Annotated in this window: 103 protein-coding genes; 53 read left to right on the top strand and 50 right to left on the bottom strand. The window is 73.5% G+C overall.

The window, feature by feature from the left end; translation table 11 throughout:
* Positions 1–43: 43 nt before the first annotated feature.
* The gene (locus ACFVWU_RS07220; RefSeq protein ID WP_387616700.1) at positions 44–1,393 is read right to left on the bottom strand and encodes a serine hydrolase domain-containing protein; all 1,350 of its coding nucleotides are present in this window, start codon (positions 1,391–1,393) and stop codon (positions 44–46) included.
* A gap of 806 nt (positions 1,394–2,199) precedes the next feature.
* Between ACFVWU_RS07220 and ACFVWU_RS07215 the strand changes: the two genes are divergently transcribed.
* Positions 2,200–2,673 carry a flavodoxin family protein gene (locus ACFVWU_RS07215; RefSeq protein ID WP_387616698.1) on the top strand — a complete coding sequence of 158 codons (474 nt, stop codon included), beginning with the start codon at positions 2,200–2,202 and terminating at the stop codon, positions 2,671–2,673.
* Between the two features lie 16 nt (positions 2,674–2,689).
* Here ACFVWU_RS07215 and ACFVWU_RS07210 read toward each other — a convergent pair whose 3' ends face one another.
* On the bottom strand, positions 2,690–4,021 hold the full coding sequence (locus ACFVWU_RS07210; protein ID WP_387616696.1) for an MATE family efflux transporter: 1,332 nt from the start codon (positions 4,019–4,021) through the stop codon (positions 2,690–2,692).
* Positions 4,022–4,192: 171 nt separating this feature from the next.
* Here ACFVWU_RS07210 and ACFVWU_RS07205 point away from each other — a divergent pair, with 171 nt between their 5' ends.
* Both ACFVWU_RS07205 and ACFVWU_RS07200 read left to right on the top strand, forming a co-directional pair.
* Positions 4,193–4,720 carry a PadR family transcriptional regulator gene (locus tag ACFVWU_RS07205; RefSeq protein WP_387616694.1) on the top strand — a complete coding sequence of 176 codons (528 nt, stop codon included), beginning with the start codon at positions 4,193–4,195 and terminating at the stop codon, positions 4,718–4,720.
* Positions 4,721–4,889: 169 nt separating this feature from the next.
* A complete protein-coding gene (locus ACFVWU_RS07200; RefSeq protein ID WP_387616692.1) occupies positions 4,890–5,765 on the top strand; it encodes a class I SAM-dependent methyltransferase in 876 nt (291 codons plus the stop codon).
* A gap of 3 nt (positions 5,766–5,768) precedes the next feature.
* Here the strand turns inward: ACFVWU_RS07200 and ACFVWU_RS07195 are convergent, their stop codons facing one another.
* Positions 5,769–7,124 (bottom strand): MFS transporter, encoded by a 1,356-nt coding sequence (locus ACFVWU_RS07195; RefSeq protein WP_387616690.1) that lies wholly within the window; start codon positions 7,122–7,124, stop codon positions 5,769–5,771.
* A 110-nt stretch (positions 7,125–7,234) separates the two neighbouring features.
* Between ACFVWU_RS07195 and ACFVWU_RS07190 the strand changes: the two genes are divergently transcribed.
* Positions 7,235–8,206 carry an Lrp/AsnC family transcriptional regulator gene (locus tag ACFVWU_RS07190; protein WP_387616688.1) on the top strand — a complete coding sequence of 324 codons (972 nt, stop codon included), beginning with the start codon at positions 7,235–7,237 and terminating at the stop codon, positions 8,204–8,206.
* Between the two features lie 37 nt (positions 8,207–8,243).
* On the opposite strand, the gene ACFVWU_RS07185 is transcribed toward ACFVWU_RS07190, so the two are convergent.
* From ACFVWU_RS07185 to ACFVWU_RS07165, 5 genes are all read right to left on the bottom strand, one after another.
* Positions 8,244–8,918: a DUF402 domain-containing protein gene (locus ACFVWU_RS07185; RefSeq protein WP_387616686.1), complete on the bottom strand. Its 675-nt coding sequence runs from the start codon at positions 8,916–8,918 to the stop codon at positions 8,244–8,246.
* Positions 8,915–9,757, bottom strand: coding sequence for a hypothetical protein (locus ACFVWU_RS07180; RefSeq protein ID WP_387616684.1), 843 nt, complete (start codon positions 9,755–9,757; stop codon positions 8,915–8,917). The genes ACFVWU_RS07185 and ACFVWU_RS07180 overlap by 4 nt, the downstream gene beginning before the upstream one ends.
* The gene (locus ACFVWU_RS07175; RefSeq protein ID WP_387616682.1) at positions 9,754–11,574 is read right to left on the bottom strand and encodes a GMC family oxidoreductase; all 1,821 of its coding nucleotides are present in this window, start codon (positions 11,572–11,574) and stop codon (positions 9,754–9,756) included. The genes ACFVWU_RS07180 and ACFVWU_RS07175 overlap by 4 nt, the downstream gene beginning before the upstream one ends.
* The gene (locus tag ACFVWU_RS07170; protein ID WP_387616680.1) at positions 11,571–12,035 is read right to left on the bottom strand and encodes a hypothetical protein; all 465 of its coding nucleotides are present in this window, start codon (positions 12,033–12,035) and stop codon (positions 11,571–11,573) included. Before ACFVWU_RS07170 ends, ACFVWU_RS07175 begins: the two co-directional genes overlap by 4 nt.
* 195 nt (positions 12,036–12,230) lie before the next feature.
* Entirely contained in the window at positions 12,231–13,277 is a 1,047-nt protein-coding gene (locus ACFVWU_RS07165) for a TIGR03617 family F420-dependent LLM class oxidoreductase (RefSeq protein WP_387616678.1), read from the bottom strand.
* On the opposite strand from ACFVWU_RS07165, the gene ACFVWU_RS07160 reads away from it, so the two are divergent.
* A complete protein-coding gene (locus ACFVWU_RS07160; protein WP_387616676.1) occupies positions 13,276–14,991 on the top strand; it encodes a carboxylesterase/lipase family protein in 1,716 nt (571 codons plus the stop codon). The genes ACFVWU_RS07165 and ACFVWU_RS07160 overlap by 2 nt on opposite strands.
* Before the next feature lie 50 nt (positions 14,992–15,041).
* Here the strand turns inward: ACFVWU_RS07160 and ACFVWU_RS07155 are convergent, their stop codons facing one another.
* From ACFVWU_RS07155 to ACFVWU_RS07115, 9 genes are all read right to left on the bottom strand, one after another.
* Positions 15,042–15,875: an ABC transporter permease subunit gene (locus ACFVWU_RS07155; protein ID WP_387616674.1), complete on the bottom strand. Its 834-nt coding sequence runs from the start codon at positions 15,873–15,875 to the stop codon at positions 15,042–15,044.
* Positions 15,872–16,816 carry an ABC transporter ATP-binding protein gene (locus tag ACFVWU_RS07150; RefSeq protein WP_387616672.1) on the bottom strand — a complete coding sequence of 315 codons (945 nt, stop codon included), beginning with the start codon at positions 16,814–16,816 and terminating at the stop codon, positions 15,872–15,874. The genes ACFVWU_RS07155 and ACFVWU_RS07150 overlap by 4 nt, the downstream gene beginning before the upstream one ends.
* Before the next feature lie 98 nt (positions 16,817–16,914).
* Positions 16,915–18,351, bottom strand: coding sequence for an RtcB family protein (locus ACFVWU_RS07145; RefSeq protein WP_387616670.1), 1,437 nt, complete (start codon positions 18,349–18,351; stop codon positions 16,915–16,917).
* 36 nt (positions 18,352–18,387) lie between these two features.
* Positions 18,388–18,843, bottom strand: coding sequence for an archease (locus ACFVWU_RS07140; RefSeq protein ID WP_387616668.1), 456 nt, complete (start codon positions 18,841–18,843; stop codon positions 18,388–18,390).
* A gap of 121 nt (positions 18,844–18,964) precedes the next feature.
* Positions 18,965–20,227 (bottom strand): styrene monooxygenase/indole monooxygenase family protein, encoded by a 1,263-nt coding sequence (locus tag ACFVWU_RS07135; RefSeq protein ID WP_387616666.1) that lies wholly within the window; start codon positions 20,225–20,227, stop codon positions 18,965–18,967.
* Between the two features lie 98 nt (positions 20,228–20,325).
* A complete protein-coding gene (locus ACFVWU_RS07130) occupies positions 20,326–21,090 on the bottom strand; it encodes a thioesterase II family protein (protein ID WP_387616664.1) in 765 nt (254 codons plus the stop codon).
* A 246-nt stretch (positions 21,091–21,336) separates the two neighbouring features.
* The gene (locus tag ACFVWU_RS07125) at positions 21,337–21,882 is read right to left on the bottom strand and encodes a GNAT family N-acetyltransferase (protein WP_387616662.1); all 546 of its coding nucleotides are present in this window, start codon (positions 21,880–21,882) and stop codon (positions 21,337–21,339) included.
* 56 nt (positions 21,883–21,938) lie between these two features.
* Positions 21,939–22,583, bottom strand: a complete 645-nt coding sequence (locus ACFVWU_RS07120; protein ID WP_387616660.1) for an AAA family ATPase — start codon at positions 22,581–22,583, stop codon at positions 21,939–21,941.
* A 321-nt stretch (positions 22,584–22,904) separates the two neighbouring features.
* A complete protein-coding gene (locus ACFVWU_RS07115) occupies positions 22,905–23,897 on the bottom strand; it encodes an NADP-dependent oxidoreductase (protein ID WP_387616658.1) in 993 nt (330 codons plus the stop codon).
* A gap of 101 nt (positions 23,898–23,998) precedes the next feature.
* Here ACFVWU_RS07115 and ACFVWU_RS07110 point away from each other — a divergent pair, with 101 nt between their 5' ends.
* The 3 genes from ACFVWU_RS07110 to ACFVWU_RS07100 all read left to right on the top strand — a co-directional run bounded on the left by ACFVWU_RS07110 (position 23,999) and on the right by ACFVWU_RS07100 (position 26,878).
* On the top strand, positions 23,999–25,027 hold the full coding sequence (locus tag ACFVWU_RS07110; RefSeq protein WP_387616656.1) for a GlxA family transcriptional regulator: 1,029 nt from the start codon (positions 23,999–24,001) through the stop codon (positions 25,025–25,027).
* A 377-nt stretch (positions 25,028–25,404) separates the two neighbouring features.
* Positions 25,405–26,259 (top strand): alpha/beta hydrolase, encoded by an 855-nt coding sequence (locus tag ACFVWU_RS07105; protein ID WP_387616655.1) that lies wholly within the window; start codon positions 25,405–25,407, stop codon positions 26,257–26,259.
* 454 nt (positions 26,260–26,713) lie between these two features.
* Positions 26,714–26,878 (top strand): hypothetical protein, encoded by a 165-nt coding sequence (locus ACFVWU_RS07100; protein WP_387616653.1) that lies wholly within the window; start codon positions 26,714–26,716, stop codon positions 26,876–26,878.
* 83 nt (positions 26,879–26,961) lie between these two features.
* Here the strand turns inward: ACFVWU_RS07100 and ACFVWU_RS07095 are convergent, their stop codons facing one another.
* The gene (locus tag ACFVWU_RS07095; protein WP_387616651.1) at positions 26,962–27,465 is read right to left on the bottom strand and encodes a hypothetical protein; all 504 of its coding nucleotides are present in this window, start codon (positions 27,463–27,465) and stop codon (positions 26,962–26,964) included.
* Between the two features lie 111 nt (positions 27,466–27,576).
* On the opposite strand from ACFVWU_RS07095, the gene ACFVWU_RS07090 reads away from it, so the two are divergent.
* Together ACFVWU_RS07090 and ACFVWU_RS07085 are read left to right on the top strand one after the other, a co-directional pair.
* A complete protein-coding gene (locus ACFVWU_RS07090; protein ID WP_387616649.1) occupies positions 27,577–29,220 on the top strand; it encodes an AMP-binding protein in 1,644 nt (547 codons plus the stop codon).
* A 150-nt stretch (positions 29,221–29,370) separates the two neighbouring features.
* The gene (locus tag ACFVWU_RS07085; protein ID WP_387616647.1) at positions 29,371–29,553 is read left to right on the top strand and encodes a hypothetical protein; all 183 of its coding nucleotides are present in this window, start codon (positions 29,371–29,373) and stop codon (positions 29,551–29,553) included.
* A 7-nt stretch (positions 29,554–29,560) separates the two neighbouring features.
* On the opposite strand, the gene ACFVWU_RS07080 is transcribed toward ACFVWU_RS07085, so the two are convergent.
* From ACFVWU_RS07080 to ACFVWU_RS07070, 3 genes are all read right to left on the bottom strand, one after another.
* Positions 29,561–30,550 (bottom strand): ABC transporter ATP-binding protein, encoded by a 990-nt coding sequence (locus ACFVWU_RS07080; RefSeq protein ID WP_387616645.1) that lies wholly within the window; start codon positions 30,548–30,550, stop codon positions 29,561–29,563.
* A gap of 94 nt (positions 30,551–30,644) precedes the next feature.
* On the bottom strand, positions 30,645–33,464 hold the full coding sequence (locus ACFVWU_RS07075; RefSeq protein ID WP_387616643.1) for a hypothetical protein: 2,820 nt from the start codon (positions 33,462–33,464) through the stop codon (positions 30,645–30,647).
* Positions 33,461–36,796, bottom strand: a complete 3,336-nt coding sequence (locus ACFVWU_RS07070; RefSeq protein ID WP_387616641.1) for an FtsX-like permease family protein — start codon at positions 36,794–36,796, stop codon at positions 33,461–33,463. The genes ACFVWU_RS07075 and ACFVWU_RS07070 overlap by 4 nt, the downstream gene beginning before the upstream one ends.
* Before the next feature lie 402 nt (positions 36,797–37,198).
* On the opposite strand from ACFVWU_RS07070, the gene ACFVWU_RS07065 reads away from it, so the two are divergent.
* A complete protein-coding gene (locus tag ACFVWU_RS07065; protein ID WP_387616639.1) occupies positions 37,199–37,936 on the top strand; it encodes an ABC transporter ATP-binding protein in 738 nt (245 codons plus the stop codon).
* 252 nt (positions 37,937–38,188) lie between these two features.
* Here the strand turns inward: ACFVWU_RS07065 and ACFVWU_RS07060 are convergent, their stop codons facing one another.
* The 3 genes from ACFVWU_RS07060 to ACFVWU_RS07050 form a co-directional block, all read right to left on the bottom strand.
* Positions 38,189–39,709, bottom strand: a complete 1,521-nt coding sequence (locus tag ACFVWU_RS07060; protein ID WP_387616637.1) for an FAD-dependent oxidoreductase — start codon at positions 39,707–39,709, stop codon at positions 38,189–38,191.
* A 356-nt stretch (positions 39,710–40,065) separates the two neighbouring features.
* A complete protein-coding gene (locus ACFVWU_RS07055) occupies positions 40,066–41,688 on the bottom strand; it encodes an alpha/beta hydrolase (protein ID WP_387616635.1) in 1,623 nt (540 codons plus the stop codon).
* Between the two features lie 263 nt (positions 41,689–41,951).
* Positions 41,952–42,284 carry a hypothetical protein gene (locus ACFVWU_RS07050; RefSeq protein WP_387616633.1) on the bottom strand — a complete coding sequence of 111 codons (333 nt, stop codon included), beginning with the start codon at positions 42,282–42,284 and terminating at the stop codon, positions 41,952–41,954.
* A 131-nt stretch (positions 42,285–42,415) separates the two neighbouring features.
* On the opposite strand from ACFVWU_RS07050, the gene ACFVWU_RS07045 reads away from it, so the two are divergent.
* Complete coding sequence (locus ACFVWU_RS07045) at positions 42,416–43,090, top strand: TetR/AcrR family transcriptional regulator C-terminal domain-containing protein (RefSeq protein WP_387616631.1); 675 nt, start codon at positions 42,416–42,418, stop codon at positions 43,088–43,090.
* A gap of 4 nt (positions 43,091–43,094) precedes the next feature.
* Here ACFVWU_RS07045 and ACFVWU_RS07040 read toward each other — a convergent pair whose 3' ends face one another.
* A complete protein-coding gene (locus ACFVWU_RS07040) occupies positions 43,095–43,712 on the bottom strand; it encodes a TetR/AcrR family transcriptional regulator (RefSeq protein WP_387616629.1) in 618 nt (205 codons plus the stop codon).
* Between the two features lie 335 nt (positions 43,713–44,047).
* Between ACFVWU_RS07040 and ACFVWU_RS07035 the strand changes: the two genes are divergently transcribed.
* From ACFVWU_RS07035 to ACFVWU_RS06995, 9 genes are all read left to right on the top strand, one after another.
* Positions 44,048–45,223, top strand: coding sequence for an FAD-dependent monooxygenase (locus ACFVWU_RS07035; protein ID WP_387616627.1), 1,176 nt, complete (start codon positions 44,048–44,050; stop codon positions 45,221–45,223).
* Between the two features lie 56 nt (positions 45,224–45,279).
* On the top strand, positions 45,280–45,801 hold the full coding sequence (locus tag ACFVWU_RS07030) for a MarR family winged helix-turn-helix transcriptional regulator (protein WP_387616625.1): 522 nt from the start codon (positions 45,280–45,282) through the stop codon (positions 45,799–45,801).
* 140 nt (positions 45,802–45,941) lie between these two features.
* On the top strand, positions 45,942–46,430 hold the full coding sequence (locus ACFVWU_RS07025) for a hypothetical protein (RefSeq protein ID WP_387616623.1): 489 nt from the start codon (positions 45,942–45,944) through the stop codon (positions 46,428–46,430).
* A complete protein-coding gene (locus ACFVWU_RS07020) occupies positions 46,427–47,293 on the top strand; it encodes an NmrA family NAD(P)-binding protein (RefSeq protein WP_387616621.1) in 867 nt (288 codons plus the stop codon). The genes ACFVWU_RS07025 and ACFVWU_RS07020 overlap by 4 nt, the downstream gene beginning before the upstream one ends.
* A 368-nt stretch (positions 47,294–47,661) precedes the next feature.
* On the top strand, positions 47,662–51,552 hold the full coding sequence (locus ACFVWU_RS07015) for a Pls/PosA family non-ribosomal peptide synthetase (RefSeq protein WP_387616619.1): 3,891 nt from the start codon (positions 47,662–47,664) through the stop codon (positions 51,550–51,552).
* A gap of 77 nt (positions 51,553–51,629) precedes the next feature.
* A complete protein-coding gene (locus ACFVWU_RS07010) occupies positions 51,630–52,973 on the top strand; it encodes a M1 family metallopeptidase (protein WP_387616617.1) in 1,344 nt (447 codons plus the stop codon).
* 71 nt (positions 52,974–53,044) lie between these two features.
* Positions 53,045–54,424 (top strand): serine hydrolase domain-containing protein, encoded by a 1,380-nt coding sequence (locus ACFVWU_RS07005; protein ID WP_387616708.1) that lies wholly within the window; start codon positions 53,045–53,047, stop codon positions 54,422–54,424.
* A 339-nt stretch (positions 54,425–54,763) separates the two neighbouring features.
* Entirely contained in the window at positions 54,764–55,594 is an 831-nt protein-coding gene (locus ACFVWU_RS07000) for a GNAT family N-acetyltransferase (RefSeq protein WP_387616615.1), read from the top strand.
* Positions 55,591–56,439: a lysophospholipid acyltransferase family protein gene (locus tag ACFVWU_RS06995; protein WP_387616613.1), complete on the top strand. Its 849-nt coding sequence runs from the start codon at positions 55,591–55,593 to the stop codon at positions 56,437–56,439. Before ACFVWU_RS07000 ends, ACFVWU_RS06995 begins: the two co-directional genes overlap by 4 nt.
* A 120-nt stretch (positions 56,440–56,559) precedes the next feature.
* On the opposite strand, the gene ACFVWU_RS06990 is transcribed toward ACFVWU_RS06995, so the two are convergent.
* Positions 56,560–58,125 (bottom strand): MFS transporter, encoded by a 1,566-nt coding sequence (locus ACFVWU_RS06990; protein WP_387616611.1) that lies wholly within the window; start codon positions 58,123–58,125, stop codon positions 56,560–56,562.
* Between the two features lie 125 nt (positions 58,126–58,250).
* Here ACFVWU_RS06990 and ACFVWU_RS06985 point away from each other — a divergent pair, with 125 nt between their 5' ends.
* From ACFVWU_RS06985 to ACFVWU_RS06970, 4 genes are all read left to right on the top strand, one after another.
* Positions 58,251–58,949: a TetR/AcrR family transcriptional regulator gene (locus ACFVWU_RS06985; RefSeq protein ID WP_387616609.1), complete on the top strand. Its 699-nt coding sequence runs from the start codon at positions 58,251–58,253 to the stop codon at positions 58,947–58,949.
* A 117-nt stretch (positions 58,950–59,066) separates the two neighbouring features.
* On the top strand, positions 59,067–59,492 hold the full coding sequence (locus ACFVWU_RS06980; RefSeq protein ID WP_387616607.1) for a hypothetical protein: 426 nt from the start codon (positions 59,067–59,069) through the stop codon (positions 59,490–59,492).
* 75 nt (positions 59,493–59,567) lie between these two features.
* Positions 59,568–60,530 (top strand): prolyl aminopeptidase, encoded by a 963-nt coding sequence (pip, locus tag ACFVWU_RS06975; protein ID WP_387616605.1) that lies wholly within the window; start codon positions 59,568–59,570, stop codon positions 60,528–60,530.
* A gap of 29 nt (positions 60,531–60,559) precedes the next feature.
* Positions 60,560–60,802 carry a hypothetical protein gene (locus ACFVWU_RS06970; RefSeq protein WP_387616603.1) on the top strand — a complete coding sequence of 81 codons (243 nt, stop codon included), beginning with the start codon at positions 60,560–60,562 and terminating at the stop codon, positions 60,800–60,802.
* Between the two features lie 246 nt (positions 60,803–61,048).
* Here the strand turns inward: ACFVWU_RS06970 and ACFVWU_RS06965 are convergent, their stop codons facing one another.
* The 3 genes from ACFVWU_RS06965 to ACFVWU_RS06955 form a co-directional block, all read right to left on the bottom strand.
* Positions 61,049–61,597 carry a PaaI family thioesterase gene (locus ACFVWU_RS06965; RefSeq protein WP_387616601.1) on the bottom strand — a complete coding sequence of 183 codons (549 nt, stop codon included), beginning with the start codon at positions 61,595–61,597 and terminating at the stop codon, positions 61,049–61,051.
* A gap of 81 nt (positions 61,598–61,678) precedes the next feature.
* Entirely contained in the window at positions 61,679–62,587 is a 909-nt protein-coding gene (mca, locus tag ACFVWU_RS06960) for a mycothiol conjugate amidase Mca (protein ID WP_387616599.1), read from the bottom strand.
* Between the two features lie 103 nt (positions 62,588–62,690).
* Positions 62,691–64,187, bottom strand: coding sequence for an MDR family MFS transporter (locus ACFVWU_RS06955; RefSeq protein WP_387616597.1), 1,497 nt, complete (start codon positions 64,185–64,187; stop codon positions 62,691–62,693).
* 126 nt (positions 64,188–64,313) lie between these two features.
* On the opposite strand from ACFVWU_RS06955, the gene ACFVWU_RS06950 reads away from it, so the two are divergent.
* The 3 genes from ACFVWU_RS06950 to murQ all read left to right on the top strand — a co-directional run bounded on the left by ACFVWU_RS06950 (position 64,314) and on the right by murQ (position 66,795).
* Positions 64,314–64,970 (top strand): TetR/AcrR family transcriptional regulator, encoded by a 657-nt coding sequence (locus tag ACFVWU_RS06950; protein ID WP_387616595.1) that lies wholly within the window; start codon positions 64,314–64,316, stop codon positions 64,968–64,970.
* Positions 64,971–65,098: 128 nt separating this feature from the next.
* Positions 65,099–65,779 carry a DUF6445 family protein gene (locus ACFVWU_RS06945; RefSeq protein ID WP_387616593.1) on the top strand — a complete coding sequence of 227 codons (681 nt, stop codon included), beginning with the start codon at positions 65,099–65,101 and terminating at the stop codon, positions 65,777–65,779.
* A 110-nt stretch (positions 65,780–65,889) separates the two neighbouring features.
* Positions 65,890–66,795, top strand: a complete 906-nt coding sequence (gene murQ / locus ACFVWU_RS06940) for an N-acetylmuramic acid 6-phosphate etherase (RefSeq protein ID WP_387616591.1) — start codon at positions 65,890–65,892, stop codon at positions 66,793–66,795.
* On the opposite strand, the gene ACFVWU_RS06935 is transcribed toward murQ, so the two are convergent.
* Both ACFVWU_RS06935 and ACFVWU_RS06930 read right to left on the bottom strand, forming a co-directional pair.
* Complete coding sequence (locus ACFVWU_RS06935) at positions 66,792–67,304, bottom strand: isochorismatase family protein (RefSeq protein ID WP_387616589.1); 513 nt, start codon at positions 67,302–67,304, stop codon at positions 66,792–66,794. The two genes, murQ and ACFVWU_RS06935, sit on opposite strands and share 4 nt — an antisense overlap.
* A gap of 5 nt (positions 67,305–67,309) precedes the next feature.
* The gene (locus tag ACFVWU_RS06930; protein WP_387616587.1) at positions 67,310–68,059 is read right to left on the bottom strand and encodes a TetR/AcrR family transcriptional regulator C-terminal domain-containing protein; all 750 of its coding nucleotides are present in this window, start codon (positions 68,057–68,059) and stop codon (positions 67,310–67,312) included.
* Between the two features lie 228 nt (positions 68,060–68,287).
* On the opposite strand from ACFVWU_RS06930, the gene ACFVWU_RS06925 reads away from it, so the two are divergent.
* Together ACFVWU_RS06925 and ACFVWU_RS06920 are read left to right on the top strand one after the other, a co-directional pair.
* A complete protein-coding gene (locus tag ACFVWU_RS06925) occupies positions 68,288–69,679 on the top strand; it encodes an MFS transporter (RefSeq protein WP_387616585.1) in 1,392 nt (463 codons plus the stop codon).
* Positions 69,680–70,023: 344 nt separating this feature from the next.
* Positions 70,024–71,490 (top strand): TolB family protein, encoded by a 1,467-nt coding sequence (locus ACFVWU_RS06920; RefSeq protein WP_387616583.1) that lies wholly within the window; start codon positions 70,024–70,026, stop codon positions 71,488–71,490.
* Between the two features lie 114 nt (positions 71,491–71,604).
* Here ACFVWU_RS06920 and ACFVWU_RS06915 read toward each other — a convergent pair whose 3' ends face one another.
* Positions 71,605–72,813 carry a hypothetical protein gene (locus ACFVWU_RS06915; protein WP_387616581.1) on the bottom strand — a complete coding sequence of 403 codons (1,209 nt, stop codon included), beginning with the start codon at positions 72,811–72,813 and terminating at the stop codon, positions 71,605–71,607.
* A gap of 127 nt (positions 72,814–72,940) precedes the next feature.
* Positions 72,941–75,637 carry a hypothetical protein gene (locus tag ACFVWU_RS06910; protein WP_387616579.1) on the bottom strand — a complete coding sequence of 899 codons (2,697 nt, stop codon included), beginning with the start codon at positions 75,635–75,637 and terminating at the stop codon, positions 72,941–72,943.
* A gap of 368 nt (positions 75,638–76,005) precedes the next feature.
* On the opposite strand from ACFVWU_RS06910, the gene ACFVWU_RS06905 reads away from it, so the two are divergent.
* On the top strand, positions 76,006–76,575 hold the full coding sequence (locus ACFVWU_RS06905; protein ID WP_387616577.1) for a hypothetical protein: 570 nt from the start codon (positions 76,006–76,008) through the stop codon (positions 76,573–76,575).
* 116 nt (positions 76,576–76,691) lie between these two features.
* On the opposite strand, the gene ACFVWU_RS06900 is transcribed toward ACFVWU_RS06905, so the two are convergent.
* Positions 76,692–78,155: a glutamate synthase subunit beta gene (locus ACFVWU_RS06900; protein ID WP_387616575.1), complete on the bottom strand. Its 1,464-nt coding sequence runs from the start codon at positions 78,153–78,155 to the stop codon at positions 76,692–76,694.
* A gap of 163 nt (positions 78,156–78,318) precedes the next feature.
* Here ACFVWU_RS06900 and ACFVWU_RS06895 point away from each other — a divergent pair, with 163 nt between their 5' ends.
* Entirely contained in the window at positions 78,319–78,999 is a 681-nt protein-coding gene (locus ACFVWU_RS06895) for a response regulator transcription factor (RefSeq protein ID WP_387616573.1), read from the top strand.
* Complete coding sequence (locus ACFVWU_RS06890; RefSeq protein ID WP_387616571.1) at positions 78,996–80,381, top strand: sensor histidine kinase; 1,386 nt, start codon at positions 78,996–78,998, stop codon at positions 80,379–80,381. The genes ACFVWU_RS06895 and ACFVWU_RS06890 overlap by 4 nt, the downstream gene beginning before the upstream one ends.
* A gap of 56 nt (positions 80,382–80,437) precedes the next feature.
* Here the strand turns inward: ACFVWU_RS06890 and efeB are convergent, their stop codons facing one another.
* The 3 genes from efeB to ACFVWU_RS06875 form a co-directional block, all read right to left on the bottom strand.
* The gene (efeB, locus tag ACFVWU_RS06885) at positions 80,438–81,772 is read right to left on the bottom strand and encodes an iron uptake transporter deferrochelatase/peroxidase subunit (RefSeq protein WP_387616569.1); all 1,335 of its coding nucleotides are present in this window, start codon (positions 81,770–81,772) and stop codon (positions 80,438–80,440) included.
* Positions 81,772–83,868 (bottom strand): iron uptake transporter permease EfeU, encoded by a 2,097-nt coding sequence (efeU, locus tag ACFVWU_RS06880; RefSeq protein WP_387616567.1) that lies wholly within the window; start codon positions 83,866–83,868, stop codon positions 81,772–81,774. The genes efeB and efeU overlap by 1 nt, the downstream gene beginning before the upstream one ends.
* Before the next feature lie 240 nt (positions 83,869–84,108).
* Complete coding sequence (locus tag ACFVWU_RS06875) at positions 84,109–84,426, bottom strand: hypothetical protein (protein WP_387616565.1); 318 nt, start codon at positions 84,424–84,426, stop codon at positions 84,109–84,111.
* 408 nt (positions 84,427–84,834) lie between these two features.
* Here ACFVWU_RS06875 and ACFVWU_RS06870 point away from each other — a divergent pair, with 408 nt between their 5' ends.
* Positions 84,835–86,457, top strand: a complete 1,623-nt coding sequence (locus ACFVWU_RS06870; protein WP_387616706.1) for a cytochrome bc complex cytochrome b subunit — start codon at positions 84,835–84,837, stop codon at positions 86,455–86,457.
* An 84-nt stretch (positions 86,458–86,541) separates the two neighbouring features.
* On the opposite strand, the gene ACFVWU_RS06865 is transcribed toward ACFVWU_RS06870, so the two are convergent.
* Positions 86,542–86,946, bottom strand: a complete 405-nt coding sequence (locus tag ACFVWU_RS06865) for a hypothetical protein (RefSeq protein WP_387616563.1) — start codon at positions 86,944–86,946, stop codon at positions 86,542–86,544.
* Between the two features lie 203 nt (positions 86,947–87,149).
* Between ACFVWU_RS06865 and ACFVWU_RS06860 the strand changes: the two genes are divergently transcribed.
* The 5 genes from ACFVWU_RS06860 (at position 87,150) to ACFVWU_RS06840 (ending at position 91,049) form a co-directional block, all read left to right on the top strand.
* Positions 87,150–87,764 carry a TetR family transcriptional regulator gene (locus ACFVWU_RS06860; protein ID WP_387616561.1) on the top strand — a complete coding sequence of 205 codons (615 nt, stop codon included), beginning with the start codon at positions 87,150–87,152 and terminating at the stop codon, positions 87,762–87,764.
* A 27-nt stretch (positions 87,765–87,791) separates the two neighbouring features.
* Positions 87,792–89,336, top strand: a complete 1,545-nt coding sequence (locus ACFVWU_RS06855) for an FAD-dependent monooxygenase (RefSeq protein WP_387616559.1) — start codon at positions 87,792–87,794, stop codon at positions 89,334–89,336.
* A 72-nt stretch (positions 89,337–89,408) separates the two neighbouring features.
* The gene (locus ACFVWU_RS06850) at positions 89,409–89,759 is read left to right on the top strand and encodes a hypothetical protein (RefSeq protein WP_387616557.1); all 351 of its coding nucleotides are present in this window, start codon (positions 89,409–89,411) and stop codon (positions 89,757–89,759) included.
* A 92-nt stretch (positions 89,760–89,851) separates the two neighbouring features.
* Positions 89,852–90,505, top strand: coding sequence for an NADPH-dependent F420 reductase (locus tag ACFVWU_RS06845; protein WP_387616555.1), 654 nt, complete (start codon positions 89,852–89,854; stop codon positions 90,503–90,505).
* Positions 90,506–90,617: 112 nt separating this feature from the next.
* Positions 90,618–91,049, top strand: a complete 432-nt coding sequence (locus tag ACFVWU_RS06840) for a YchJ family protein (RefSeq protein WP_387616554.1) — start codon at positions 90,618–90,620, stop codon at positions 91,047–91,049.
* Between the two features lie 22 nt (positions 91,050–91,071).
* Here ACFVWU_RS06840 and ACFVWU_RS06835 read toward each other — a convergent pair whose 3' ends face one another.
* Entirely contained in the window at positions 91,072–92,058 is a 987-nt protein-coding gene (locus tag ACFVWU_RS06835) for a polysaccharide deacetylase family protein (protein ID WP_387616552.1), read from the bottom strand.
* Positions 92,059–92,299: 241 nt separating this feature from the next.
* Between ACFVWU_RS06835 and ACFVWU_RS06830 the strand changes: the two genes are divergently transcribed.
* Positions 92,300–92,839, top strand: a complete 540-nt coding sequence (locus ACFVWU_RS06830) for a GNAT family N-acetyltransferase (protein ID WP_387616550.1) — start codon at positions 92,300–92,302, stop codon at positions 92,837–92,839.
* Between the two features lie 22 nt (positions 92,840–92,861).
* Here ACFVWU_RS06830 and ACFVWU_RS06825 read toward each other — a convergent pair whose 3' ends face one another.
* On the bottom strand, positions 92,862–93,767 hold the full coding sequence (locus ACFVWU_RS06825; RefSeq protein ID WP_387616548.1) for a carbohydrate kinase: 906 nt from the start codon (positions 93,765–93,767) through the stop codon (positions 92,862–92,864).
* A 328-nt stretch (positions 93,768–94,095) separates the two neighbouring features.
* Between ACFVWU_RS06825 and ACFVWU_RS06820 the strand changes: the two genes are divergently transcribed.
* From ACFVWU_RS06820 to ACFVWU_RS06805, 4 genes are all read left to right on the top strand, one after another.
* Complete coding sequence (locus ACFVWU_RS06820; protein WP_387616546.1) at positions 94,096–95,616, top strand: M1 family metallopeptidase; 1,521 nt, start codon at positions 94,096–94,098, stop codon at positions 95,614–95,616.
* 372 nt (positions 95,617–95,988) lie between these two features.
* Positions 95,989–96,519: a SigE family RNA polymerase sigma factor gene (locus ACFVWU_RS06815; RefSeq protein WP_387616544.1), complete on the top strand. Its 531-nt coding sequence runs from the start codon at positions 95,989–95,991 to the stop codon at positions 96,517–96,519.
* Positions 96,506–97,285, top strand: a complete 780-nt coding sequence (locus tag ACFVWU_RS06810) for a hypothetical protein (RefSeq protein ID WP_387616542.1) — start codon at positions 96,506–96,508, stop codon at positions 97,283–97,285. Before ACFVWU_RS06815 ends, ACFVWU_RS06810 begins: the two co-directional genes overlap by 14 nt.
* 191 nt (positions 97,286–97,476) lie before the next feature.
* A complete protein-coding gene (locus ACFVWU_RS06805; protein ID WP_387616540.1) occupies positions 97,477–97,713 on the top strand; it encodes a hypothetical protein in 237 nt (78 codons plus the stop codon).
* A gap of 29 nt (positions 97,714–97,742) precedes the next feature.
* Here the strand turns inward: ACFVWU_RS06805 and ACFVWU_RS06800 are convergent, their stop codons facing one another.
* The 3 genes from ACFVWU_RS06800 to ACFVWU_RS06790 all read right to left on the bottom strand — a co-directional run bounded on the left by ACFVWU_RS06800 (position 97,743) and on the right by ACFVWU_RS06790 (position 101,138).
* Positions 97,743–99,365: a sigma-70 family RNA polymerase sigma factor gene (locus tag ACFVWU_RS06800; RefSeq protein ID WP_387616538.1), complete on the bottom strand. Its 1,623-nt coding sequence runs from the start codon at positions 99,363–99,365 to the stop codon at positions 97,743–97,745.
* 181 nt (positions 99,366–99,546) lie between these two features.
* Positions 99,547–100,542, bottom strand: coding sequence for a CAP domain-containing protein (locus ACFVWU_RS06795; RefSeq protein WP_387616536.1), 996 nt, complete (start codon positions 100,540–100,542; stop codon positions 99,547–99,549).
* Positions 100,543–100,658: 116 nt separating this feature from the next.
* Positions 100,659–101,138, bottom strand: coding sequence for a GNAT family N-acetyltransferase (locus tag ACFVWU_RS06790; protein WP_387616534.1), 480 nt, complete (start codon positions 101,136–101,138; stop codon positions 100,659–100,661).
* Positions 101,139–101,354: 216 nt separating this feature from the next.
* Between ACFVWU_RS06790 and ACFVWU_RS06785 the strand changes: the two genes are divergently transcribed.
* The 6 genes from ACFVWU_RS06785 (at position 101,355) to ACFVWU_RS06760 (ending at position 105,071) form a co-directional block, all read left to right on the top strand.
* On the top strand, positions 101,355–101,615 hold the full coding sequence (locus tag ACFVWU_RS06785) for a hypothetical protein (RefSeq protein WP_387616532.1): 261 nt from the start codon (positions 101,355–101,357) through the stop codon (positions 101,613–101,615).
* A 160-nt stretch (positions 101,616–101,775) separates the two neighbouring features.
* The gene (locus tag ACFVWU_RS06780) at positions 101,776–102,402 is read left to right on the top strand and encodes a DJ-1/PfpI family protein (protein ID WP_387616530.1); all 627 of its coding nucleotides are present in this window, start codon (positions 101,776–101,778) and stop codon (positions 102,400–102,402) included.
* A gap of 318 nt (positions 102,403–102,720) precedes the next feature.
* On the top strand, positions 102,721–102,981 hold the full coding sequence (locus tag ACFVWU_RS06775; protein ID WP_387616528.1) for a ferredoxin: 261 nt from the start codon (positions 102,721–102,723) through the stop codon (positions 102,979–102,981).
* 84 nt (positions 102,982–103,065) lie between these two features.
* Positions 103,066–104,280 (top strand): cytochrome P450, encoded by a 1,215-nt coding sequence (locus tag ACFVWU_RS06770; protein WP_387616526.1) that lies wholly within the window; start codon positions 103,066–103,068, stop codon positions 104,278–104,280.
* Between the two features lie 184 nt (positions 104,281–104,464).
* Complete coding sequence (locus tag ACFVWU_RS06765; protein WP_387616524.1) at positions 104,465–104,629, top strand: hypothetical protein; 165 nt, start codon at positions 104,465–104,467, stop codon at positions 104,627–104,629.
* A gap of 103 nt (positions 104,630–104,732) precedes the next feature.
* Positions 104,733–105,071, top strand: a complete 339-nt coding sequence (locus tag ACFVWU_RS06760; protein WP_387616522.1) for a hypothetical protein — start codon at positions 104,733–104,735, stop codon at positions 105,069–105,071.
* A 118-nt stretch (positions 105,072–105,189) separates the two neighbouring features.
* Here ACFVWU_RS06760 and ACFVWU_RS06755 read toward each other — a convergent pair whose 3' ends face one another.
* From ACFVWU_RS06755 to ACFVWU_RS06745, 3 genes are all read right to left on the bottom strand, one after another.
* On the bottom strand, positions 105,190–105,474 hold the full coding sequence (locus tag ACFVWU_RS06755; RefSeq protein WP_387616520.1) for a DUF427 domain-containing protein: 285 nt from the start codon (positions 105,472–105,474) through the stop codon (positions 105,190–105,192).
* Positions 105,475–105,551: 77 nt separating this feature from the next.
* Entirely contained in the window at positions 105,552–105,788 is a 237-nt protein-coding gene (locus tag ACFVWU_RS06750; RefSeq protein ID WP_387616518.1) for a DUF6296 family protein, read from the bottom strand.
* Positions 105,789–105,824: 36 nt separating this feature from the next.
* Positions 105,825–106,061: a DUF2277 domain-containing protein gene (locus tag ACFVWU_RS06745; protein WP_387616516.1), complete on the bottom strand. Its 237-nt coding sequence runs from the start codon at positions 106,059–106,061 to the stop codon at positions 105,825–105,827.
* 151 nt (positions 106,062–106,212) lie between these two features.
* Between ACFVWU_RS06745 and ACFVWU_RS06740 the strand changes: the two genes are divergently transcribed.
* Positions 106,213–107,409, top strand: a complete 1,197-nt coding sequence (locus tag ACFVWU_RS06740) for an MFS transporter (RefSeq protein ID WP_387616514.1) — start codon at positions 106,213–106,215, stop codon at positions 107,407–107,409.
* Positions 107,410–107,415: 6 nt separating this feature from the next.
* Here the strand turns inward: ACFVWU_RS06740 and ACFVWU_RS06735 are convergent, their stop codons facing one another.
* The 3 genes from ACFVWU_RS06735 to ACFVWU_RS06725 form a co-directional block, all read right to left on the bottom strand.
* Entirely contained in the window at positions 107,416–107,934 is a 519-nt protein-coding gene (locus tag ACFVWU_RS06735) for a gamma carbonic anhydrase family protein (RefSeq protein WP_387616512.1), read from the bottom strand.
* 57 nt (positions 107,935–107,991) lie between these two features.
* Positions 107,992–109,290 carry a serine hydrolase domain-containing protein gene (locus ACFVWU_RS06730; protein WP_387616510.1) on the bottom strand — a complete coding sequence of 433 codons (1,299 nt, stop codon included), beginning with the start codon at positions 109,288–109,290 and terminating at the stop codon, positions 107,992–107,994.
* 196 nt (positions 109,291–109,486) lie between these two features.
* Positions 109,487–110,053, bottom strand: coding sequence for a DJ-1/PfpI family protein (locus ACFVWU_RS06725; RefSeq protein WP_387616508.1), 567 nt, complete (start codon positions 110,051–110,053; stop codon positions 109,487–109,489).
* A gap of 274 nt (positions 110,054–110,327) precedes the next feature.
* On the opposite strand from ACFVWU_RS06725, the gene ACFVWU_RS06720 reads away from it, so the two are divergent.
* Positions 110,328–110,876 (top strand): RBBP9/YdeN family alpha/beta hydrolase, encoded by a 549-nt coding sequence (locus tag ACFVWU_RS06720; protein WP_387616506.1) that lies wholly within the window; start codon positions 110,328–110,330, stop codon positions 110,874–110,876.
* Positions 110,877–110,908: 32 nt separating this feature from the next.
* The gene (locus ACFVWU_RS06715; protein ID WP_387616504.1) at positions 110,909–111,505 is read left to right on the top strand and encodes a hypothetical protein; all 597 of its coding nucleotides are present in this window, start codon (positions 110,909–110,911) and stop codon (positions 111,503–111,505) included.
* Positions 111,506–111,511: 6 nt separating this feature from the next.
* On the opposite strand, the gene ACFVWU_RS06710 is transcribed toward ACFVWU_RS06715, so the two are convergent.
* Positions 111,512–111,805: a hypothetical protein gene (locus ACFVWU_RS06710; RefSeq protein WP_387616502.1), complete on the bottom strand. Its 294-nt coding sequence runs from the start codon at positions 111,803–111,805 to the stop codon at positions 111,512–111,514.
* Between the last annotated feature and the right edge of the window lie 140 nt (positions 111,806–111,945).

Below are 111,945 nucleotides of genomic sequence, written 5' to 3'. Positions count from 1 at the left end.
GGCGTGCCGGGGGTGAGCCCGGCACGGGAGCGGCCCGGACTGCTCAGGCGGGGTCGACCCGCCGTGCGGTGCGCCCGGAGACCTGCACCCGGTCGATCACCCCGGTGCCGGGGTCCCGGTGGAAGCGCCCGCCGGGTTCGGGGCGGCCGGTGTCGGGGGCGAGCAGGTCGTAGGAGAGGTCGGCGAAGCAGCGCATCGGAATCGGCAGGTCACCGTCCACGGAGAGGGTCGACGATCCGTCGCGGGCCGGCTCGACGCGGTAGCGGATCCCACCGTTGACGTAGCTGCCCGCGCACTCGGGCAGGACGACCGGGTCTCCCGAGGCGGCGGGTGCGACCGCGGCGGGCACCCGGAGGTCGATCAACTCGGCCAGGTCGTCGGCGAGTTCGCGCCAGAGCGCGGTGGCGGCCCCGGCGTTGCCCGTGAAGGCGACCACCACACCGCTGTCCGGTTCGACCCGCAGATGGCAGGAGGTGCCCAGGGCGTTGCCGTCGTGCCCCCACCACAGCCGCTCGTCCTGGCGGTAGAGGGCCAGGCCCGGCCCCCAGCCATCGGCGAGCGCACCCGGCCGGGCGGCGGGCTGCGGGCGGCACATCCCGTCGGCGACGGCCTCCGGCAGGGCGGCGCCGCGGCCGGCCAGGGCGGCACCGAGCGCGGCCAGGTCCACGGCGCTCAGCAGCAGGGCTCCGGCCGGCGCCTCCAGTGGGGCGAGGTTCTGCGCGACCGGCCGGACCCGGCCGGTCGCGGTGTTGAGCGCGTGGCCGGCGGCGACCGGGCGCGCGGCGGCGGTCGCACCGATGAAGGCGGGCGCGGTACCGAGCGGGTCGAGCAGCAGGGTGCGCACCGCCTCGTGCCAGGGCATCCCGGTCACCGTCTCCACCAGGCGACCGGCGGCGACGTAGCCGGCGTTGGAGTAGGAGAAGTCGGTTCCGGGCGGGAACAACTCGTCGTCGGCGGTGCACACGGACGCCAGGTAGTGCGCCGCGGTGGTCCGGGCGGCCGCGTCGGAGTCCGGTCCGGTGGGCAGCCCGCCGGTGTGGCTGAGCAGTTGGCGAATCGTCACTTCAGGCATCCGTCGGAGTTCGGGGAGGAGGTCAGCGGCCCGTTCGTCGAGGTCGAGATCGCCGTCGTCGGCGAGGAGCATCACCAGGGCGGCCGTGTAGGGCTTGGTGAGCGAGCCCACCGGGACGGCGGTGTCCGCGGTGAAGGGCGCGCCGGTGGCGGCGTCGGCCACACCGGTGTGCAGGACGACGGTCTCCGGACCGGTGTCCACCACCAGCTGCGCGCCGGGCACCCGATGCGTGCACGCGAGCATGTCGAGCCGGCGTTGCAGTTCACGTCGTAAAGAAACCGGCGCGCGCTCACGGACCGGAACGGAGACGGAGTACGGCATGGGCGGAAGCTCCCGTTGACTGGCTCTCGGGTGCGGACGTGACAGACGCCCGCGGATGAATTCCGGATTACTGAGGTGCGCCCGGCGCATTTTCCGGTCGCCCGCGCCCCCGGCTCACGACTCGCGGGAACAACGGGAATACCCGGGCGGGTCACGGCGCGGCGCAGCACCCACTCGGGCGGGGAACCGTTCCGGCCCGCCCCGACGCACACCTCGGCCGGACAACGCGAATGCACCGCAATCCGCGACACCGCGGAAACGGTGAACGACCGAATGCGCTTACCCCGTCAGCGGGCCCCGGCAGGAACCCCAAACCCGACCGGTCGCGCTACCCGGCATGGCAATCCCCCCTGCTCCGCTCCCCCGCGTCCCTCGTGCGGACCCTGCCGCAACGGCCGCGGTGGACGGCGCAAATCCGTGACGAACCGAACGCCCGGACGGCGAACGCGGAACAGTCTTCACGGCGCGTCACCCTCTCGCAACCCCCGGCGATTGAACGGAAAGCAACTCTCCAAGAAATCGGAACGGCAAAATCGCAGGTGCGCCTCCATTACTCCGCCGTAGCACCTGATGACGGATGCGGCTCGTTTGGCCGAAACCGTAACGGTCGAATCCGCGCGGTCCGTTCCCTTCCTGCACACGGTCCCCAATCGCCAGCGGAGTCACTCGCGCATTTCCGCGAAACCCGGTTCTCCCGCGACACACGCCCGCCCGTCCCCGATGTCACGTTCCGCCGCGCCGCCCGGTCCACCTGTCGGGTGCGGCCGTTCCGCACCACGACGAACGCGACATGAAGGGAGATCGCCATGAAGGCCGTCATCGTGTGCGTCTCGGTGTCCCACGGCAACACCAGGAGGATCGCCGAGGTCATGGGCCGGGCCCTGGCCGCTCCGGTGATCGAACCCGAACAGCTGGATCCGGCCGAACTCGCCGCCTACGACCTGGTGGGCTTCGGCTCCGGGATCTTCACCGGGACGTTCCACCCGCGACTGCGCGGCTTCGTCCGCTCGATCCCGCCGGCGGCGCCCCGCCGGGCCTTCGTCTTCGCCACCAGCGGGCTGCCCGAACCCCGGTTCCGGCCCTTCACCCGCTCCCTGGTGCGGCTCCTGGAACCGAAGGGCTTCGAGGTGGTCGACACCTTCACGGCGCGCGGGTACGACACCTGGCTCCCGTTCAGGCTCGTCGGCGGCATCAACCGGCACCGGCCGGACGCCGACGATCTGGCGGCGGCCCAGGTCTTCGCCGAGGGACTGCGGCCCCGGCCCGGCGCGGCGTCCTGACGCCGGCCAGGGCCGGTCACTCGACGGGGCGGAGCGTCCGCGCCCGACGCACCGTCGCCGGCACGGGCCGGCGGCGGGTGAGGACCAGCAGCAGGGCGAGCTGGGTCACCGCCCCGACCGCCTGGCCCAGCCACACGCCGTTCACCCCCAGCGGTCCCGCCGACCCGGCCGAGGCGGCGAGTTGGACTCCGAGGCCGAGCAGCACCGACAGCACCAGCGGCCGCCCGGCACCCATCGCCTGGTGGACGCCGCCGAGGGCGACCACCAGGGCGTACGGCAACAGGTAGAACGCCGCCATGCGCAGGAAGCCGACGGACTGGGCGGCCACCTCCGGGTCGTCGGTGAAGAGGGAGGTCAGCGGAGCGGCGAGGAGGGCGGACAGCGCCGCCGCCCCCGCGCCGAGCAGCGCGGCGAGCCGGACGGTGGCGCGCCGCAGGGAGTGCAGGGTCTCGTCGCGGCCGGCGCCGGTGAGGTGCGCGGCCCGGATCGCGGCGGCCTGACGCACGGCGTAGAAGGCCATGGTGACGACGAGCAGCAGCCGGTAGCCGATCCCGTACCCCGCCACCGCCGCCATCCCGAAGCCCGCCACCAGGCCGAGTTGGGCGGTGCCGACCGCCATCCTGGCGGTGAAGTCCAGGCCGAGGGGCGCACCCGCGCGGACGATCCGCAGCGCCGCCGCCCCGACGCCCCGTACCGCGCCACCGGTCCACGGCCGCACGCGCGACCGCCGCCGCAGCGTGACGGCGAGGGCGACCGCCCGGGAGGCCGCCAGGGCCAGGGCCGCGCCGGTGACACCGAGGGCGGGCAACGGCCCGGGGCCGAGGATCAGCAGGGGGTCGAACACCAGTAGCAGGGCGTTGGAGAGCAGGGCCATCCGCATCGGGGTGCGGGTGTCACCGGTGCCCTTGAAGAGCTCGTCGGCGACGCGCTGGGCGAAGAAGAGGGCGAAGGCCGGGAAGGCGACCGTGAGGTACTCGGCCGCCCGGGCGGCGGCCTCGCCGTCGAGGAAGGCGGCCGCGAGCCGGTCGCGCAGCAGGAAGCCGGGCACCGCGAGGGCGAGGCTGCCGACGAGGCAGAGGTGCCAGGCGGCCCGGGTGGTGCGGGCGGCTTCGTCGTGGTCGCCGGCGCCGAGGGTGTGGGAGAGCCGGACGCTGGTGCCGGAGGAGACCACCAGGACGAGTCCGAGCAGCAGGTTCTCGACGGTGCCGGCGAGGGTGACGGCGGCGACGGCGGTCCCGCCGAGGCCGGCCACCCAGAGGGTGCCGATCACCGAGGCGATCACACCGGACAGCAGTTCGACATAGACCGGTCCCGCCAGTGCGGCCAGTCGGGCCGGTTGTCCGCGCATGTCTCTTCCCCTGTTCCGCTCCGCCGCCCGGTCCACGCCCACTCTCAGGCTCAGGCCCGCAGCTGCATCGATTCGAGCTATCACGAACAGAGATACATCGAATCGAGGCATCTCGACAAGAGGTAGCATGGCATCGCCACGGGGGCGCACTGCGACGAAAGGGCCTCAACCGTGCTGACCCTCGCGATCCTGGGTTTCCTGTACGACCAGCCGCTGCACGGCTACCAGCTCAAGTCCCGGATCACCGGCCTGACCGGCCACGTCCGACCGGTCAGCGACGGCGCGCTCTACCCCGCGATCACCAGGCTGGAGAAGGCCGGGCTGCTGCACCGCCGCACCGAACCGGGCAGCGGCGCCGCGCCGCGCCAGACCCTGGAGCTCACCGAGGAGGGGCGGGCCGAACTGCTGCGCCGACTGGCCGATCCCGAGCAGGCCGAGATCACCGACCAGATGCGTTTCTTCGCGCTCGCCGCCTTCCTCCACCACCTCGCCGACCCGGCCCGGCAGGCCGCTGTCCTGCGCCGTCGGCTGGCCTTCCTGGAGGCCCCGAGCAGCTTCTTCTACGACGGGGACGGCGAGCCGGTCGCCGCCGAGCGCGAGCCGAACCCGTTCCGACGAGGCATGCTGCTGGTAGCCCGGGCCTCCGGCGCCGCCGAGCGGGCCTGGCTGACCGACACCATCGCCGAGCTGGAACGCTAGAGCAGTCCGTACGCGCCCGGCCGAACGGCAGTGCGACGGAGTGGAATTACTCCTTTCCACACCTGGCCCCACCCGGCCCGCGCGTCGCTATGATGACCCGTCTCACGTCCACGGCGCCCCTCCGCGGCGTGACCCACCACCGCGCTCCGCCCGTCTCCTGGAGGCAGCCGTGCCCAGTGAAGTGACCGCAGCCGCCCGTCCCGTACCGCTGAAGCTGGACGACATCCCCGGTTGGTTCTTCGGTCTGGACCGGGCCGCCTTCGCCCACCTGCTCTCCCAGCAGAGCGAGGCCGGGGTCAAGGGCGACATCCTGGAGCTCGGCAGCTACCTCGGCCGCAGCGCGGTGCTGCTCGGCGACCACCTGCGGCCGGGCGAGCGGCTGACCGTCTGCGACCTGTTCGACTCCGAGGCGGGCGACGACGACAACGCAGCCGAGATGGCGATGTCCTACCGCAAGACGCTCACCCGCAGCGCCTTCGAGTCCAACTACCTCGCCTTCCACAGCGAACTGCCCGAGATCGTCCAGGCGCCCACCTCGGTGCTGGCCGACGGCCGGATCCCGGCGGGCAGCTGCCGGTTCGTCCACGTGGACGCCTCCCACCTGTACGAGCACGTCGCCGGGGACATCACGGTGGCGAAGGCCGCCCTCGCCGAGGACGGCCTGATCGCACTGGACGACTACCGCTCCGAGCACACCCCGGGCGTCTCGGCGGCGGTCTGGGAGGCGGTCTTCACCGGCGGCCTGCGCCCGGTGCTGCTCACTCCGATGAAGTTCTACGGCACCTGGGGCGACGCCGCGGCCGCCCGGCAGGTCCTGCTGGAGCGCGACTGGCGGGCCGAGGGCTACACCACGGACGAGGACACCATCGCCGGGCAGCGCGTCCTGCGGCTCAACTACCAGGTCAAGACACCCGCGACGGTCCAGCGCTCCGCCTCGCGCCGGCTCGCGCTGGACCTGCTGCCCCCGGTCGCCACCCGCGCGACCCGCCGGGTGCTGCGGACACTGCGCGAGCGCCGCGCCGTCCGGCCGACGCCGAACGCCTGACCCTCAGCCCGCGGCCACCACCGCCGTCCGGGGCACCAGGGCGTAGGCCAGCGCCGCGCCCAGCACCCCGGCGGCGGCGGCCGCGAGCAGCACCCGGTTCAGCCCCTCGACCGGCACGGCGCCGCCCCACTGGAACAACACGCCGAAGGCCGCGACCCCGAGGGTCTGCCCCAGCTGGCGGAAGGTGGTCATGGCCCCGGCGGCCATGCCCGCCCGCTCCGGGGGCAGCGCCGCGAACACGGCGGCGCCCATCGCCGGGCCCGTCAGCCCCACGCCGATGCCCGTCAGCACCAGTCCGAACGCCGGCGACCAGGCCGAGGAGTGCCCGTCCAGGCCCGCCTGCGCCGCGCACCCCAGCCCGCTCAGCAGCAGCCCGGTGCCGAGCACGGCCCGCGGCGACCTGCCGTGCAGCCGGCGCCCGCTGACCAGCGAGGCGGCGAAGGAGGCCAGCGCGAGCGGCATCAGCGCGAGCCCGGCCCGCACCGGCCCGAGGCCGAGGCCCTCCTGCAGCCACACCGAGGTGTAGACCAAGGCCGCGAAGGCGGCCGTCGCGGCGAGCACGCACGCCATCGCGGCCGAGAAGAACGGCCTCGCGAACAGCCGCAGGTCCAACAGGGGTGCGGCGCTGCGCAGTTCGATCCGGCCGAAGGCGGCCAGCGCGAGCCCGGACAGGGCCAGCAGGCCGAGCACGGTCGGCGAGGTCCAGCGCCGCTCCCCCGCCAGGGACAGCGCGTAGGTCAGCGCACCGGCGGCCAGCGCGAACGCGGCCGTCCCGGGGACATCGACGCGGGCCGTGCCCGCGCCCCGCCGCCCGGCGGGCAGGCCCCGCAGCGCCAGCACCACGGTGAGCGCGACCAGCGGCAGGTTGAGGAGGAACACCGCCCGCCAGCCGAGGTACTGGGTGAGGACGCCGCCGACCACCGGGCCGAGCGCCGCCGCCAGCCCGGTCACCGCGCCGAAGACGCCCATCGCCCGCCCCAGGTCCGGCCCCCGGTAGACCGAGCCGATCAGCGCGAAGGCGGTCACGGCCATCGCCGCGCCGCCGACGCCCTGCAGCGCGCGGGCGGCGACCAGCGCCCCCACGCCCGGCGCCAGCCCGCAGACCAGCGAGGCGCATCCGAACACCGCGAGACCCGCGGCGTAGACCGCGCGCGCCCCGAGGCGGTCCGCCAGGGCGCCCATGGGGAGCATCAGGACGGCCAGCACCAGCGTGTAGCCGTCGACCACCCACTGCAGTTCGGACAGCGGGGCCGACAGCGCCGCCCCGATCCCGGGCAGGGCGACGGACAGGACCGTGGTGTCGAGCAGGAACAGGAACGTGCCGAGGCAGACGGCCGTCAGGGGCCACCAGGTGCGCATGAGGCTTCCTCCGTGGAGCTTCGTCGTGGACGCCCACACCCTCCCGAGCGCGGCCGCGCACCCACCAGCCAGGCCTGCCGCAGCGGCGGATACTGGCACACTGACGTCCCATGAAGACGGATACCGTCACCCTTGACGCGATCGACCACGGCCTGGTGCACGCCCTGCAGATCGACGGCCGAGCCCCGCTGCGCCTGATCGGTGAGGCCCTCGGCGTCTCCGAGACCACCGTCGCCCGCCGCTACCGGAGGCTGCGCGGCGCCGGGATCCTTCGGGTCGTGGGCACCCTGAACGGCGCCCTGCTCGGCTACCAGGCCTGGACGATCCGCCTGCGGTGCACCCCGGACTCGGCAGGCGCCATCGCCAGGGCCCTCGCCGCCCGCCCCGACACCTCGTTCGTCCACCTGCTCTCCGGCGGCACCGAGATCTCCTGCAGCGTCCAGACCCGCACCGCCGACGACAGCGGGGAACTGCTGCTGCACAAGCTCCCCCGCACCGGCCGGGTCACCTCCGTCTCGGCGCACCTCCTGCTCGGCAGCCACGTCCTGCCCAACAGCTGGGCCGGCCCGGCCCGCCTCGCGCCCGATCAGGCCGCGGTGCTCGCCCCGCCGCCGGTGGAGCCCGCCGAGGTCCCCCTGGAGTCCGGTGACCGCGTGCTCCTCGACCTGCTCTCCCGGGACGGACGGGCCAGTCACACCGAACTCGCCGCGGCGACCGGCTGGTCGGAGTCGACCGTGCGGCGGCGGCTCGCCCTGCTGCGCCGGTCCGGCGTGCTGGTCCTCCTGGTCGACATCCCGCCGGCCGCCCTCGGTTTCCGCGCCGAGGCCCGGCTGTGGATGTCCGTACGACCCTCCCGGCTCGGCGCGGTGGCCGCCGCGATGGCCGGGCACCCGGAGGTGTCGCTGGCGGCCCACACCACGGGGCCCACCAACCTGCTCGTGGCCGTCAACTGCCGGGACTCGCTGGACCTCGCGCGCTACCTGACCGGCCCGGTCGCGGCGCTGGACGCGATCCAGAGCATCGAGACGGCCCCGGTCATCCGCACGGTGAAGCGGGCCGGGGCGCTGCTTCCGATCTCATGAACACATCGTCAATGTCGTCCATGCCCGCGCGCCGCCGTCAGGCCCGGGCGGCGGGGGTGCTGAGCGCGGTGTCCGGCAGGACGGGCAGCGGTCCCGACGGCGGCGGGGTCCAGGCGTCCGGGTCGGGGGCGAACGGTCCGGTACGGTCCCGGAGTTGGGCGAGGGCGTGGTCGCGGGCCCGGTCCACCTGCCGATGGGTGGCCTCGTCGATCACCCCGAGGCTCCGGGCCTCGGCGTACTCGTCCTCGTCCTTCCAGGTGTGCGAGGAGAGATCGGGGGTGACCACCAGGTCCAGGAAGAGGTCGAAGGTGTCGATGCCGATGGCCGTCCGTCGGTACGGCAGCTCGAAGTTGACGTACCAGCGCAGCGGGCGGCCCTCGGGGCTGAGGAAGCGGTGCACGCTGAACGGCTCCCCGGCGGTGAAGCGGCTGATCACCACCGTGTCGCGCCAGGTCCAGTGGTCGAGCTCCCAGCAGCCGGCGGCGAGGTCGTCGATGCCGCGTTTGCGCGCGGCGACGCCTCCCTCGCGCTGCGAGGCGGTCCAGCTCGCGGGGGCCAGGGTCTCGACGCCGGGGCGGGCGGTCAGGGTCAGCGTGGCGCCGTCGTCCGCGAGGACGGTGTAGGGCATGGCCGTCCAGATCCGGCCGCCCACCACGTCCCGGCGGACGGCGGTGCCGCCCGGCACGAACGGGGGGCGGGGGGCGGTCGTCATCGGACGTAGTACGCGCGGTTGTGGGCGGCGACCGGCGGGGACTGGTAGGTCCAGACCCCGGCGGCCGGGGCGTCGGAGATCAGCAGGGCGAGGTCACGGGCGGACTCCTCGGCGGGGTTGCCGAGGTCGAGCCGGACCCGGTCGGCGGTGCGGTCGTCCAGGGCGTAGTAGCGGTACGGCTGGTAGACGTTGAGCGGTCCGGCGAGCAGCTGGCCCTCGTCGTCGGTGCCGTATCCGGTGATCGGGGTGTTGTTGACCGACTCGGCGGTGAGGCCGATCAAGTCGACCTCCAGGGAGAGGAGTTCCTCGTCGTGGCGGTTCAGCCCGTCCGCTCCGAGGGTGGCACGGCGGCAGGAGACGCTCCACCGTTCGCGCACGGCGGGCGCGTTGAGCGAGGGCATGGTGGTCTCGAACCAGCCGGGATGCTTGGGTTCGGCGTACAGGCGGCGCCCGGCGGCGATGGCGAGCGGGTTGTCGCAGAGCACGTGCAGCCGGGCGATGCCGAGCAGCTTGGTCTGCTCGTAACCCCGGGCGTACTGGCCGTAGTTGACCACCGGGATGCGCTCCTCGGCGAACACCGGGTGGGCGACCAGGTTGATCTCCAGCTCCTGGGTGATGCCGCCGCCGTTCGGGTACTGGGCGAAGTAGAGCTGGTAGTTGAGCGACACGCAGGCCCCGCCGTCGAAGGCGGCGACGGCCAGCCCGGGGTGGCGCTTGCCGAGCACCTGGCGGGCCCGCTCGGGCTCGACCAGGTAGTCGACCCCGACGTTGTGCAGCGCGCCGTAGTGGAAGGGCAGATGGTACGGCTCGGGTACGGGCGGCAGCGGCAGGCCGGTCATGAGTGCTCCGAGGGCGAGGAGGGTTCGGGCGAGAAGGCCACAGGCTGGGAGGCCACGGACGGGGAAGGCCGGGACACGGCGGCCGGCCGGCGCAGGTCCACCAGGTCCCGGTGCATCCGCTCGGCGCTGCGCAGCGCGAGGGCGGCCATGGTGAGCGAGGGGTTGGAGGTGCCCAGTGAGGGCATCGAACCGCAGCCGACGGCATACAGGTTGGGGTGGTCCCAGCAGCGCTGCCAGTGGTCGACCACGGAGCTGCCGGGCGAGCCGCCCATGAGGTGGGTGCCCCCGGCGTGGCCCGCGCCGCGGTAGCCGTGGATGACACCGCGGTGTTCGAGCCGACCCGGCCAGCGGGCGCCCGGGTAGGCGGTGTGGTCCTCGGCGCCCAGCAGGGCGAAGAGCTGGTCGGAGACGGCCCGGGCGGAGGCCATGCCCTCGCGGACGTAGTCGGAGAGGTCGTAGCGGATCGCCGGGACGGGCAGGCCGAGCGGATCGCGCCGCTCCGGGTCGAGGGTGACCCGGTTGGCCGGGTCGGCGGGCTGTTCCAGCTCGAACTGGAGCGAGAACTGCCGTCCCAGCCGGTCGCCGAGGCGCTCGCGCAGTTCCTTGCCGCGCAGCCCGGCGGCCAGCAGCCCGGCGGCCTCGGTCTCGGGGGTGCCGCCGGCCCAGGACCAGCCCCAGTTGCCGATCTCGATCCGGAACGGCGCCCGGTTCCGACGGGCCGGGCCGAAGCGGAAGGCCTCCAGTCCGCTGGTGGAGCCGGGCCCCCGGTAGGGGCCGACCGGGCGGGGCATCAACCCCCAGGTGAGCAGCGCGGGGTGGTCCATCAGGTTCCGGCCGACCTGGTCGCTGCGGTTGGCCAGGTCGGACAGGAGCAGCAGCCGGGCGTTCTCGATCGCGTGCGCGGCGAGCACCACGAGGTCCGCCTCCGCCCGGTGGGCGGTTCCCCCGGCCAGGTACTCGACTCCGGTGGCCCGCCCGGTCGCCGGGTCCGCGAGCACCCGGCTGACCACCGCCTCGGTGCGCAGCTCGACGCCGGGCGCCCAACGGGCCTGGGTGCGCAGCGGGGTGTACTTGGCGCCGGTCGGGCAGACCGGGACGCAGCTGGCACTGCCCGCGCAGAGCGGGCCGGACCCGGACTCCGGCCGGGTCGGCCGGCCGTTGCGGGCGTGCGGGGTGCCGGTGACGGCGAGTCGGGCGGGGTCGGGCATGGCGGGGTCGCGGGCGGTCCGGCCGTCGAGGGCGTCGGCGAGCTGCCGGTCGAGGTGGCTGGCCGGGATGGCCCGCATCGGGAAGGCGTAGCCGTCCGGGAGGGGCAGTCCGACGGCGCTCCGCTGCTCCTCGGCGTCGGCCGCGACGCCGAGTTCCCGCTCGGCCTCGCGGTAGTACGGCTCCAGGTCGTGGTAGCCGATCGGCCAGTTGCGGCCGTGGCCGAGGTCACCGGTGCGGAAGTCCTCGGGGTGCATCCGCGGGGTGAGGCCGGTCCAGAGCAGTCCGGTGCCGCCGTTGGCGCGCAGGTAGCCGCTGGCGTAGGGCAGTGGCCCGTGCTGCCGCAGGTAGCCGGTGGCGGTGAAGCCGCCCTCGGGGTGCCCGGTGAGGTCGGTGACGTCGGGTGAGGGCGCGTCGGGGTTGTGCGGGTACGGCGAGGTGGGCGGGCCGCCGCCGGCCGCGCGGTGGGCGGTCGCGGTCTCGGCTGCGGTGGGCGCGGTCCGTCCGGCTTCCAGGACGAGCACCCGCCAGCCCTGTGCGCCGAGGCGGTGGGCGACCAGGCTTCCGGCGAAGCCCGCGCCGACGACGACGGCGTCCCAGCGTGCGGTCACCGCTCCTCGCCTCCTCGGGGCGCCTCGGCCCAGCTGCCGTGGCCGGGGGCGGCGGCACCGGGTGCGCTGGCGTGGAAGGTCCGCCAGAGCAGGCCCTGGTCGTGGGCCCGGGCGGAGCTGGGGTCCTCGCCCGGCCAGGCGCCGACGTACCAGAGGTGGACGAGGGCGTGCTCGTCGCGGACCCGGTGGGCCAGGACGGTGCGGTGGTGCTCGTGCGCCATGCCGGTGGCGCGCAGCTCTGGCACGTCGAAGCCGGTCAGCTCGGCGCACACGCGCAGGAACTCCTCGAAGTCGGCCAGTTCGTCGACCTCGGCGTACTCCCCGATCCCGTACGGGTCGGTCTCCGACCGGCCGGTCGCGTACGCGCGGGCCTGGCGGGAGTCGGCGGCGTACGACTCGGCCTCGTACAGCTCGGCCTCGTACGGGTCGTCATCAACGGTGCGATCGTCGGACACGGACACGCGGGCACCCCCCACGATCGTCAGCGGATGGCCAAGACATGACAGACACGCGCCGGTGTCGGCACGATCCGTCCCGTTCAGCGAGATCCTGCCGCCCGGGTGGACGACCGGGAACCATTTGATCGAAGGTGCCCGATCTTGACCTCGTCCTGATCGATCAGCGCGCCTCCATGGCCGAAGCCGGCCCACTTCCGCTCAGCCCAGCGCCCGCACCGCCTCCAGCACGTCCAGCCCGAGCCCCGGGTCCGCGTCCTCCGGCAGGTTGACGGACAGCCGGGTGACCAGCCCCGTGTAGCGGCGGTGGATCTCCCGCGCGACCTCCTCCACCGAGCCGGACACCGCGAAGGTGTCGAACACCTCGTCGTCGATCAACGCGGCCATCTCCGCCCAGCGCCCGCGCACCGAGTGGGTGTGCAGCTCCTCCTGCAGCCCCTCCCAGCCGTGCTGCGCCAGCACCGGGCGGTAGGCAGGAGTGGAGGCGTAGAAGGCGAGCCGCTCACGCACCCCGGCCCGGTTGGCGGCGAGCTCCTCCTCGGTGCGGCCGGTGGCGGTGAGCACGTTGCCGACGATCTCGAACGGCCGCCCCGTCCATGCGGCGCCGTCCGCCTCGGCCCGCTCGCGCTCCTCGGTCAGGCCGGGCAGCACCTGCTCGGCCAGGTAGGCGGTCGAGGAGAACGGGTGGCTGAGGAAGCCGTCGGCCACGGCCCCCGCGGTGCGGGTCATCAGCGGCCCGACGCCCGCCAGCAGGATCCGGGGCACCCCGGCCGGGACCGGATCCGGCGAGAACACCGGCGTCATCACCGTGTGGGTGTAGAACTCGCCCCGGAAGCGCAGCCGTTCACCGGTCTGCCAGCTGTGCCAGATCGCCCGCACCGCCTGCACGTACTCGCGCATCCGGGCGGCCGGACGGTCCCAGGGCATCCCGAAGCGCTTCTCGATGTGCGGCTTGACCTGCGAGCCCAGCCCGATCACGGCCCGTCCGCCGGAGGCCGCGTGCAGCCCCCAGGCCTGGTACGCCAGCGTCATCGGGGTACGGGCGAAGGCCACCGCGATGCCGGTGGCCAGTTCGATCGACTCGGTGCGGTCGGCGGCCCGGGCGAGCTGGAGGAACGGGTCGTACGCCGTCTCGGCGACCACCAGCCGGTCCATGCCCCGGCGTTCGGCCTGCTCGGCGGCGTCGAGAATGCCCGCCGGATGCCCGGAGGCGGTGGCGTCGAGGCGGAGGGCGGCGGGTCGGTCCATGGCGGTGCTCCTGGTCGCGGGCTGCGGTGCTTCCCGGCTAGCCTGCCACGCCGTCAGCGCCGCTCCGACCCGCCTCGACCGCCGCCCCGACCGTGAACAGCCGGTCCAGGTGCCGGTCGACGGCGGCGAGCACGGCGGGCGGCTCGATCACGTTCAGCTCCAGCAGCGTGGTGAACCCGGTCAGCGCGAGCAGCAGGTCCGTCTCCACCACCGGGTCGCGGTCCCCCGCGATCAGCCCGTCGCCCACACCGCCGAGGGAACCCTCCGCGGCTTCCTGGACCGGGGGCTCCCGGTCGTCCGCGGCGTCCCCTACGCCCGGCCGCCGGTCGGACCGCTCCGCTTCGCCGCCCCCGCCCCGCCCGAGCGCTGGGACGGCGTCCGCGAGGCCTTCACGTTCGGCCCCGTCGTCCCCCAGTCCGGACCGCTGCCGGCCGCGCCGACCCAGGGCACCGACTGGCTGACGCTCAACGTCTGCACCCCGGACCCGGGCGCGGCCGGACTGCCGGTGCTGGTCTGGATCCACGGCGGCGCCTTCATCTCGGGGACCTCGGGCGACCCGCTGTACGACCCGACCGAGCTGGCCCGGGCCGGGCTGGTCGTGGTGAGCGTCAACTACCGGGTGGGCGCGGAGGGTTTCGCGCTCCTCGAGGGAGCCCCGGCCAACCGCGCCTTCCTCGACCAGATCGCGGCCCTGGAATGGGTCCAGCTCAACATCGCCGGCTTCGGCGGCGACCCCGGCCGGGTGACCATCGCCGGTCAGTCGGCCGGTGCCTCGTCGGTCGCCGCGCTGCTCACGATGAGCCGGGCGCGCGGCCTGTTCCGCCGGGCCGTCGCCCACACCGTGGGGGGCAACCTCTGCGCCCCCGCACTGGCCGCCGAGGTCACCGCCGCCCTGGCGAACCGACTCGGCACGGCCCCCACCGCCGCCGGCCTCGCCGAGGTCGATCCCTGGCGCCTGGCCGCGGCGGTCACCGACCTCGGTACCGCACTGCCGGAACACCTCGCGCGCTGGGGGCGGCTCGCGCAGACCGGCGTCGCGACCGTCCCGGTGGTCGACGGCGAGGTCCTGGCCGGGGAGCCCTGGGCCGCCCTGGCCGCCGGACGCGCCGCCGGGATCGAGCTGCTGGTCGGTCACACCCGCGACGAGTTCCGCCTGTTCAGCGTCCTGGCCGGCCGGCACGGCACCTTCACCGAGGAGGAGGCCCGCACCGCCCTGGCCCAGCTCGCCCCGCGCCCGGACGGTCCGGACGCCTACCGCACCGCCCTGCCGGACGCCACGCCCGAGGACCTGCTCGAAGCCGTCAGCTCCGATGCCCTGTTCCGGATGCCCTCGCTCCACCTCGCCGAGGGCAACGCCGCGGCCGGCGGCAGCTCCTACCTCTTCGAACTGGCCTTCCCCGCCCCCGCCCTGGGCGGAGTGCTCGGCGCCTGCCACGGACTGGACGTCCCGCCGGCCTTCGGCACCCTGGACAGCCCGATCGGCCGGCACTTCCTCGGCGACCCGCCCGGCCCGGCGACGGTCGAGCTCTCCTGCGAGCTGCAGCGGGCCTGGATCCGGTTCGTCTCCACCGGCGACCCCGGATGGGCCCGCTACGAGCCGGAGCGGCAGCTCACCCGGGTGTTCGACACCCGCTCGGAGACCGTCCGCTACCCCGAGCAGGCCTGCCGCGACATCTGGTCGGGGCGCACCCCCACCGCCTTCGACCTCGTCTGACGAGAACGGCGAGAACGGCCGGAGCGGCGGGAGCGGCGGACTCGGCGACGTCAGATCGCCAGGTCCCGTCGCTCCAGCAGCCGGAAGGCCGCCAGCAAGCCGAGCAGCCCCACCCCGAGCAGCACCCCCAGCGCCGCCCACGGCACCCCGCCGTGCGCGAGCAGGTCCCCCGGCGCGTAGTAGTGGAACGGGCTGAGGTAGCGCAGCGGTTCCGCCGGGGACCAGGCCAGGGCGACGAAGTTGAGCGCGAAGCCGGCCGCGCCGAAGGCCACCGCCGCACCGATCACGTACGCCCGCCGCCGGCTGAGCGCGGACACCGCCAGCACCGGCCCGGTCAGGCAGAACGCCAAGGCGCAGCCCAGCAGTCCGGCAGTGAACACCCCGCCCTCCGGTACCGCGTCGCGCAGCTTCGGCGAGAAGGCCACCCCGAGCGCGACGGTCAGCGTGGCGGCCGCGTTGAGGAGCACCGAGGCGGCGATCAGCGCGCCGGCCCGTTCGGCGAGCAGCCGGCGCCGGGAGAGTGGACGGGTCATCAGCAACTCGATGGTGCCGGACTCGACGTCGGCCGCGACGGCGGCGGCCCCGAGCGAGCCGATCACGGTGAGCTGGAGCGCGATCCAGAACGGGTGGGTGAGCCCGGCGCCGAGCAGCCCGGGGTAACTGGCGATGGAGACATCGCTGTTGGAGCCGCTGAAGGCCTTGAACGCGCCGGGCGGGGTGCGGCGGGCGCCGAACAGCTCGGTGGGCGGGACGGTGCCGGCGATCACCACGATCAGCGTCTCGAAGACGACCATGCCGAGCAGCAGGGTGGTCAGCATCCGGCGCCGCCGGTGCAGGGCGAGCCAGACCAGGGGGAGTCGGCGGCTGACGGTGCCGGGGGTCATCGCGCCTCATCCCCTTCGACGGCCTCCTGGTCGGTCGAGCGGTAGAGGTCGAGGAAGGCCTCGTCCAGGCCCGCCTCCTCCACGGTCAGGTCGGCGACCGGCAGTTCGGCGAGCAGGCCCCGTACGGCCGGGACCACCTCGTCGGGCGGCACCAGCAGCTCCACCCGCCGGCCGTCCCAGCGCGGCGACCAGCGTTCGGCGGTACCGAGCGGACGGGCGCCCTGCCCGTCGGCGAAGAGCAGGCGTACCCGCCGCGCCCGCGCCCGGCGCAGCTCGGCCACCGAGCGGACGGTCACCAGCCGGCCCCGGCGGACGATGGCGACCCGGCCGCAGGTCCGCTGCACCTCGGGCAACACGTGGCTGGAGAGCAGCACGGTGCGCCCGGCCGCGGTCTCCTCGGCGAGCAGTTCGAAGAAGGTCTCCTGGAGCAGCGGGTCCAGCCCCTCACTGGGTTCGTCCAGCACCACCACGGCGGGCGTGTGCTGGAGCGACTGAACCAGCCCGAGCTTCTGCTTCATGCCGCGCGAGTACTCCCCCACCGGCCGGGCGAGGTCGGCCGGGTAGAGCTTCAGCCGCTCGCACAGCTCGCGCTGCCGGGGCACCGGGGCACCCTGGAGGGCGGCGAGCAGGTCGAGCGTCTGCTGCCCGGTGAGCTCGGGGTAGAGCCGCAGTTCGCCGGGCAGGTAGCCGAGCGCGGGGGCGAGCCGCCGGTGGTCGGCCACCGGGTCCAGACCGAGCACCCGCACCCGGCCGTCACTGGGGCCGAGCAGGCCGACCAGGCAGCGCAGGGTGGTGGTCTTCCCGGCGCCGTTGGGGCCGAGCAGGCCGAACACCTCACCGGCCTCGACCGTGACGTCCAGGTCCTCGATGCCGACCGTGGCACCGTACCGCTTGGTGAGCGCGGTCAGTTCGATCACCGGTGCGGTTGCGTTCCCGGGCATGCCCACCTCCTGTGGCTACCCCCTCGGATGCGTGTCGGACATCCAAGCGTGGGTGCCCCCGGCCAGTCGAGAGACACGGCCGGGCCGCTTCCGCGCGCTCACCCCTTGCACACGCCCAGCGGCACCAGGCGGGCGACCTGCCGGGCGAGCCCCGCGGCCTCGGTGACGGCGGCCACCGCGTCCACGTCCTTGTACGCCTCGGGCGTCTCCTCGGCCAGCGCCCGCATCGAGGCGGGGCGCACCGCGATGCCGCGCGCCTCCAGGTCGCCCTTGAGCCGCTCGCCGCGCACCATCCGCAGCGCCTGGTGGCGGCTCCACACCCGCCCGGCGCCGTGGCACGCGGAACGGAAGGCCTCGTTTCCGGGCAGACCGACCATGACGTACGAGGCGGTGCCCATCGTCCCCGGCACCAGCACCGGCTGCCCGGCCTCGGCCAGGTCGGCGGGCAGTTCGGGGTCGCCGGGCGGCAGGGCCCTGGTGGCGCCCTTGCGGTGCACGCAGAGCTTCCGCGGCGCGCCGTCCACCTCGTGGGTCTCCAGCTTGGCGAGGTTGTGCGACACGTCGTAGACCAGCTCCAGCCCGACCCCGAGCGCGGTGGCGAAGGCGCGGCGGGCGGCCTCGGAGAGCAGCTGCCGGTTGGCCCGCCCGTAGTTGGCGGCGGCGGTCATGGCGCCCAGGTAGGCGCGCCCGCGCGGGGAGTCGACCGGGGTGCAGGCGAGTTGGCGGTCCGGGAGCTCGATCCGGTAGCGGTGCAGCTCGCGGTCCATGGCGCGGACGTGGTCGGTGCAGATCTGGTGACCCAGGCCGCGCGAACCGCAGTGGATCATGACGCAGACCTGGCCCGGCCGCAGCCCGAAGGCGGCCGCCGTCTCCGGGTCGTGCACCCTGTCGACGGCCTGCACCTCCAGGAAGTGGTTGGCCGAGCCGAGGCTGCCGACCTGCTGCAGCCCGCGCTCGACGGCCCGGGTGCTCACCTCGCCCGGGGCCGCGCCCGCCAGCACGCCGCGGTCCTCGCAGCGCTCCAGGTCGCGCGGCACACCGTGGCCGTGCTCGACGGCGTAGCGGGCGCCGCCGAGCAGCAGGTCGTCGAGTTCCTCCGGCCCGGCGAGGTGCCAGAGGCCACCGCGGCCGAGTCCGCGCGGGACGCTGTGGTCCAGCAGGTCCATCAGACGGCGGATCCGCTCGACGTCGAGCTCCTCCCGGGTGACCCCGGCGGCGAGCAACCGGACCCCGCAGGAGATGTCGAAGCCGACCCCGCCGGGCGAGACCACCCCGCCCTGGTCGACGTCGGTGGCGGCGACCCCGCCGATCGGGAAGCCGTAGCCCCAGTGCACATCGGGCATCGCGTAGGAGGCGCGGACGATCCCGGGCAGCGTCGCCACGTTGGCGACCTGCTCCAGCGCCTTGTCCCCGGCGGCCTGCGGCAGCAGCGCGTCGGTCGCGAACACCACGCCCGGCACCCGCATCGGCGGTCGCGGATCGATCCGCCAGCGGCAGCGGCCCGCCTCGGCCAGTGCGATCTCCACCTCGCTCACCCCGCTCCCGCAGCACGTACCATCCGTCCACCGCGGCTAGACGTCCACCGTGGCGGCGCAGGTCCAACCGCCCGGCCCGGCGCTCAGCTCCAGGCCGTGCAACGAGACGGCCTTCGGTACCGCGCCGACCAGCGCGGCGGTGGCGGCATCGGCCATCCGGAACCGGACCTCGACGCTCCGGGCGCCGTCCAGGCCCTTGATCGGCCCGAAGGCGAGCGCGACCGGCAGTTCGCCGTCGGCGTCCATCCGGTAGATGACCTCCTCCAGGACGCCCGCGAGCAGGTCCGGGTCGCTCGCCGCGAGCACGGTGCAGCCGCGCTCGCCGACGATCCGCGCACCGGACAGGTCGGCGAAGGTGCCGACGACGGCGTGCACCAGCTCGCCGATGCAGCCCTCGGCTGTCGGCGCCCATGCCTCCACCCGCAGGTCCGCCGTGTGCGGCACGCTCCGGTGGCCGCTGCCGGACCGGCCCGCGGGCTCGTGACCGTCCACGAGCGACGCCTCCCGCACCCGTTGCCGTCTTCCCTCCAGAGTCGTCCCGGGGGCGGTCCGGGGGCAAGTGCGGCTGGTCCCCGACCGCCGGGTGCGGCCGCCTTCCGACCGCCGGCCGCGGCTATGCTCCGACGGACGGGTGCGGCTGGTCTCCGACCGACGAGAGGTACGCGGCGGTAAGCCCCGGCGTGGCCAGCCAGGCGGCGTGGTCGCTCGGCTCGGCGTAGGTGTTGGCGAGCCGGCGGGCGACCTGCTCGTGCTCGGCGGCGGCCGCGAAGACGCCCTGCAGATGGTCCGGCATGGTGAGCATCGACGCCGTGAACTCCACGGTGTGGCGGGCGTGTTGCTGCCAGAACCGTTCGGCTGTGCGGCACATCCAGTCCGCCGTGAACGGGGCCGCCCCGTGCTCGACGATGGCCCGCCGGTACGCCTCCGCCGCGCGGGCGGCGCCGTTGGCGCCCTGCCCGGTGATCGGGTCGTTGACCACCACGGCGTCGCCGAGGCCGAGGACGTGAACGGCGTCGACGCCCGAACCCAGCTCCGCCACCGGGCGGCGCACCGTCGGGGTCACCGCGCCCCACAGCCCGGCCCCGGCGTCGGTCGGCTCGGCCGCGCGCCAGAGCTCCGCCTCCCAGGGCAGGTACTCGGCCAACAGCTCGCGGATCCGGGCCAGTTGGACGTCGGGTGCCGGGCCGTCGCCGAACGCGTCCAGCGGCCCGCCGGGCAGCGCCTCCCACAGCAGGATGTCGCAGGGACCGGAGAACGTCAGCGCCGGCTGCAGGTACAGCTCGCCGAGGCCGGGCAGGGCGTGCATGCGCGCCCTGGGCCCGGCGGCCGGGTCGGGCGCGCCGACACCGTGCGCGTACAGGCAGGACAGCGCGCGCTGCGGCCGGTCGAAGGGCGAGCGGGCGGCGTGGCGCTCGAAGATCCCGGCCAGCTCGCCGCGACCGGCCGCGACCACGGTCAGCTCGTGTCCCCGGGCCAGTTCGTGCAGCCCGGCCCGGTCCAGCGAGCGATACTCGACCCGGCCGCCACGTTCCGCGAGCAGTTCCAGCCAGCGGGCCAGCTTGATCCGCTGGTCCACCGACTGGGCCGGCTCGTCCAGCGTCATGGTGAACGCGAGTGCCCGGGTGGCCGGCGGCGCCGCGAGCACCGCCTCCACCGACGAGACCGCCGGCGCCTCGTCCGCCCACAGGTCCAGCCCGGCAGCCGCCTCGATCCGCAGCGCCGGGCCGAACATCGCCTGGGTGGACAGCACCCGCCCGCCACGCACCTGCTCCGGGGTGCGCTCGGCCACCAGCGTCACCCCGTACCCGTCGGCCACCAGCCCGAGCGCGAGCTGCAGGCCGGCCTGGCCCGCTCCGACGACGGCGATCCGGCGCATGGCGCCCTCCCGGTGGTCTGCTGACGTTGCGTCAGCAGGAACCCTAGCCCAGCGGTCAGTCCGCCGACAGGGTTCTGACGGCGGTTCCGACCTCGGTGCTAAAGGCGGTTCCGGCCGTCCAGATGTGCAGTGATCAGCCGCACCACGGCGTCGACCTGGTCCGCCACGTAGAAGTGCCCGCCCGGAAAAACTCGCAGGTCGAAGCCGCCGGTGGTGTGCCGCTCCCACTGGGCGACCTGCTCGACCGTCGCATTGCCGTCGCTCTCCCCCACCAGACCGACGATCGGCTGGGTGACGACGGCGTCCAGGGGCGCGCAGTAGGTCTCGATGGCGGTGTAGTCGGCCCGCAGCGCCGGGATGATCAGCTCGCGCAGCGCCGGGATGGTGAGGATCTGTTCATCCGTCCCGCCGAGCCCGACGATCTCCTTGAGCATGCCGTCGTCCGACAGCTGGTGAATCCTGCTCTCCCGGGGCAGCGAGGGTGCGCGGCCCGCCGACACGAACAGCCGCTCGGGCCCCGCCAGGCCGTCCCCGGCGAAGCGCCGGGTCACCTCGAAGGCGACGGCCGCGCCCATGCTGTGCCCGAAGAAGACGAGCGGCCGGTCCGCCCACTCCCGCAGCTCCCGGTAGGCCTGCTCGGCGAGCTCCGGCACCGAGTCGATCGGCGGTTCCGCGAAGCGGTTCTGCCGCCCCGGGTACTGGACCGCGAGCACGTCCGCGTACGGCGCGAGCGCGTTGGCGTGGTCCAGGTAGTAGCTGGCCGAGCCACCGGCGTGCGGGAAGATCACGACCCGGGCCGGTGCGGAGTCGGACGGGTTGAACCGGCGGAACCACGGGTTGTCGACGGCGGCGCTGCTGGGCATGCGGGGTGTGGCCTCTCTCCGTGACGTACTCTGCTCGCCCCAGTCTCGCAGTGTGCTCGCGACGGCGGGGGCGATTACGGCGTGTTACCCAGATCACTTCATCAGGTCACACCCGCCCGTCCCTCGTCCTATGTCCCCGTACCCGTACACCTGCAGCTCGGTGACCGGACCGGTCGGGGTCTCCAGGACGGCGGCGCGGTCCAGCACCGAGACCGAGCCGCGCCCCGCGGCGAACGGTTCTCCCGCTCACCCCTGACGGCGGGACAGGTGTTCCCCCCGGGTCAGTTCGTGGACCCGCACGACGCGGCCGCTACCCGGGGCGGTCGTCTCGCGTTCGGGTCGCAGGCCGAGTTTGGCCATGACGCGCTCGGAGGCGGAGTTGCCGACCTGGGCGATGCTGATGATCCGCTCCAGGCCGCGCCCTTCGAACCCGAACCGCAGCACCGCCGTCGCCGCCTCGGTGGCGATGCCCCGACCCCAGAACGGTCGGCCGAGCCGCCAGCCGATCTCCACGGCGGGCAGCACCTCAGGAAGGAAGGTCGGAACGGCCAGGCCCGTGAACCCGACGAGTTCACCACTCGCCCGCCACTCCACCGCGAACAGGCCGAAGCCCTCGGCCTCCCAGTTCCTCTCGATCCGCCCGATCCACAGGCGGGTCTCCTCCGGGCCGAGGACCCGCCCGTCACGGATCCACCGCATCACCTCGGGGTCCGCGTTCACCGCGGCCATCGCCGGCACATCGCTCTCTCGCCAGCGGCGCAGGACGAGACGGGGGGTATCGATCATCACCATCCGTCCATCCTCCCCTTCCGCCACCGCGTTTCAAGCCCGCTGCTCAAACCCGCTGCTCAAGCCCGCCGCTCAAGCCCGCCACTCAAGCCCGCTACGAACCGCACCGCCTCCGCCCGCGAACGGGAGACCCCATCGAGCAGCAGCACCGACACCGCCTCCGGCGTCGGCATCGACCCGCCCACCGCGAACGCCGCCAACAGCCGCCCCAAACCCCGACGGTGCCGGGCGAACACCCGGGCCGAGGCATGCCGCCCACGCGCCCGCTGCCCATCGAGCGCGGCATCCGCACCGACGTCCAACAACACCAGGTGCAGCTCACGCCCCCGCCGTCCGGCCTCCCGTGCGAGCCACCGCCGCATCCACGCCCGGCTACCGCAGTCGTGCACCAACAACGGCCCACCCCGCCGCACCGACCCGCGCAACAACCGGAAGTGCTCCACCCGCGCCCACGGCCGGTACACCGCGTACGGCAACCACCCCGGCATCACCGCCTCACAGGCCTCGTGCACCCCGCGAGGATCCACCGCCCGCACCGCACCCCCGCCCCAGCGCCGCAGCAAGGTGCTCTTCCCAGCCCCCGGCAACCCCGACACCACCACCACGGCATCAGCCGGATACGCCACCACGAACCCCGCCCCACCCATCCCCCGCAGGTCCACCACTCCCCACGGCACCACCGTCCCGTCCACCGTGCCGCCCACCACTCCCCCGTCCGCATCCGACCCGGAACCCTAACAACACCCTTCCGGGCCGCCGGAAACGCGCGCTCGGAAAGCACGCCAGGGGCAACCCCGCACGAGTTCGAATCCCGCATCCTCCGCCTCCGCCCAGGAAGGCGGTCGAAGGCCCCGACCGGGTCTCCGGTCGGGGCCTTCTTCGTCCCGCGGTCTCCGTTCTGGTCCCAGCTGCCCCTTGGGCCGCCCCGTTCCCGAAGGGGTAAGCCGTGCTCAACACACCCGTGCTCGTTCCCCGGTCCCGCGACTCACCGCCCGGCAGCCCGGGCCCCGATCGACTCAATCGACTCAATCGACGGTGAGCACCAACTTCCCCGTGACCCGCCCGGATTCGCCGAGTTCGTGGGCCTTGGCGGCGTCCGCCAGCGGGAAGACGGCGTCGACGTGGACCTTCAGCCTGCCGGTCTCGACCAGCTCCGTGACGGCCAGCAGCGCACGCCGGTCGGGCTCGACCAGCATGAAGCCCGAGCGGATGGAGCGCGCGGCCGCGGCCGCGGCGAGCTCGCCGGTCTCGCGGGCCGGGAGGGTGATCAGCGTGCCGCCGTCCCGCAGCACCGACAACGAGCGCTCCTGGTAGTCCCCGGCGATCGGGTCGATCACCACGTCCACGTCGGAGACCACCGAGGCGAAGTCGACCGCCGTGTAGTCGATCACCTCGTCCGCGCCCAGCCCCCGCACGAACTCGTGCTTGCCCGCGCTGGCCGTGCCGATGACGTACGCGCCGTACGCCTTGGCGATCTGCACCGCCAGGTGCCCCACGCCACCCGCCGCGGCGTGCACCAGGACCCGCTGCCCCTCGCGCAGGGCCGCCGTGTCCACCAGGGCCTGCCAGGCCGTCAGGGCGGCCAGTGGCAGGGCGGCCGCCCGCACGTGGTCGAGCCCGGCCGGCTTGGGGGCGAAGTGGCGTGCCGGGGCGGCCACGTACTGCGCGTAGCCGCCGACCATCCGCGGGAAGCCGGGCATGCCGTACACCTCGTCACCCGGCCGGAAGATCGTCACGCCGAGGCCGACAGCCTCCACCACACCCGAGACGTCCCACCCCACGACGCCGTCACCGGGGACGAACAGGGCACCGACCGACCGGGTCTTCCAGTCCACCGGGTTGACGCCGGCCGCGTGCACCCGGACCAGGATCTCCGTCGGACCGGGTACCGGCCGCTCCCGCTCCACGACCTTCAGGAACTCCGGCCCGCCCGGCTCCTCGAAGGCCACGGCCGTCATCTTCTCCGTCGTCTTCTCCGTCGTCTGCTGCGCCATGTTCTGCGCCGTGTTCTGCGCCATTCGGAATCACTCCCCGTCTCGTTCGCGGCTGATCCACAGCCTGACGCCGCCGATCAATCGAAACGAGTGGCCAGATCGCCAATGAGTGAGAGAATCCGGCCATGCAGCACGCCGTGCACCGCGTCGTCGTCCTCGCCCTCCCCGGCGTCATCCCCTTCGAACTCGGCATCCCCGCGAAGGCCTTCGGCCTCGCCCGCGACCGGGACCGCAATCGGCTCTACGAGGTGGTCACCTGCACCCCGGACGGCCGGCCGGTGCGCACCAGCGAGGACTTCTCGATCGCCGTCGAGCACGACGCGAGCGTGATCGCCACCGCGGACACCCTGATCGTGCCGGCCATCGACGACCCGGTCGGTGGCAGCGACCCGCTCCCTGAGCCGGTCGCTGCCGCTCTGGCCCGGCTCCGGCCCGGCACCCGCGTGGTGTCGATCTGCACGGCCTCCTTCGTCCTCGCCGCGGCCGGGCTGCTCGACGGCCGACCCGCCACCACGCACTGGTTCCACGCCGAGCGCTTCCGCGAGCTGTACCCGCGGACCCCGCTCGACCCCGACGTGCTCTACGTGGACGACGACGACGTCCTCACCTCAGCCGGCGCCGCCGCCGGAATGGACCTGTGCCTGCACCTGATCCGCCGCGACCACGGCAGCGAGATCGCCAACCGGGTCGCCCGCCTGTGCGTCGTCCCGCCGTGGCGCGACGGCGGCCAGGCGCAGTACATCGCCCGGCCCGTCCCCGCGGCCACCGGCAGCGACACCGCCGGGGCGCGCGAGTGGGCCCTTGGGCAGCTCCACCGGCCCATCCAGCTCGCCGAGTTGGCCGCCCAGGCGGGCATGAGCGTGCGCACCTTCAGCCGCCGTTTCCTCGCCGAGACCGGCCAGACCCCCGGCCAGTGGCTCACCACCCAGCGGCTCGAACTCGCCCGCGGGCTGCTGGAGTCCAGCGACCTGCCGGTGGACCGGGTCGCCGAGCACGCAGGGTTCGGCAGCGCCTCCTCGCTGCGCCAGCACCTGGCCGCCACGATCGGCGTCTCACCCGCCGCGTACCGCCGCACCTTCCAGGGCCGCCGCCGCGAACCGGCCGGCCGCCACCGCGATCCGGCACGGGGCGCCGCACCGGTGGCCACGAGGTGATGCCCTCGCAACCGGGGGGCGGGGACGCACCGTCCCACGAGACCGGGGCTGGCTCTTCGCGAACGTCCGCGCAAGTGTCCTGCGCCATCGAACCTTGATCATTGCCACTGAACCTTGATGATCGTTAGGTTTGTGCCATCGAAGCTTGAGTGGCATGGGGTGCCCATGTGTCGGGGGTGGCGGTGGGGAGCTCGCGGGTGCGTACGGGGATTCGGCCGTCGGTGCGTTTGATCGTGGCTCCTTCGAAGGCAGCGTCCGGGTCCGACGACGCCCGCTCTGGTCCTGCCGGAACGTCCGGTCCGAGCAGGTGGCTGCGGGCCGGGACCAGCGACGCACGTGCCGCCGATGCCACAGGACGTCAGAAAGTGAGTAGACAGATGCAACCGACGTTCGTACTGGTTCACGGAGCCTTTTCGAACTCCTTCTCATTCGCACCACTCCAGGCCGAACTCGGCCTCCTCGGACACCGTTCGGTCGCCGTCGATCTGCCCGGCCATGGTTTCGAGGCGACCTACACGCGTGCCTACCAGGCGCCACAAGATCTCGAAGGGCTCGCCACGGCGCCCGGCTCGATCAAGGGCGTCACGCTCGCCGACAATGCCGCGCACCTGATCGGGATCCTCGAAAGGGCCAAGCAGAACGGGCCGGTGATCCTCGTCTCCCACAGCCGCGGCGGCATCACGGCCACCGCAGCGGCCAACGCACGGCCCGACCTGATCGACCGCATCGTCTACGTCTCGGCTTGGTGCCCTGTCGATCTCGACGTCAACGACTACTACGCCGAGCCGGAGATGGCCACGGTCGACGCCGCCTCCCTGGGCCTGGCGCTGGCCGGGAACCCGGCCGAACTCGGTCTGCTCCGCGTCAACTTCCGCACCGCGAATCCGGACGCCCTCGCGGCCTTCAAGGCGGCCTTCCTCGCTGACGGCACCGACGAGGAGTTCCTGGCCTTCCTGAACACCTTCCAGCCCGACGAGAACCTGGACGCCGGCACCTCCGCCGACCGGGCACAGGCCGAGACCTGGGGCCGCATCCCGAAGACCTACGTCCGCTTGGCCGGCGACACGAGCCTGCCGCTCGCCATACAGGACCGGCTGATCCGCGAGGGCAACGCGCTGACGCCGGGCAACCCGTACGACGTCCGCACCCTTGAGGGCAGTCACCTGAAGTGGCTGGTCGACCCGGCAGCAGCGGCCCGAGCCCTGGGTGAACTCGCAGCACTGGCGGGGTAGCCGGGGGCAGGAGGAGCACGGCCCGGCGACGACACCAAGGCCACGGCGGCTCGTGCCGCCGTGGCCGGCTCGAAGTTCGATGACACACGCTCGAGCTTCAGGGTCACCGGACAACAGGAGCCGCACCCATCAGGCCACAGCCGATGACCGCGACCTCGTGAGCCTTCGACTGACTGCTGGATTCGATCACTTCCGCCTCCGCTGCTCGTCGTGTAGTGCCGATGGAATCCGCCGGCGAACAGCGCACGCATGCGCGACGGCGGCAGCGGAATCGAGCCGCGCCGGCTCTGCGACGCACTGCGCCGCGCCGTCACATGCACGGCCTTCACCTGCTTCCGGCGGCCGCCCCTCGCATGGTGGCGCACGGAAGCCCAGGTCGAGGCCGATGCAACGACCAGAAGCAGAACTCGAATGGGTTCGGTTTTCCGGATGTGCTGAAAACCCGTCAATCCCCGTGACCGCCGGAACCGCCTACCCGCTCCCCGTCGGGACGTCGACCGGCACCGGCACCGACACCGGCCTGAACGACGGACTCGACGGCGCGGTCGCAGCCGCGCCTCACCGAGCGGGCGACCGCGAGGGCGCCGCTGACGCGAGTCTCGACACCTGCCGCCACTGAGCCCGACGAGCCGGGCACGCCGACTCAAGGCTCCTGGACGACTGACGCGCGGCCGGCGCTGAAGTCGGCGACACGGGCGGACCTCAGGGCAGCTGCGCGCGGATCTCGTTCCAGGCGAGCAGGCGGGTCTTGGTCGGGCCGGCCGGGAGGAGGGGCAGCAGGGTGGCGAGGTGGGCGGTCAGGTTCTTGTGGCGGCGCAGTTCGCCGATGCGCTCGACCGGGAGATCGCGCCAGCCCTCGGCGAGGGCGGCCGCCTCGGAGGGGTGGAGGGCGAGGGCCACGAGGGTGTCGGCGGCGAGCGCTTCCGGGTGCCACTCGGGTTCGTCGCCGGGGCCGAGCCGGGTGATCACCCAGGTGCGCAGCATGAACTCCTGCAGGCGTCGGCCGGCCTCGCCCCAGGGGCCGTCGCCGTGTGTCCGGCGGTTGGCGGCCAGTGACAGGCGGGCCCAGCGCAGGCGGGCGGGCTCGGGTTCGTCGTCCTGGTAGGCGTGGAGTTGGGCGGTCTGCCGGATCCGTTCCAGCTCGTGGCTCCCGGTCTCCGCCCGGGCGGCGCGCTGTTCGAGTTCCGCTATCGACCCTTCGCCCACGGGCCCTCGCCTCCGCTGCCGCGCCGTTACCGATGTGACCACGAAGGACCGTAGCGCACTCGCGGTGCCGGCACCCACTAGGCTGACGCACCGTCAGACAGGGGAGTATGCATGACAGAGGCAGGTCCGACGTCCACCGGACTGGTGCTGGACGGGCTGGCGCGGGAGCCGGGGCGGGTGGCGCTGCGGTGCGGGGGCGAGGCGCTGACCGGACAGGACTGCCTGGACACGGTGTTCCGGACGGCCCGCGCGCTGGAGCGGGCGGGGCTGGGGCGCGGGGACGGGGTGACGGTGCTGGCCGGGAACCGGCCGGAGGCGCTGTTGGTGCGGCTGGCCGCGAACCTGATCGGGTGCCGGGTGGCGATGCCGTTCCCGGACAGCCCGGTCTCCGAGCTGGTGGCCCTGGCGGAGTTCGTCGAGACGACGGCGCTGGTGTTCGACCCGTCGACCTGCTCCACCTCGGCCGGCGCGATCGCACGGGCGCTTCCGTCCGCCGGCGTGTTCGCTCTCGGCCCGACGGCGCTCGGCTTCGACCTGCCGGAGCTCGCCGCGGCCTGCTCGCCCGCGCCGCTGGAGCCCCGCTACCGGCCCGCGGACGTGATGGCCGTGCGGTTCACCAGTGGCACCACGGGGCGGCCGAAGGGCGTGCTGCAGCGCTTCGCGCGCCCGCCGCGGCCCGCGCTGCTGTCCGGGGCGTCCTTCCTGCTCTGCACTCCGCTCTGCCACGGCGGCGGTACGACGGCGGACCTCGCGCTGGCGGCGGGCGGCACGGTGGTACTGCAGGAGGGCTTCGACGCCGCCGAGGTGCTGGCGGCGATCGAACGGTACCGGGTGTCCCGGGTGCACCTGTCGCCGCACCTGCTCCACGCGCTGCTGGACCACCCCCTGCTGGCCGCGACCGACACCGGCAGTCTGCGCCGGGTCGGCTACACCGGCTGCCCGCCCTCGCCACGGCGGCTGGCGGAGGCGACCCGGCGGCTGGGCCGGGTGCTGCACCAGACCTACAGCCTGACGGAGTGCGGCCCGGTCTCCCGGCTGAGCCCGGACGAGCACCTCGCGCCGCGTCTGCTGACCACCGCCGGGCGTCCGTACCCGGACACCGCGGTACGGGTCCTGGACGAGGAGGGCGCGCCGTTGCCGCCGGGCCGGACCGGGGAGATCTGCGTGCGCACCCCGACCGCGACGGCCGGCTACTGGCGCGATCCGGAGCTGACCGAGCGGGTGTTGCGGGACGGCTGGCTGCACACCGGTGACCTGGGCAGTCTGGACGCCGCCGGCTATCTGACGGTGGCCGGGCGGCGGGACCCGATGGCGATCGTCGGGGGGCACAATGTGTTCCCCCTGGAGGTCGAGGAAACCCTGCGGATGCATCCGGACGTCCGCGAGGCGGTGATCTTCACGACCGCCGACCCGGAGCGCCTGGGGCGGGTGCACGCCGCGGTGGCCCTCACCCCGGGCGCGCGGGTGACGGCGGAGCAACTGCGCCGCTGGGTGGGTGAGCGCGGGGACCCCCGGTGCGCTCCGGACGCCGTCCTCCTCCTTCCGGCGATCCCGCTGAACGGCCTGGGCAAGCCGGACCTGCCCACGCTCCGCGCCCTGGCGGCCGAACGGACCGGACGGACCGGACGGACCGAACGAGCCGAACGGACCGAACTGGCCGAAGGGCCAGGACAGCCCGGACAGCCCGGACAGCCCGGACGGCCCGGACGGCCCGGACGGCCGGTCAGCGCCACAGGGGCGCGCGAGGGGGTGTGACGCGCCCAGCCAACGCATCGAGCGCCCGCGCGGGCGACCTCTCGCGCGGCGGTCGGCGGGAAGAACCGACCGTGGGCACTCGACCGTGCGGGCCGAACTGCCGATACACCCCGGCGGCGTTCCCTCGCACCGTCTCCAGGAGGCACATCCTTGACCTGGCTACGCGTCCTCACCGCACTGGGCATCCTCGCCGTGGCGGCCAGTGCCGTGCTCGTCTTCGCCCTCTGCACCGCCACCTCCCGAGGGGATCGCGGCGCCGGGGCCGCGCCGCCCGACCTCCGGAGGGACGCCGAGAGCAGCGGCCTCTTCCATCGGACGGGCGGCGACTGCTGAGGCCGGGTCAGTGACCGGCGAGGTCGTCCGGCCGGACCTCGATGTGATCGGCCGCGAGGTCGACCGCCACCCGGTGCTCCATCCCGAGCGCCTCCAGGAACTTGACCGGCAGCTGGACCCGCCCGGTACGGTCCAGCATCACGTACTCGCGTTCGTTGATCGACTCCTCGCCGTGCTCGTCCGTCACGGTGCGACGCAGCACCTCGCTGCTGGTCCGCCCGTCCCGGATGGCGACCGTGCGGCGCACCTCGCCCGCGACCATCGGGTCGTGGGTGACGATGACGACGGTGGCGCCGAGTTCCCGGTTGACGGTGCGGAAGGCCTCGAAGATCACCGAGCCGGTCTCGGAGTCCAGCTCACCGGTCGGCTCGTCGGCGAGCAGCACCGGCGGGTTGTTGGCCATCGCCACCGCGATCGCGACCCGTTGCTGCTGGCCGCCGGACAGCTCGCCGGGGCGCCGGTGGGCGAGGTTCCCGATCTCCAGCGCCTCCATCAACTCGGCCACCCGGCCGGCCCGTTGCTTCGACCCCCCGGCCCCGGAGCGGCGGCCGCGCAGCTGCATCGGCAGGGCGATGTTCTCGGCGGCGGTCAGGAAGGGCAGCAGGTTGCGGGCGGTCTGCTGCCAGATGAAGCCGACCACCTCGCGCCGGTAGCGCAGCCGCTCCTTGGTGGACATCTCCAGCAGGTCACAGCCGGCCACGGTGGCGGTGCCGGCCGTCGGCACGTCCAGCCCGGCCAGGATGGTGAGCAGGGTGGACTTGCCGCTGCCGGAAGCGCCGACCAGGGCCACCAGATCCCCCTGCTGGATGGTCAGTTCCAGGCCCTGCAGCGCCTGGACCTCGATCCCCTCGGCGCTGAAGATCCGCACCAACCGGTCGCAGACGATGGCCGCGCCCGCTCCGTACGCCGTGGGCGAGGCGGCGGCGAGCGCCCGCTGCCGGAGCTCCTGCAGACTGGGGGCCTCGACGGCCGGCCGCTCCTGGGCGCTGCTGTTCACCGCTGGTCTCCTGTCTCGACGGTCTGGCTGGTCCCGGCTGTCTGCCGACTTCCGGTGGTCTCCACTGTCACGGCCCGTGCCGCTGGTCCCGGCGTCATGACTGCTCCCCCGCCCGCAGTTCGGTGGCGATCTGACGCCGACCGGCGACCAGCGTCTCCAGCACCACCCCGAGGCCGACCAGCACGCCCAGGCCCACCGTGGGCAGCAGCACCGGCATCAGCGCGGGGCTGATGGCGTCCCCGACCCTGGCCCCGACCAGCGTCGAGATGTCGAAGGCACCGCCCAGCAGTCCGACCGCCGCCACCGCGACCAGACCACCGCCGACGGCCGCCGCCAGGGTCTGCGGCAGCGCCTCGGCGACGATCAGCGCCAGCCCCTGCCGGGGCCGCAGGCCCATGGTGCGCAGCCGGGCGAGCACGGCCGTACGGTCGGGCACGGCCCGGAACAGCGTCAGCAGCACGGCGAGCAGGGCGAACCCGGCGCCGGCGGCGGCGGCGTACCAGAACAGCCGCCCGGCGGCGTGCTGCAGCGGGTCGTCGGCGAGTTGGTCGGCCAGTTCCCGGCTGCTGTGCACCGTGTACCCCGCGGGCAGTCCGTGACTGCCCTTGCCGGCGGCCGCGGCGTCGTCCGCGACCAGCTTGGACAGGCCGGTCGGCTGGGTCACGCCGTTGTCCCGCAGCGTCGACCTGACCTGCTCCGGGTCCGGGTCACCGACAGCGAACCACTTGTTCATCCGCTTGGGCTCCGGCAGGCGCTCCCAGGCGGGACCGGCGGGCACCACGACGAACGGCTTGCCCGGGTCCGGGACGGCCGGGCTGGCGGCGACGATCCCGGCCACGGTGGCGCGCAGGCCGTTCCCGTTGGGGGTGCGGACCTCGGGCGTACCGGCGGCCAGGCGCTTGACCAGGTCGCGGCTGAACAGCGCGGGAAGCGGGGCGTCCGGGCCGCCGGGGGCGGCGGAGAGCTTCGCCGGGTCGAACTCGCCGACCCCGAGCGTCCGGGCGATCTCGGCGTACGCGGTCGGTTCGACGGCCACCAGGATGGCCTCCGTGTAGTCGCCGTCGGCGCCGACGAAACGGGCCTTGGGCTCGACCCAGGCCCCGGTCGACGCCCGGACACCCGGCAGGGCTCCGGCTGCCTTGGTGAACGACTCGGACAGGCTGCCGTAGTCCGGGAGGGAGACCGCGATGTCCCCGCCCGTCGTGATGCGTGCGGCGCGGGTCCGGACGTGGTCGACGGTGTCGAGCACGGTGGCGCCGAACCCGGTCGTGGTGACGGCGATCAGCAGGGCGAGCAGCGGCAGCGCGGAGGGGCGGCGGCGGCCCGAGGTGTCACGGGCTGCCCGGGCGAGACCGAGGAAGCCGATCAGGCCCCGGCCGCGACCGGCGAGTGAGGCCAGCCAACCGACCACGAGCGGCTCGATCCGGGCCAGCAACAGCCCACCGGTGACGGCGAGCAGCAGCGGGGCGGCGACCAGCAGCGGATCCAGTCCGCCGTTGGAGTGGCCGACGCCGCGGCGGCGGACCTCGGCCACGGCCGCGGCGGTGACGACCAGGACGGCCAGCTCACCGACCGCCCGGCGCCAGCCCCCGGGGGCCCGGCGGCGGGACCACAGCAGGGCGGCGCGGGCCGGGAAGGCCAGCAGGGCCAGCAGGGTCGCGGCGAGGGCCGCCAGTACCGCGTAGCCCCACCGGGGGGTGGGCAGCAGCACCAGGGCGAGGGTCGTACCGAGCACCGCGGCGGGCAGCACGGTTGCCGCGCCCTCGCCGAGCAGGCGCAGCAGCACCCCGGCGCGGGAGCCGCCGCGGGCCCGCAGCAGCCGGATCTCGGCGGTGCGCCGGTCGGTCGCGAGGGCGGCGGCCAGACACAGCACCACGGTGGCGACCCCGGCGACGCCGACCGGGCCGATCGTGCCCAGCGGCAGCGCCGCCTGGTAGCGGGCGTCCGCTCGGGTGAGGATGTCCGGCAGGTTCGAGGTGGTGTGCAGGTCGGCGCGCCCGGTCGCGGAGGCCAGGACCGTGGCTCCGGACCCGGTCAGGAACGAGGTGACGACGCCGCGGTTCCGGTCGATCTGGTCGGCGCGCAGGGAGGCGGGGTCGACGGGCAGCCGCCAGAAGTTCTGGCCGCCCGAGCCCCAGTGGGCCATCGCGGGCAGGCTGCCGCCGTCGACGAAACCGCTGGTCTCCCAGTGCTCGTGCCCGGTAGTCGGCTTCAGGCAGGCGCGGGCCGGGCAACCGAGGTCGTCCCAGAACGGGTCCTGGGGCTCGTTGACCTGGTAGAGGCCGACCACCACGGTGTTCCGCTTGGTACCCGGCCCCTCGGTGCCGTTGTCGAGGATGTCGCCGAGTTTGATGTGGATGGTCTCGGCGGCCTTCTTGCTCACGACGATCGGCAGCGGGCCGTCGCCGGTGGCGGGGGTCGGCCACGTTCCGTCGGTGAGGGTGGCCCGGGCCGCCAGGTCGTGCAGGTAGAGCAGGGTGAGGATGGGCGGTTCGCTGTCGGCGATCCGGGCGTACCCGGGATTGAACATGCCGCCCGGAGTCAGGGCGCGGGTGCCGTTGGCCGCGCCCTCCGGGGCCAACGTCAGCTCCCGGCCGACCTTCGCGGTGAGCGTCTGCTGCACGGCGTCGAGGTCGGCGGCGGTGTCGGCGGCACGGGTCTTGGAGGTGCTCTGCAGGCTGGTCGGGTTGAGGCCCTTCTGGCGCACGAAGTCCTGGAGCGCGGCGTCCGCGCCCCGGTCGGCGACGCGGGGGAGGGCCGCGGCCAGGAAGACGGTGACGAGGGCGAGGGCCGCCATGAGCACGCCGGCCAGCGGCATCGCACGCAGCCTGGTGCGGACCCAGGGCGCCGGACGGTGGACGGGCGTGGGGGTGGGCGCGGTGGTGGGCACGGTGGTCCCGGCCTTGGTGGTCACATCTCCTCCACGTGGCGCAGCCGGGCGGCCACGTCTCGACGGCGGCGTCCGATGAGGAAGGCCGACAGCAGCGGGACGACGGCGATCGCGGACGCGAACAGCAGGGCCTGGCCGACCGGCAGCTCGATCAGGGCCTCGGGCACCGGTCGGCGGGCGGCGGGTGTCAGGACCACGAACGGCACGATCAGATGGACGAGCAGGGTGCCGAGGGCGAGGCCGACGGCACCGCCGAGCCCGACCAGCAGCGCCTGTTCGGCGGTGATGGTGCGGGTGACCTGCTTGCGGCGCGCGCCGAGGGCGAGCAGCAGGGCGGAGTCCCGCGCGCGCTCGTGGGCGGATCCGGCCACGGCGGCGACGAAGCCGATCGCGGCGAGCACGGCGGCGGCGACGGCGACGGCCATCAGCGCGTTCTGCGGGGCGGCGCCCACCGGGTCGCCGAGCAGCCCCGCGGAGACCTCGTCGTAGAGCTGGACGTCCTGGGAGCCGGGGGCGGCCCGCAGGGCGGCCGCAGCCTGGGCCGGGGTGCGGTCGCCCGGCCCGGTGGCGGGCAGCCACCACTCGGCGTGGCTGGGCAGGGAGCGGCCCTGGGCGGCCAACAGGCGCGCGGTGGTGGCCAGGTCGATGACGAGCGCGCTGCGACCGGCCACCGGCACGGCCTCGACCGCTCCGGTGATCTTGACCGGGAGGACGGTCCCGGCGAACGGCACCTGCACGGTGTCACCGGTCGAAGCGCCGACCAGCTTGAGGTAGTCACGGGTGGCGACGCCGGAGACGACCGTCGGCGCGGTCGCCCCGGCCGGGCTGAGGACGGCGCGGTAGGCGTCTCCGGTGCCGTTGGCGAAGCTGTAGTCGACGGTGAACAGCCGGTCGGCGTCCGCCGGTTCGGGCCGGACGGTGACGAGCGGCCCGGTCCTGGCCTGGCTCGCCGGGGCGTCGACCACGTCGCCTTTCCAGGAGAGGCCGGTCGGCAGCGGGACCTCGGTCGCGGGTCCGTCGGCGGTGTCCGAGACGGCCAGCCGGCGGACGGTGACCTCGCCGTCGGCCCGGTCACTGAAGGACACCGTCGCCCCGACCACGGTCAGCGGCGCTGCGGCGGAGCCCATCGGGGCGTCGACCAGCGCGCTCAGCGGAGCCGAGGCGCGCAGCTCGCCGCTGACCGGCAGGCCGGCGAACGGAACCTTGTGGACGTAGCCGAAGCGGTCCCGCAGCAGGAGCGTCACCTCCGGGGGGTACGGGGACACCGGGTACCTGGTGCCGGACAGCAGGATCGTCCCGTGGAAGTCCTGGCGGATGGACAGGTCGGCGTCGATCCGCAGCGGGTGGCCGGGCAACGGGAGCCCGCCCTGGGGCCCGGTGGGAACGGGCTGGGCGAGCGGGCGGAACAGTTCGTCCGCGGTGTGCCCGCCGAGCAGGTCGCCGCGAAGCGGGACGCGATCGGTGAGGGCGGCGGTGTCCACGGCGAGCACCTGGCCGGTACCGGTGGGCAGCGGCTGCTCCTCGCGGGCCACCGGGATCAGCCGGTCGCCGCCGGGCAGGGCCCCGAACCGACCGCCCTGCCCCATCAGGGAGCCGTGCGAGGCGGAGATCCGCAGTCCGCCGCCCGTGGCGAAGGCGGCCTGGTCACGCTGGGAGGCGGTCCAGGTGGCGTGTTGGCCGATGGCGAGCACCCCGGTGGCCACGGCCAGCACGAGCAGCAGCACCGGGCCGGTGGCGCGGGCGGGTTGACGGGCCAGCTGCCAGCCGACCAGCGCCGGGCCGAGGCCTCGGCCGCGGGCGGCCACCCGGGCGCCCAGCCTGGCGGCGAGCGGCAGCAGGCGCAGCACCACCAAGGTGCCCGCGCACAGGGCCAAGGTGGGGGTGGCGACCAGCAGCAGGTCGACGCCGAGTCGGCCGGAGGAGTCCGCGGACAGCCCCCCGCCGTACTGGTCGAGCTGCTGGTAGGCGAGCACGGCCAGGGCCAGCACGGCGAGGTCGCCGCCGTTGCGGGCGATGCCGGAGACCAGGGCCTGGCGGCGGCCGCCGCGCAGGCGAAGGGCGGCGCCGGCACCGCGCAGCAGGCTCGGGGCGGTGGCCAGCAGGATGCAGGCGACGGCGCAGAGCACGGCCACCGGCCAGAGCGTCCAGCCGATGGCGGTGTCCAGGACCACCTGATGGGAGCGCCCGAGACCGGCCAGGACGCGGACCAGGAAGGGGGTGAGCAGGGGCGCGAACGCCGCCGCCGGAATGGCGAGCAGCACCAGCTCCAGGGCGGTGAGGCCGCCGAGCCGGATGCCGGAGGCGCCGCGGGCGGCGAGCAGCTCGCTCTCCCGCTCCTGGCGGGCCGAGATCAGCCGGACGACCAGCAGCAGGGCCGCCGTCGCGAGGACGGCGAGTTGAAGGGCGCCGATCAGCAGGGTGGACCGGGCGACCAAAAGGCTGGCCGACAACTCGCTCACGACGTCCGGAAGTTCCGTCACGGCACCGAGTGACGCGGCCTTCCGCAGATCCTCGCCCAGTCCCTTGGCGCGGTCGCCGATGGCCTGGGCCGTGTCCTGGTCGACGCCCGCGAAGTCGGCGTCGAGCAGCCAGCCGCGGCTGCTCTGCGGCAGGCCGCCCGCGGTGAAGACGCTCTGGTCGACCATCATCGGGCCGAAGGTGGTGAAACCGCCGACCTCGACCTCGTGGCCGCCGACCGGGTCGATCCGCCAGTACGGGTCGGAGGGGTCGGTGGCCCGGTAGGCGCCGGTGACCCGCACTGTCAGCGGCTTGCCGCCGAGCCGGTCGGTGAGCTGGACATCGGCGGGCAGCGCCTGTTCGCCGATGCCCAGCCGGGTCAGCATGCTCTGCGGCACGGCGACCTGCGGGGCGGTGGACTGGACCGGCCCGGCGGCGACTCCCGGCCAGGCGCCGGCGACCAGGCGGGCCCGGCCGCGGTCGACGTCGGCGAGGACCGTCAGGTCAACCTTGGCGTTGGCCGCCGACTGGTCGGCTGACGCGGCATCACCGGTCGCACCTGCCACACCCGCTGTGGCTCCGGCGCCCGGCAGGCCGTAGGAGCGACTGCGCAGCAGGCTGTCGGTGCGCACGGGCAGGCTGCCGAAGAGCTTCTGCCGATAGGCGGCGAGCGCCTCCTCGTCCTTGGCCCGCTGGTCCAGCCCGTGTTCGGCGGTCACCACCACCGTGGTCCGGGCGTGACCGGGTCCTTGGAGCGCCTGCCGCAGGCCGGCCTGGCCGACACCGCTGTTGAAGGTCACCAAGGCGGTCAGGACCGCCGTGGTGATCAGCACCGTCAACAGGACGGCAGCAGCCAGCGGCAGTCGCCCGCGCAGTCTGCGCACGACGAAGCCGAGCATCGAATTCCTCCCCCGGTCACGTCCCCAGTCGCATCCCGGCCCCACCCGTCGGTCCGATCCGGGCACAAAACAGCCACAGATGGACACCCCACGAGCACACCGGCGCAGTGATCACCGGCAATCAGTCGCCGGATAGCGGACGATGCTGTCAGATTCGATCCAGGAACGGAAGGGACTTGCGCGAATCAAGTAAGTGATGAGCAAATTCCTTGCATTGGTAGCATCACCGCCGGGGGCGGGCCGCCAAAATGCCATGCACACTTCACAACTTCGGCCTCACCACACTCCTTGACCAGGGAACTTCTCTTTCTCGAATTTCCACTCGGAATCGTGAACCCGCGAAACCATCGCATCCGTTGACCCGGGCAGTCCGGGTAGCCACCGCCCACAGGGGGACGCCGTATGACGCAGCACCAGGCCGCCGACACCGCCCTGACGACCACCGGCCCGATGGTGGCCGTGACCGATCTCCGGCGCAGCTTCGGCACCGGCGATCGGACCGTCCACGCCCTGCGCGGCATCAGCTTCTCGATCGAGCGCGGTGAACTCACCGCACTCAAGGGCCGGTCCGGCTCCGGCAAGACCACCCTGCTCAACCTGGTCGGCGGCCTGGACGCACCGACCGGCGGGAGCATCGCGCTGGACGGCATCGACCTCGGCGGGCTGGACGAGGACGGCCGACTCGCCCTGCGACGGGAGCGGATCGGATTCGTCTTCCAGTCCTTCGGACTGATCCCGATGCTCACCGCCGCCGAGAACGTCGGTGTGCCGATGCGCCTGCGCAAGGTCCCGCCGGCCGAGCGCGAGGAGCGTGCGCACACCCTGCTGGCCCTGGTCGGCCTGGCCGGCCACGCCAACCAGCGGCCCGGTGAGCTCTCCGGCGGCCAGCAGCAACGCGTCGCCATCGCCCGCGCGCTGGCCAACGACCCCGGCCTGATCATCGCCGACGAGCCCACCGGACAGCTGGACTCGGAGACCGGCCGCTCGATCATGGAACTGCTGCGCGCGGTGGTCCGCAGCGAGGGCGTCACGGTCCTGGTCGCCACCCACGACCCGACGCTGATGGGGCTCGCCGACCGGGTGATCGAGCTCCGCGACGGGCGGATCGTCGAGGAGGAGTCGGCGGAGCAGGCGGCGTAACGGCGGTGGCCTGGCGGGGGTGGGCCCCGAGGTGCTGGACCTGGCGGCCGTCGGACCTCGGGGCGCTTGACCTGGCGGCCGTCGAACCCCGGGGTACTGGGCCTGGCGGCCGTCAGACCTCGGGATTGCTGGGCTGGGCGGCCGTCGGACCTTGGGCCATCCAGCCTCGGGACTCCGGCCCCCGGAATGTCGGCCCCGGGACATCGGCGCCGGCAGGCCGCCGCCCGGGCTCAGCGTCCCGCAGGTCGCCGGTCAGGCCTGGAGCGGTCGGATCGACTGGGCGTGGTGGAACACCTCCTCTCCGTCCCAGTAGGTCTTGGTGCGCTGCAGTCGCGGATAGTTGCCCTTGTAGTAGAGCCTCGGGTAGGCCGGGTCCCGTTGGTCGACCGTACCTAGATCGATGTCCGGGTAGTTGACATAGGCGCCGTCCGTCGCGGTGTCGATCTCCGGGACGCCGCCGGTCTCCCGGTAGACCTCCTGGTAGAGACCTGCCAGGTAGGCCAGGTGGTCGGCATCCTCGGCCGGATCCGTCCAGTAGGTCTGGTACTGCAGCTTCATGATCGAGTCGCGCTGCGCCACGGCCGTCTCCTCGGGCCGGCGGGCGTTGATCCGGCAGCCGTAGGAATCGATCTGCACCAGGGTCTTCGTGAGGTCCGCCCCCTCGCCGTCCCGCGTCAGCCAGTCCCAGAAGGTGGCGATCTGGGCCAGGCTGAACGGCTCCCGGTGGTAGGCCGATTTGTACTTGCCACGCTGGTTGTCACCCGAGGGATTGAGCGTCATGGTGGCTTGGAACCAGGGTAGTTGCCGCCGCTTCTCCGGGTACGGCAGGAACAGCCCGCCGACGCTGTGGGTCTGGGTCACCGAGCGGGTCACCATCCCCTGCTCGACGGCCGCCGCGAACTCCTCCAACGGCGCCGGGTCCTCACCGTCCCACTGACTGAACAGCACGACGTTCCCGTTGGAGCGGTGGGTGAGCTTGAGGATCGCGAACAGCCCGTCGTAGACCGGTTCCCGCGGGCCGCTGTGGTCGGCCAGGAAGGCGCCGAAGTTGTTCAGCAGCGTCTCGAAGTCTCCCGGTCGCTTGACCAGTTGGTCCCAGGGCCAGGCGATGCTGCTGAGCCAGACCCGAGGCGGCGGCTGCGGCACGTCCGCCGCGAAGTGGTAGCGCAGCACCACCCCGAAGTTCCCTCCCCCGCCACCGGTGTGGGACCAGAAGAGGTCCTGTTCGGGCGAGTCCCGCGCGTCCTCACGATGCGCCTTCGTCACCACGGCACTGCCGCCCCGGACGGTGACCACGTCGACCTGGACGAGGTGGTCCACGGTGAGCCCGTGCCGCCGGGAGAGCACACCGAACCCGCCGCCGCAGATGTGCCCGCCCGCGCCGACCGAGTAGCAGGACCCGGCGGGCAAGGTGACGGCGTGCTCCCGGAACAGCGTGGTGTAGACGTCCCAGTTGGTGGCGCCGCCCTCGACGCAGTACGTGGGCCGGCCGTACTTGTCGGTCGACGCCGCCACGCCGCGCATCGTGCTGAGATCGAGGATCACGCCCCCGTCGTTGTCGACGAAGCCCTCGTAGCAGTGGCCGCCGCCGCGGACGGTCGGACGCAGCCCGCGGTCCAGCACCCGGTTCAACTCGGCCACCGCGTCGGCCTCGTCGCCTACCAGCCGGATGTAGGCGGGTCGGCTGTGCCAGCGCTGGTTGAAGCCCTGGCTCAGCGTCTGGTAGCGCGGATCGCCCGGCAGGATCGACCGGCCGGAGAATTCGTGTCGCATGACCTTTCCCCACTTTCTCTGGTTCGAGAGAGCCTGGCGAGCCGGACGCTAACACGGGTATTCACTTGTGGGAATCCATTTACGAATTAGTGTGACAGTACGTCATTTTTGGTAATCCTTCGACGGTCCGCCGAGGCTGTCCCCAAGGGGTGTGCGGAACGTCGATTGTCAGTGGCGTCGACTAGGGTCCCGGACGACTCCACAGAATCCACTCCGAAGGAGGTTCGATGACGATCCTCTGCCGCATTGTCCGCGCGCTCCGGGCCCTCGGCCGGAGAACACGCCTGTGGTGGCCGGCGGAGCCGCCGACCACCACAGCCCCGGCCTCAACGGCCGGGCGTTCGAGGGGAGATCCCTCAGACCGCCGGGAAGATCTCGGCGTCCGGCTTCAGCAGCTGACCGGGCTGCGGCGCGGTGCCGTCCACCAGGTAGCGGGTGACCAGAGCGTTCAGCGCCTTGCTGCGGCCGACGGCGCAGTGCTCGATCGAGTCGACGCTGACCAGCACCGCATTGCCCAGCTCCTGCTGCATCCGCTGGGCGAACTTGTACTGGGTGGCCGGGTCGTAGAGGTTGCCGATCACCATGACGGTGTTGGAGGTCTTCTTGTTCCACGGGCCGCTGAAGCGCTCCGCGTCCCGGGCCGGGGCCGGCCAGCTCGCGCACGCGGGGGCGTCGAAGGCCTGGTAGCGGCCGAAGGTCGGGGACTCCTGCTCCCAGACCCGGGCGGCGTTGGCGAACACCCGGTCGTTCGACGGATACGGCTTGTCCTGGCAGTTGACGCCCATGTACGAGTCGTCGGCGGTGTACTCGGAGTCCGCCGGGGCCTCGCGCAGCGCGCGCGGGAGGTTCACCGTGAGCTGGTTGGCCTCGTCGTCCGGGACGTTCGCCTTCGGAGCCAGCAGGGCGGCCGCGGCCGGCTTCTGCATCACCTGGTAGGTGGCCTGCAGCGACTTCGCCAGCGGAGCCAGCTTGGCCTGCGAGTACAGGGCGCCGGCCACCTCGCTGGTGAAGCTGCTCAGGGTCACCTGAGACCCGTTCGACAGCGTGATCGGGCTGGTCCGCAGGTGGTCGCGGAGCTCGTCGAACTTGGCTCGGGTGTCGCCGTCGCCGAAGGCGCAGCGCGGGGCGCCGGCGGCCTGGCAGCGCTTCAGGAACTCGTCCAGGGCCAGCTCGAAGCCGCCCGCCCGCTGGCGGTCGTACTCCAGGCCGTTGTGCAGCCGCAGGTTGGGGTCGACGTTGCCGTCGACGATGATCGCGCGCACCTTGTTCGGGTACATGTTCGCGTACGTCGAACCGATCAGGGTGCCGTAGGAGAACCCGGCGAAGGTGAGCTGGGAGTCACCGACGGCACGGCGCATCCGGTCGAGGTCGCGCACCACGTTGATGGTCGACATGTGCTCGATCAGCGGGCCGGCGTTCTTGCTGCAGGCGTCGGTGTAGTCCTGGTCCGCGTCCAGGGTGTCGGCGATCTCGGCCTTGGTGACCGGCACGCCGACCATGCGGTTGTTGACCGCGTCGGCCTCTTCCTGGGTCTTGAAGCACTTGAGCGGGTTGCTCCGGGCCACACCCCGGGGGTCGAACCCGACCAGGTCGAACTTGGACTGCACCTCGGCGCCGAAGCGGGTGGTGGTCGCCCACATGTAGCCACTGCCGCCCGGGCCACCCGGGTTGAGGAACAGCGAGCCGATCCGCTTCGACGGGTCGCTCGCCCGCCGCCGCATCATGGCGATGCCGACCTTCTCGCCCGACGGGTTGTCGTAGTCCAGCGGCACGGGATAGACGGCGCAGTCGTAGATGCCGGGGTCCGGCTTGCTCGGGTCCGGGTTGCACGGCTTCCAGTCGACAGGGTCGACCTTCGCCTCGGCGGCCGCGGCACCCGGCGCCTGGTCGAACGGCGCGGCCGACGCGGCGACGGCGGTACCGGTGACAAGGGCGAGCGCGCAGGTGACCGCTCCGGCCAACGTGGATATGCGGGACAAGGAACCTCCTCCGTACTGAAAGGGCGGCCCCAGCCTGTCAGCCGGAGATCTCTGTGGGAAGACCTCGAAGCAGCGGAAATATTTCGGACTTCACATCATGGATGGTCAGAACATTCTGTGAATGAACCGACTTGACGGTTGATTGACCTGATGGCGGTTCATCCTCGCCGGTTCTCCCTGATGGTTCTTCCGCATCCACGGCCGGCAACCGCCGACCGGGCCGCAGGTCTCCCGCGCCACCTGCCGTCCGGGGTCGACCGCCGCTATTCGGCGATCGGCCGCGACAGGTTGTCCTCGGCGACCACCTGGTAGACCGCGTTCAGCGTCGGCGGGCCGACCAGGTCCTTGATCCGCTCGAAGCGGCGCTCCTCCACCGGGCCGAGCTTCTCCATCCACGCCTGCATGGACTCCGGCCCGTGGTCGCCCTCGATGAGCGCGATGGTGATGATCTCCCGCGAGTCCTCCAGCGCGGTGGCGCTGATCACCCGGGTGCGCGGGTCGGCCGGGAACACCTCGTCCGGAATCCAGGCCTTGCGGAACTCCCCGTACTCCACACCCTCGTTGAGCTTGCGCACCATGACGGCGACGAGCTGCATGACGTCCTCCCCCGATATGTTTCTTGCAACGCAAGAATCTGACGTCGACTATTGTTTTCTTGCACTGCAAGAGTTGTCAAGGCTCGATCGGGACCATCCCGCAGGGCCACCCCGAGCCCCAGGAGGAGCAGATGCCGGGCCGACGCACACGCCCGAGGACGGGTCTGACCCGCGAGAAGATCATCGACGCCGCCCTCGCCTACGTCGACGAGCACGGCCTCACCGCGCTCTCCAACCGCAAGCTCGGCGCGGCGCTCGGCGTCGAGGGCATGACGCTCTACTACTACGTCCCCAGCAAGGCCGCCCTGCTGGACGGCATGGTCGAGCGACTGCTGGAGCTGTCCGCCGGGGACCTCTTCGCCGAACCGAGCGGCCCTTGGACCGACGTGGTCCGGGAGTTCGCCGTCGCCCTGCGCCGGATGCTGCTCGACCATCCGGCCATGCTCACCGTGCTCGCCACCCGCCCGGCCGCCACCCCGGCCGCGCTCGCCCTGCTCGAACGCGGCATCGCGGTGCTGCGCGAGGACGGCGTTCCGCTGGCCGACGGGCTCAACGTACTGAACTCCGTGGTCCGGTGGACCCTGGGACACACCCTGGGCGAGGTCGGCGAGACACCCCACCACGAGGGCACCGAGCCGCGACCCGAGCAGTTCGCGGCCCTGGACCGGGACACCTACCCCCATCTGGCCCAGGCCTTCGCCACCGGCGAGGGCCTCGATTCCGAGCAGTGCTTCCACCGCACCCTCCGCATCCTGCTCGCCGGCTACGCCGCCGAGTTGGAGCTCGCGAAGGGAGCGGGCTCGTGACCGGCTAGCCCCCGCTCGCGCCGCGCATGGCGGCCGCCACCAGGCCCTGGATCTCGTCCGTCCCGGTCTCGCCACCACCCACCAGGCGGTCGAAGACCAGCCCGTCGATGCAGGCCAGGAGCGTGGCGGTCCGCCCGTCGGGGTCGGGGACGCCCTGGGCGGCGAGGAAGGCGCGGACGACGGCCCGCCCCGCGTTCTCACGCGGCACGAGGATCTCCCGCAGCTCCGGGTCGCGCACGCTCTCCACCGCGCAGGCGTAGCGCGCGAGCGACCGCCGCCGGCCCTCGCCAGTCAGCCGGTGGCGCATCAGCTCACGGATCCCCTCGACCAGTTCATCCGCCGACCGGACCACCACCCGCTCCTCCCCCATGGCCTGCAGCTCGCCCTGGTCCAGCTCGACCAACCGCCGCACCAGGGCGGTGAGCAGCGCCTGCCTGGTCCGCAGATAGGCGGAGGTGGTGCCGACCGGCAGACCGGCCGCCGCATCGACCGCCCGGTGGGTCAACCCCCGCACGCCCGCGTCCGTCAGCACACCGATCGCCGCATCCGCCAGCACGGTCCGCCGATCCGGACGCCCCGCCCGACCAGCGCCACCCTGCCCCTGCTCCTCATCTCGCCGCATCCCCCCTTTCTACCGGCACCGGCCCCCGAACCGCCCACCCCGGTGACGGAGGGCCACGGAAGGGACCACGCCGCATGACCACGCCGCATGACCACGCCGACGGCACCCCGGCCGCCGTAACGGCACCGCGCGCGGCCGCCCCGCCGCGCGACAGGCTCCCGCGCCGACGGCGGCCTTCCCCGACCCCGAGCCGAGCGGCCACCCACCGTGCAACCCGTCGGGCATCGACGGCCCCCGCAGCGTCGGAGCTGCCCACCCCGTCCCTACGGATAAGCCCGTAGTACGCTCCTTCTACAGCTGTAGAAGACAGCACGGCAGCACGGGAAGGACCGGGCATGAGCAGCAACAGCGCGGTGGTGGTCGGGGGCGGGATCGGCGGGTTGGCGGCCGCGATCGGGCTCCGGCTGGCGGGGTGGGGCGTGACCGTGGTCGAGCGGGCGGCCGCCCTGGACGATGCCGGGGCCGGGATCTCGCTCCACGCCAACGGCATGCGGTCGCTCGGGATCCTCGGGGTGGGCGAGGCCGTCGAGGCGGCCTCGCGACGGCAGTACACCGGTGGGACGTGGACACCGGACGGCCGTCGGCTCGCCATGATGGACGGCAGGGCGCTGGAGCGGGAGCTGGGGGCGCCGATCGTCGGCGTCCCCCGGGCGGACCTGCACCGCATCCTGCGCGAGGCTCTGCCCGCCGAGTCCCTCGTGGTCGGCGCCGAGGTGACCGAGGTCGACACCTCGCACCCCGCCCGGGTCACGGTGGGCTACGACGACACCACCCTGGAGGCCGACCTCCTGGTGGCGGCCGACGGCATCAACAGCCGGACCCGGCACCGCCTCTTCCCCGCTCACCCCGGCCCGGTGTACAGCGGTTCGACGGTGCTGCGGGCGATCACCGAACGCCCGGTCGACGGACTGACCTCCGACTTCGAGCTGACCTGGGGCCACGGCGCCGAGTTCGGCCACATCGCCTTCCCGGACGGCCGGGCCGAGTGGCACGCCGTGGTGAACGCCCCGGCCGGGGTGCGCTACCGGGACTCGCTGGCCGAGGTGCGCCGCCGCTTCGCCCGCTGGCACGACCCGATCCCCGCGCTGCTGGCCGCGACCCGCCCGGAGGACGTGCTGCACCACGACGTCAACGAGCTGGTCACCCCGCTGCCCTCCTACGTCTCGGGCCGGATCGCCCTGCTCGGCGACGCGGCACACGCCATGACGCCCCACCTCGGCCAGGGCGCCTGCCAGGCCCTGGAGGACGCGGTGACCCTGGCCGCGGCGGTCGCCGAGGGGCGGACGGTCGAGGGCGCGCTCGCCCGCTACGACGCGGCGCGCCGTCCGCGCAGTCAGACCGTCGCCCGGGACGCCCGCCGGGCCGGCCGGATGGGCCAGCAGCTCACGAACCCGCTGGTGGTGGGCCTGCGCAACGCCGCGATCCGACTCACCCCGCCCGGCGTGATGGTCCGGACCGTCCTGAAGCACGCCGACTGGACGCCGCCCCGGATCGCTCCCCGTGCCGCCTAGGCAAGAGCCGCCGCACTTACTTGACCGGCGATCTGATTAGGCGCCATATTACTTCCATGACGCCGCACCACGAGGTCGATCCGACCTCCCCGACCCTCGACCAGGCCCGCCGCCAGATCGCCCGATACGGCCTGACGGCCGATCCGCAGGCGGTCCTGGTCGCGGCCCGGCTGATGGCGGCGGGCGCCCGGCTCGGCCAGGCAGGCGAAGTGCACTTCAGCCGCTTCGGGCTCTCCACCGGCCGCTACCGCTTGCTGTCCGACCTGGAGGACCACGGCGGCGAGAAGTCGCCCTCCCAGCTCGCGGCCAGCCTCGGGGTGTCCCGGGCGACCGTGACCGGACTGGTCGACGGCCTGGAGCGGGAGGGCCTGGTGGCCCGCCGCCCGTCCACCGAGGACGGTCGGGGCAATGTGGTGATCCTCACCGCACGCGGCGCCGACAAGCTGCGCGAGCTCGCGCCCGAGCACTTCGCCCGGATGCAGTCGCTGGTCGGCGGCCTCTCCGTCGAGGAGCGGGCCGCCTTCCTCGACCTGCTGGCGCGGATCGTCGCGGGCATCGACGCCCTCACCGAGGACTGACCCACCCACCCGAAGGCGGGCCAAGGCGGCCCGCCTTCACCCGGGCCCAATAGTTAGGCACCTAAGCACAAATACTTAGGCGACTAATCAGAACCGGGGCAATCAGAACCAGCCCAATCGGAACCAGCCAAGGAGAACCCGTGAGCAAGAAGGCACCTGGCGCACCCCCGCCCTTCGTCCTGTGGCGGGAGGTCCTGACCGCCTACGCCATGCCCGCGGTGATGGCCGGTCTCGGCGGAGCGGTCACCCGGCAGCCGCAGCTGGTCCTCGCCGCGCTGACCACCATCGGCGGCACCTCCGCCGCCGTGGCCGCCGCCCTCGGCGCCGCACTGCGCCACCGTCCCGCCCGCACCCGGCCCGCCCGGACACCCCGCGCCCTCGCGGCCGCCGGGCTCGGCCTGGCGGCCGCGGCACTCGCCCTGGCCAGCGGCCTTGCCGCCGCGCACTGGCTCCCGCAGATCCCGCCACTCGCCGACAGCCCCTGGCCGCACCGGTTGCCGGTCGACCTGCCGGTCTCCTCGGCGATCGCGGCCACGATCATCAGCTGGCGCTGGCGAGGCAGCCGCCCCGCCCGGGAATCGCAGCACCGACTCCACTCCGCAGCCCGACCTGAAAGGCAGACGTCATGATCGTCATCATGGGCGCCGGTGGCGCCACCGGCGGCGCCACCCTACGCAGCCTCGCCGCCCTGGACGCCCCGAGCCGCGCGCTCAGCCGCGAGCCCGCCCGGCTGGCGGCCGAACTCGACGACCGCACGCTTGCCCGCACCGAGACCGTCGCGGCCGACGCCGCCGACCCGGACTCGCTGCGGGCGGCCTTCCGCGGCGCGCACCAGCTGTTCCTCACCATGGCCAACGGCCCTCACCAGGTCCGGCACGAGCTGAACGCGATCGACGCGGCCGTCGCCGGCGGCGTGGAGCACGTCGTCAAGGTCTCCGCACCTGCCGCCGAGGCGGACTCCCCCGTCGCCGTCTCCCGCGGCCACCACCTGATCGAGGAGCGCCTGCGCTCCTGCGGCGTCCGCACCACGATCCTGCGCCCGTACGCCTTCATGCAGAAGCTGCTGCTCCTGGCCCCCGGCATCGCCGCCGCCGGGGTGGTGCACGGCGCGATGGGACGGGCGCGGTGCAACTACGTGGACGTCCGGGACATCGGCGACGTCGCGGCCGAGGTCCTCACCCGCCCGGAGCTCGGCGGCGGCACCTACCCGCTCACCGGCGGGCGGGCGTACAGCCACCCGGAGCTCACCGCCCTGCTGGGCGAACTGCTCGGCCGACCGGTCCGCTACCTCGACCTGGCCCCGGCCGAACTGCACGCCCACCTGACCGGCCGGGCCGGAATGCCGGACTGGCTGGCCACCCACGTGGTCGAGATCCAACAGCTGGCGGTGGTCCGCAAGGAGTCACCCGACAGCACCTTCACCCGCCTGGTCGGGCACGCCCCGCGCACCCTGGAGGCCTTCCTCGGCGAGCACCTGCACCGCTTCCGCTGAACACCCCGTCGACGTGGCGGACCGGACCGAGGCCGAAACGCCGGGCCCGCCACCCGAAGGGAGCAGCATTCACTGTGGCATGGATCACGATCGAAAATCCGACCTGACGATCCGTCAATTCGAATGACACATCGTCACATCAGAGTGTCACGGCCTCAGTTGCTGGCTGATTGAACGTCAGACTCGGTCATTCCAGCCACAGTTGGGCCGAGTATCCGCTCCTGCCGGACCGGGAGGCCGGGGCTACCATCGGTCGGGTTGTCCGCTCCGGCCCCGGAGTGGGGTCACCCGGTCAGGCGGTGCTCCCACCGCCCCAGGGGCCGGGCATCGGTCGGAACGGGGCGAGGACGAGGAGCGCACGGGCTGCCATGACTGCTGAACCGATCCACCCGGAGCAGTACGCCGAGCCACCGCAGGCCGAGCCGCAGCACGCGCTGTTCCCCGGCCGCCCGGCCGCCGACCCGCGCACCCTGGTCGACGTCCTGGACGCCACCGTGCGCGCCCACCCCGACGAACCGGCCCTCGACGACGGTCGCACCGTGCTCAGCTACCGCGCTCTGGCCGCCGAGGTCGAGCAGCTGCGCCGGCGGCTGGCCGCCGCCGGCATCGGCCCGGGCGACCGGGTCGGCGTCCGAGTGCCGTCGGGCAGCAACGACCTGTACGTCTCGATCCTGGCCGTGCTCGCCGCCGGGGCCGCCTACGTCCCGGTGGACGCCGAGGACCCGGACGAGCGCGCCCAGCTGGTCTTCGGCGAGGCCCAGGTCGCCGCCGTCCTCGGCGCCGAGCGGGCCCTCACCATGACGGGCACCCGCGAACCCGTCGGCGGGCACCGCCCCACCCCGGCCGACGACGCCTGGATCATCTTCACCTCCGGCTCGACCGGCAAGCCCAAGGGCGTCGCCGTCACCCACCGCAACGCCGCCGCCTTCGTCGACGCCGAGGCCGCGCTCTTCCTCCAGGAGGAGCCGATCGGCCCCGGCGACCGGGTGATGGCCGGCCTGTCGGTCGCCTTCGACGCCTCGTGCGAGGAGATGTGGCTGGCCTGGCGGCACGGCGCCTGCCTGGTGCCCGTCCCCCGTTCCCAGGTGCGCAGCGGCGCCGACCTCGGCCCCTGGCTGGCCGAGCAGGAGATCACCGTGGTCTCCACCGTCCCCACCCTGGCCGCCCTGTGGCCGGCCGAGGCGCTCAACGAGGTCCGGCTGCTGATCTTCGGCGGCGAGGCCTGCCCGCCCGAGCTGATGCAGCGCCTGGTCACCGAGGGCCGCGAGGTGTGGAACACCTACGGCCCGACCGAGGCCACCGTGGTGGCCTGCGCCGCGCTGCTGACGGGCGAGGGGCCGGTCCGGATCGGCCTGCCGCTGGACGGCTGGGACCTCGCCGTGGTGGACGAGGCCGGTCGGCCGGTCGCCCCCGGCGGCACCGGGCAGCTGGTGATCGGCGGGGTGGGCCTGGCCCGCTACCTCGATCCGGAGAAGGACGCCGAGAAGTACGCGCCGCTGCCCTCGCTCGGCTGGGACCGGGCCTACCGCAGCGGCGACCTGGTCCAGGCCGATCCGGCCGGCCTGCTGTTCCTCGGCCGCACCGACGAGCAGATCAAGCTGGGCGGCCGCCGGATCGAGCTCGGCGAGGTCGACGCGGCCCTGCAGGCGCTGCCCGGCGTGGCCGGTGCGGCCGCAGCCGTGCGGACCGCGCGCGGCGGCAACCAGCTGCTGGTCGGCTACCTGGTGGTCCAGGACGGCTTCGACCGCGAGCAGGCCGTCGAACGGCTGCGCGCCGAACTGCCCGCCGCCCTGGTGCCGCTGCTCGCCCCCGTCGACACCCTGCCCACCCGCACCTCCGGCAAGGTGGATCGCAACGCGCTGCCCTGGCCGCTGCCCGAGCTGGAGGCCGCCGGGCCGACCGAGCAGCTGTACGGCACCGAGGCCTGGCTCGCCGAGCAGTGGGCCGAGATCCTCGGGGTGCAGGTCGGCAGTGCGCGCGACGACTTCTTCGCGATCGGCGGCGGCAGCCTGGCCGCAGCCCGGCTGACCACCCTGCTGCGCACCCGCTACCCGAGCGCCGCCGTGCTGGACATCTACCAACACCCGACGCTGCGCAAGCTCGCCCGGCACCTGGAGCGCACCGCCGCCGAGGGCGGCGAGGCCCGTACCGTCACCCTGGTGCCGACCCGGGCCAAGCTGCTGCAGCTGCTCCTGCTGATCCCGTTGTTCACCGTGGTCGGCCTGCGCTGGACGGTCGCCCTGCTGGCGGCCGGGAACCTGCTCTCCCACCTCGGCGACTACCCGTGGGCGCCGACCGCGTCCTGGTGGGCGGTCGGCGCGGGCGCGCTCGTGCTGCACAGCTCGCCGGGCCGGCTCGCGATCGGGGCCGGTGGCGCCCGGCTGCTCCTGCGCGGCCTGCGCCCCGGCAGCTACCCGCGCGGCGGCGCCGTGCACCTGCGGCTGTGGGCGGCCGAGCGGCTCGCCGAACTGAGCGGCGCGACCGAGCTGTCCGGTGCCTGGCTGGTCCCCTACGCCCGCGTGCTGGGCGCCAAGGTCGCCCGCGAGGTGGACCTGCACTCGCTGCCGCCGATCACCGGGATGCTCAAGCTGGGCAGGGGCTGCGCCGTGGAAGCCGAGGTCGACCTGTCCGGCTACTGGCTGGACGGCGACCGGCTGGAGGTCGGCCAGATCAAGGTCGGCGCCGACGCGGTGGTCGGCACCCGTTCGACGCTGCTGCCCGGTGCCCGGGTCGGCAAGCGCGCCCAGGTGCTGCCCGGCTCCAGCGTCACCGGCCAGGTGCCGACCGGACAGCGCTGGGGCGGCGCGCCCGCCGTCAAGCTGGGCCGGGCCGAGTGGTCCTGGCCCAAGGAGGCCCCGCTCCGCCGACCCGCCTTCGCCGCACTGTACGGCGCCGGCGACGCCCTGCTCGGCCTGCTCCCGCTGCTGCCCGCCGCGGCCGCCCTCGCCGTGCTCTCCCGCTTCGTCGACCGGGGCGCGGCCCTCGGCCCGGCACTCGGCGGCGCCCTGCTCGGTCTGCTGCCCGCCACCCTGGCGTACGGCGCGCTGTACGCGGCGCAGTTGGTGGTGCTGGTCCGGCTGCTGAGCATCGGCCTGGTGCCCGGGGTGCACCCGCTGCACGGCCGGGTCAGCTGGCAGGCCTGGACGGTCAGCCAGCTGATGGACCGGGCCCGCGAGGTGCTGTTCCCGCTGTACGCCGGGCTGGTCACCCCGCTGTGGTTGCGGGCGCTGGGGATGCGGGTCGGCCGGGGCGCCGAGGTGTCCACGGTGCTGGCGCTGCCCAGCCTGACCACCGTCGGGGACGGCGCGTTCCTGGCCGACGACACCCTGATCGCGCCGTACGAGCTGGGCGGCGGCTGGATGCGCCTGGGTGAGGCGAAGGTCGGCGAGCGGGCCTTCCTCGGTAACTCGGGGATGACCGCGCCGGGCCGCTCGGTGCCCAAGCGGGGCCTGGTCGGCGTGCTGTCGGCGACGCCGGAGAAGGCGAAGAAGGGCAGCTCGTACCTGGGCATGCCGCCGATGCGGCTGCCGCGCGCGGCGGACCAGGCGGACCAGAGCCTGACGTACGAGCCGCCGGCCCGGCTGCTGTGGGCGCGCGGGCTGGTCGAGGTGGGCCGGCTGGTGCCGGTGCTGGCCTCGGGGGCGCTGGGCCTGCTGACGGCGGCCGCGCTGTCCTGGCTGGCCGCCTCCTGGTCGCCGCTCGCCGCCGCCCTGCTCTCGGGCCCGGTGCTGCTGGCGGCGGGCGGCGTGGCCTGCCTGGTCGCGGTGGCGGCCAAGTGGCTGCTGGTCGGGCGGTTCCGGGCGGTGGAGCACCCGCTGTGGAGCGGCTTCGTGTGGCGCAACGAGCTCGCCGACACCTTCGTGGAGGTGCTGGCGGTGCCGTGGCTGGTCGGCGCGGTGCCGGGCACCCCGGTGCTGAACCTGTGGCTGCGGGCGCTCGGCGCCAAGGTCGGGCACGGCGTGTGGTGCGAGAGCTACTGGCTGCCGGAGGCGGACCTGGTCACCCTCGGGGACGGGGTCAGCGTGAACCGGGGCTGCGTGGTGCAGACGCACCTCTTCCACGACCGGATCATGCGGATGGATACTGTGGTCCTCCGCGAGGGCGCCACCCTGGGCCCGGGCGGGATCGTGCTGCCCGGCAGCACGGTGGGCGCGCGCAGCACGCTGGGCCCGGCCTCGCTGGTGATGCGCGCCGAGTCCGTCCCCGCGGACACGCGGTGGCTGGGCAACCCCATCGAGGCGTGGCAGACCACGCCTTGACCACCCCTCTGACCACCCCTCCGACCGCCCCTCTCGGCACGACCCCCCGTCCCGGCCCGCAGGAAGCTCCCGCCCCCGTGAAGCCCAAGCACGTCCCGCCGGCCACCGGCGGCCCGGACCCGTACTTCCCGAGCAGCGGCGACCACCGCTACCGGGCGCACCGCTACGAACTCGCGCTGGACTACCGGCCCGGACCCAACCGGCTGGCCGCCTCGGCCCGGCTGAGCGCGGTGGCGGACGCGGCGCTGGCCGAGTTCGCGCTCGACCTGGCCGAGTTCCGGATCGGGCGGGTGCTGGTCAACGGCAAGGCCGCCCGCTACACCCACCGCGGCGGCAAGCTGCGGATCCGCCCGGCGAAGGCGCTCGGGGCGGGCGCGGCCTTCATCGTCGAGGTGCACTACACCGGCAACCCGCGCCCGGTGCGCAGCCCGTGGGGCGGCCTGGGCTGGGAGGAGCTGACCGAGGGCGCGCTGGTGGCCAGCCAGCCGATCGGTGCGCCGTCCTGGTTCCCGTGCAACGACCGACCCGCGGACAAGGCGACGTACCAGCTGGCGGTCACCACGCCCTCCCCCTTCACCGTGGTGGCGAGCGGACGGCTGCTCACCCGGACCACCCGGGCCTCCAGCACCACCTGGGTCTACGAGCAGAGCGCGCCGACCTCGCCGTACCTGGTGACGGTGTCGATCGGGCACTACCTGCCGGTGCAGCTGGCCGCGCGCCCCGCCACCCCACGGCCCGGTTACGTGGCGCAGACCGGGTACGTGCCGCAGCCGCGGGCCGAGGCCTTCGCCCGGGACTTCGCCCGGCAGCCGGAGATGATGGCGTACTTCGCCGAGGTCTTCGGGCCGTACCCGTTCGGTGAGTACGCGGTGGTGGTGGCGGACGAGGAGCTGGACGTCCCGGTGGAGGCGCAGGGCGTGGCCACCTTCGGCACCAACCACCTCGGCGGCGGCTGGGAGCGCGAGCGGCTGATCGCGCACGAGCTGGCCCACCAGTGGTTCGGCAACAGCGTCTCGATCGCCGACTGGCGGCACATCTGGCTCAACGAGGGCTTCGCCAAGTACGCGGAGTGGCTCTGGTCCGAGCACGCCGGCGGCCCGGCCGCGGCCGTGCACGCCGCCGCCGCGCACCGACTGCTGGTCGGGCTGCCGCAGGACCTGCGGCTCGGCGACCCGGGCCGCAGGCTGATGTTCGACGACCGGCTGTACCAGCGCGGCGGCCTGGCGGTGCACGCGCTGCGGCGGGCGCTCGGCGAGGACGGGTTCTTCGCGATGCTGCGGGACTGGACGGGCATCAACCGGCACGGTGTGGTCGCCACCGCCGACCTGCTCGCGCACGCCTCCCGGTACACCACCGCGGCGCTCGGCCCGCTGTTCGAGGCCTGGCTGGAGCGGCCCGAGCTTCCGCCGCTGCCGGGCTAGGGGATTAATCGCGCGGGTCCGTGGTCCGGCTGGGCTACTGTCCGTCCATGTCGATGAGTTCAGACGATCAGATGACCGACCAGCTCGACGAGCTGCTGCCCACCACCCGCCGCGCCCTGCTGCACCGCATCGCGGTCGCCCAGGCCGAGGGCCGTACCCCCTCGCTGGTCGCCGGGGTGGTCCGGGACGGGCGGCTGGTGTGGAGCGGCGCCCGCAGCATGATCGACGGGCACGCGCCGACGCCGGACATCCAGTACCGGATCGGCTCGCTCACCAAGACCTTCGTCGCCGTGCTGGTGCTACGGCTGCGCGACGAGGGTCTGCTGGACCTCGGCGACCCGCTGGCCCGCCACCTGCCGGGCACCGCGGCCGACGGCGCGACCATCGCCCAGCTGCTCGCGCACGCCGGCGGACTGGCCGCCGAGACTCCCGAACCCTGGTGGGAGCGGACGGAGGGCTCGCTGCGGCCCGAGCTCGGCGACCTGCTGGAGCGGGAGAGCCCGCTCAAGCACCCCGCCGGGCGGCGCCACCACTACTCCAACCCCGGCTACGCGCTGCTCGGCGCCCTGGTGGAGAAGCTGCGCGGCGAGCCCTGGGGCGAGGTGCTGCGCCGCGAGGTGCTGGCGCCGCTCGGCATGGACCGCACCACGCTGCTGCCCGAGCACCCGCACGCCGGGGGCTTCGCCGTCCACCCGTGGGCCGACGTCATGCTGCCCGAACCGCTCACCGACACCGGCCTGATGGGCCCGGCCGGCCAGCTCTGGTCCACCGGCGCCGACCTGGCCCGCTGGGCGGCCTTCCTCGCCGCCGGCGACGACAAGGTGCTCAGCGCCGACACCCTCGCCGAGATGCGTCGGCCCGCCGTCGGTCCGGACGACGCCGCCTGGACCTCCGGCTACGGGCTCGGCCTGCAACTGCGGCGCCACGAGGGCCGGTTGCTGCACGGCCACTCCGGTTCGATGCCCGGCTTCACGGCCGGCCTGTGGGTCAGCGAGGACGACGGCCTGGCCGCCTTCGCCCTGGCCAACGCCACCAGCGGCGCCAACACCCCACTGCTGGCCGCCCAGTTGATCACCATCACCGCCGAACACGAGCCCCGGCTGCCCGAATCCTGGTGCCCGCTGCCCGAGGTGGACGAGGACCTGCTCGCCCTCACCGGCCCCTGGTACTGGGGCGCCGCGCCCAACGTCCTGCGGCTGCGGGCCGACCGCGTCCTGGAGCTCGCCGAACTCGCGGGCGGCCGCCGGGGCTCGCGCTTCCGACCCCAGTCGGACGGCACCTGGATCGGGCTGGACAACTACTACGCGGGCGAGACCCTTCGGGTGGTCCGGCGCGCCGACGGCACGGTCAGCCACCTGGACGTCGGCTCCTTCGTCTACACCCGCGAGCCGTACGGGCCGACCGAGGTCGTCCCGGGCGGCGTCGACCCGCAGGGCTGGCGGGCGATTTGATCCCGTCGGACTCGGCCGTGACGGCGGTGTGACGGCGGGGCCGTGACGGTGAGGATGTGACCGCGGGGCTGTGACGGCGGGGGCGCGCGATGCAGGTGCGCGCCCCCGTTGTCCACCCCGCGCGGACGACCGCCCGGTGCCCGGCAGATGACCGACGGGCCACGCGTGGCCCCATTCAACAGCTGCACATCTGCGATCCGCCGGGCCGCAACGTGAATGCCAACCGACTTGGAGAGACATACGGGGACCGGTTCGCGTCCATGCCCAACGCCTGCGGGCCGGGACGGTGCCCTGGCAATTCCACGGCACCGCCGATCGTGCTGCCCTGGAGGGTCCGCCATGACCACCGTCCCCACGTACACTCCGTCCGCAGTCACCCCCACCCACGACGCCCCGGCGGTCCCCTCGTCCCGCCACCAGCCGGCGCCGGCCGCCTACACCGTCGCCCTCGCCCGCGACGAGGACGACGTCCGCGCCGCCCAGCGACTGCGCCACCAGGTCTTCGCCGCCGAACTCGGCGCCGTCCTGCACAGCCCGGTCGCCGGTCTCGACGTCGACCCCTTCGACGAGTACTGCGACCACCTGCTGGTCCGCGAGGGCGAGACCGGCACCGTCGTCGGCACCTACCGGCTGCTGCGGCCCGAGGCCGCCCGGCGGGCCGGACGACTCTACTCCGACGGCGAGTTCGACCTGTCCGCGCTCGCGCCGGTGCGCCCCGGCCTGGTCGAGCTCGGCCGCTCCTGCATCCACCCCGATCACCGGGGCAACGGCGCGGTCATCAACCTGATGTGGGGCGGCATCGCCCGCTACCTCGCCGACACCGGCAACACCTGGGTCGGCGGCTGCTGCTCGATCGACCTGGAGGACGACGGCGCCACCGCGGCCCGGGTCTGGGACACCGTCAGCGCCAAGTACCTGGCCCCCGAGCAGTACCGGGTCACCCCGCACCGCCGCTGGGACGCCACCGGCGTGCCGCGCGCCGAGCGCGGCGCGCTGCCCGCCCTGCTCCGCGGCTACCTGCGGCTCGGCGCCTGGGTCTGCGGTGAGCCCGCGTACGACCCGGACTTCGGCTGCGCCGACCTGTACGTGCTGCTGTCGCTGGAGCGCACCGACCCCCGCTACCTGCGGCACTTCCTGTCCGGAACACCCTCCTCGGGCGCGTCGTCATGAGCGTCTGGCTACCGACCGCGCCCTGTCGGCCGGATACCTGCCTGGGCGAACGCGCGCCGGAGGTCTCCCACCTCCGGCGGACGCTGCGGCTGACCGCCTGCCTGACGGCGGTGCTGGCCGGGGTCGTGCTCTGCCTGCCGGTGCGGCTGCTGCCGTACGGCGCCCGGGACCGGCTGATCCGGCTCTGGGCGCGGGTGGTGCTGCGCTCCCTCGGGGTGACCGTCCACCTCGGGACGCCCGGAACGCCCGGGATTCCCGGAGCTCCCGTGCCGGGCGGGGCGGTCGGCGCCGGCGGGGCGCTGGTGGTGGCCAACCACGTGTCCTGGCTGGACATACCGTTGCTCGCGGCCGGACGGCCCGGGCGGTCGCTGGCCAAGACCGAGGTCCGGCAATGGCCGGTGCTCGGGCACCTGGTCGCCTGGGGCGGCACCGTGTTCCTGGACCGCGATCGGCTGCGGACCCTCCCGGACACCGTGGCGACGGTGGCCGAGGTGCTGCGCTCCGGGCACCCGATGATCGTCTTCCCGGAGGGGTCGACCTGGTGCGGGCGGGAGAGCGGACGGTTCCGGCCCGCGATGTTCCAGGCCGCGGTGGAGGCCGGTGCCTTCGTCCAACCGGTGACGATCCGCTACCGGCTGACGGACGGACGGCCGACCAGTGCGCCCGCCTTCGTCGGGGACGACGGGCTGCTCACCTCGCTCGCCCGGGTGGTCGCGGTGCGCGGGCTGGTCGCGGACGTCACCTTCCTGCCGCCGATCCCGCCGCCCGGGCCGCAGCCCACCCGGGCCGGGGCCCGGCGGGAGCTGGCCCGCGCGGCACAGGCGGCGGTGGAGGGCATCCACTGACGGGGCCCGCCGTGGAGGCGGGTTCGGAGAGGCTCCTCGAAGGCGTCTCATACGGGGGCCCTTGAAGGCGTCCCTCGGTCGCGTCCCGCCGAGGTTCCGTCACGGCGCGGCGGCCGGTGCTCACGTGGCGCGGGCGCCCGCCAGTTCCTCCGGCTGCGGTCGGCCGGAGCCGGACGGGACGACCGGCCGGGCTCGGCCGAGCAGGACCGCGACCAGAACGGCGGTCACGGCCAGCCCGCCCGCTCCGCTGAGCACGGCGAGGTGGATGCCGTCGATGAAGGCGCCGTCCACCGCTGCCCGGACCGGCCCGGGCAGCGCCGCCGCCGTGCCTCCGGGGCCGTGCGCCACGCCGGCCGGGGCGTCCGCGATCGAGCCGACGGCCTCGGGCGGGACACCGAGCCGGTGCAGGGCCGAGGTCAGCGAACCCGTCATCCGGTTGGTCAGAACGGCGCCGAGCACCGCGATGCCGAGCACGCCGCCCAGTTCGCGCAGGGTGTTGATGGTCGCCGAGGCCATCCCGGTCTGTGCCGGGGCGACCCGCTGCATCACCGCGATCGAGACCGGGGTGAAGGTCATGCCCATCCCGAGGCCCATCGCGAACAGCGTCCACAGGTAGGCCGGGTAGTGCGCGTGGTCGCCGTACAACGACAGCCCGCCGAGGCCCGCCGCGCACAGCGCGAGGCCGAGCACCAGCGGCAGCCGCGGACCGTACACCGCGGTCAGCCGTCCGGAGAGCGGTGCGGCGACCACCAGCATCGCGGTCATCGGGAGCCCCGCGTAGCCGGCGGCGGCCGGGGACCAGCCGAGCACGCCCTGCATCATCAGCGGCAGGAAGAACAGCGCCCCGAACATCCCGAAGCTGACCATGAACCCGCTGAGCAGCGCTCCACCGAGCGCCCCGTCGCGGAACAGGCGCAGCTCCAGCATCGGTTCGGCGATGTGCAGTTCGAGTACCAGGAAAGCCAGCAGCAGGAGGGCGGCTGCGGCGCCGCAGCCGAGCACCCGCGGGTCGGTCCAGCCCCGGGAGGGGCCCTCGATCAGCGCGTAGACCAGCAGGGCCAGGCCGGCCGCGGACAGTGCCAGGCCCATGAGGTCGATCCGGCGCGGGCGCTGGGCGATGTCCGGCAGGACGCGGGCGGCGAGCAGCAATCCGGCCACGCCGATCGGCACGTTGATCCAGAACACGCTGGCCCAGCCGAGGTGTTCGACCATCGGACCGCCGACGACCGGGCCGACGGACAGGCCGAGCGCGGAGACCCCGGACCAGGTGCCGATCGCCTTGGCGCGCTCGCGTTCATCGGTGAAGACGTGCCGCAGCAGGGCGAGGCTGCCGGGCGTGAGCAGCGCGGCTCCGACTCCCTGGAGCATCCGGGCGCCGACCAGCACGCCGATCGACCCGGCGAGCGCGGCAACGGCGGAGCCGGCCGTGAACAGGGCGAGGCCGAGGCGGAACACCCGGGTGCGGCCGTAGCGGTCGCCGAGCGCGCCGCCGGTCAGCACCAGGGCGGCGTAGACCAGGCTGTAACCCTCGGCGACCCACTGCAGGCCGCTGATGCCGGTGTCCAGGTCCTGCCCGATCCGGGGCAGGGCGTTGTTGACGATGACGTTGTCCAGCATGGACATGAACATGGTGACGCAGAGCGTGAACAGCGCGAGCCGCTTGCGGCGGGCACTCGACTCCTCCATGGGATCCCTCCCGATCTAAGGCCCCTAACAGTGTTAGGGGCTCGTCCGGCAACCACAGAGTGCCCCTAACGGTGTTAGATTGCAAGCGGGATTCCACGACACCGCTGGGAGGCATCCGCACAGCCATGCCGGAGAACCACGGCGCCACGCCGGAACACGACGCCGGGACGCCCGCCCTGACCAGGGAAGCCCTCGCCCAGGCGGCGCTTCGCGTACTGGAACGGGACGGCCTGGCCGGACTGTCCATGCGCAAGGTCGCCGCCGAGGTGGGCGTCAAGGCGGCCTCGCTGTACTGGCACGTCCGCAACAAGGAGGAACTGCTCGACCTGCTCAACGACGCGATCATGGCCTCGGCCGAGCCCCCGCCGCGCGAGGGCGACTGGCGGATGCAGATGCGCGGATACTGCTGGCGCCACCGACAGCTGCTGCACGACAACCGCGACGCCGCCAAGGTCGTCGCCGGCCGCCTCGCCCCGGGGCCGCACATGTTCGGACTGCTGGACGACCAGCTGGACCGCCTGCGCGAGGCCGGATTCTCCGACGCGCACGCCGCCCTGATCACCTATCTGCTGAGCTCCTTCGTCCAGGGCTTCGTCCTCCAGGAACAGTCACCGATGTCGGCCGCCGAGGCCGGCGGCGCCAGCCGCCTGGAGGTCGCCACCGAGGTCCGCGACCGCTTCCGCGCCCTGCCCGTCGAGGACTTCCCCAACCTCGTCGCCCTGGCCGGCGACCTCACCGAGCCGAGCCTCGACGCCCGCTTCGAGTTCTGCGTCGAGCGCATCCTCGACGGACTGGCGACCCTGCTGCCGCCGGAGCACCGGTGACCCGGCGGCCGGCGCCCGCCGGGCCTGCCGGGCCCACCTGGCCTGCCGGGCGACGACGGTTCCACCGTCAACTACGATGATCGCCAGGTAAAGGCCGGACAAAGGAGTGGTGGGGCGATGGTCGAGCGTCAGGCGGCGGAGAAGCCGGCCGCTCACCAGCCCGGGGACCCGACGCCGGTCCCGGGCGGACAGGTCGGCCCGGGCAGGTACATCGCCGAGGCGTCGACGGGCTGCCTCGGCGAGCTGCTGGCCGAGGTCGTCGGCGGGCTCGTGCTCCTCGTCCTCACCACCGCCTCCCTGGCGGGCGCCTATCTCCTCGCCCGCACCCTCCACCAGGCGAGTCCGGCAGGGGCGTACGGCCTGGCCGTGGTGGGGCTGCTCGGGCTGTCGCACGGCATCCGTCACTGGCGCCACCCCAAGGAACAGCGCAGCCGGGTCGGCCGCATCACCGCCGCCGTCACCGGCGCGCTGGGCTTCTGGCTGATCCTCTGCGTCGGATACGCCTCCTTCGACGCCGCCTTCGGGCTGAACATCGGACTCTGACCGGCCCGACGGCGGGTAGGCTCACCCGGCGCCCTGCCCACCGTCCACTGTCCACTGTCCACGGAGGAGTTACCGATGGCCGAGCCGTATTCCCACGACGAGCCGTACGCCCAGGGCCTGTTGGACGTCGGCGACGGGCAGCGGATCCACTGGAACACCTCCGGCAACCCGGCGGGAAAGCCGGCTGTGGTGGTGCACGGCGGGCCGGGCTCCGGCCACCATCCCGGCTCCCGGCGGTACTTCGACCCCGAGCGCTACCGCGTCGTCCAGTACGACCAGCGCGGCTGCGGGCGGAGCCTGCCGCACGCCGCCGACCCGTCAACCGGGCTGGAGCACAACACCACCGCACACCTGGTCGCCGACCTGGAGCGGCTGCGCGAGCACCTGGACATCGACAAGTGGCTTTTGTACGGCGGCTCGTGGGGCTCGACCCTGATACTCGCGTACGCGCAGGCCCACCCGGAGCGGGTCTCCGCGATCGTGATCTGCGGGGTGACCATGACCCGCCCCGAGGAGATGGACTGGCTCTACCGGGGCGTCGGCCGTTTCCTGCCGGGCCCCTGGGAGGAGTTCCACGCCTTCCCACCCGCCGTCGACCGGGACGGCGACGTGTTCGACCTGCTCACCGCCTACAGCCGGCTGCTCAACAGCCCGGAGGAGGACGTCCGCCGGGCCGCCGCCCAGGCCTGGGCCACCTGGGAGGACGCCGTCATCGCGCACGAGGTGCTGGGCAAGCCGAATGCCTACTCCGACCGCCCCTCCGACGCCCTGATGGCCTTCACCCGGATCACGGCGCACTACTTCTCGCACCAGGCCTTCCTGGCAGACGGCCAACTGCTGCGCGACGCCGGTCGGCTGGCCGGCATCCCGGGCGAGCTCATCCATGGACGGCTCGACCTCGGTGGACCGCTGCAAACCGCTTGGCAGCTGGCCAAGGCCTGGCCGGACGCCAACCTGACGGTAGTCGACGAAGCCGGACACACCGGCAGCCCGCGAATGGCGGAGGCAGTCCTCGCGGCCGTCGAGCGCTTCGCCTGAGAGCGGAACCCGCTCTCAGCAAGGCCGTCATGGAGCAAGCCAAGCCCGACTACCGCTGCGTCATGGTGACCGACGACTTCCACACCTTCCGAGCGGCGCTGATCGCCCGCAGGACCGGCGTCAACGGGCACGTGTTCGGCTCGCCCACCGCCCGGTACTACTGGCCGAGCGCGACCATCCGGGAGTTCGCGGCGGTGTTCCTCTCGCACAAGCTGATCAACTTCGGGATCTGCGGCCTCCTTGCGCTCTGCGGCGTGCTGGCGGCGCTCTGAGCGCCTCGGGTTTCGGGGGGCCTGGGTGTTCGGGCCTGGTTGTTCGGGTTCGGGTGTTCGGGCCCAGATGTTCAGGCCCGGGCGTAAGGCGTAAGGGGCTTGGGGTGTACGGGCCTCGGGGTCTCCGGGTCTCGACTGCTCCGCCTCGGGCTCTTTGGGCATGGTCTGTTCGGTTGGGCCCCGGTCGTCGCGGCGGTCGCCGCCACGGTCGGGGCCCGGCTGTTCAGCGGTGGGTTCGTCGGCCGGTCAGGCAGCCGGGCGGGGGGTGAGGATCGCGCAGGTGGTGGTGGCGTGGGCGTAGAGCTTGCCGTTCTCCGCGCCGACCAACCTGGCCTCCGCGGTCGCCATCGTCCGACCCAGGTGGAGCACCACGCCCTCGCAGCGCAGCAGCCCCGAGTCGGCGAACAACGGGCGCAGCATATGGACGTTCAACTGCGTGGTGGTGTAGCCGATCCCGGCCGGCAGCTTGCTCAACACGGCGCAGCCGAGCGCCGAGTCGAGCAGGGTGGCCAGGTACCCGCCGTGCACGGTGTTCATCGGGTTGAAGAGGTGGTCGCCCACCTCCCCTTCGAACACCGCCGTGCCCGGCTTCACCTCGACCAGATGAAAGCCCATGGTGCTGCAGATCGACGGCTCCGAGATCCGCCCGGCGATCCACTCCAACAGGATCTCCTCGCCGGTGAGGTGCGGGTACTCGGAGATCGGCGGACCAGCCGTCCAGGTGTGGGTGCGGGAGCGCGACTCCTGACCGCTCAGGGACTGCTGCTCGGTGGGGGCAGGCTGGTGATTCGTCATGAGACCAACCTGCCTTGTTCGAACCCCTGGCTCAAGTCCCGTCCGGTACACGCCCGTCGGCCTCACCGGTTCACTCATGCCTCATGCCGCCCCCTCCTTCGCGCGCAGCCCTGCGAACAGGTCGGTCTCGCCCCCGCCCGTTCCGGGTCCGGCTGTCCCGGGTCCACTCACGAAGCTCCGAGCCAGGTGGTAGTCCTCCGTCGGCCAGACCTCACGCTCGATGTCCCGGGGGTGGGCCATGAACGCGGCGCCGGGCTCGACCTGGGTGGCGTGTGCCAGCATCGCCGCGTCCCGTATGGCGAACTGCTCGGAGCAGGCGATTCGGGTGGTGGTCGCGAGGGCGGGCGGGGTGTCGGGCCAGCCGGCGAGCAGTTCGCCCATGGCCGAGTCGACTCCGCGCTCCGTCATGGCGTCGTGGAGCGTCTGGAACCAGGCCCGGGAGAGGGCCAGGTGGTAGTAGAGCTTGGCCGCCTGCCAGGGCTCGCCCGCCTCGGGGTAGCGCTTCGGGTCGGCGGCGGCCTCGAAGGCCTCGACGGTGACCTGGTGGGTCATCACATGGTCCGGGTGCGGGTACCCGCCGGTCTCGTCGTAGGTGATCACCACCTGCGGGCGGAACTCCCGGATCAGGGTGACCAGCGGGGCCGCGGCGACCTCCACCGGCTGGGCGGCGAAGCAGCCTTCCGGCAACGGCTCTTCGGGGCTTGGCATCCCGGAGTCGACGAAGCCGAGGAACTGCTGCCGCACGCCCAGGATCTCACGGGCCGCGGCCATCTCCTCACGCCGGATCCGGGCGAGGTTGTCCCGGACCTCGGGCCGGTCCATCGCCGGGTTGAGCACCGAACCGCGCTCGCCGCCGGTGCAGGTCGCGACCAGGACCTCCACGCCCTCGGCCGCGTACCGCGCGAGGGTGGCCGCGCCCTTGCTGGACTCGTCGTCGGGGTGGGCGTGCACGGTGAGCAGACGCAGGCCGCCAGGATGCTTGGTGAACATGAGGTACCTCCATGGTCGATACGAATGGATGGGGATCGGTCAGAGCCGATGGGAATCGGTGTGAGCCCGCCCGACTGATGGATGATCACTGACCGGCGGCCGGTCAGTCTGCGTTACGGGCCGCGCTCGGGTAGAGCAGGGCCGGTGCGATGGCGAGCGCGGACAGTGCCAGCACCCACCAGAAGGTCGCGCCGAAGGCCGCGCCCGGCTGGCCGGGGTGTCCGGCCTGCGCCTGCTGGAGGACCAGCGTCAACACCGCCGTGCCGAGCGCCCCACCGAGCCGGTTGAGCACGTTGACCGCACCGGCGGCCGCCGCCACCTGCGACTTCTCGACGATCCCGTACACCGCCGCCATGCCGGGGATCAGGACGATCCCCATGCCCGCCCCGCGCAGCGCCAGCGAGCCGACGAGCAGCCAGTCCGCCGGGCCGGAGCCCGTTCCCAGCTGGGTGAAGGCGAGGGTGCCGAGCAGCGAGCAGCCGATGCCGAGCAGGATCAGCCGGCGGGGCGCGAAGCGGTCGGCTATCCGCCCGGCCAGCAGCGAGGTGACCGCCGTACCGAGCGCCTGCGGCGCGAGTAGCAGCCCGGCCTCGACCGCCCCGGCGCGCTCCACCTGCTGGTAGTAGAGCGGGACCAGGAACATCGAGCTGTACAGCGCGGCGCCCTGAAGGAAGCTGTTCGCCGTCGCCACCGCGAAGCCACGCCGGACGAACAGCCGCAGGTCGATCAGCGGCGCCCGGGCCCCGTCACGCCCCGCCCGCAGCGCGTGCCGACCGTACGCCAGCAGCAGCACCGCACCCACCGCGACCGCCACCGGACCGACCGCGCCGCCCTCGCCTATCGTGGAGAGCCCGTAGACCAGCGCCGTCAGGCCTGGCGACAACAGCACCACACCCGTCACATCCAGTCGGGGTTTCGGGAGTTCCGACCGGCTCTCGGCCGGAAGCCACCGGGCCGCCAACAGCAGGGTGAGCAGCCCCACCGGCACGTTCAGCAGGAACATCCAGCGCCAGTCCAGGTACTCCAGCACCAGCCCGCCGAGGATCGGCCCCAGGACCGGGGCCAGGCTGATCGGGAGCAGCATGGTGCCCATCACCCGCGCGATCCGGGAGCGCCCGGCCGCCTGCACCATGAGCGTCTGCCCCAACGGCTGGATCATCGCGCCGCCGACGCCCTGGAGCACCCGAAAGGCGATCAGGCTGCCCGTCGACCAGGCCAGTCCGCACAGCGCGGATCCCAGCACGAACAGGACGACCGAACCGAGCCAGGCGCGCCGGGCGCCGAAGCGGCCGGCAGCCCACCCGGAGAGCGGCATGGTCAGCGATATCGCCAGCAGGTACCCGGTGGCCACCCACTGGACCGCGGCCATCGAGCTGTGCAGGTCGCGGGCGACGGACTCGATGCCGACGTTGACGATCGTGGTGTCCAGCAACGCCAGGATCGGGCCCAACGCGAGCACCGCGCCCATCTTCAGCAGACCGGGCGGCACCGGCTCCGGCCGCTGCGCCCGAGCCGCCCCGCGCCGACCCTTCACGGTGCTCTTCTCCGTGCCCGTCTCCGAGCCCTTCGTCGTGATCCGCGTGGTGACCGATGTGGTCATGAACCCTCCCCTGGGCCGCTTCTCCGTCGACCGCTCCGGCCGACGTGAAGAACTTAGGATGGACCCAGCGATTGGGTCAAGCATAATTTCTGTGACCGACCCAGCGAGCTGCGCTAGGCTCCTGCCATGACCGACACCGGGACCACGCCGAACCTGCGCGAGCTCAACAAGCGCCGCACCCGCGAGGCGATCTCACACGCCGCGACCAGGCTCTTCATCGAGCAGGGCTTCGACCGGACGACCATCGCCGAGGTCGCGGCCGCCGCGGGCGTCGCCAAGATGACCGTCACCAACCACTTCCCGCGCAAGGAGGACCTCTTCTTCGACCTGCACGAGGAACTCGTCGGCCGGCTCGCCCACGCCGTCGCCGAGCGCGCCCACGGCGAGTCCGCCCTCGCCGCGCTCCGTCGGAACTGCCTGACCGCGCTCGACCGGCACGACCCACGGCTCGGCTTCTCCGGCGAGGACTTCGCCCGCACCATCGCCGAGAGCCCGGCCCTGGGCGCCCGACTGCGCGAGCTGAACGAGCAGGCCGAGACAGCACTCGCCGAAGCGCTGGCCGAGGCCGTGCACGCGATACCCGTCGACTTCGAGAGCCGGGTCGCCGCCGCCCTGCTCGCCGCCGTCGACCGCGCGGTGTTCACCGAGGTGTTCCGCCGCACCCTGACCGGCGAGGAGCACACCGCGATCACCGCCGCGGTGAGCCCGTGGGCCGCCCGGGCCTTCGACCGACTGGAGGGTGCCCTTGGCAGCTACGCCGTCCGCGAGGGCCAGGCCGTTTGAACGCCGACCAGTAACCCGTCACGCAGGCCTCGACGCGACGGCGGAACACCCACACCAATACCGCCCTTGACGAAAGGTTGACCTGTTCACGGCAGAAGGTTGACGACCGCCGCCCCTATGGTCGGCCCATGCCCTCACAGCCCATCAGGCCCACCGCCCTGCCGGTCCTGCCCTACCGCAAGCCCACCCGCGGCCGGGACTTCTGGGTCCTGGACAACGTCCTGCCCGACCCGGACGCCGTCCGCGAGCGCGTCCTGGCCCGGGGCGACTGGACCGAGGGCTACCCGTACCGCCCGGAGACCTGGCCAGGCGTGCGCACCATGCCGGGCTTGGAGCCTGACGAGCTGGCGCGGGTCGAGGCGCTGGTCCGCAAGGCCACCGGTGCCTCCCGGCTGTGGGTGCAGAGCACTCCGGGCGGCGGCACGCTCAACCACAACTGCGTCCAGGTCGTCGGCGCCGGGGAGTCGGAGTCCCGCCCGCACACCGACTCCCGCGCCCTCTGCCGCTACGCCGCCGTGCTCTACCTCAGCCCGGGCGCACCCAAGGACGCAGGCACCAGCTTCTACCGCCAGCAGTTCCCCGGCGGCCGCCTCGGCGGGAACCTGGTCAACGCCCCGCACAACAACCTGGTCGAGGCGCTCGGCACCCGCCACGTGCCCGCCGACCACTTCACCGAGGACGTCCGCGTCCCCAACCGCTACAACCAACTGCTCCTCTACCACGCCAACCTGATCCACAGCGCGACGAACTACTACGGCAACGAGTTGGCGGACCGCCGCATGACGGCGGTGTTCTTCTGGATGGCCTGACCGATAGCCTCAACACGCCCTGAAGCACGGCCTGAAGCACGGCCCGAGTCATGACCCGAATGCCACACCCACCCGGGTTCAGGCCGCCCCTCCCCGGGGACGCTCGCCGCATGAACACCGACGCCGCGCCCCCGACCGAGACGGTCCGACCCGACTGGGCCGGGATCGACCAGCTGCCCACCCTCGACCTGCTCCACCTGATGAACGCCGAGGACCGTACCGTCCCCACCGCCGTCGCCGGGGAGTTGACGCGGATCGCCGCCGTGGTGGACGCCGTGGCTACCCGGATGGCCCGCGGCGGGCGGCTGGTCTACGCCGGGGCGGGGACGGCCGGGCGGCTCGGGGTGCTGGACGCCGCCGAGTGCCCGCCGACCTTCGGCACCGATCCAGCCCTGGTCGTCGGCCTGATCGCAGGCGGCCGGACGGCCGTGACGGAGGCCGCCGAGGGCGCCGAAGACCGTACCGAGCTCGCCGAGGCCGACGTCGCCGCGCTCGGCCTCACCCCGGCCGACACCGTGGTGGGCGTCTCCGCCTCGGGCCGTACGCCCTACCCACTGGCGGCAGTGCGTGTCGCACGGGCGGCCGGGGCCCTGACCGTTGGGCTGGCGTGCAACCGGGGCTCGGCGCTGGTGGCGGCCGCCGAGCTGGGGATCGAGGTGGAGGTCGGCCCCGAGGTGCTGGCCGGGTCCACCCGGCTGAAGGCGGGCACCGCACAGAAGCTGGTGCTCAACATGCTGTCCACGGCCGTGATGGTCCGTCTCGGCCGGACGTACGGAAATCTGATGGTCGACCTCCGGGCCACCAACGCCAAGCTCCGCGAGCGCGCCCGACGGATCGTCGCCGAGGCCACCGGCGCCGACCAGGACGCGGTCCACCGGGCCCTGACCGCGACGGACGGACGGACGAAGGACGCGATCCTGGTCCTGCTCGCGGACGTGGACGCGCCCACCGCCGCCCGACTGCTCACGGCCTCGGGCGGACGGCTGCGCGACGCCCTGAAGCCGGCCGGAGGCTAGCCCAGCTGCAGGTCGGCCGCCGCCACGACCTCGCCCAGCCGCGGGAAGTTCAGCTCCACCGAGGCCCGGTGCTCGGCCTCCGTCAGCCCGGTCATCGCATCCTCGACGAACACCAGCCGGTACCCGTGGTCGGCGGCCGCGCGGGCGCTCGACTCCACACCGAGGTTGGTGGCGATCCCGGTGAACACCAGCGTCTCCACGCCGCGCGCCTGCAGCAGCTCGTGCAGCCCGGTGCCCTGGAAGGCGCCGATCGTGCGCTTCACCACGACCTCGTCGGCCGCCGCCTCGACCTCGGCCAGCAGCTCGCTGCCGGGCGGCTGCTCGGCGACGCCCGGCCGCTCGACGCGCACCGCGACGACGGGGGCGCCGGCGGCACGGAAGGCCTTGGCGAGCTCCAGCGAGGACGCCACCACCTCCGAACCGGCGTGCGGCGCGAGCGGGTTGGCAACGATCCGGTCCATCAGGTCGATCAGGACCAGGGCGGTGCTGCGGGGATCAAGGGTGGCCATGGCACTCACGCTAGCCCATGCCCCTCGCCGGTCACACCCTCACCAGGACCCGCCCCCGCGCCCTCGACGGAACCCTTCCCCGCGTCCTCGGCCTCACGCGCGCCCTCGACGGAACCCGCCCCCGCGCCCTCGGCCTCACGCGCGATCTCGGCCCGGAACCCCTCGATCAGCACCCGCAGCCCGTACTCGAAGTCGGCGTCGTGGTCGGTCATCCGCAGCACGTCAACCGCCTCGCTCAGCAGCGGCAGCTCACGCAGCGCCTCGTCCGGGAAGGGCGGCCGGGCGCGCTCCGCAGCGTCCTGCCGCCAGGCCTGCTCCTCGGTGACCCAGCCCATGAGGTACCGGTCGACGGTCAGCAGCAGTCGCAACGCGGTGCGCGGACGCAGCCCGGCCCGGCACAGGGCGCTCAGCTGGGCCTCGACGGCCGGGAGTTCACCCTCGGTCGGCAGGGTGCCGGCGTGCACCCGGGCGCCGTCGCGGTAGGCGAGCAGGGCGCGGCGCTTGGCCCGGGCGTCGGCGGCGATCCACGCGGGCCAGTGCTCCGGATCCGGCTCACGGTCGGGCGGCAGCGCCTCGGCGAGCATCGCCTCCGCCATCAGGTCGAGCAGCTCCCGCTTGTTCTTGAAGTGCCAGTACAGCGCCGGTGACTGCACGCCGAGCTCCCGGGCGAGCCGCCGGGTGCTGAGCCCGTCGATGCCCTCCTCGTTGAGCACGCGCAGCGCGGTGCGCACCACCTCGTCGCGTTGCAGTGCCATCGCTCGGCCTCCCGGTTATCCGCTTGCGAGGCCACCTTATCGCCGCTAAATTCCAGGCCGGACTTTATCAGTGATAAGGACCGGGCGATGAGGACTGGCAACAGGGCCGGCCATCACGCTCAGTGGCAGAAGCACCCCCGAACGCAGCACGCAACGTGCACACCCAACCTGCAACGCGCCCAAGGAAGCCATCGCGAGAGCGACGGCCGCGAAGGGACCAACCCCCTCATGACCTCAGGAACGGACCGCCTCCGGTCCCGACTACTGCTGAACACCGCCCCCTGGCGCTCCTCCCGCGACTTCCGGCTGACCTGGGCCTCCGGCACGGTCACCCTGCTCGGCTCGGTCTTCACCATGACCGCGATCCCGCTGCAGATCGCCCACCTCACCGGTTCTCCGCTCGCGGTGGGCGCGGTCGGCGCGGTCGAACTCGCACCCACCGTCCTCCTCGGCCTCTACGGCGGCGTGCTCGCCGATCGCGCCGACCGCCGCACCGTCGCCCTGGTCACCGAAGTCGCGCTGGCCGCGCTCAGCGCCCTGCTGCTGGCCAACGCACTGCTCGGCACGCCCGCCGTCTGGCCGCTCTACCTCGCCGCCGGGCTGGCGGCGGCGATCCAGGGCCTGCAACAGCCCTCGGTCGAGGCGATGATCCCCCGGCTGGTGCCGCACGACCAGTTGGTGGCGGCGGGGGCGCTGCTCTCGCTGCGCTGGAGCATCGGCGGAGTGGCCGGGCCGGCCGCCGCCGGGTTGCTGATCGCGACCGCCGGCCTCCCGGCGGCGTACCTGGTCGACCTCGCCACCTTCCTGCTGTCGATCGCCCTGCTCGCGCGGGTCCGGCCGATCCCCTCGGAGCGCGACGCCGAGCCGCCCCGGCTGCGCGAGTTCGCCGAGGGAGCTCGGTACGCGACCCGGCGGCCCGACCTGATCGGCACCTACCTGACCGACCTCGCGGCCACCGTCTTCGCCCTGCCCACCGCGCTGTTCCCGTTCCTCGCCGAGGAGTTGGACGCGGCCTGGGCGCTCGGCCTGCTCTACTCGGCTTCCGCCGCCGGCAGCCTGATCGCGGCCGCCACCGGCGGCTGGACCGAGCGGGTGCACCGGCACGGACGGTTGGTCCTGCTCTCCACCGCCCTGGTCGGCGCGGCCACCGCCACGGCCGCCGTTGCCCCGGGCCTGTGGGCCGTGGTGCTCTGCCTGATCGTCGCGGGCGGCGCCCACTGGATCGGCGACACCTTCCGCAGCGCCATCTGGAACCAGTCCATTCCGGACGAACTCCGAGGCCGCGCCGCCGGCCTGGAGATGCTGATCGGCTCCGCCGGGCCCGCCCTCGGCGACCTACGGGCCGGCGGCCTCGCCGCCCGCCAGGGCATCCGGGCCGCGCTGGGCACCGGCGGCCTGCTCTGTCTGGGCAGCAGCACCGTCCTGTCGGCCGCGCTCCCCGCGCTCTGGCGCTACGACCAACGCGACCACCGACGCGAACACCGACGCGAACACCGGCACGAACACCAGCTTGAGCACGAACGCCAGCTCGAGCACCCGCATCACCCCGAACACCCACATCGCCCACACCAGCACGAGCACGAGCACCCGCAGCACCAGGCCCCGGAGCCCACCCCGTAAACCGCCGCTCAACCCACGACGGGCACCGCCGCATGCCGGGCGATCAACTCACCGGGCCGGCACGGATCGCCGACGCCACGCTTGGGCAGCACGGTCAACGTGTCCGTCTGTTCGTTCCCCCGAGCAGCACGAAGTGTCCGGGCGCGCCCACCCGCACGCCCGTCACTTGACGTGAATACGCCGCTCCGCGCGGACCATCGTTGACCACCCACCCCACCCGGCGGTTGGCTCACCCCGAGCCGACCGCCGGGAAGTTCGACGCAACCAGCCCTCGACGCCACCAGCCCTGGACGCCACCGGGCGTCACCGTCGACCCGGCCGGTCGTTCCCAGGGGAGGGACCCGATGACCCGCACACGCACCACCGCCCGCCCGTCCCGGCGCCTGCTGCGCGCCGCCTGCGCACTCGGTGCAGCCGCCGCGCTCGCGCTCACCACCACGCAGGCGTCCCAGGCAGACCCCCGCCGGAAGTCCGGCATCGAGCGGGTGTCCGTCGGCCTCGGCCAGGCACAGCCCGACGGCGCCTCGCACGCCGCCGGGCTGAGCGCCGACGGCCGCTACACCGTCTTCACCTCGAACGCCGCCAACCTGGTGCCCGGCGACACCAACGGCAAGTCCGACGTCTTCGTCCGCGATCTGCGGACCGGCGACACCGAGCGGGTCAACACCGGCCCGGACGGCGCGCAGGCCAACGGTGGCTCCTTCGAGGCCACCATCAGCGGCAACGGCCGGTACGTCGCCTTCAGCTCCGACGCCACCAACCTGACGCCCGGCGCCGACCTCGGCGCCCAGGACGTCTACGTCCACGACCGCTGGACCGGCGAGACCACCCTCGTATCCGTCGGCGAGGAGCCGGGCAAGCCGCAACCGAACCAGTTCTCCGGGCACCCGTCGCTCAGCTGGGACGGCCGCTACATCGCCTTCCAGTCCAACCGCACCGACCTGGCCCCCGGGACGGTCACCTGGTTCGGCGCCAACATCTACGTCCACGACCTGTGGACCGGCGAGAACCGCCTGGTCAGCATCGGTGCGGACGGCAAGGAGGCGAACGGTTCCTCCGCCGCCCCCGTGATCAGCGCCGACGGCGGCAGCGTCGCCTTCATCTCCAAGGCGACCAACATCACCAGCCGGAACAAGCCCGACTCCCTCTCCCCCGATGCGGCCGCCGGGCTCGCCGCCGAGTCCGGCCAGGAGCCCGACGAGCAGTTCGTCCGCGACTCCTTCCGGACCGACAACCGGCCCCGGATCCTCAAGCCGCACCGCTACCCGTTGTACGTCCGCGACCTGCGCGCCGCGCAGACCACCATGGCCAGCGCGGACGAGAAGGGCGGCTGGCGCGGAGCGGACTACCCCTCGCTCAGCCCGGACGGCCGGTACGCGGTCTACTCGACCTGGGTCCAGCACGGCGACAACTGGTGGGAGCGGCACTTCGAGGTGTACGTCCGCGACCTGGAGGAGGGCACCGAGACCCAGGTCAGCGTCGGCCTGCCCGGGACGAAGACCACCGGCGACTCCCTCAACGGGCAGATGACCGCCGACGGCCGCTGGGTGTACTTCGACTCCACGGCCGCGAACCTGGTGCCCGGCGACACCAACGGCGTCGGCGACGTCTTCCGGCGCGACCTGTGGAGCGGCCGCACCGAACGGGTCAGCGTGGCGAACGACGGCTCGCAGACCACCGGCGCCTCGTACGGACCGTACGTCGACGCCCATGGCGCCACGGTGGTGTTCACCTCGGACGACGGCACCCTCGTTCCGGGCGACACCAACAAGGCGCCGGACGTGTTCGCACGCCACCTGCCGAAGCACTGACACCCGCCCCAGCACCCACGCCCCGCCGCGACACCGGCGCCCCGACCCAGCGCCAGCACCGACCCCTGCCCCGGCCCTGGCGTCGAACACGATGCCAGGGCCGCCCCTGACCCGCTAACCGAAATCGGGCAACAGGTATCCCAACTGCGAGATCACCGACCAGAGTTGATCCGCTACCTTCGCCGCCGCGGCGACCGCCCCGACGAACGCCTCGGGTGCGGCCGCCGCCGCGACCAACCCGCCCTTGGCCACCGCCGCCAGCCCCGCGACCACGCCGGCGCCCACCGCCGCCCACACCCCCAGGGCCAGCAGCCCGACCGCGCCCAGCCCGGCCAGGAACAGCTCGCCCTCGGGGGTGAACAGCCGCCGGTCGCGCTCGATCACCACCGCCAACTCCGGTACCAGCGTGGGCCCGAGCGCCCGGGAGCGTTGCCGGGCCCGGATCAGGTTGAGCATCGCCTCGCGGATCCTGTCGGGCAGTTGCACCGCCCGCAGCGGCACCCGGTGGATGTGGTACAGCACCAGCCCGTCGTAGCCGGGCCGCCCGTTCGCGGGCCTCGGGTACTCGCGGAACTCGGCCCGGTTGGTGGGCCAGTAGCAGATCCAGTCGACGTAGGTCTCCCCGTTCTGTTCGATGACGTTGACCGGCATCGGCAGGATCATCGGCCCGGCCCCGAGCCGCCAGTCGGTGCCGGTGGCCACCACCGTGAACGGCAGCTGCTTGACGGCGGTGCGCTGCATGGCGAGCAGCCGGTTCTCGATCACCCGGCCGCACGGGTCCCGCAACACCGAGATCTTCCCCTGGAGTTCGCGGTAGGTGTCCAGGGCGCCCTGCTCGGTGCCGACCTCCAGGGCCTCCATCCGCAGCTCCGGGACGTGGTTCTGGATCCCGAGCATGTCCGGTTTGAGCGCTCCGCCCGGGGTGAGTTCACGGACGGCCTTGATCAGCTTGACCGCCGGGGTGCTGCGGTCCTTGAGCATCCGTTTGATCGCCTCGACCTTCGCGGTCGGGAAGACGTTGCGCAGGTCCTCCGACAGCACCTGGAGCACCATCCGCAGCACCGGGTCCTGCGGCTGCGGGGTAAGCCGCCCGTAGGGCAGCGCGTCCTCGGGGTCCAGCCGGTCCCGGCGGGGGCTGCCCCACCACTCGGAGATCCGGTCGAGCTGGAAGGTCACCCAGGTCGCGCCGGGGCGGGCGTCGAAGTCCGCCCCGAAGTGGTGGCGCACCCACAGCTCGGCGGCCAGGTACTCGAAGACCGTCGGCGGTTCGTCCCGCGCCTTGCCCAGCAGCAGGCAGGTGTCCTCATCCTTCAAGAAGCTCATGCGCCCGCCCCTCCCCCAGCCTCCGGCCGGGGGTACCCCCACCGCTCGGCAGGGGCATTCGCCCGTGCGCACCGCTCGATGGTTCGCTCTCCCCCAGCCTCCGGCCGGGGGTACCCCCATCGCTGGCTCACGAGATGTCCTTCAGCGGGCTGCTGACCGCGATGTCCGTCCCCGAGGTCGGCGTGTACTCGTTCCACTCCGCGATCAGCGTGCCCCGGTGCCCCGGGCGGCGGATCGGGAAGGGCGCCAGGGTGCCGTCGTGGCGGTGGGTGAGCCCGGCGAGCAGCAGGTGACCGTCGTCCGGCACCCGTACCACCCGGGCGGTCTCCTGGATCCGCCGGTCGTCGTACTCGTCCACGACCACCACGGTGTCCGGGTCGAAACCCGCGCTGGAGGCCACCGGCACCAGCACCGGCGCTCCCGCGGCGGCCGGCTCGACCACGGCGGCGCAGGTGGTCACCACCTCGTCCTCCAGGAGCAGCGAGCTGCTGCCCGGGTTGGCCGGAGGGATGCCCGGATAGTTGCGGTCGTCGTAGGCGGCGATCTCCCGGGCGATGGTCAGGTACGGGTGGTCGGCGGGCAGCGGGGCACCGTGGAATCCGCCCTCGGCGAACCGCACCCAGGCCTCCTCCCAGCCCTTGCGCACGGTGAGCACCACCCGGGCACTGCCCGCCCGCAGGAAGGCCTGCCGGTTGGCGTCGGGGTGGCTGATCCGGCTGACGAACGGCCAGGCGACGGGCGCGTCCCAGAAGTAGGAGTAGAGGAAGGTGACCACGTTCTCCCACTCGATGGCCTGGTTGACGAAGGCCACCTCCGCCTCGTGCCCCAGCACCGCCGCCCAGGCCGCGGCGCTCACCCCGAGCCCGCCGGTGTCGTTGCCGGGGAAACCGGCGCCGTGGCGCAGCCGGTCGGGGTCGCTCGCGACCGAGGCTGTGAAGGCGTCAACCACTTCCGACGGCATCATGTGGTAGTCCACGCCGAGCAGGAAGCGCAGCACACCCTTCATGATCTCGTCGCTCTCCTCGCGCCGGAGCGTGAGGGTGTCCACGCCGTTGAGGCGTTCGCGCAGGGCGGCTGCGCGGGCGACGAGGTCCTGCTGTTCGGCGTAGTACTTGGTCTGGGCGGCGTTGAACAGGGCCGCCCAGACGTCGTTCTGCCACTGCCGGCGCGCCTCGTCGGTGGGTTCGACGGCCGCGGTGAGGCTCAGCCAGGTCTGCCGGTTGTTGACCAGGTGGAAGCTCACCACGCACGGCCCGCCCGCATGCCGCAGCAGGCCGCCGTTGACCGGGTCGGCGAGGTCGACGGGGCCGTGCGTGCCGTAGGGCTCGTTCCATTCGGGGATGGTGCTGCCGAGCACCTTGAGGTTGTAGTGGTAGTCGCCGGTGCGGCTCTCGGAGGTGAACTGGAACCAGAGGTTTTTGATCCAGTACCGGTCCGGGATGTTGAGCGGCGGCGCGTCGAAGATGGCGGCGCCGTCGTTGTTGGGCGCGGTGACGTTGACGTGGATGTCCGGGAGCGGGCCGGGGGCGAGCGGCACGGTGGCGCCGTACTTCTCGGCCAGCACCAGGTAGTGCGGCTGGCTCTCGCCGGGGCGGGTCTCCTCGGTGATGTCGGAGTGCGGTACGTCGAAGTGGAAGGGCCCCAGCTTCGCCTCCAGTGCGGCGAGTTCGGCGTACGCCTCGCGCAGCGCCCCGGCCGGCTCGGGGATCGCCAGGTCGTAGGTGAGCCGCAGCCCGGAGCGGTAGAGCCGGACCCGCCACTTGCGCATCATGCTGAAGTAGTCGATCCGGATCGGGTCGGTGGGGCTGGCGTTCTTCAGCGTGCGGGTGGTGGTCTCCGAGGAGCCGGTCACGGTGGTGGTCGTGATGGTGACCTTGTGCTCCTGCTTGGTGCGCGAGGAGGCCTTCTCGGTGATCGTGGTCGCGTGCTTGCGGCTGTCGGTGGCGGACTGCGAGTCGGAACTCTGGCTGGTCATGCCGGAGGTGGCGGAGCCGGAGATCAGCGGGATGCCGCCGGAGACGGTGCCTGTGACGTTGAACTGGTTGCTGTGCTGGAGCTGGCTGGTGGTGGACTGGGCGAGCTCGGTGTTGTCGGTGACGCCGGTCTCGCTGACGTTCTCCAGCGAGTCGGTGACGATCGAGCTGAACTCCTTGGAGGTGACGGACCACTCCTTCTGGGTGACGGCCGTCTCCTCCAGCGGCGCGAGCGGGATGGTGGCGACGAGTTCGCCGCGTTCGATCCCGGCCGGGGCCATCTCCAGGCGCTCCAGGTTGAGCAGGCCGATCGGGGTGACGGCCGCGTTGTGGTCGTAGGCGGCGTTCGCGGCGGCGGCCCGGCCGGCCCGGGCCAGGCCCTCGACGGTGCCGTCCGCGCGACGCAACTGTTCGAGGGCGCCGCCGAGTTCGCGCAGCGCGGGACCGTCCACGGCGGCGAGGGCGGCGGAGCGCAGCGGGCGGTCGGCGGGATCGGCGGCGGAGGCGGCGAGCAGCCCCCAGGGCAGCTCGGCCGTCAACTGCCCGCGCAGGGAGGTCACTTCCTCCGGGCGGAGGTCGAGTCGGCGCAGGTAGGCGTGCCTGGCGAAGCCCGGGTTGTGCTGCGGGCTGTCGACTTCCAGCGGGACGAGGGTGGCCTTGGGGATGCTGCGGGCGGCGTGCCCGAGCACCGCCGGCTGCTGCCCGCCGCCAGGCCAGGGCGGAGTCGGAGGAGTCGGCAAGCCCAGCGGCGCGGGCGCGAGCGCAGGTACGGACTCGGGCGTGAGCGCGGGCGTCGACGCGGGCGGCTGCGCCGGCAGCCGTGCGGGTGCCCCCTGGACGCGGTCTGGCATGGCGGTCCCCTCCGTCCGTCTACTGCCCGGCACCTACCCGGGTCCGCGACGGGGACGCGTCGCGGGCGAACGGCTCGCGGGGCACAGTGCGTTGCGCGGAGGTGCGAAGCGGCGGGCAGCCCTCCCGCACGCCTGCCCGCACCGAAGCGCGCCCCCGCTGCCGAGGGCCGCGGTACCGGAGTACCGACATACCGGTCCGGCACGCCCACCTATTGGGAGCGCGTCAAGCGAACACTTGCCACAACTCCGTTGACTGACGCTTTGTCAACTATTCACCATCCCCTGTCTACCCGCATAGACCCGCAGGTGGTGGCATGGACACATCGCCCGGCACACCCGTGCCGAGCCCGTGTCAGGGAGCTCCCCACATGCTTCGCGCCCATCGCATCGCCCCCGCCGTCGCGACCGTCGTGCTCGCCGCGGCCGCCCTCGCCACCGCCGGCACCGCGCACGCCGCCCCCGCCACCGCCTCGCACACCCGCAGCGCCCTCGACGCGACCTGCTCGCAGGCCTACCTCCCGCTGCCCGACCCGGCCTGCACCCCCGGCGCCACCAACCCGGACGTCACCCAGGACACCATCGACTCCACCATCTGTGTCCCGGGCTACAGCACCTCGATCCGCCCGTCCACCACGTACACCAACCGCCTGAAGGTCCAGCAGATCGCCGCCTACGGCTACGCCGACACCAACACGGCGGACTACGAGGAGGACCACTTCATCCCGCTGTCCCTCGGCGGCAACCCCACCGACCCGAACAACCTGTGGCCGGAGCCGCGCTACGCCGTCGGCACGAGCGGCCAGTCCTCCACCGACAAGGACACCGTGGAGTACAAGCTCTACCGCGCCGTCTGCAACCACCAGGTCGACCTGGTGCCCGCCCAGCAGGCCATCGCCACCGACTGGACCACCGCGCTCTCGGTCCTCGGTCTCAGCTGAGCGATCCGCTGAGTCTCAGCCGAGCCCTCGGCCGAGCGATCAGCTGGGCCGTCAGCGGAGACCTCGGTTGAGCCCCCGGCCGATCGAAGAGCCCTCCGGCACGGGCGCCCACGCCCTCACAGCGTGAGCGCCCGCGCCGAGGCGCTGATCGGCGACGGGAGTTCGGTACGTCCCCGCAGGTAGCGGTCCACCGCGGCGGCCGCCGCCCGGCCTTCCGCGATCGCCCAGACGATCAGCGACTGCCCGCGCCCGGCGTCCCCCGCGACGAACACGCCGTCGGTCCCCGTGCCGTACTCGTCGTCCCGCTCCAGCGTGCCGTCCGAGCCGACGGCCAGCCCGAGCTGGGCGAACAGCGGCTGGTCCGGCTCCGGTCCGGTGAAGCCCAGCGCGAGGAGCGCGAGCTGCGCCGGCAGCGTCCGCCCGGTGCCCGCGCGGGCGCTGCGGTCCTCCGGCTCGGCCTCGGCGAAGCACACGCCCGCCAGCCGCCGGTCCGGCCCCGGCTCGAAGCCGACCGTGGCGGCCGCGAACACCCGGGAATCCGCCCCCGACTCCTCGTGCGAGGTGGTCTCCCGGTACACCTTGGGGTGGACCGGCCAGGGCTGCTCGGGCGCCCGGCGCTCCGGCGGCCGCGGGTTGATGTCCAGCTGGGTGACCGAGACCGGGCGCTGGCGCAGCGCCGTCCCCAGGCAGTCGGCCGCGGTGTCCCCGCCACCGACGATCACCACCTCGCGCCCCTCGGCGGACAGCGGCGAGGCCGCGCAGTCCCCCTCGTCCACCCGGTTCGCCCAGGTCAGGTACTCCATCGCCGGGTGCACCCCGGGCAGCCCGCGCCCGGGCACGGCCAGCTCCCGGCAGGCCGTGGCCCCCACCGCGACCAGCACCGCGTCGTACCCGGCCCGCAGCTCCTCGCCGGTGACGTCCCACCCCACCCGCACCCCGGTGCGGAAGGCCGTTCCCTCGGCCCGGAGCTGGTCGAGCCGCCGATCCAACCGGTGCTTCTCCAGCCGGAACGCCGGTATCCCGTAGCGCAGCAGCCCGCCCGGGCGGTCGGCCCGCTCGTAGACCGTGGTCGTGTGCCCGGCCCGGGTCAGCTGCTGGGCGGCGGCCAGCCCGGCCGGACCCGAACCGACCACCGCGACCCGCCGCTCCGGGCCCCGCCGCTCGGGCGGCTGGGGGCGGTCCCAGCCCGCTTCCCAGGCCCGGTCGGCGATCGCCAGCTCGACGTTCTTGATCGTCACCGCGGCCCCGCCGATCGCCAGCACGCAGGCGCTCTCGCACGGCGCCGGGCAGAGCCGCCCGGTGAACTCCGGGAAGTTGTTGGTCGCCAGCAGCCGCGCGGCCGCCGCCCGCCAGTCGTCCTCCGCCACCAGCCGGTTCCACTCCGGCACCAGGTTCCCCAGCGGGCAGGCGGCATGGCAGAACGGCAGCCCGCAGTCCATGCACCGCGCCGCCTGTCCGCCCACCACCGGCAGCAGCGCCCCCGGCCGGTACACCTCCCGCCAGTCCCCCAGCCGCTCACGCGCGTCCCGTCGCGCCCGCTCCGCGCGCGGGGTGGTGAGGAAAGCCATCCGGTCTGCCATCGCGGCCTCCGGCGGGACGTGCCGACACGGACCCGGCGACCCACCTGGCGGCGCGCCACCGTGTGGCCACCGTACGCCCACGAAGCGGCACAGGAAAGCCGTCGACCGAAGAACCCCGTGACCCGGCCGCGACTGCCGTGAGCACGCCAGGGAGAATCTCCCCATGACCCACACCGTGCTGATCGCCGAGGACGACCGTGCCATCCGCGACTCGCTCACCCGCGCCCTGACGCTGGAGGGCTACCGGGTCCGGATAGCGGCGGACGGCACCCAGACCCTCGCCGTCCTCGCGGAGCAGCGCCCGGACGTCCTGGTGCTCGACGTGATGATGCCCGCACCCGACGGCCTGGAGGTCTGCCGCCGGCTGCGCGCGGCCGGCGACCGCACCCCGGTGCTGATGCTGACCGCCCGGGTCGAGGTACCGGACCGGATCGCCGGACTGGACGCCGGGGCCGACGACTACCTGGTCAAGCCCTTCGACGTGGACGAGCTGTTCGCCCGCCTGCGCGCCCTGCTGCGCCGTCAGCCGCCCGGGCCCGTCGAGGACGTGCTGACCGTCGCCGACCTACGGGTCGATCCGCCCGCCCGCCGGGCCTGGCGCGCCGGGGAGGAGCTGGAGCTCTCCCGCACCGAGTTCGACCTGCTGGAGCTGCTGGCCCGGCACGCCGGCGCCGTCCTGGACCAGACCACCCTCTACGAGCGGATCTGGGGCTACGACTTCGGCCCCGGCTCGAAGAACCTCGCGGTCTTCATCGGCTACCTGCGCCGCAAACTCGACCGGCCCGGCCTGACCCCCCTGATCCACACCGTCCGCGGCGTCGGCTACACGCTGCGCGAGCCGTGACCGCCCCCGCGCGCCCGCGCCCCCGACTGCCGCGCCCGGGCCTGCGCACCACCCTCTCGCTCGCCTTCGCCGCGATGGCCGCCCTGGTGGCGGTGCTGATCGGCACGCTCGGCTACCACGCGGCCGAGCACCTGATCCGCGACGACGAGACGGACGACTTCACCTCGGCCGTCCGGGCCGTGAGCGCCCAGGTCGAGCGCGAGAAGCTGTACCCGGGGGACTTCAACGGCCCGAGCGGGCTGAGCGAGCAGCTGCTGCACCCGATCCGGGTCACCGCGCAGGCCCTGGACTCCACCGGGGCCATCGTCCCGGGCACCGCCCACCTCGACCTCCCGACCACCTCGGACGACCGCGAGCTCGCCCACGCCGACGCCCCCGCCCGGACGGTGACGGACGTGCGTCGCCTCGGCGGCAACACCTGCCGGGTGGGCGTGGTCTCGCTCGGCGGCGGCCGGGGCGCGGTCCAGATCGTGCAGCAACTCGGTGACATCGAGGAGCTGTTGGAGAAGCTGCGCCAGCAGATGGTGGCTGTGGTGGCCGGCGTCGTGCTGATCGCGGGCGCGGCCGGCTGGCTGCTCGCCCGGCGGATCAGCGGCCGGCTGGTCCGGCTCACGGACGCGGCCGAACTGGTCGCCGCGAGCGGCCGGTTGGACGTCCCGGTACCCGCCTCCGGTACGGACGAGGTGGGCCGGCTCGGCCGCGCCTTCGACCGGATGCTGGTCCGGCTCGCCACCGCCAAGGAGAACCAGCGCCGCCTCGTCCAGGACGCCGGGCACGAGCTGCGCACCCCGCTGACCAGCCTGCGCACCAACCTCTCGGTGCTGCCCAGCCTGGACCGGCTGCCGCCCGCGGAGCGCGCCGCGCTGATGGCCGACCTGGCCGAGGAGGCGCGGGAGTTGACCCTGCTGGTGGAGGAGCTGGTGGCGCTCGCCGCGGACCGCAAGGCGGACGAGGAACCGGTCGAGGTGGTGCTGGCGGAGCTGGCCCATGCGGCCGCCGTGCAGGCGCGGCGGCGCAGCGACCGGGAGATCACCGTGGACGCGGACGACACCACCGTCACCGCCCGCCCGGACGCGCTGGCCCGCGCGGTGGGCAATCTGCTGGACAACGCCGCCAAGTTCGACCCGGCCGGCACGTCCCCGATCGAGCTGGTGGTGCGCGGCCCGCGGGTCGAGGTGCGCGACCGGGGCCCGGGCATCGACGTCGCCGACCTCGACCGGGTCTTCGACCGCTTCTACCGGGCCACCGCCGCGCGCAGCCTGCCCGGTTCGGGCCTCGGCCTGGCCATCGTGGCCGAGGTGGCGCAGTCGCACGGCGGCATGGCCTTCGCCGCCAACCGCGAGGGCGGCGGCGCGGTCATCGGCTTCACCCTGGGCAGCTGACGGCACGACGGCGGGCCCGGTGCACCGAAGCACCGGGCCCGCCGTGGATCTCACGCTCAGCCGGCGGCCAGCAGCCCCCGCCCGAGCCAGTCGGCGTTGTCCTTCACGCCCGGCAGGACGAAGAAGTAGCCGCCGCCGGTCGGCGATATGTAGTCCACCAGCGGCTCGTCGATCAGCCGGGTCTGGGTGGCCTCGAACTGCCGCACCACGTCCTGCTGGTAGCAGCAGAACACCAGGCCCATGTCCAGGTTGCCGGCCTTGTCGACGCCCCGGTCGTAGTTGAAGCCGCGGCGCAGGATGCGCGAGGTGTCGGTGTCGGCGGTGCGCGGGTTGGCCAGGCGGATGTGCGCGTTGAGCGGGATCGCCTTGCCGTCCGGGTCCTTGCCGTAGTCCGGCGCGTCGGTCTCCTGATGGCCGTCCAGCGGCGCGCCGGTGTCGCGGCGGCGCCCGAACATCTTCTCCTGCTCGGAGAGCGTGACGCGGTCCCAGAACTCGATCAGCATCCGGATGATCCGGATCACCTGGTAGCTGCCGCCGGTCGCCCAGGCGGGCTCGCCCATCCCGTCGGTCACCCAGATCAGCCGGTCCATCTCCCGGGAGGAGGTGGTGTCCGGGTTGACTATGCCGTCCTTGAAGCCGAGCAGGTTGCGCTGGGCGCCGTCCGGGCGGGACTGGTTCTGGAAGCCGTCGATCCGCCAGAGGATCTGCAGCGCGCCGCGGGTGTGCCGGGTGATGTCGCGCAGCGCGTGCAGCACGGTGTCCTGCCGGTCGGCGCAGATCTGCAGCGAGAGGTCGCCGTGCAGTTCGGCGGGCTGCAGGTTGTCGTTGGGGAAGGTCTTCATCGGCGCCAGCTTGACCGGCTTGGCCTTGGCCAGCCCGTAGCGGTCGTCGAACAGCGAGGCGCCGACGCCGACCGTGACGGTCAGGTTGTCGGTGGTCACCACCGGGCCGAGGATGCCGCTGTCGGACGGCGGCGCGCCGACGCCGAGGTCCGGCGGGGTGCCGCCGGCGGTGAGGAAGCGGATCCGCTCGGTCAGGGTCTTGAACAGATCCTCCAGGCCCTTGCGGTCCTGGGCGATCACCTGGCAGGAGATGAAGGCGGCGTAGCCCGGGGCCGGGGTGGTGATGCCGGCCTGGTGGTCGCCGTGGAACGGGACGGCCCCGGTCGTCGTCTGGTGGCTGTCCCCGGCGGCGGCCGGGCCGGCGCCGAGGGTGAAGGCCCCGCCGGCGAGGACGGCGGCACCGGCGCTCGCGCCGAGCGCGGCCCGCACGAAGCTGCGCCGGGCCGGTCCGGCCGGGCAGCCGCCCTGCTCGACGGTCTGGGCGGCCTGGGCGGCCGCGGCAGCGTGCGGGAACGGGCAGGAGCCGGTGGCTGCGGTCTGGTCGGTCATCAGGCGGCCTTCCGGATCTCGAGGAGCGCGGGGATGGGCGAGAGGTCTTCGAGCAGCTGGCCGGTGGCGCCGTTCAGCTGGCGGCGGCTGTCGGCGGGCAGCTTGTCCAGCGCGGTCCAGCCGTCGGCGGTGTGGGCGGCGGCGACCAGGTCGCCGACCCGCTTCATCCCGGCGTTGATCCGGACCAGCACCTGCGGGTCGCGCTCGTCGAGCAGCGGCTGCAGCAGGGTCAGCAGCTCCTGGGTGCCGGCCAGGTTGGCCTGGGCGGTGGCCAGGTTGGTGCCGCTGCCCATGTCGGTGTCGCCGGTCAGCTCGAACTGGAGGGTGTTCTCCAGGATCTCGTGGGCGCGCAGCGGCAGGTCGCCCGGGTCGAAGTCCTGGGTGGGGAAGTCGTGCACCAGCTTGGCGACGTTCTGGGCGAGCTCGTCGGCGACCGGCGTCAGGTCGGCGGCGGACTGGCCGTGCCAGAGGCCGTACTCCAGGCGCAGGAAGCCGGTGAAGTCCTTGTCGTCGGCCTTGTCGGCGAAGCCGTCGGCGCGGCCGTCGATCTTCTTGTCGAGGTCGGCGAAGGTGCCGTAGGCGGCGCCGAGCGAGGCGTACTGCAGGTGAGCGGTGAGCCAGTCGGCCTTGGCGGCGGCGAGGTCGCCGCCGTGCACGTCGGTCTGGATCTTCTGGGTCTGCGTCATCAGGGTCGCGAGGCCCTTGTTGACATAGTCCTTGTAGCTGTCCAGCGGGGCCTTGAGGTCGTCCTCGTTGACCGGCTTGACGGCCTTGACCTCGGCTCCGCCGCTGACGTGGACGGCGGCGGAGGTGACGGACTTGCCGCCGGTGGGCACGCAGCGCCAGGCGTAGTCGCCGGAGCCGATGGTGGCGGTCAGCGCGCGGGTGGTGCCGGGGGCCAGGCCCTCGATCTCGCCGTAGACGGCGCCGGTGCCCGGGTTGACCAGGTAGACCTCGGAGACCTTGTCGCCGGTGTTGTGCATCTGGAAGACCTGCTGGCCCGGCTGCGGGTCGGCGAAGCCCTTGCCGCACTCCTGCTCGGAGACCGAGACGGTGGCGGTGCTGTTCTGCTTGCCGTCGCTGGCCGCGATCACGACGCCGGCCACCACGACCGGGACGGCGACCAGCGCGGTCGGCAGCACCCAGCGCGGACGGCCCGCGCGCACCGGCTCGGCCTTCTCCTCGGCGCCCGCGGCCTTCTCGATGCTCGCGCTCTTCTCGGCGCTCGCGCTCTTCTCGGCGCTCGCGCTCTTCTCGGCGGCGGCCGGGGCCGGGGCCGCCTTGCCGCCGCGGATGCCCTCGATGAACAGCGTCATCACGATGCTCAGGTACGCGATGTAGCCGACGACCTGGAGGACCGTCATGGTGACGGTCAGGTTGAGGGTGCCCTGGACGAGCGTGGCGTACCAGGAGGAGGCGTCCAGATGGCCGCTCAGGTCGAAGGCGTAGGTGCTGCCGCCGCCGAGCAGACCGGACTCCTGGAGGTCGCGCAGGCCGTAGCCGAGCACACCGGCCGCGACGACGATCAGACCGGCGCCGGTGATGGTGAAGAACCGGGTGAGGTTCATCTTCAGCGCCCGGCGGTAGAGGCCCCAGCACAGGCCGACGGAGAGCAGCAGGCCGACGGCGGCGCCGATCAGCGGTCCGGTGGACTCCCCGGCGGTGCGCGCGTTGGTCCACAGGAAGAGCGAGGTCTCCAGGCCCTCGCGGGCGACCGCGAGGAAGCTGGTGAGCACCAGCGCGCCGGCGCCCATCGCCAGCGAGGCCTGGACCTTCTCCTTCAGGTCGGCGGAGAGGGTGCGCGCCGAGCGGCGCATCCAGAACACCATCGCGGTGACGAAGCCGACCGCGATCAGGCTCAGCACCCCGCCGAACGCCTCCTGGGCGTGGCCGGAGAGGTTGGCGGCGGTGAAGGTGAGCACCGCGCCGAAGCTGAGGCTGAGCGCGACGGCCGCCGCGACGCCGGTCCACACCTGGGGCAGTCGGCCCTTCTGACCGGCCCGCACCAGCGTGGCGACCAGGATCGACACGATCAGGCCGGCTTCCAGGCCTTCGCGTAGCCCGATCAGAAAGCTCGGAAACGCCTCATCCCACATGCAGCGGGCTCCTCCCCCGGGCCGCCCCGGGTTGTTACCTGTCCTCGGCGCGCCGCCGTGGTGACGGCGGCGCGGCACGGCGAACGCCCCGGACACCGGGGTCCAGGGCGTTTCGCTTAGCTTAGGCAAACCTTAGAGCCGCTGCGGTCAAGTGCACCCCTGCTTCAGGTAAGGGTTCGGTATGGGAACACCCATGCGACCGTCAACCCGGCAGGTCGCGGGGCCGGGGGGAGGCCGGCGTCACCCCCACCACTGCTCGGGCGCCGCAGGCTCCGGAGGGACCGTCACCGGTTCGGCGCAGCGCACCAGCAGTTCCCCCTCCTCCGTCTCGGTGACCAGGAAGCCGCACTCGCGCAGGACGAGCGCGGCCGCGCCGCTCACCGCCGCTCGCGCCTCCCCGGAGGGCGGCCCGTCCGGCCCGGCGCCCGGCGACCAGCCGAGCACCACGCCCTCGGGGTGGTGGCCGATCGACAGGGGTGAGGGGCCCGATGCGGTGTCGAACCCGGCGCGGGCCAGGGCCGCGGCGACGTCCTCGAAGAGTTCACGGTGATCCACCATTGGCGCAGCGTAGGCCCCACCCCGCAGGACCTCCGGACGCGGCGCGCGCCGAAACGGTTCAGCTGCACCCGAGCGCAGCATCGGCGCCCGTTGGGCCGAGCGGCGGCCAGCCGATCGGGCGCCAGGAACCCCCGTCCGGCCCGACACGCACGGCCGGACGGGCCGATGGACGTGCACAGTCGGCCCCCTGCCGACAGCATGACAGAGTAAGCGCTCCATCACCCTGAGCAACGGGTCCGGCGGAGCACCTGGTCCGCGCGCCGGTCCGACCGGCGGACCCGTATCGAGAGGTCCCATGATCACAACACTTCGCCGGCCGGCGTTCCCGCTGGCGGGCCTCCACCACGGCACGCCGAGAACGCCGGGGAGCCCGTCGTGAGAACCGACCAGCAGTCGCAGCCGGGACCGGTGACCAACCAGCGCACCAAGCCCGCGAACAAGGCCGAGGCCCTCGCCGACTGGACCGACGGCCGGCTCGGCATCTACTCCCTGGCCAAGGCCAATCTGCGCAAGATCTTCCCGGACCACTGGTCCTTCATGCTGGGCGAGGTCGCGCTCTACACCTTCGTCATCATCATCCTGACCGGCGTCTGGCTGACCCTGTTCTTCAATCCGAGCATGGGCGAGGTCGTCTACGACGGCCGGTACGTCCCGCTCAAGGGCATCTCGATGTCGCAGGCCTACGCCTCCACGATCAACATCAGCTTCGACGTCCGCGGCGGCCTGCTGATGCGCCAGATCCACCACTGGGCGGCGATCGTCTTCATCGCCTCGATGTTCACGCACATGCTGCGCGTGTTCTTCACCGGTGCGTTCCGCAAGCCCCGTGAGATCAACTGGGTCTTCGGCGCGCTGCTGTTGTTCCTCGGCATGTTCGACGGCTTCATGGGCTACTCGCTGCCCGACGACCTGCTCTCCGGCACGGGCATCCGCTTCATGGAGGGCGCGATCCTGGCCGTCCCGATCGTCGGCACCTACCTGCAGTTCTTCATCTTCGGCGGCCAGTTCCCGGGCACCGACATCATCCCGCGCCTGTTCACCGTCCACATCCTGCTGATCCCGGGGATCATGGTGGGCCTGCTCGCGGCGCACCTGATCCTGGTCTTCTACCACAAGCACACCCAGTTCGCCGGGCCCGGCCGGACCAACGACAACGTGGTCGGCATGCCGCTGATGCCGGTCTACATGGCCAAGGCGGGCGGCTTCTTCTTCCTGGTCTTCGGCGTGGTCGCGTTCATGTCGGCGATCGCCACGGTCAACCCGATCTGGGCCTACGGCCCGTACCGGCCCGACCAGGTGTCGACCGACGCCCAGCCGGACTGGTACATGGGCTTCTCCGAGGGCCTGATCCGGGTGATGCCCGGCTGGGAGATCAGCGTCTGGGGCGGCCACACCCTGAACCTCGGAGTGTTCATCCCGCTGATGATCTTCCCGACCGTACTGCTGGCCATCTGGTGCTGGCCGTTCCTGGAGGCCTGGGTCACCGGGGACCGCGGCGAGCACCACATCGCCGACCGGCCGCGCAACGCGCCGGTCCGCACGGCCTTCGGCGCGGCCTGGGTGAGCCTCTACCTGATCCTGCTGGCCGGCGGCGGCAACGACCTGCTGGCGACCCACTTCCACCTGTCGATCAACGCGATCACCTACGCGGTGCGGGCCGGCTTCTTCGCCGTGCCGGTGGTCGTCTTCGTGATCACCAAGCGGTGGTGCCTGGGCCTGCAGCGGCGGGACAAGGACAAGGTGCTGCACGGCCGGGAGACCGGCGTCATCAACCGGCTGCAGCACGGCGAGTACGTCGAGGTGCACGCGCCGCTGCCGCAGGGCCGGCTGTACACCCTCACCGCGCACGAGCAGCCCGAGCCGACCGTGCTGGAGCCCGAGGTGGACGAGAACGGCGTGGCCCGCAAGGCCGGGCTGTGGACCCGCACCCGGGCGAAGCTGTCCCGCGGCTTCTACGGCGAGGGCAGCCAGATCCCCAAGCCGACCGTCGAGGAGCACGCGGAGATCACCAGCGGCCACGGCCACCACTGATCCCCGGATCGAAACCCGGAGGGCCCGCTGCGCCGGAATCGGCGCAGCGGGCCCTCGTCGTGCCGCGGGCACGCTCCGCGGCGTTCAGCTCCTGAGGGCCGCGGGGAGAACGGCGAAGAGCGCCGCCGCCAGGGTGACGGCGAGGCAGAGCGCCGCCCAGCGGGTACAGATCCGGCGGCACTCGGCGCGGTAGCGGGCGGCCAGTCGGCGGCAGCGCCCGACCGCGCGGTCCACGACCTCCTCGGCATAGCGCAGCCGGTCGGCGGCGTAGGCCTGTTCGAGGCTCTCCCGCTCCACGTCCGGCAGCCAGGGGAACCGGGCGGCGAAGGCCCGGGCGTCCCGTTCGGCCGCCGCGACCTCCGCCTCCCAGGCGAGGAAGCCCTCGATGCGGGCGATCCCCACCCGGGAGTTCACCCGGCCGCCGCCGTTGTCGGCGGGCCTGCCCTGGCGGGGGGTGCGTGCTCTCGGCGGACGCTGTCTGCCACCCATGACCGCTCCTCAAGTCCTGTCGAGTCGTCCCGCCGGAAACCTGCGGGAAGGGGCTCTTACCGGGGATCGCTCCGCAATCAGGCAACTACTACCAGCGACGAACCGCAGGTGGGGGGCGGCTCGCCACAGCCCGCACACCCGGGGAAAACTTGCGTGCCGCGCACTATTGCGCGACGCGCACTTTTTGCGGGACAGTGGTGGCCATGACGAACGGGCAGCCCGGTCTGCGGGAACGGAAGAAGGCCGCGACGCGGGAGGCACTGAGCTGGGCGGCACTGCGCCTGGCGGCGGAACGGGGGCTGGAGAACGTCCGGGTGGAGGACATCGCGGCCGCGGCCGGGGTCTCCCCGCGCACCTACAACAACTACTTCTCCAGCAAGGCCGAGGCGATCGTCTTCCGGCACCGCAACCGGATCCTGCGGGCCGCCGAGGCACTGCGGGCCCGCCCCGCGGAGGAACCGCTGTGGGAGGCGCTGACCCAGGCCCTCGTCGAGCCCTTCGACGGCGCGGAAGCGGAGCCCGACCAGCGCTGGATCGCCGCCATACGGCTGCTGCTGCGCGAACCGTCGCTCCAGGCCGAGCTGTCGCGCGGCGGCGCGCGGACCCGGGCCGAACTGACGGCGGCGGTGGCCGCCCGGACCGGCACCGACGCCGACCGGGACCTCTACCCGAAGCTGGTCGCCGCGACCGCGCTCTCCGCACTGCAGGTCGCCAACGAGCACTACCTGACCGCCGATCCGGTGGTGCCCTTCAAGCCGCTGTTCGCCGAGGCGCTGCGGCAGCTGGCGGCCGGGCTGCCCGATCCGTCGTCCGCATGAACGAACCGTCTCAGAGGGGGATTCGAGATGACCAACGACGTCATCATCGTCGGTGCCGGCCCGGTCGGGCTGTTCCTGGCCTGCGAACTGGCGCTGGCCGGAGTGCAGCCCGTGGTGCTGGACCGGCTGCCCGAGCGCTCCGGCGAGCAGAAGGCCAACGGGCTGGTCGGCCAGGTGCTCCGCCTGCTCGACCACCGCGGCCTCCACCAGCCGCTCAGCGGCGTCCCGGGCGCGCCGCAGCCCGTGCCGCGCTTCGTGTTCGGCGCCTTCCCGCTGGAGCTGCACCGGCTCGACGCCAACCCGCTGCACGCCGTGCCCGTACCGCAGCACCGGATCGAGGAGGTGCTGGAGGAGCGAGCCCTCGAACTGGGCGTCACCGTGCGCCGCGGCTGCGAGGTCACCGGCTTCACCCAGGACGCGACCGGCGTGACCGTCGACCTCCACGGCCCCGACGGCGCCGGGCAGGTGCGGGCCCGCTACCTGGTCGGCGCGGACGGCGGCCGCAGCACGGTCCGCAAGCTCGCCGGCATCGGCTTCCCCGGCGTCACCTCGCCCGACCCGGTCTCCCGCGTCGCGCACGTGCGGCTGCCCGAAGGGCTCCGCACCACCGACAGCGGCGAGGTCCTGCTGCCCGGCTGCCCGACCCCGTTCCGCCCCTACACCCACACCCGCACCGACCACGGCGTGTTCGTCATCTCCCCCTTCAACGAGGACGCGGTCATGATCGCCACCATGGAGTGGGGCGGCCCGCCGGTGGACCAGCGGGCCCCGCTCACCCTGGACGAACTGCGCGCCAGCATCCGCCGGGTGACCGGCGCCGACCTCGAACTCACCCCGGCCCGCACCGCCGGTCCGTTCACCCCGCGCCGCACCGTCGGCCACAACACCCGGCTCGCCGAGCGCTACCGCGACGGCCGCGTCCTGCTGGTCGGCGACGCCGCCCACGTCCATGCCGCGACCGGCGGCCCCGGCCTCAACCTCGGCCTGCAGGACGCCGCCAACCTCGCCTGGAAGCTGGCCGCCGAACTCCAGGGCTGGGCCCCGCCCGGCCTGCTGGACAGCTACCACCGCGAGCGCCACCCGATCGGCCAGCGGGTGTTCATGCACTCCCAGGCCCAGATCGCGCTGATGGCCCCCGGCGCCGGGACCACCGCGCTGCGCGCCCTGGTCGGCGAACTGCTCTCCCACGAGGACAACCTCGCCCGGATCGCCGCACTGATGGCGGGCAGCGACGTCCGCTACGACACCGACTGCCCGCACCCGTGGGCCGGGGGCTTCGCACCGGAACTCGCGCTGACCACCGCCGAGGGGGATCTGCGGCTCGCCGAACTCGCCAGGGGTGGGCGGGCGTTGCTGCTCAACCTGACCGGCGGCGCACTCGGGCTCGCGGGCCGGGCGGCGGGGTGGAAGGACCGGGTGGACGTGGTGACCGCGGAGTGCGCCGAGCCGCCGGCCGGGGCGCTGCTGCTGCGCCCGGACGGGTACGTCGCCTGGGCGTCGGAGGTCGGCGAGGCGGACCCGACGGGGCTGGAACGGGCGCTGCGCACCTGGTTCGGCACGCCGCGCGACTGAGTACCCGTACCCGGGTGGACCGAGTACCTCGCCGCTGCCGCAGCGGCAGGGGCGGTCGGGAGCATGGACGGCATGAGCGAATCCGCGCGTACCGCAGCCGCCCCGGCCGGGTCCGACCGTCGCCGCTGGTGGCGGGCCCCGGCGATCTCCACCGCGGTGACCCTGATGCTCCTGCCCTGGGCCGTCGTCCTGCGCGGCCTGGGCGAGATGGTCACCGACCCCTGCAACAGTCCGGGCCCGTGCCCCGCCGTGCCGTACCTGGCCGCCGCCTCCGCGGCGCTGATCACGGCCATGGTCGCGCTCGTCCTCCAGTGGCCCGCCTCCTGGCTGTTCCACCGGGTCCGGGTGGCCGTCTGCCTCGTCCCGGTCGCCGCGCTGGCGGTGGAGGTACTGGCGCTCATGACCGCCGGGAACAGCATGTGACGCCGGTTCCCGACCAGGTGACCGGAAGTCAACTATGGTCGTCGCGGCCCGTTCCACGAGGCACGGGCCTCGACCGGACGGACGGGGAAACAGTGCGCATCGGAATCATCGGCACGGGTGTGGTCGGGCAGACCCTCGGCAGCAAGCTGGTCTCGCTCGGCCACCAGGTGACGCTGGGCTCCCGCGGCAAGGACAACGAGAAGGGGCTGGCCTGGGCCGGGCAGGCCGGCCCCGACGGGCACACCGGCACCTTCGCCGAGGCGGCCGCCTTCGGCGAGGTGGTGCTGAACGCCACCGGCGGGACGGTCTCCCTCGCGGCGCTGCGCGCGGCCGGGGCCGAGCACCTGGCCGGGAAGCTGCTGATCGACGTCTCCAATCCGCTGGTGTTCGGCCCGGACGGGGTGACCCTCGACCCGGGGAACACCGACAGCGTCGGCGAGCGGATCCAGCGCGAGTTCCCCGAGGCCCGGGTGGTGAAGGCGCTCAACACGCTGAACTGCGCGCTGATGGTCGACCCGGGGAAGCTCGCCGGTGAGCACAACCTGTTCATCGCCGGGAACGACCCGGACGCCAAGGCCGACACCGTCGCGCTGCTGGGCGAGTTCGGCTGGCCGGCCGGGTGGATCGTCGACCTCGGGGACATCACGGGTGCCCGGGCCACCGAGATGATGATGCCGTTCTGGCTCCGGATGATGGGGCACTTCGGCGACGCCGGGTTCAACTACGCCTTCCGGCGGGCCGAGTAACGGCGGACAGCCCTCGGGCCCGGTCCCACCGTGCGCGGTGGGACCGGGCCCGGCGTAGGCGGTGGGACGGGGCGCGGCGGAAGCCCGACGGCGGTGGGGGACAATGGACCGCATGTCCCGACGTCGTTCCGCGCCCCGCGCCACCACTCCCCGGCTGCTGCCGTCCTCCCCGTGCCCGTGCGGCCTGCCCGCCGCCTACGGCGACTGCTGCGGCCGACTGCACCGCGGCCAGGCGGCGGCCACCACTGCCGAGTCGCTGATGCGCTCCCGGTTCAGCGCCTTCGCCGTCCAGGACGCGGCCTACCTCCTGCGCACCTGGCACCCGGACACCCGGCCGGACGAGGTGGACTTCGACCCGGCGCTGCGCTGGACCCGGCTGGAGGTGCTCTCCACCACCGAGGGCGGCGCCTTCCACGCCGAGGGGACGGTCGCCTTCCGGGCGCACTGGACGGAGGGCAGCGAGGAGGGGGTGCTCGCCGAGCACAGCCGGTTCGTCCGGTACGAGGGCGCCTGGGTGTACCTGGACGCCCTCTCGCTCGACTGAGGCTCCCCCTGCCGGTCGGCGCCTACAGGTAGTCGTCCAGGCGACCCAGCGAGAAGCCGGCCGCAGTGACGTCGTTGACCACCTTGCGCAGCAGGTCCGGCATGGTGGCCTTCCAGTCCGAGGTGCCCCGGAAGTGGGTGAGGATGATGTCGCCCGGGTGCAGCTTCTGGTCGTCGTAGCGCCACTCCATGTGATCCGGGAAGGCCTCCTCGTTCCACATCGGCACCGCCTGCACTCCGCAGGACGCGGCCGCGCGCAGCGTGTCGTCGTTGTACTCGCCGTACGGGGGCCGGAAGAGCCGGGGGCGGGCGCCGATCTGCTGCTCCAGCTGGTCCTGCTGGTCGCAGATCTCCTTGCGCTGGGTCTCGTAGTCGAGGACCTTGAGGTTGCGGTGGTTGATCGTGTGGTTGTTGATCTCCACGCCCTGCTTGTGCAGGTCCCGGAAGTAGCCGTAGTTGTCGCGGACCAGGTAGTCGGAGAGGAAGGCGCTGAGCGGGATCCCCAGTTCCTCGGCCATCTTCGAGAACGCCGGGTCCTTCTCGTAGCCGTCGTCGACGGTCAGGAAGACCACCTTGTCGTTGGTCGGCACCCGGAAGACCACGGGTGGGCGGCCGTCCTTCAGCTTGACGCCCTGCACCGGGGTGAGCGCGACCCTGGTCGCCGGGCGGGGCGGCGCCTTCAGCGGCGGGCGCTCCAGGCCCCAGCGCCGCGCGGTCTCCAGCGCGGCGCCGGCGACGGACTCCTGACGGGCCGCCGCCTCGCCGCTGGTCTCCTCCTCCTGGCGGGCCAGCCCCGGCACCGTGGCCGGTTCGGCGGGCGGTCGGGCCGCGCCGTGGCCCGCCGAACCGCCCCTGGCGGCGGGTGCCGCGCCCGCCTCGGCCGGGGCGGCCTTGGGCTGGGTGGACCCGGTGGACCCGGCGGGCCCGGCGCAGCCGGCGACGACGGCGGAGAGGCAGACGGTGGCCAGCAGGCCGGTCCGCACACCGCTCCGCTTCTTCTGACTCGCCATCAAACCCCTATTTTTGTGACAACCTGATGGTCTGTTCATAGCTGCACTGCTCCCCCACCGCGCACCCCCGCCAATCCCCCCGTCACCCGCCCGGGGCAACGCCGCACCGCTCGCCTCGCCGTTCCTTCGCCGAACCGGCCGGACGCGACCGGACGCGACCGGAAACGGGTCGGACGTCGCGGGAATCGGCCGGATCGAAAACCCTTTGCGGCGACGGCACCCCGGAACGGATCATGCGCACATGACGAACGCCGCGCCCCGCCGCTCCGACCTCTGGGCCGTCACCACGGCCGACGTGACCACCCCCGAGGCCCTGGAGCTGCTGCGCGACTACTACTACGACGTGGCCAACCGCTACTACCGCCTCCACCTCGGCCGGGAGGGCACCCCCGAGGAACTGGAGGGCGGCCTGGCCGAGTCCCCCAGCGACGACCTCGCCGCGCCGAGCGGCCTCTTCCTGCTCGGCCGCCACCACGGCACCGCCCACTCCTGCGCCGGCCTGCGCCGGTACGACGCCACCACCGTCGAGCTCACCCGCGTCTTCGTCCGCCCCGCCCTCCGCGGCACCGGCGGCGGAGCCGCCCTCCTCGGCGCCGTCGACGAGGCGGCCCGCAGCATGGGCGCCGACCGGATCGTCCTCGACACCCGCCTCGACCTGATCGAAGCCCGCACGCTGTACCTGCGGAACGGCTACCAGGAGATCCCCGCCTACAACAACGGGCCGTACGCCCAGGTGTGGTACGGCAAGGACCTCACCGCGCTTGCCCCGCAGTCGAGTTGACGGACCGCGAAGAGCGGGGGCGCTACCTCGCGCCGGCCTCCGGGCAGCGGGCCGACGCCGCCGTGAGTTCGGCGGCCGTGGGCGGGTTGGCGCCGGGGCGGGAGACGGTGAGGGCGGCGGCGGTGACGGCCTGGGTGAGGCAGCCTCGGAGGTCGGTGCCGCCGGCGCGGGCGTGCAGGAAGGCGGCCATGAAGGAGTCCCCGGCGCCGACGGTGTCCGCGACCGCCACCGGGACGGCCGGGGCCTGCTCGCGGCCGCCGTCGGAGGTGAGAGCGAAGGCGCCCTCGGCTCCGAGGGTGACGGCGACCACGGCGGGGCCCAGGGTGAGCCAGCGCTCGGCGACGGCCTCGGCGGGCTCACCCGGGTAGAGCCAGGCCAAGTCCTCGTCGCTCGCCTTCACCAGGTCGCTCAGCGCCACGCAGCGCTCGACCCGTCGGACGGCCCGCGCCCGCTCGCCCATCAGCGCGGGGCGCACGTTCGGGTCGTAGCTGATCTGCGCCCGGCCGCGCCAGCGCTCCACCAGGGCCAGCACCGAGGCCGCGCCCGGCTCGCTGACCGCGCCGATCGAACCGAAGTGGACGGCCGCGGGGGTGACGGTGAGGTCGGTCGGCGGGAGGGTCCAGCCGACGTCGAAGGTGTACCGGGCCCGGCCCTGTCCGTCCAGCCGGACCACCGCCGAGGGCGTCCGCGCCACCTCCGCGGCCCGGACCTCCACCCCGGCGGACTCCAGGTGCGCGCGGATCAACCGCCCGTTGGCGTCCGGCCCCAGTTCGGTGAGCAGCACGGCGGGCCGGCCCAGCCGCGCCAGGCCGTAGGCGAGGTTGGCGGGGCTGCCGCCGGGGTGCACGACATCCGGGGCCCCGTCCGTGCGGACGATGTCGGCGACGCACTCGCCGATCACCAGTACGTGGGCATCGGGGCTGGTCACTGCGGCTCCTGGCATCCGGTGGGCGGGCGTCGTCCCGGCCGTCAGCCTACGGGGTGTGCCCGGGAGTCGTCAGGGCATGAAAGTACGGCCGCCGGACCTGGCCAGGTTCTCCGACGGCCGTGGCCCCGTCCGTCAGGGGACGAAGCACCTCGAACACTAGACCCCGCCCGGGCACCCCGCCAGCACTGCGAGCCGTCCGGGGGATGTCCGCGTGTCGTCACGATCCGGGCCGTCCCGCCCTCGCGGGCCTGACGGTCCACTAGCATCCCTGCCCGGTGCGTCGCGTGCGTACCGCTGCACGGCCCCGACTGTCGGCTCCCGAAGTGCGGTGATCACCCTGTTCAGGCCCCGTGCCGGTCTCGCCCTGACGCTCGCGCTCAGCGCGGCGGTGCTGTCCGCCGGCGTGCCGTCGGCCACCGCCGCCGACGGGCTGGGCGACCCGGTCTTCCCCTCGCTCGGCAACACCGGCTACCGGGCGCTCGCGTACGACCTCGCCTTCGAGTACCGGGCCGACACCCGCACGGTGGACGCCACCGCGGTGATCACCGCCCGGCCGGACCGGACGCTCGCCAGCCTGTCGCTGGACGCGCTCGGACTGGACGTGCGCGCCGTCCGGGTCGACGGGCGGCCGGCCGGGTTCACCACCCACGACGAGAAGCTGACCGTGACCCCGGCGAAGCGGCTGCACCGCGGCACCACCACGCGACTGACCGTCGAGTACACGGCCGACCCGCGCGCCAGGCTGCCGCACACCGGCTGGGTCCCGACCCCGGACGGCTTCGCGGTGGCCGGCCAGCCCGCCGGCGCGCACACCGTCTTCCCCTGCAACGACCACCCCAGCGACAAGGCCCGCTTCACCATCGCGGTGACCGCCCCGGACCAGCTGCTGGGCGTGGCCAACGGGGAGTTGACGCGGACCGAGCGGCTCGGCGACGGCCGCATCACCCGGCGGTACGTCTCCCGCGAGCCGATGGCCACCGAACTGGTCCAGGTCTCGGTCGGCGACTACACCGTCCGCGAGCGCACCGGCCCGCACGGGCTGCCGCTGCGCGATGTCGTCCCGACCGCCCGAGCCACCGAGCTGGCCCCGGCCCTGGACCTCACCGCCGACCAACTCATATGGGCCGAGCGGCGCTTGGGCCCGTTCCCGTTCGAGGCCTACGGCCTGATGCCGGCCAACACCGACGACCCGGCGGCCTTCGCCTTCACCGGCCTGGAGACCCAGACCCTCACCCTCTACAAGCCGGACTTCCTGCGCCAGGGCGAGCCGGCGATCGGTTCGCACATGATGCACGAGCTGGTGCACTCCTGGTTCGGCGACAGCGTCTCCCCCGCCACCTGGGCCGATCTGTGGCTCAACGAGGGGCACGCCGACTACTACGGCCTCGACTACCGCTACGAGCGCGGCTGGCCCGACGACTGGGGCCACACCACCCTGGTCGACCGGATGCGCCATCTGTACGGACTCGGCGACCAGTGGCGGCACGACGCCGGACCGGTCGCCTCCCCCACCGCCGACCACCTCTTCGACAGCCAGCGCTACACCGGCGGCGCGCTGGTGCTGTTCGCGCTGCGGGAGAAGGTCGGCGCGGACACCTTCGACCGGATCGAGCGCACCTTCCTGCGCGAACACCGCTACGGCACCGCGACCACCCACGACTACGTCCGCACGGCCTCCGAGGTGTCGGGGCAGGACCTCGGCGGGTTCCTCACCGACTGGCTGTACGGGTCGCGCACACCGCCGATGCCGGGTCACCCGGACTGGACGGTCGAGCCGGTGTCCTCGACCCCGCCCGCCGCCGCCCGGCGGTTCGACACCGAGGCGGTGCCGGGATCGGGAACGCTCTGATCTCCTTTCGTACGGTCTGATGCCTTTCGCCCGCCCGGTCGCGCGGGGAAGTGCGTCCGGGCGCTCCCCGTACGCCCCTGACCGGGCGGGGCCGGGCGGGCCATGGTGGTCCCCACGGCCCGCCCGCCGCCCGGCCGAGTCCCGGCCGGCTCGCGGGCCGTCCAAGGTCTGCGGCCCACCCGCCCTCGCACCTGCCCGCCTGCCCGCCTGCCCGCCTGCCCGCCGTGAGAAAATTTCCGCCGTTGACAGGCAACCCACACCGCCGCCCACCGCGTTCAGCAGCCGTGAGAACGACACCATCGAGGACGCGGCCCGACCGGCCGCAACGGCTGACGGGAACGGTGCGGAGACCATGGCGGGGACGGCTGCAGGATGAGGGACGCAACACCAGGACCGGACTTCGCGGAGTTCGTCGCCGCCTGCAGTCCGAAACTGTTGCGCACGGCCTGGCTGCTGACCGGCGACCCGCACCAGGCCGAGGACCTGTTGCAGACCGCGCTGGCCAAGCTCTGGCCCCGCTGGGAGCGGATCGCGCCCGACCGGCCCGAGGCCTATCTGCGGAAGGTGCTGGTCAACTGCCACGTCTCCTGGTGGCGGCGGCGCTGGACCGGGGAGCTACCGCACGGCGAACTCCCGGAGCCGCCGCCGGCAGCCGCCGACCCCTTCGAGGGGGTGGTGCTCGGCCAGGTGGTAGCCGAGGCGGTCCGGGCGCTGCCGCCGCGCCAGCGCGCTGTGGTGGTGCTGCGCTTCTTCGAGGACCTCAGTGTGGAGGAGACCGCCGAGGTGCTGCGTTGCACCCCCGGCACGGTGAAGAGCCAGACGCACCGGGCACTGGCCTCCCTGCGCGGACGGCTCCCGGCCCGGGAACTGCTGCTGAACGGGGGACGCCGTGAGCTGGTCTGAGCCGAGGCGCGACGGCGGGGAGACCGAGGAGGAGGAACTGCGCGACCTGCTGCACCGGGCCGTCCCCGCCCTGGCCGCGCCGGAGGACCGGATGGAGCGGGTGCTCGCACGCGCCGACCGGAGCAGGCGACGGCGACGGGCCACCGGGCTCGGACTCGGACTCAGCGGCGGGCTGCTCGCCGCTGTGCTGGCCGCCGCGCCGGCGATCGCCCCGGCGCCGGACCGGGGCGCCGTCGGACCGGCAGCGGAGCGCCCGGCGGGCACCTCTTCACCCTCGTACGCGCCGACGCCGTCCGTCTCGCCCGCGCAGGCCGGGAACCTCGTGCGCTTCCCGCAGGCCGACGGTCTCACCGCCGCCCTGCCGCCGGGCTGGTACGCACAGGTCTCGGGCGTGGACGGCCCGGGCGACCACCTCGGCTACCTGGCCAACCGGCAGTTCGACACGAAGGTCCCCTGTCCCCAGACGGCCGTCTTCTGCCCGCCGATCGGAGCGCTGACCTCGGACCGAGCCCTCCTCACCCTGAAGGTGGTCGGGTTTACGGACTCGACCGGAACGACCGGCGGGGAGACCACCGGCATGGTCGGCATCGCGGTCGACAAGGACTGTGCCAGCCAGAACGGCAACCAGGAGCTCGTCGGGCACCGGAGCGTCATCCTCCGGAACGCCGGTGTGCGGATCGAGCTGACGGCCTGTGTCCGGGCGCCCTCGGACCGGACGCTGCAGCAGGTGCAGCAGGTGCTCGACTCCCTCCGGATCGCCCGCTGACCTTCCGCCCGTCCTCCTGACCACTCATCGACGGAACGGACCCGCCGTGTCCCTACCCCGTCACGCCCTCGTGGGGTAACGGGGGACCACGAGGCGCTCGCGCGCTGAGGAGGCCGCGCTGTGCGAGTCGGGTGACCCGGTGGATCCGGAACCGCCCGTAACCCTCGCGGCGCAGCCTCGTTGGACCGGCCATGAAGAAGCGCAGCATGCTCGCCGTCGCGTCGCTCGCCGTGGGTGTCGTGGCCTCCCTCACCGCGCCGAGTGCGCACGCCAGTGCCGTCGGCGGTCAGGAGGGCCTGCCCGGTTCGCTGACCAGCGCGCCGGACGCGCTGCCCGGGCAGGTCGGCGACGCGGGCGGCGTGGTCGGGCACGCCACCGGGTACGTGACCGGGTCAGCCGACGGGCTGGTCCCGGTCACGCCCGCGTAGTAGTCGGGGCCGGTCGGACAAGAGGCAGGTCAGGACAGCGGGGCGCCGAGGTCCTGGGTCCACAGGGTGCCGGCGGGGCTGTTGGCCACGCCGATACCGACGTCCTTGAAGCCGCAGTCGAGCATGTTGGACTGGTGGATGCCGCCGTCCATCCAGCGGGAGAAGACGGTCGCCGGCGCGGTCGGTCCTCGGTCGAGGTTCTCGCCCCACTGGGACCAGCGGTAGCCGGCGGCGGTGATCCGGGCGTCGGGACGGACGCCGTCAGGGTTGACGTGATCGAAGAAGTTGCGGGCGGCCATGTCGTCGGCGTGCTTCTGGGCGGAGCTGTGCAGCCGGGGGTCGATCCGCAGCGGGGCGCAACCCGCCTTGGCGCGTTCGGCGTTGACCAGGTCCACGAGCTGCCGTTCCGGACTGGGTGGCGGCGCGGCGACGGTCGGCCGGGTCGTGGTCGGCGTGGGAGTCGGCGTCGGAGTCTCGGTGGTGGGTGTCGGCGTGGGTGCCGGCGTGGGCGTGGGCGTCGGCGTCGGGGTGGCCGACGGGGTCGAGACCAGGGTCGGCAGGGCCTCCAGGGCGGCGGCCGGGGCGGTCGGTTCGGGTGCGGTGACGCGCGGCGGCTCGGCGTGGTTCGGCCAGACCAGGGCGAGGGTGGTCACGGCGACCGCTGCGGCCGCGCCGCTCGCCAGGGCGGCCTTGCGGGCGGCGGTACCGGCCCAACCGCCGTGGGAGCCGGCGCCGCCGGCCGTTCCGGTGCCCGCGCCTCCGCCCGTTCCGGCACCTCCGCCGGTTCCGGCCGCGCCGCCTCCCGCGGCGGCGGCGGAGTGCACGGCGGTCGTGGCGGCGGTGGCCGCGGTGTGCTGGAAGTGCAGCAGGGCGGGCGAGTCCAACGGGATCGGGACCAGGACGAGCCCGGCCAGCAGCCCTTCGGCGGGGAAGAGGTCGCGGCCGAGGCCGTCGCAGGCGCCGCAGCTGCGGATGTGGCGGGCGATGCGCTTGCGCCAGACCGAGTTGGGGGTGCCGTCGAAGCCGGCGGTGACCTCGGAGAGCCCGGGGCAGCGCGGGTAGGCGCCGAGGGCGCGGACCACCATCCGGCCGGCCTCCAGCTGTTTCTTCATCCGCTGGACGCGGACGGCGGCGTGCTGCGGGGACAGGTCGATGGCTTCGGCGAGCTCGGCGCGGGTGAGTTCGCCGCTGGCCTCCAGCCACCACAGGGCGAGCAGTTCGCGGTCGTCCGGGTCCAGCCAGCGGGTGGCCTCGGCCACCTCGCGGCGCTGACCGGAGAGGCCGAGGCGCAGGATGGTCAGATCGGTGAAGTCGGCTCGGGGGTCCGGGACTTCCCAGGTCTCGTCCAGACCTCCGACGGTGAGCTGCTGCTGCCCGGCCGCATGGCGACGGCGCACCTGGTTCATGGTGATGGCGACCAGCCAGGACCGGAAGGACTCCGGGTCGCGGAGCCCGTCCAGGCCGTCCAGGGCGCGGATCATGGTCTCCTGGGCGACATCGTCCACGTCGGCGTGGCCGGCGAGGGCGCGGCCGGCCACGTTGTAGACGAGCGGCAGCCAGGTGGCGACCAGCGCCTCCTGGGCCTGCCGATCGCCTGCCTGCGCCGCGAGTACCAGGGTCGTCCCGGCCCTGTTCTGCACATCAGCGTTCATGGTCCGCACTCCGTCTTGCCGTGTTTCCGTCCGCCGCTGCCTCCTCGGAGACCGGTGGGGAGTGATCAGATAACAACAATGTGCGCGGAATCGGAAAATCGGCCCGGTCGAGGGCCGGTGCGGGAGCTCCCCCGGCTCCGGTGCCGGAACCGCCTCGCCCGGTGGAGATGCCCGGGGCAGATCAGGAGGGGGCGGCGAAGACCTGGGTCCACCACGGACCGCCGGAGCCGGTCCGCACGCCCACCCCGAGCTGCTTGAACGCGCAGTTCAGGATGTTGGCGCGGTGGCCGGGGCTGTTCATCCAGGCGTCCATCACGGCCGCCGGGTCCTTCTGGCCGCGGGCGATGTTCTCGCCCCAGGTGCTCCAGCTGTAGCCGGCGGCCTCGATCCGGTGGTCGGCGTGGTAGCCCTCGGGGCTGGCGTGGTCGAAGTAGTTGCGGTCGGCCATGTCGTCGCTGTGCGACTGGGCCGCGCTGGCCAGCCGGGGCTCGGCGGCGACCGGGCCGCAACCGGCCTTGGCCCGCTCGGCGTTGACCAGGTCCACCACCTGCTGGGCGTACGAGGAGGACGGGCCGCCGCCGACCGGGGTGGGGGCCGGACCGGCCACGGCACGCTGGGCGGTGGCCGCTGCTGCGGCTCCGGCTCCGGCACCGGCGCCGGCGCCGCTCGCGGCAGAGCGGGTCGCGGTCGGGCTCTGCTTGGCGGTGGCGGTGGGCTGAGCGGTCGCGGTGGCCGTCGCGGTGGGCTGGGCGGTCGGGGAGGCCGAGGCGGTCGCGGTCGGGGAGGCCGACGCGCTCGGGGTGGCCGACGGGTCGGTGGCCCCCGCGCTGCCCGGCGTACCGCCGCCGGGCGCGGGGACCGCTCCCCCGGTGCCCGGCACCTGGATGCCCTCGTGCGTCCCCAGCTCGGCGGCTATCAGCGCGTCGGCCGCGTACGCCTGCCCGGCGAGGTCCCGGTCGGTCTGCTTGCCGCCGAAGGCCGCGTACCCGGCACCGGCCAGCGCCGCGACCAGCCCCGTCCCGGCCACGGCGGCGACGACCGCGGTGACCGGCAGCAGCCCGCCGCGCCTTCGCGCCCGGCGGCCACGACCGCCCAGCCGCTGGGCGGCCCGCCCGCCGGGGCGGCCGTGGGAGCCGCCGCTCGCCGGGATGATGGTCGTCCTGTCGTCGCTGTTCACGTGGCCACTGCTTTCTGTCCAGGTCGGCGGGTCCGGGTGCCGACACCTGGGAGACCCCCCGGCGGTGCGCCGATAACAGAAAGTCCGAACGAATGTCCGTCAGCCTGGTGACAACCTCAGCGGGCCGGGCCCTCCGGGGCCATGTCGTAGGTGACGAACATGGTCCGAACGGCCACCTGGTCGTACTTGCTGCGCGCCCGGTGGTTGTTGTCCGAGGTGATCCAGCGCACGGTGCTCCAGCCGCGCTCGGCGGCGATCTCCCGCAGCCGGGCCAGCAGCAGGTCCACCGCGCCGCCGCCCCGCACCTCGGGGGCGACGAACAGGTCGTCCAGGAACCCGCCGACCGCGCCGTGCAGCGGCCGGGAGAAGGGCCGGAAGTGCGCGAGCCCGACCGGCGTCCCGTCCACGTCCCGGACCAGCAGGCCCTCCAACTCGTGCGCCGGGTCGGTCAGCCAGGACCACACCAGCTCGGCCTTCTCCTCCGGCATCGGCACCCGGTAGAACTCGCAGTAGCCGCGGAAGAGTTCACGCCAGGCCGGATAGTCGCCGGCCTCCGGCACGCCGACGGTCCAACGGTTCACGGCGGTGGTGCTCAACTCGGTCTCCCTCGATCGGGTGGACGGTGGAGAGCCAGCATGACGACCCGCCGGCCCGGCCGCCGATCTCCATGGCGGCCAACACCCGTTGCCCGGCACGCCACTCCGGCGGCTTCCCCGATGCCGGCGGACCACCCGGAAGAGTGACGCGCCTTCCCCGGTCCGGGCCCGTCGCCTACGGTGGGTCACCCCGAGGGCGACGACCGGAGGTTCCCCGTGGCGGACGAGCCGACCGTGCAGTACCGGAGCTACGCGTGGGAGGACGGGGAGGGCGGCCGCTACATGGTCCTCTACCCGGGCACCGAGGAAGCCGACGAGGAGCGCAAGGCCCGCTTCCGCGCGATGGGCGCGCGGGAGGCGGAACTCCTCCGGGCAGAGGAGGCCGCGGAGGCAGCGAAGGCGGCGAAGGCGGAGGTGGGAGTGGAGTGGGGGCGCCCGAGGCCCGCCCTGCGGCTGGTGCGCGGAGAGGGCTCCTGATCCGATTCGGAGGCCTCGGGCGACCGCAGGCGCCGCACCACGGCACGCGGTCCTCACCCGGATCGCCGACCACCCCGACGACGACCTCGGCGCACCCGCCCTCGCCGCCTGCGCCATGATGACTGGGCTTCTCCCCGGACACCCTCTGAAAGGCGCGCCCGTGCGCATCGTCATTCCGCTCTTCGACGGGTTCACCGCACTCGACGTGGTCGGCCCCTACGAGGTCCTCCGGATGCTGCCGGACGCCGACGTCGTCTTCGCCGCCGCCGCGCCGGGCACGTACCCGGACGGCGAGGGGCGGCTCAGCCTGGTCGCGACGGAGTCCCTCCAGGACGTCACGGAGGCCGACATCCTGGTGGTGCCCGGCGGTCCGGGCACCCGTCGTCTCCTGGCCGACCAGCCGCTGCTCGACTGGATCCGCCGCGTCCACGCCACAACCCGGTGGACCACATCGGTCTGCACCGGCGCCCTGCTGCTCGCGGCAGCCGGCCTGCTCGACGGCCTGGAGGCCACCACCCACTGGGGAGCCGTCGAGCTCCTGGAGTCGTACGGCGCCAAGTACACGGAGCGTCGCGTCGTGGAACAGCCCGGTGGCATCATCACCGCCGCCGGCGTCTCCTCCGGCATCGACATGGCCCTGCGCCTGGCCGAACTCGCCGCGGGCCGGGTCGCCGCCGAGGCCTTCCAGCTCGCCATCGAGTACGACCCCCAGCCGCCCTTCGACTCCGGCTCCTACCAGAAGGCGCCCCAGGAGGCGAAGGACTACCTTGCGGCCCGGCGACGCTGACGAGCGGCGGAGCCGGGGATCCGGCCGGCCCCGAGCCGTCCGGGGCAGGGATGGACGGCGGGCCGCCGAGGCCGACACCGTCGCCGCGGTACGGGAACTCGCCGCCGCCGAGGGGCTGTGACAGACACCATTTGGCGGAGTAACGTCAAATTCAAACCTGCCGCTCGGCAAGGAAGCCGCGACGGGGGGCGAATCGGCCGTTCTCGGCAATCCGGCCACCGCACCCTCCGTGCGCGGAGCAGTGGCGGTTAAGTTGGCAATGACAACGAGAGGCGGCCGTCGGGCAGCCGGCGGCGCACTGGTGAGAGGTGCCCGACCATGCAGGTGAGCGTCGACCGGAACCGCTGCTGCAGCTCCGGGTTGTGTGCCATGAACGTCCCCGAGGTGTTCGACCAGGACGACGACGACAGCCTGGTGAAACTCCGTCAGACCACCCTCCGACCCGACCAGTTCGCCGACGTCAGACTGGCCGCCGAGCTCTGCCCGAGCGGTGCGATCACCGTTGTCGAGGACGGGCCGGAGTCGAGTTCGGAGTCGGAGTCGGAGTCGGAATCCGAGTCTGAATCGACTGCCGGATAGATTCCCGCTCCGGGGAAACAGTTTGACGATCCATCACCGAACCGAGCCCCACCCGAGGACACCGCGACGCAAGGAGACCACGCCTTGACCAGCACGCCCACCACCCAGGCCGTCCCCGTCCCGGCCCCCCACTCCAGCGGCTGCCCGTTCGGCCCGCCACCCGCGTACACCGACGCCGCCACCAGAGGCCGGATCGTCCGCGCCGACCTGCCCGGCGGCGACCTCTGCTGGCTGGCCACCGGCTACGCCGAGGTCCGCACCGTCCTGTCCGACCACCGGTTCAGCGCGGACGTGCGCCACCCGTCCTTCCCGCTGCTGGCCCCCGGCCGCCGGGAGCTGCTCACCGCCAACCCGAGCTTCCTGCGACTCGACGACCCCGAGCACGCCCGGCTGCGCCGCATGGTCACCGGGGACTTCCTGGTCAAGCGGGTGGAGGCGCTGCGCCCGGGCATCCAGCAGATCGTGGACGAGACGCTGGACGCCATGACGGAGGGCCGGACGGAGGCCGACCTGGTCGCCGGGTTCGCGCTGCCGGTGCCCTCGCTGGTGATCTGCCTGCTGCTCGGCGTGCCCTACGACGACCGCGACCACTTCCAGGGCCTGAGCCGGACCCTGCTGAGCAGCACGAGCTCCCTGGAACAGCTCACCGCGGCCCAGACCGAGATCCTGGACTACCTGCGCGGCCTGGCGGCCCGGAAGCGGGAGCGGCCGGAGGACGACATCCTCAGCCGTCTCGCCGCACGGGACGACCTGACCGTGGACGACGTCGCCGGCACCGGGTCGCTGCTGCTGGTCGCCGGGCACGAGACGACGGCGAACATGCTCTCGCTCTCGACCGCTCTGCTGCTGGAGCGGCCCGAGCAGATCGCCAGGCTGGCCGACCCGACCGCCCTGCCCGGCGCGGTGGAGGAGCTGCTGCGCCTGCTGACCATCGTGCACACCGGGCTGCCCCGGGTGGCGCTGGAGGACGTGGAGCTGGGCGGCGAGACGGTCAGGGCCGGGGAGGGCGTGATCGCGATGCTCTCCACCGCCAACCGGGACGAGGCGATGTTCGGCGGTGCCGAGCAGCGGGCGACGGACGAGCTGGACCTGGACCGGGACGCCCGGCGGCACATGGCCTTCGGCTTCGGTGTGCACCAGTGCCTAGGCCAGCCGCTGGCCCGCGCCGAGCTCCAGATCGCGCTGGAGACCCTGTTCCGCCGGCTGCCCGGGCTGCGGCTGGCCGTCGAACCGAGCGAGCGGGAGTTCCGCACGGAGTCGTTCATCTACGGGATGCGCTCGCTCCCGGTGGCCTGGTGACCGCACCCCGTTGAGGTCCGGGAGGTCGTCGGGGTCCGGGCAGCCCGGCAGCCGGAAGGCCCGCCGGGTCACCCGGCTGGCCCCCGCGCCGGGGCGGAGGCAGGCTTGAAGGGCGAAAAACAGTTCGGCCCTGCCGCGCCTGAGAACCGGCGCGCGCGGCCCGGCCGAGGAGACGGAGCCCGCGATGACGGACATGAGCGAACGCTCCGAGGTGAGCAGCGACCGCGAGGAGGACGTCCGCGCCGCCGATCCCGAGGAGGGCATCACCTCGATGCAGAACCTGCACGCACAGGACACCTCACAGGCGGAGGGCGACCCCATGCTGGACGAACCCGGCTCCACCAGCTGACCGTCCGCCACACCGATTCGACCGCCCGGCGGGACCGGGCGGTCTCTGCGACCGCAGGTGTCACTGCCCGGGCGGCGGTTCACCGGCGGGGGAGGATAGGCGCATGACCGAACACGATCAAACCCGTCGGCAGCCCCGGCCGCCCGTGGATCCGCGCACCGCATGGGCGACCTGGACCACTCAGTCGATCATCAGCGGCCCCGGCGGGGTCTCCACCGCCGAGGTCGGTCCGATCTCCGGCGACCTCACCGTCCACACCACATGGGTGGACGGCGAGGCGCGGCTGACCGTGCAGTACACCGGCGCGCTGGACTGGTACACGGTCACCGGAAGCCCGGTGCCCGCGGCGGACGAGACCACCGCGCGGGCGATCCACCAGGCGATGGTGAACGGCGTCAAGGCGGGGCGCGGAGCGGCGGCCCCGCCGTCACCCACGGGCTAGCGCGTCCGCAAGGGGGCTCGCCGACGGGTGCCCCGGCCCTCGACCGTCGGCCCGGCCGCGGCGACGGCAGCCGCGGTCGGGGCGTCGGCGCGCGGGGTGCGGAAGACTCCCGTGCGCCCTACCCGGTGATCTCCACCCCGCGCCAGAACGCCACCCGGCCGCGCACGTGCTCGGCCTCCGGCTTCGGGTCGGCGTAGAACCAGGCGGCGTCCGGGTTGGTCCGCCCGGCCACCTCCAGGGTGTAGTAACCGGCGGTGCCCTTCCAACCGCACACCGTGGTGGTCTCGGAGGGCCGCAGGAACTCGGCCCGGACCGACTCGGCCGGAAAGTAGTGGTTGCCCTCGACGACGACGGTGTCATCGCTCTCGGCGACGACGACTCCCTGCCAACTCGCTGTGGTCATACCGGCGATTGTGCCCCACGGCCGATCACCCGCCGGGCGGTTCGGGGAAACCGGGACGCACGCGACGGACGCACGCCCTACGGCAGCGGATGCGCGTGGACCGGCACGTGCGGGCTCTGGTGGCCGCCGCTGGCCAGCATCCGGACCTCGCCCGCGTCGCTGATCTCGGCACGGACGATTCCGGTGGCGTCCTCGTACACGGGGTGGCCGCCCGGGCCCTTCGCGTCGGTCCGGGTGACCACGACCACGTCCTGCGGGGCCTGGGTGCCGGGGGTGCCGGGGAAGGTCAGGGCGTAACGATTGGCGGGGTTCATCTCCGGCTCCTGCTCCCTGTCAGTGACCTGTCCGCGTCAGACGGTGGCCTCGGCGACCCGAGCCTGCGAGCCGCGGACCTCCAGCTCGGCGAGCAGCCGGGCGGTGGCCTCGGTCACCGCGTCCACGGCCCGGTCGAAGGCCTCGCGGTTGTGCGCCGCCGGGGCGCGGAAGCCGGACACCTTGCGGACGTACTGCAGCGCGGCGGCGCGGAAGTCGGCGTCGTCGGCGTCGGGCGTCACGGGCGGTCGCAGCGTCTTGATGTTGCGGCACATGCCCCCAGTCTCGCGCGCGGGCGCCGTGTCGGCGACCCCCTCTCGTCACATCCGCCTCACAGGGGCGTCATCCGGCCGGATGAGGATGCCGGACGAACGAATCGCCCGCCGCGCCCGTACCCGGCGCGGGCATCACTCCGGAGTCACCCCCTTGCCTCTCGCGCTGTTCGCGCTGGCCGTCACCGCTTTCGCCATCGGCACCACCGAATTCGCCGCCATGGGGCTGCTCCCCCAGGTCGCCGACGGTCTGCACGTCTCCATCCCGCAGGCGGGCTGGCTGATCTCGGCCTACGCGCTGGGGGTGGTGATCGGCGCGCCGCTGCTCACCGCGCTGGCCGCCGGAAGGCCCCGCAAGGCGGTGCTGGTCGCGCTGGCCGCGCTGTTCGCGACCGGCAACCTGCTGTGCGCGGTGGCACCGGACTTCTGGACGCTGGCCGCCGCCCGGCTGATCACCGGGCTCCCGCACGGCGCCTTCTTCGGGGCCGGGGCGGTGGCCGCCGCCGAACTGGTGGCGCCGGACCGGCGGGCCCGGGCGGTGGCGGTGATGTTCTCCGGACTGACCGTCGCCAACATCGTCGGCGTCCCGGCCGCCACCCTGCTCGGCCAGCACCTGGGCTGGCGGGCGACCATGCTGGTGGTGGTGCTGATCGCCGCCGCCGGGACGCTCGCCATCGCCCGACTGGTGCCGGCCCTCCCCTCCTCCGGGCAGGTCGGGCTCCGGCACGAGCTGCGGGCCTTCCGCAGCGGGCAGCTCTGGCTGGCACTGGCCACCGTGGTGTTCGGATGCGGCGGCATGTTCGCCTGCTACAGCTACATCGCGCCGCTGCTCACCGAGGTCTCCGGGTACGCGACCGGCTCGGTGACCCTGGTGCTGGCACTGTTCGGGACCGGCATGACCATCGGCAACGTGCTCGGCGGGTTCGCCGCGGACCGGGCGTTGCGCCCCACCGTCTGCGCGGCCTTCGTGCTGCTCTCGGCGACGCTCGCGCTGTTCGCGGTGACCGCGCACGCCCGCTGGTCGGCGGCGGTCACGGTGGTGCTGATCGGACTGTTCGGCTTCGCGATCGTCCCGGCGGTGCAGACCCTGGTGCTGCAGAAGGCACGCAGCGCGCCCACGCTGGCCTCGGCGACGGTGCAGGGCGCCTTCAACCTGGCCAACGCTCAAGGGGCCTACTTCGGCGGGCTGGCGCTGGACGCCGGGTTCGGCTGGACCTCGCCGACCCTGGTGGGCTCGGGCCTCGCCGCCTCCGGCGCCCTGGTCGCGCTGCTCGCCTGGGCGGCCGACCGGCGCCGGCCGGTGTCCCCGGTACCCGAGCCGGTCGCCGCCACCGTCATGACGACCGTCTAGATCCGTCTAGATCTCCCGGTGGGCGTCGGCCAGCAGCAGGTAGCCCTCGCCGTTGAGCTTGATGCCCGCCCGCTCCTCGTCGGTCAGCTCCCGGCGGACCTTGGCGGGTACGCCCGCGACCAGCGAACCGGGCGGGACGGTCATGCCCTGGGGCACCACCGCGCCCGCGGCGACCAGCGAACCGGCGCCGATCCGGGCGCCGTTGAGCACGGTGGCGTTCATCCCGACCAGGGACTCGTCCTCGACCGTGCAGCCGTGCAGCACCGCGTTGTGGCCGACCGAGATCCGCTCGCCGACCACCAGCGGGAAGCCGGGGTCGGCGTGCAGGGTGCAGTTGTCCTGGATGTTGCTGCCCGCGCCGACGGTGATCGACTCGGCGTCGCCGCGCAGCACCGCCCCGTACCAGATGCTCGCGCCCGGGCCCACCGTGACGTCCCCCACCACGACGGCGTTGGGTGCGAGGAAGGCGCTCGGGTCGACGGCGGGCACCTTGCCCCCGACTGCGGCGATCATCGGCTCTGCCATGTCTCGTCCTCCTGACGACGGTCCGCGCTACTGTCGCCGGTCAGCGTAGGGGGCCGGTCAGGACGTGGTGCGGGCGAGGTCGGGTACGGCCCCGGCGGCGAGTGGCGGGGCCTGGGCGCCGCACAGGGCGGTGACGGTGAGCCGGTTCCAGGCGGCGTTGGCGGCGTTCGCGTCCGCGACGTCGTAGACCGTGACGGCGGAGGCGAACTGCCGCTTGCCGTCCGCCGAGCCGAGCATCAGGGTGTTGTAGCCGGGGATGCCGCCGGCGTGGCCCCAGTAGGTGCCGCACGGGGTGTCCAGGCGCTGGAGGCCGAGGCCGTAGCCGAGGCCCCCGCCGGAGGTGCCGGTCTGCTGCATCGCGGCGAGTTCGGCCGGGCGCAGCAGTCGGCCGTCGAGCAGGGCGCCGATGAAGGTGGTCAGGTCGGCGGTGGTGGAGATGCCGCTCCCGGCGGGGCCGGCCATCGAGGGGTCGAGCAGGGTGATGTCCACCGGGCCGGTGTCGGTCCTGAGGTAGCCGTGGGCGTGCGAGCCCGGGACGAAGGGCGAGTGGCCGGGCATCGAGGTGCCGGTGAGGTGCAGCGGGCGGATGATCCGGCGGGTGACCTCCTCCTGCCAGCTGCGGCCGGTGAGCTTCTCGATGATCATCCCGATCAGCACGTAGTTGGTGTTGGAGTAGCGCCAGTCCTGGCCCGGCGGGAAGGCGGGCGGGTACTTGTTGGCGATGTCCACCAGGTCCTGGAGGGAGTACGGCTTGAAGCGGCGGGCGGTCAGCCAGCCCTGGTCGTCGAACTCGAAGGCCGGGTCCTGGGTGTAGTTCGCGACGCCACTGGTGTGGTTGAGCAGGTGGCGGACGGTGATCTGGGTGCTGTTCGGGACGATGCCGGGCAGCAGGCACTCCAGCCGGTCGTCCAGGTCCAGCCGCCGCTCGCCGACGAGTTGGAGCAGGGTGGTGGCGACGAAGGTCTTGGTGGTGCTGCCGATCCGGAACCGGCCCTCGGGGTCCGCGGGCAGGCCGGTGGCGAGGTCGGCGACGCCGGTGGCGTTGCGCCAGACCAGCCGGCCGTTCTCGCGGACGGCGGCGAGGGCGGAGGTGCCGTAGCCGGGGCGGGTGAGGCCGGCCAGGGCGGCGTCGGCGGCGGCCCAGTCGGCCCGGCCGTCGGCGGAGTCCGTCCGGTCGGTGCGGTCGGCGGCGGTGAGGTGGACGGCGCCGTGGCAGCCGGAGGCCAGGGAGCGGTCGGCGGGTTGGCCGACGGCGGCCGGGGCGAGGGTGGCGAGCAGGCCCGCGCCCGCGGCGGTCACGACGGCGGCGCGCAGGAACGGCCTGCGGCGCCGGACGGTGCGGTCGGTGGCGGACATGCCGTCCTCCCGGGTACGGGCCGGACGGTGCGACAACTCCGGCCGTTTCCATGGTTGTCCGACACCATGGCAGTTCGGTGGCCTCGCGTCGTCGGCCTGGCGGAGGAGGGGACCCGGACCGGTCCCGGGGCCGTACCCCGAGACGTCTCGGGGTACGGGCACCTTGACACGGGCCGGGCGACCGGGTCGGTACGGGTCAGGCGACCGGCGCCTTGTCGCGCAGGATCTCGATGAAGGCCCGCAGCCAGGCCGGGTGGTCGGGCCAGGCGCGGGCCGAGACGACCACGCCGTCCACCACGGCCTCGCCCTCGACGAACTCGGCGCCGGCCGCCTTGATGTCGGGGGCCAGCGCCGGGTAGGCGGAGGTGCGGCGGCCGTCGAGGACCCCGGCGGCCGCGGTGATCAGCGGGCCGTGGCAGATCTGGGCGACCGGCTTGTCCCCGGCGAAGAAGTGCCGGGCGATCCGCTGCACGTCCGGGTCGTTGCGCAGGTACTCGGGGGCGCGGCCGCCGGGGATGACCAGGGCGACGTAGTCGGCCGGGTCGACGTCGGCGAGGGCGATGTCGGCGGGCCAGGTGTAGCCGGGCTTCTCGGTGTAGGTGTCGTAGCCGTCCACGAAGTCGTGCACCACGAACTGCAGGCGCTTCTTGGTCGGGGCCGCGATGTCGACCTGGTAGCCCTCCTCGCGCAGCCGCTGGTAGGGGTAGAACACCTCCAGCGACTCGGCGGCGTCCCCGGTGACCAGCAGGATCTTCGATGCCATCGCCGACATCCCTCCACATGATCGATCGTCAGACCTGGTGCGGGCCCGGCGCGGTGGCCGCCGCGCCGGGACCGGTCCAACCTCCCGCACCGGCCGCACCGTTGGCAACAGGGCGCACCGGGCGCACCGCGGCGCGCAGTTGGTCTCGCGCGCCGGTCGCGAGCCGTGTGCGCCGGACCCCTGACCGGCAGCAGTGCCCGGCTGCCGCGCCGGCCCTGCCGGGTCCTAGACTCCTGCTGCCCGTTGCCGTTCCGTTCACCTCCCGGAGGAGCCCATGCCCGACCGCACCACCTACCTCGTCCTCCCCGGCTACCAGAACTCGGGCCCCGAGCACTGGCAGACCCACTGGGAGGCGGCCGAGCCGGCGGCCTTCCGCCGGGTCGAGCAGGCGGACTGGGACCACCCGGAGCAGCGGGACTGGGTGGCCCGGGTGGACGCGGCGGTGGCCGCGGCCGCCGCCGAGGGGCCGGTGGTGCTGGTCGCGCACAGCCTGGGCTGCGTCACGGCGGCCCGCTGGGTGGCCGGGGCCTCCGCCGAGCTGACCGCCGCCGTCCGGGGAGCGCTGCTGGTCGCCCCGGCGGACATCGACACCGCCGAGGTGCCGGAGCTGGTCGGCTTCCGCCCGGTGGCGCTGGAGCCGTTCCCGTTCCCGAGCGTGGTGGTCTCCTCCACCGACGACCCCTGGGTGAGCCCGGAGCGGGCCCGGGAGTTCGCCGAGGCGTGGGGTGCCCGGTACGTCGAGCCGGGTGCGTACGGACACATCAACTCGGCCTCCGGGCTGGGTGACTGGCCGGAGGGCCGAAAGCTGCTCGCGGAGCTGTGAGCACATGACCGGGGGGGACGATGGACAACCGATTGAGCAACCGGACACCGAGGGCCAGGCGCGCCCTGGTCCGCATGCTGGCGGCCTGCGGGGTGGCCGCCGTCCTGCTGTACACGGAGGGACAGTGGGAGAGCCGCTCGGGCGGGCTGATGCTGGTCGCCGACCTGCTCAACCAGCCGGAGCTGCTGCTCGGCGCGGCGCTGGCCGCGCTGATGGCGGCCGCCTGGCTGGGCGACCGCCGCACCGCCGTCCGGACGGCCACCCGCGCGGTCACGGTGACCGCCGCGGTGGTGTTCGTGCTCGGGGTGGTGGCCGCGCACAAGTCGTCCGCCGCCGAGACCCGCAGCCGGGAGGACGCCCCGGCCGGGGCGGAGCGGGCCCTGGTGGTGGTGCACCGCTCGTACGGCTCCGGGCCGCAGACCGGTGACCACTGGCAGGTGCTGCTGGAGAGCGGCGAGGGCTGGTCGGCCCGGCGCTGGCTGCTCGCGGACGTCGGCGGCGGCCCGGACGACGCCCGGCTGGTGGACGCGAGCTGGACCGGGCGGGCGCAGGTGACCGTGGTGACCGACTCCTACCGACGGGTGTTCAACCTCGACCAGGACAGCGGCGAGCCGGTCGAGGCGCGGTAGTCGGCGTTAGGGCCCGAGGGCGTGGGCGGCGAGGGCCAGCAGCGCGGCGTTACCGGCCGCGCCCAGGGCGGTGGCGGAGAGGAAGCGGGCCGCCGTGCCGTCCGGGAAGGGGTTGACGGCCATCGCGAGCGGGAAGCTCGGCATCGTCCACACCACGGCCGCCCACTGCCCGAGGGCGTTCGCCGCGTTGACACCGACCCGTAGCTCACGGGCGGCGGCGACGGCGATCACCAGGTAGCCGGCCAGGTAGCCGATCGAGGGCCAGAGGACGGCGGGGACGCCGAGGAAGCTGTGCGGCATGGCGCCATCGTCCGCCGAACGGCCGCGGGCCCCCCAGAGTAACGGGACTAAAGAGGGGGCGCCCGCGCCCCCCGGGGGCCCAAGGCCCCCCCCCCCCGGGGGGGCCGGGGTCATATAAACAAAAAAAACCCCCCCAACAA

This window comes from Kitasatospora sp. NPDC058190, assembly GCF_042883685.1.
Lineage (GTDB): Bacteria > Actinomycetota > Actinomycetes > Streptomycetales > Streptomycetaceae > Kitasatospora.
Note: the sequence above shows the minus strand (reverse complement) of the source record. Positions and strands in the feature narration are given on the sequence as shown.

What these genes read in the sequence shown, in the direction of transcription:
- ACFVWU_RS07220 (WP_387616700.1), bottom strand. Translation starts at nt 1,393, where the DNA reads ATGCCGTACTCCGTCTCCGTTCCGGTCCGTGAGCGCGCGCCGGTTTCT.
- ACFVWU_RS07215 (WP_387616698.1), top strand. Translation starts at nt 2,200, where the DNA reads ATGAAGGCCGTCATCGTGTGCGTCTCGGTGTCCCACGGCAACACCAGG.
- ACFVWU_RS07210 (WP_387616696.1), bottom strand. Translation starts at nt 4,021, where the DNA reads ATGCGCGGACAACCGGCCCGACTGGCCGCACTGGCGGGACCGGTCTAT.
- ACFVWU_RS07195 (WP_387616690.1), bottom strand. Translation starts at nt 7,124, where the DNA reads ATGCGCACCTGGTGGCCCCTGACGGCCGTCTGCCTCGGCACGTTCCTG.
- ACFVWU_RS07190 (WP_387616688.1), top strand. Translation starts at nt 7,235, where the DNA reads ATGAAGACGGATACCGTCACCCTTGACGCGATCGACCACGGCCTGGTG.
- ACFVWU_RS07185 (WP_387616686.1), bottom strand. Translation starts at nt 8,918, where the DNA reads ATGACGACCGCCCCCCGCCCCCCGTTCGTGCCGGGCGGCACCGCCGTC.
- ACFVWU_RS07180 (WP_387616684.1), bottom strand. Translation starts at nt 9,757, where the DNA reads ATGACCGGCCTGCCGCTGCCGCCCGTACCCGAGCCGTACCATCTGCCC.
- ACFVWU_RS07160 (WP_387616676.1), top strand. Translation starts at nt 13,276, where the DNA reads ATGGCGGTGCTCCTGGTCGCGGGCTGCGGTGCTTCCCGGCTAGCCTGC.
- ACFVWU_RS07165 (WP_387616678.1), bottom strand. Translation starts at nt 13,277, where the DNA reads ATGGACCGACCCGCCGCCCTCCGCCTCGACGCCACCGCCTCCGGGCAT.
- ACFVWU_RS07155 (WP_387616674.1), bottom strand. Translation starts at nt 15,875, where the DNA reads ATGACCCCCGGCACCGTCAGCCGCCGACTCCCCCTGGTCTGGCTCGCC.
- ACFVWU_RS07150 (WP_387616672.1), bottom strand. Translation starts at nt 16,816, where the DNA reads ATGCCCGGGAACGCAACCGCACCGGTGATCGAACTGACCGCGCTCACC.
- ACFVWU_RS07135 (WP_387616666.1), bottom strand. Translation starts at nt 20,227, where the DNA reads ATGCGCCGGATCGCCGTCGTCGGAGCGGGCCAGGCCGGCCTGCAGCTC.
- ACFVWU_RS07130 (WP_387616664.1), bottom strand. Translation starts at nt 21,090, where the DNA reads ATGCCCAGCAGCGCCGCCGTCGACAACCCGTGGTTCCGCCGGTTCAAC.
- ACFVWU_RS07125 (WP_387616662.1), bottom strand. Translation starts at nt 21,882, where the DNA reads ATGGTGATGATCGATACCCCCCGTCTCGTCCTGCGCCGCTGGCGAGAG.
- ACFVWU_RS07115 (WP_387616658.1), bottom strand. Translation starts at nt 23,897, where the DNA reads ATGGCGCAGAACACGGCGCAGAACATGGCGCAGCAGACGACGGAGAAG.
- ACFVWU_RS07110 (WP_387616656.1), top strand. Translation starts at nt 23,999, where the DNA reads ATGCAGCACGCCGTGCACCGCGTCGTCGTCCTCGCCCTCCCCGGCGTC.
- ACFVWU_RS07105 (WP_387616655.1), top strand. Translation starts at nt 25,405, where the DNA reads ATGCAACCGACGTTCGTACTGGTTCACGGAGCCTTTTCGAACTCCTTC.
- ACFVWU_RS07090 (WP_387616649.1), top strand. Translation starts at nt 27,577, where the DNA reads ATGACAGAGGCAGGTCCGACGTCCACCGGACTGGTGCTGGACGGGCTG.
- ACFVWU_RS07070 (WP_387616641.1), bottom strand. Translation starts at nt 36,796, where the DNA reads ATGCTCGGCTTCGTCGTGCGCAGACTGCGCGGGCGACTGCCGCTGGCT.
- ACFVWU_RS07065 (WP_387616639.1), top strand. Translation starts at nt 37,199, where the DNA reads ATGACGCAGCACCAGGCCGCCGACACCGCCCTGACGACCACCGGCCCG.
- ACFVWU_RS07060 (WP_387616637.1), bottom strand. Translation starts at nt 39,709, where the DNA reads ATGCGACACGAATTCTCCGGCCGGTCGATCCTGCCGGGCGATCCGCGC.
- ACFVWU_RS07050 (WP_387616633.1), bottom strand. Translation starts at nt 42,284, where the DNA reads ATGCAGCTCGTCGCCGTCATGGTGCGCAAGCTCAACGAGGGTGTGGAG.
- ACFVWU_RS07045 (WP_387616631.1), top strand. Translation starts at nt 42,416, where the DNA reads ATGCCGGGCCGACGCACACGCCCGAGGACGGGTCTGACCCGCGAGAAG.
- ACFVWU_RS07040 (WP_387616629.1), bottom strand. Translation starts at nt 43,712, where the DNA reads ATGCGGCGAGATGAGGAGCAGGGGCAGGGTGGCGCTGGTCGGGCGGGG.
- ACFVWU_RS07035 (WP_387616627.1), top strand. Translation starts at nt 44,048, where the DNA reads ATGAGCAGCAACAGCGCGGTGGTGGTCGGGGGCGGGATCGGCGGGTTG.
- ACFVWU_RS07030 (WP_387616625.1), top strand. Translation starts at nt 45,280, where the DNA reads ATGACGCCGCACCACGAGGTCGATCCGACCTCCCCGACCCTCGACCAG.
- ACFVWU_RS07020 (WP_387616621.1), top strand. Translation starts at nt 46,427, where the DNA reads ATGATCGTCATCATGGGCGCCGGTGGCGCCACCGGCGGCGCCACCCTA.
- ACFVWU_RS07015 (WP_387616619.1), top strand. Translation starts at nt 47,662, where the DNA reads ATGACTGCTGAACCGATCCACCCGGAGCAGTACGCCGAGCCACCGCAG.
- ACFVWU_RS07005 (WP_387616708.1), top strand. Translation starts at nt 53,045, where the DNA reads ATGACCGACCAGCTCGACGAGCTGCTGCCCACCACCCGCCGCGCCCTG.
- ACFVWU_RS07000 (WP_387616615.1), top strand. Translation starts at nt 54,764, where the DNA reads ATGACCACCGTCCCCACGTACACTCCGTCCGCAGTCACCCCCACCCAC.
- ACFVWU_RS06995 (WP_387616613.1), top strand. Translation starts at nt 55,591, where the DNA reads ATGAGCGTCTGGCTACCGACCGCGCCCTGTCGGCCGGATACCTGCCTG.
- ACFVWU_RS06990 (WP_387616611.1), bottom strand. Translation starts at nt 58,125, where the DNA reads ATGGAGGAGTCGAGTGCCCGCCGCAAGCGGCTCGCGCTGTTCACGCTC.
- ACFVWU_RS06985 (WP_387616609.1), top strand. Translation starts at nt 58,251, where the DNA reads ATGCCGGAGAACCACGGCGCCACGCCGGAACACGACGCCGGGACGCCC.
- ACFVWU_RS06980 (WP_387616607.1), top strand. Translation starts at nt 59,067, where the DNA reads ATGGTCGAGCGTCAGGCGGCGGAGAAGCCGGCCGCTCACCAGCCCGGG.
- pip (WP_387616605.1), top strand. Translation starts at nt 59,568, where the DNA reads ATGGCCGAGCCGTATTCCCACGACGAGCCGTACGCCCAGGGCCTGTTG.
- ACFVWU_RS06970 (WP_387616603.1), top strand. Translation starts at nt 60,560, where the DNA reads ATGGAGCAAGCCAAGCCCGACTACCGCTGCGTCATGGTGACCGACGAC.
- ACFVWU_RS06965 (WP_387616601.1), bottom strand. Translation starts at nt 61,597, where the DNA reads ATGACGAATCACCAGCCTGCCCCCACCGAGCAGCAGTCCCTGAGCGGT.
- mca (WP_387616599.1), bottom strand. Translation starts at nt 62,587, where the DNA reads ATGTTCACCAAGCATCCTGGCGGCCTGCGTCTGCTCACCGTGCACGCC.
- ACFVWU_RS06955 (WP_387616597.1), bottom strand. Translation starts at nt 64,187, where the DNA reads ATGACCACATCGGTCACCACGCGGATCACGACGAAGGGCTCGGAGACG.
- ACFVWU_RS06950 (WP_387616595.1), top strand. Translation starts at nt 64,314, where the DNA reads ATGACCGACACCGGGACCACGCCGAACCTGCGCGAGCTCAACAAGCGC.
- ACFVWU_RS06945 (WP_387616593.1), top strand. Translation starts at nt 65,099, where the DNA reads ATGCCCTCACAGCCCATCAGGCCCACCGCCCTGCCGGTCCTGCCCTAC.
- murQ (WP_387616591.1), top strand. Translation starts at nt 65,890, where the DNA reads ATGAACACCGACGCCGCGCCCCCGACCGAGACGGTCCGACCCGACTGG.
- ACFVWU_RS06935 (WP_387616589.1), bottom strand. Translation starts at nt 67,304, where the DNA reads ATGGCCACCCTTGATCCCCGCAGCACCGCCCTGGTCCTGATCGACCTG.
- ACFVWU_RS06930 (WP_387616587.1), bottom strand. Translation starts at nt 68,059, where the DNA reads ATGGCACTGCAACGCGACGAGGTGGTGCGCACCGCGCTGCGCGTGCTC.
- ACFVWU_RS06925 (WP_387616585.1), top strand. Translation starts at nt 68,288, where the DNA reads ATGACCTCAGGAACGGACCGCCTCCGGTCCCGACTACTGCTGAACACC.
- ACFVWU_RS06920 (WP_387616583.1), top strand. Translation starts at nt 70,024, where the DNA reads ATGACCCGCACACGCACCACCGCCCGCCCGTCCCGGCGCCTGCTGCGC.
- ACFVWU_RS06915 (WP_387616581.1), bottom strand. Translation starts at nt 72,813, where the DNA reads ATGAGCTTCTTGAAGGATGAGGACACCTGCCTGCTGCTGGGCAAGGCG.
- ACFVWU_RS06910 (WP_387616579.1), bottom strand. Translation starts at nt 75,637, where the DNA reads ATGCCAGACCGCGTCCAGGGGGCACCCGCACGGCTGCCGGCGCAGCCG.
- ACFVWU_RS06905 (WP_387616577.1), top strand. Translation starts at nt 76,006, where the DNA reads ATGCTTCGCGCCCATCGCATCGCCCCCGCCGTCGCGACCGTCGTGCTC.
- ACFVWU_RS06900 (WP_387616575.1), bottom strand. Translation starts at nt 78,155, where the DNA reads ATGGCAGACCGGATGGCTTTCCTCACCACCCCGCGCGCGGAGCGGGCG.
- ACFVWU_RS06895 (WP_387616573.1), top strand. Translation starts at nt 78,319, where the DNA reads ATGACCCACACCGTGCTGATCGCCGAGGACGACCGTGCCATCCGCGAC.
- efeB (WP_387616569.1), bottom strand. Translation starts at nt 81,772, where the DNA reads ATGACCGACCAGACCGCAGCCACCGGCTCCTGCCCGTTCCCGCACGCT.
- efeU (WP_387616567.1), bottom strand. Translation starts at nt 83,868, where the DNA reads ATGTGGGATGAGGCGTTTCCGAGCTTTCTGATCGGGCTACGCGAAGGC.
- ACFVWU_RS06875 (WP_387616565.1), bottom strand. Translation starts at nt 84,426, where the DNA reads ATGGTGGATCACCGTGAACTCTTCGAGGACGTCGCCGCGGCCCTGGCC.
- ACFVWU_RS06865 (WP_387616563.1), bottom strand. Translation starts at nt 86,946, where the DNA reads ATGGGTGGCAGACAGCGTCCGCCGAGAGCACGCACCCCCCGCCAGGGC.
- ACFVWU_RS06860 (WP_387616561.1), top strand. Translation starts at nt 87,150, where the DNA reads ATGACGAACGGGCAGCCCGGTCTGCGGGAACGGAAGAAGGCCGCGACG.
- ACFVWU_RS06855 (WP_387616559.1), top strand. Translation starts at nt 87,792, where the DNA reads ATGACCAACGACGTCATCATCGTCGGTGCCGGCCCGGTCGGGCTGTTC.
- ACFVWU_RS06850 (WP_387616557.1), top strand. Translation starts at nt 89,409, where the DNA reads ATGAGCGAATCCGCGCGTACCGCAGCCGCCCCGGCCGGGTCCGACCGT.
- ACFVWU_RS06840 (WP_387616554.1), top strand. Translation starts at nt 90,618, where the DNA reads ATGTCCCGACGTCGTTCCGCGCCCCGCGCCACCACTCCCCGGCTGCTG.
- ACFVWU_RS06835 (WP_387616552.1), bottom strand. Translation starts at nt 92,058, where the DNA reads ATGGCGAGTCAGAAGAAGCGGAGCGGTGTGCGGACCGGCCTGCTGGCC.
- ACFVWU_RS06830 (WP_387616550.1), top strand. Translation starts at nt 92,300, where the DNA reads ATGACGAACGCCGCGCCCCGCCGCTCCGACCTCTGGGCCGTCACCACG.
- ACFVWU_RS06815 (WP_387616544.1), top strand. Translation starts at nt 95,989, where the DNA reads ATGAGGGACGCAACACCAGGACCGGACTTCGCGGAGTTCGTCGCCGCC.
- ACFVWU_RS06805 (WP_387616540.1), top strand. Translation starts at nt 97,477, where the DNA reads ATGAAGAAGCGCAGCATGCTCGCCGTCGCGTCGCTCGCCGTGGGTGTC.
- ACFVWU_RS06800 (WP_387616538.1), bottom strand. Translation starts at nt 99,365, where the DNA reads ATGAACGCTGATGTGCAGAACAGGGCCGGGACGACCCTGGTACTCGCG.
- ACFVWU_RS06775 (WP_387616528.1), top strand. Translation starts at nt 102,721, where the DNA reads ATGCAGGTGAGCGTCGACCGGAACCGCTGCTGCAGCTCCGGGTTGTGT.
- ACFVWU_RS06765 (WP_387616524.1), top strand. Translation starts at nt 104,465, where the DNA reads ATGACGGACATGAGCGAACGCTCCGAGGTGAGCAGCGACCGCGAGGAG.
- ACFVWU_RS06760 (WP_387616522.1), top strand. Translation starts at nt 104,733, where the DNA reads ATGACCGAACACGATCAAACCCGTCGGCAGCCCCGGCCGCCCGTGGAT.
- ACFVWU_RS06755 (WP_387616520.1), bottom strand. Translation starts at nt 105,474, where the DNA reads ATGACCACAGCGAGTTGGCAGGGAGTCGTCGTCGCCGAGAGCGATGAC.
- ACFVWU_RS06750 (WP_387616518.1), bottom strand. Translation starts at nt 105,788, where the DNA reads ATGAACCCCGCCAATCGTTACGCCCTGACCTTCCCCGGCACCCCCGGC.
- ACFVWU_RS06745 (WP_387616516.1), bottom strand. Translation starts at nt 106,061, where the DNA reads ATGTGCCGCAACATCAAGACGCTGCGACCGCCCGTGACGCCCGACGCC.
- ACFVWU_RS06735 (WP_387616512.1), bottom strand. Translation starts at nt 107,934, where the DNA reads ATGGCAGAGCCGATGATCGCCGCAGTCGGGGGCAAGGTGCCCGCCGTC.
- ACFVWU_RS06730 (WP_387616510.1), bottom strand. Translation starts at nt 109,290, where the DNA reads ATGTCCGCCACCGACCGCACCGTCCGGCGCCGCAGGCCGTTCCTGCGC.
- ACFVWU_RS06725 (WP_387616508.1), bottom strand. Translation starts at nt 110,053, where the DNA reads ATGGCATCGAAGATCCTGCTGGTCACCGGGGACGCCGCCGAGTCGCTG.
- ACFVWU_RS06720 (WP_387616506.1), top strand. Translation starts at nt 110,328, where the DNA reads ATGCCCGACCGCACCACCTACCTCGTCCTCCCCGGCTACCAGAACTCG.
- ACFVWU_RS06710 (WP_387616502.1), bottom strand. Translation starts at nt 111,805, where the DNA reads ATGCCGCACAGCTTCCTCGGCGTCCCCGCCGTCCTCTGGCCCTCGATC.